The sequence below is a fragment of the Paenibacillus sp. GYB003 genome (assembly GCF_036577625.1).
Classification (GTDB): domain Bacteria; phylum Bacillota; class Bacilli; order Paenibacillales; family NBRC-103111; genus Paenibacillus_AB.
Genome location: NZ_JARBDC010000001.1, coordinates 287834 through 403176, shown reverse-complemented (window position 1 = coordinate 403176; position 115343 = coordinate 287834). Strand labels below are relative to the sequence as shown.

Annotated in this window: 118 protein-coding genes, 2 pseudogenes and 1 riboswitch (2 of these 121 running past the window's edge); of the genes and pseudogenes, 104 read left to right on the top strand and 16 right to left on the bottom strand. The window is 56.7% G+C overall.

Going from position 1 to position 115343, the window contains the following annotated elements; genetic code table 11:
• From amaP to PV407_RS01905, 15 genes are all read left to right on the top strand, one after another.
• Positions 1–10, top strand: partial view of an alkaline shock response membrane anchor protein AmaP gene (gene amaP, locus PV407_RS01975; protein ID WP_332088171.1) — the 3' end only. Its footprint begins 548 nt before the window's first position; 10 of the gene's 558 nt are visible here — the last part of the coding sequence; its start codon lies beyond the left edge, outside the window; it ends in the stop codon at positions 8–10.
• 18 nt (positions 11–28) lie between these two features.
• Positions 29–265: a DUF2273 domain-containing protein gene (locus PV407_RS01970; RefSeq protein WP_332088170.1), complete on the top strand. Its 237-nt coding sequence runs from the start codon at positions 29–31 to the stop codon at positions 263–265.
• A 118-nt stretch (positions 266–383) separates the two neighbouring features.
• Positions 384–851, top strand: coding sequence for a transcription antitermination factor NusB (gene nusB, locus PV407_RS01965; RefSeq protein ID WP_332088169.1), 468 nt, complete (start codon positions 384–386; stop codon positions 849–851).
• Positions 852–893: 42 nt separating this feature from the next.
• Entirely contained in the window at positions 894–1745 is an 852-nt protein-coding gene (folD, locus tag PV407_RS01960; protein ID WP_332088167.1) for a bifunctional methylenetetrahydrofolate dehydrogenase/methenyltetrahydrofolate cyclohydrolase FolD, read from the top strand.
• Positions 1746–1774: 29 nt separating this feature from the next.
• Positions 1775–3151, top strand: coding sequence for an exodeoxyribonuclease VII large subunit (gene xseA / locus PV407_RS01955; RefSeq protein WP_332088166.1), 1377 nt, complete (start codon positions 1775–1777; stop codon positions 3149–3151).
• Complete coding sequence (xseB, locus tag PV407_RS01950) at positions 3144–3404, top strand: exodeoxyribonuclease VII small subunit (protein ID WP_332088165.1); 261 nt, start codon at positions 3144–3146, stop codon at positions 3402–3404. Before xseA ends, xseB begins: the two co-directional genes overlap by 8 nt.
• A 2-nt stretch (positions 3405–3406) precedes the next feature.
• Positions 3407–4309, top strand: coding sequence for a polyprenyl synthetase family protein (locus PV407_RS01945; protein ID WP_332088164.1), 903 nt, complete (start codon positions 3407–3409; stop codon positions 4307–4309).
• A 320-nt stretch (positions 4310–4629) separates the two neighbouring features.
• Complete coding sequence (dxs, locus tag PV407_RS01940; RefSeq protein WP_332088163.1) at positions 4630–6519, top strand: 1-deoxy-D-xylulose-5-phosphate synthase; 1890 nt, start codon at positions 4630–4632, stop codon at positions 6517–6519.
• A 26-nt stretch (positions 6520–6545) separates the two neighbouring features.
• Complete coding sequence (locus tag PV407_RS01935) at positions 6546–7370, top strand: TlyA family RNA methyltransferase (RefSeq protein WP_332088162.1); 825 nt, start codon at positions 6546–6548, stop codon at positions 7368–7370.
• Between the two features lie 155 nt (positions 7371–7525).
• Positions 7526–7981, top strand: a complete 456-nt coding sequence (locus PV407_RS01930; RefSeq protein ID WP_332088161.1) for a hypothetical protein — start codon at positions 7526–7528, stop codon at positions 7979–7981.
• Between the two features lie 11 nt (positions 7982–7992).
• Positions 7993–8442: a transcriptional regulator AhrC/ArgR gene (gene ahrC, locus PV407_RS01925; protein WP_332088160.1), complete on the top strand. Its 450-nt coding sequence runs from the start codon at positions 7993–7995 to the stop codon at positions 8440–8442.
• A gap of 29 nt (positions 8443–8471) precedes the next feature.
• Positions 8472–10190, top strand: a complete 1719-nt coding sequence (gene recN / locus PV407_RS01920; RefSeq protein ID WP_332088159.1) for a DNA repair protein RecN — start codon at positions 8472–8474, stop codon at positions 10188–10190.
• 125 nt (positions 10191–10315) lie between these two features.
• The gene (gene spoIVB / locus PV407_RS01915) at positions 10316–11644 is read left to right on the top strand and encodes a SpoIVB peptidase (protein WP_332088158.1); all 1329 of its coding nucleotides are present in this window, start codon (positions 10316–10318) and stop codon (positions 11642–11644) included.
• A 692-nt stretch (positions 11645–12336) separates the two neighbouring features.
• Positions 12337–13131 (top strand): sporulation transcription factor Spo0A, encoded by a 795-nt coding sequence (gene spo0A, locus PV407_RS01910; protein WP_332088212.1) that lies wholly within the window; start codon positions 12337–12339, stop codon positions 13129–13131.
• 182 nt (positions 13132–13313) lie between these two features.
• A complete protein-coding gene (locus PV407_RS01905) occupies positions 13314–14288 on the top strand; it encodes a tyrosine-type recombinase/integrase (RefSeq protein ID WP_332088157.1) in 975 nt (324 codons plus the stop codon).
• 326 nt (positions 14289–14614) lie between these two features.
• On the opposite strand, the gene PV407_RS01900 is transcribed toward PV407_RS01905, so the two are convergent.
• The 3 genes from PV407_RS01900 to PV407_RS01890 all read right to left on the bottom strand — a co-directional run bounded on the left by PV407_RS01900 (position 14615) and on the right by PV407_RS01890 (position 16314).
• Positions 14615–15430 (bottom strand): hypothetical protein, encoded by an 816-nt coding sequence (locus tag PV407_RS01900; protein WP_332088156.1) that lies wholly within the window; start codon positions 15428–15430, stop codon positions 14615–14617.
• Positions 15431–15493: 63 nt separating this feature from the next.
• Positions 15494–16027 (bottom strand): HNH endonuclease, encoded by a 534-nt coding sequence (locus tag PV407_RS01895; RefSeq protein ID WP_332088154.1) that lies wholly within the window; start codon positions 16025–16027, stop codon positions 15494–15496.
• 65 nt (positions 16028–16092) lie between these two features.
• Complete coding sequence (locus PV407_RS01890) at positions 16093–16314, bottom strand: helix-turn-helix domain-containing protein (RefSeq protein WP_332088153.1); 222 nt, start codon at positions 16312–16314, stop codon at positions 16093–16095.
• A 302-nt stretch (positions 16315–16616) separates the two neighbouring features.
• Here PV407_RS01890 and PV407_RS01885 point away from each other — a divergent pair, with 302 nt between their 5' ends.
• The 7 genes and pseudogenes from PV407_RS01885 to PV407_RS01855 all read left to right on the top strand — a co-directional run.
• Positions 16617–18767 (top strand): KAP family P-loop NTPase fold protein, encoded by a 2151-nt coding sequence (locus PV407_RS01885; RefSeq protein WP_332088152.1) that lies wholly within the window; start codon positions 16617–16619, stop codon positions 18765–18767.
• Between the two features lie 145 nt (positions 18768–18912).
• A complete protein-coding gene (locus PV407_RS01880; RefSeq protein WP_332088151.1) occupies positions 18913–19836 on the top strand; it encodes a tyrosine-type recombinase/integrase in 924 nt (307 codons plus the stop codon).
• 744 nt (positions 19837–20580) lie between these two features.
• A complete protein-coding gene (hsdR, locus tag PV407_RS01875; protein ID WP_332088150.1) occupies positions 20581–22941 on the top strand; it encodes an EcoAI/FtnUII family type I restriction enzme subunit R in 2361 nt (786 codons plus the stop codon).
• A 24-nt stretch (positions 22942–22965) separates the two neighbouring features.
• Positions 22966–24399 (top strand): type I restriction-modification system subunit M, encoded by a 1434-nt coding sequence (locus PV407_RS01870; RefSeq protein ID WP_332088149.1) that lies wholly within the window; start codon positions 22966–22968, stop codon positions 24397–24399.
• A 1-nt stretch (position 24400) separates the two neighbouring features.
• On the top strand, positions 24401–25876 hold the full coding sequence (locus PV407_RS01865; RefSeq protein WP_332088148.1) for a restriction endonuclease subunit S: 1476 nt from the start codon (positions 24401–24403) through the stop codon (positions 25874–25876).
• Positions 25873–26643 (top strand): ImmA/IrrE family metallo-endopeptidase, encoded by a 771-nt coding sequence (locus tag PV407_RS01860; RefSeq protein ID WP_332088147.1) that lies wholly within the window; start codon positions 25873–25875, stop codon positions 26641–26643. The genes PV407_RS01865 and PV407_RS01860 overlap by 4 nt, the downstream gene beginning before the upstream one ends.
• Positions 26644–26749: 106 nt before the next feature.
• A pseudogene (locus tag PV407_RS01855) lies at positions 26750–26902 on the top strand (sporulation initiation factor Spo0A C-terminal domain-containing protein); the annotation flags it as partial.
• Between the two features lie 139 nt (positions 26903–27041).
• Here the strand turns inward: PV407_RS01855 and PV407_RS01850 are convergent.
• Positions 27042–27248 carry a hypothetical protein gene (locus tag PV407_RS01850; RefSeq protein ID WP_332088146.1) on the bottom strand — a complete coding sequence of 69 codons (207 nt, stop codon included), beginning with the start codon at positions 27246–27248 and terminating at the stop codon, positions 27042–27044.
• Positions 27249–27435: 187 nt separating this feature from the next.
• Between PV407_RS01850 and PV407_RS01845 the strand changes: the two genes are divergently transcribed.
• From PV407_RS01845 to PV407_RS01825, 5 genes are all read left to right on the top strand, one after another.
• Positions 27436–28524 carry a CotH kinase family protein gene (locus PV407_RS01845; protein WP_332088145.1) on the top strand — a complete coding sequence of 363 codons (1089 nt, stop codon included), beginning with the start codon at positions 27436–27438 and terminating at the stop codon, positions 28522–28524.
• Positions 28525–28829: 305 nt separating this feature from the next.
• Positions 28830–29000, top strand: coding sequence for an aspartyl-phosphate phosphatase Spo0E family protein (locus tag PV407_RS01840; RefSeq protein ID WP_332088144.1), 171 nt, complete (start codon positions 28830–28832; stop codon positions 28998–29000).
• Between the two features lie 166 nt (positions 29001–29166).
• The gene (gene steA / locus PV407_RS01835) at positions 29167–30243 is read left to right on the top strand and encodes a putative cytokinetic ring protein SteA (protein ID WP_332088143.1); all 1077 of its coding nucleotides are present in this window, start codon (positions 29167–29169) and stop codon (positions 30241–30243) included.
• Positions 30225–30920 carry a glycosyltransferase family 2 protein gene (locus PV407_RS01830; protein WP_332088142.1) on the top strand — a complete coding sequence of 232 codons (696 nt, stop codon included), beginning with the start codon at positions 30225–30227 and terminating at the stop codon, positions 30918–30920. The genes steA and PV407_RS01830 overlap by 19 nt, the downstream gene beginning before the upstream one ends.
• 56 nt (positions 30921–30976) lie before the next feature.
• On the top strand, positions 30977–31762 hold the full coding sequence (locus PV407_RS01825; RefSeq protein WP_332088141.1) for a hypothetical protein: 786 nt from the start codon (positions 30977–30979) through the stop codon (positions 31760–31762).
• On the opposite strand, the gene PV407_RS01820 is transcribed toward PV407_RS01825, so the two are convergent.
• Positions 31759–32028, bottom strand: coding sequence for a DUF2627 domain-containing protein (locus tag PV407_RS01820; protein ID WP_332088140.1), 270 nt, complete (start codon positions 32026–32028; stop codon positions 31759–31761). The genes PV407_RS01825 and PV407_RS01820 overlap by 4 nt on opposite strands.
• A 194-nt stretch (positions 32029–32222) precedes the next feature.
• Here PV407_RS01820 and lpdA point away from each other — a divergent pair, with 194 nt between their 5' ends.
• The 4 genes from lpdA (at position 32223) to PV407_RS01800 (ending at position 37304) form a co-directional block, all read left to right on the top strand.
• Positions 32223–33644 (top strand): dihydrolipoyl dehydrogenase, encoded by a 1422-nt coding sequence (lpdA, locus tag PV407_RS01815; RefSeq protein ID WP_332088139.1) that lies wholly within the window; start codon positions 32223–32225, stop codon positions 33642–33644.
• Positions 33645–33817: 173 nt separating this feature from the next.
• Positions 33818–34828 carry a thiamine pyrophosphate-dependent dehydrogenase E1 component subunit alpha gene (locus PV407_RS01810; protein WP_332088138.1) on the top strand — a complete coding sequence of 337 codons (1011 nt, stop codon included), beginning with the start codon at positions 33818–33820 and terminating at the stop codon, positions 34826–34828.
• Positions 34829–34831: 3 nt separating this feature from the next.
• Positions 34832–35815 carry an alpha-ketoacid dehydrogenase subunit beta gene (locus PV407_RS01805; protein ID WP_332088137.1) on the top strand — a complete coding sequence of 328 codons (984 nt, stop codon included), beginning with the start codon at positions 34832–34834 and terminating at the stop codon, positions 35813–35815.
• 121 nt (positions 35816–35936) lie between these two features.
• Complete coding sequence (locus PV407_RS01800; RefSeq protein ID WP_332088136.1) at positions 35937–37304, top strand: dihydrolipoamide acetyltransferase family protein; 1368 nt, start codon at positions 35937–35939, stop codon at positions 37302–37304.
• 112 nt (positions 37305–37416) lie between these two features.
• On the opposite strand, the gene prli42 is transcribed toward PV407_RS01800, so the two are convergent.
• The gene (gene prli42 / locus PV407_RS01795; RefSeq protein ID WP_332088135.1) at positions 37417–37515 is read right to left on the bottom strand and encodes a stressosome-associated protein Prli42; all 99 of its coding nucleotides are present in this window, start codon (positions 37513–37515) and stop codon (positions 37417–37419) included.
• A gap of 88 nt (positions 37516–37603) precedes the next feature.
• Between prli42 and PV407_RS01790 the strand changes: the two genes are divergently transcribed.
• The 3 genes from PV407_RS01790 to PV407_RS01780 all read left to right on the top strand — a co-directional run bounded on the left by PV407_RS01790 (position 37604) and on the right by PV407_RS01780 (position 41000).
• A complete protein-coding gene (locus PV407_RS01790; protein WP_332088134.1) occupies positions 37604–38743 on the top strand; it encodes a M20/M25/M40 family metallo-hydrolase in 1140 nt (379 codons plus the stop codon).
• 169 nt (positions 38744–38912) lie between these two features.
• Positions 38913–39569: an NUDIX domain-containing protein gene (locus PV407_RS01785; RefSeq protein ID WP_332088133.1), complete on the top strand. Its 657-nt coding sequence runs from the start codon at positions 38913–38915 to the stop codon at positions 39567–39569.
• Positions 39570–39869: 300 nt separating this feature from the next.
• On the top strand, positions 39870–41000 hold the full coding sequence (locus PV407_RS01780; RefSeq protein WP_332088132.1) for a DUF3866 family protein: 1131 nt from the start codon (positions 39870–39872) through the stop codon (positions 40998–41000).
• On the opposite strand, the gene mciZ is transcribed toward PV407_RS01780, so the two are convergent.
• Positions 40900–41130, bottom strand: coding sequence for a Z-ring formation inhibitor MciZ (gene mciZ / locus PV407_RS29485; RefSeq protein WP_442951612.1), 231 nt, complete (start codon positions 41128–41130; stop codon positions 40900–40902). The genes PV407_RS01780 and mciZ overlap by 101 nt on opposite strands.
• 69 nt (positions 41131–41199) lie before the next feature.
• Between mciZ and PV407_RS01775 the strand changes: the two genes are divergently transcribed.
• The 3 genes from PV407_RS01775 to spoIIM all read left to right on the top strand — a co-directional run bounded on the left by PV407_RS01775 (position 41200) and on the right by spoIIM (position 43743).
• Positions 41200–41814 (top strand): NUDIX hydrolase, encoded by a 615-nt coding sequence (locus PV407_RS01775; RefSeq protein WP_332088131.1) that lies wholly within the window; start codon positions 41200–41202, stop codon positions 41812–41814.
• Positions 41811–42986: an endonuclease Q family protein gene (locus PV407_RS01770; RefSeq protein ID WP_332088130.1), complete on the top strand. Its 1176-nt coding sequence runs from the start codon at positions 41811–41813 to the stop codon at positions 42984–42986. The genes PV407_RS01775 and PV407_RS01770 overlap by 4 nt, the downstream gene beginning before the upstream one ends.
• A 115-nt stretch (positions 42987–43101) precedes the next feature.
• A complete protein-coding gene (spoIIM, locus tag PV407_RS01765; RefSeq protein WP_332088129.1) occupies positions 43102–43743 on the top strand; it encodes a stage II sporulation protein M in 642 nt (213 codons plus the stop codon).
• Positions 43744–43771: 28 nt separating this feature from the next.
• Here the strand turns inward: spoIIM and PV407_RS01760 are convergent, their stop codons facing one another.
• Entirely contained in the window at positions 43772–44755 is a 984-nt protein-coding gene (locus tag PV407_RS01760; RefSeq protein ID WP_332088128.1) for a LacI family DNA-binding transcriptional regulator, read from the bottom strand.
• A gap of 339 nt (positions 44756–45094) precedes the next feature.
• Here PV407_RS01760 and PV407_RS01755 point away from each other — a divergent pair, with 339 nt between their 5' ends.
• The 18 genes and pseudogenes from PV407_RS01755 to PV407_RS01670 all read left to right on the top strand — a co-directional run.
• Complete coding sequence (locus tag PV407_RS01755) at positions 45095–46414, top strand: ABC transporter substrate-binding protein (RefSeq protein ID WP_332088127.1); 1320 nt, start codon at positions 45095–45097, stop codon at positions 46412–46414.
• 136 nt (positions 46415–46550) lie between these two features.
• The gene (gene fur / locus PV407_RS01750; RefSeq protein ID WP_332088126.1) at positions 46551–47012 is read left to right on the top strand and encodes a ferric iron uptake transcriptional regulator; all 462 of its coding nucleotides are present in this window, start codon (positions 46551–46553) and stop codon (positions 47010–47012) included.
• Between the two features lie 140 nt (positions 47013–47152).
• Positions 47153–47389: a DUF4227 family protein gene (locus PV407_RS01745; RefSeq protein ID WP_332088125.1), complete on the top strand. Its 237-nt coding sequence runs from the start codon at positions 47153–47155 to the stop codon at positions 47387–47389.
• A gap of 105 nt (positions 47390–47494) precedes the next feature.
• Positions 47495–48400 (top strand): site-specific tyrosine recombinase XerD, encoded by a 906-nt coding sequence (xerD, locus tag PV407_RS01740; RefSeq protein WP_332088124.1) that lies wholly within the window; start codon positions 47495–47497, stop codon positions 48398–48400.
• Between the two features lie 216 nt (positions 48401–48616).
• Entirely contained in the window at positions 48617–49789 is a 1173-nt protein-coding gene (deoB, locus tag PV407_RS01735; RefSeq protein WP_332088123.1) for a phosphopentomutase, read from the top strand.
• Between the two features lie 49 nt (positions 49790–49838).
• Positions 49839–50666, top strand: a complete 828-nt coding sequence (locus tag PV407_RS01730; protein ID WP_332088122.1) for a purine-nucleoside phosphorylase — start codon at positions 49839–49841, stop codon at positions 50664–50666.
• A gap of 91 nt (positions 50667–50757) precedes the next feature.
• Positions 50758–51609, top strand: coding sequence for a purine-nucleoside phosphorylase (locus PV407_RS01725; RefSeq protein ID WP_332088121.1), 852 nt, complete (start codon positions 50758–50760; stop codon positions 51607–51609).
• 60 nt (positions 51610–51669) lie between these two features.
• Positions 51670–52971, top strand: coding sequence for a pyrimidine-nucleoside phosphorylase (locus PV407_RS01720; RefSeq protein WP_332088120.1), 1302 nt, complete (start codon positions 51670–51672; stop codon positions 52969–52971).
• 215 nt (positions 52972–53186) lie between these two features.
• Positions 53187–54221 carry a type 2 isopentenyl-diphosphate Delta-isomerase gene (gene fni, locus PV407_RS01715; protein ID WP_332088119.1) on the top strand — a complete coding sequence of 345 codons (1035 nt, stop codon included), beginning with the start codon at positions 53187–53189 and terminating at the stop codon, positions 54219–54221.
• Positions 54222–54599: 378 nt separating this feature from the next.
• Positions 54600–55793 carry a D-alanyl-D-alanine carboxypeptidase family protein gene (locus PV407_RS01710; RefSeq protein WP_332088118.1) on the top strand — a complete coding sequence of 398 codons (1194 nt, stop codon included), beginning with the start codon at positions 54600–54602 and terminating at the stop codon, positions 55791–55793.
• Positions 55794–56014: 221 nt separating this feature from the next.
• Positions 56015–56368, top strand: coding sequence for an anti-sigma F factor antagonist (gene spoIIAA, locus PV407_RS01705; RefSeq protein WP_332088117.1), 354 nt, complete (start codon positions 56015–56017; stop codon positions 56366–56368).
• Positions 56365–56811 (top strand): anti-sigma F factor, encoded by a 447-nt coding sequence (gene spoIIAB / locus PV407_RS01700; protein WP_332088116.1) that lies wholly within the window; start codon positions 56365–56367, stop codon positions 56809–56811. Before spoIIAA ends, spoIIAB begins: the two co-directional genes overlap by 4 nt.
• A gap of 12 nt (positions 56812–56823) precedes the next feature.
• The gene (gene sigF / locus PV407_RS01695) at positions 56824–57579 is read left to right on the top strand and encodes an RNA polymerase sporulation sigma factor SigF (RefSeq protein ID WP_332088115.1); all 756 of its coding nucleotides are present in this window, start codon (positions 56824–56826) and stop codon (positions 57577–57579) included.
• A gap of 151 nt (positions 57580–57730) precedes the next feature.
• On the top strand, positions 57731–58414 hold the full coding sequence (locus PV407_RS01690; protein ID WP_332088114.1) for a stage V sporulation protein AA: 684 nt from the start codon (positions 57731–57733) through the stop codon (positions 58412–58414).
• On the top strand, positions 58411–58836 hold the full coding sequence (locus PV407_RS01685; protein ID WP_332088113.1) for a stage V sporulation protein AB: 426 nt from the start codon (positions 58411–58413) through the stop codon (positions 58834–58836). The genes PV407_RS01690 and PV407_RS01685 overlap by 4 nt, the downstream gene beginning before the upstream one ends.
• A 35-nt stretch (positions 58837–58871) precedes the next feature.
• Positions 58872–60449, top strand: a complete 1578-nt coding sequence (locus PV407_RS01680) for a spore germination protein (protein WP_332088112.1) — start codon at positions 58872–58874, stop codon at positions 60447–60449.
• Positions 60450–60633: 184 nt separating this feature from the next.
• Positions 60634–61968, top strand: a complete 1335-nt coding sequence (gene lysA / locus PV407_RS01675; RefSeq protein WP_332088111.1) for a diaminopimelate decarboxylase — start codon at positions 60634–60636, stop codon at positions 61966–61968.
• A 135-nt stretch (positions 61969–62103) separates the two neighbouring features.
• Positions 62104–63321, top strand: a pseudogene (locus PV407_RS01670) (MFS transporter); the annotation flags it as partial.
• Positions 63322–63419: 98 nt separating this feature from the next.
• Here the strand turns inward: PV407_RS01670 and PV407_RS01665 are convergent.
• Complete coding sequence (locus tag PV407_RS01665) at positions 63420–63860, bottom strand: peptidylprolyl isomerase (protein ID WP_332088110.1); 441 nt, start codon at positions 63858–63860, stop codon at positions 63420–63422.
• 132 nt (positions 63861–63992) lie between these two features.
• A riboswitch (FMN riboswitch) is annotated at positions 63993–64176 on the top strand.
• 255 nt (positions 64177–64431) lie between these two features.
• Here PV407_RS01665 and ribD point away from each other — a divergent pair.
• The 8 genes from ribD to ytfJ all read left to right on the top strand — a co-directional run bounded on the left by ribD (position 64432) and on the right by ytfJ (position 70981).
• Positions 64432–65556, top strand: coding sequence for a bifunctional diaminohydroxyphosphoribosylaminopyrimidine deaminase/5-amino-6-(5-phosphoribosylamino)uracil reductase RibD (gene ribD, locus PV407_RS01660; RefSeq protein ID WP_332088211.1), 1125 nt, complete (start codon positions 64432–64434; stop codon positions 65554–65556).
• Complete coding sequence (gene ribE / locus PV407_RS01655) at positions 65538–66209, top strand: riboflavin synthase (RefSeq protein ID WP_332088109.1); 672 nt, start codon at positions 65538–65540, stop codon at positions 66207–66209. Before ribD ends, ribE begins: the two co-directional genes overlap by 19 nt.
• 44 nt (positions 66210–66253) lie before the next feature.
• Positions 66254–67486: a bifunctional 3,4-dihydroxy-2-butanone-4-phosphate synthase/GTP cyclohydrolase II gene (locus PV407_RS01650; RefSeq protein WP_332088108.1), complete on the top strand. Its 1233-nt coding sequence runs from the start codon at positions 66254–66256 to the stop codon at positions 67484–67486.
• A gap of 45 nt (positions 67487–67531) precedes the next feature.
• Positions 67532–67999: a 6,7-dimethyl-8-ribityllumazine synthase gene (ribH, locus tag PV407_RS01645; protein ID WP_332088107.1), complete on the top strand. Its 468-nt coding sequence runs from the start codon at positions 67532–67534 to the stop codon at positions 67997–67999.
• A 170-nt stretch (positions 68000–68169) separates the two neighbouring features.
• Complete coding sequence (locus tag PV407_RS01640; protein ID WP_332088106.1) at positions 68170–68925, top strand: segregation and condensation protein A; 756 nt, start codon at positions 68170–68172, stop codon at positions 68923–68925.
• On the top strand, positions 68922–69542 hold the full coding sequence (gene scpB, locus PV407_RS01635) for an SMC-Scp complex subunit ScpB (protein WP_332088105.1): 621 nt from the start codon (positions 68922–68924) through the stop codon (positions 69540–69542). Before PV407_RS01640 ends, scpB begins: the two co-directional genes overlap by 4 nt.
• A gap of 97 nt (positions 69543–69639) precedes the next feature.
• Positions 69640–70317 carry a DUF2953 domain-containing protein gene (locus tag PV407_RS01630; protein WP_332088104.1) on the top strand — a complete coding sequence of 226 codons (678 nt, stop codon included), beginning with the start codon at positions 69640–69642 and terminating at the stop codon, positions 70315–70317.
• A 148-nt stretch (positions 70318–70465) separates the two neighbouring features.
• Positions 70466–70981 (top strand): GerW family sporulation protein, encoded by a 516-nt coding sequence (gene ytfJ, locus PV407_RS01625; RefSeq protein ID WP_332088103.1) that lies wholly within the window; start codon positions 70466–70468, stop codon positions 70979–70981.
• A gap of 65 nt (positions 70982–71046) precedes the next feature.
• On the opposite strand, the gene PV407_RS01620 is transcribed toward ytfJ, so the two are convergent.
• Both PV407_RS01620 and PV407_RS01615 read right to left on the bottom strand, forming a co-directional pair.
• Positions 71047–72462: a (Fe-S)-binding protein gene (locus PV407_RS01620; RefSeq protein ID WP_442951611.1), complete on the bottom strand. Its 1416-nt coding sequence runs from the start codon at positions 72460–72462 to the stop codon at positions 71047–71049.
• On the bottom strand, positions 72449–73873 hold the full coding sequence (locus tag PV407_RS01615) for an FAD-linked oxidase C-terminal domain-containing protein (protein WP_332088102.1): 1425 nt from the start codon (positions 73871–73873) through the stop codon (positions 72449–72451). Before PV407_RS01615 ends, PV407_RS01620 begins: the two co-directional genes overlap by 14 nt.
• Positions 73874–74007: 134 nt before the next feature.
• Between PV407_RS01615 and PV407_RS01610 the strand changes: the two genes are divergently transcribed.
• Positions 74008–74742, top strand: coding sequence for a FadR/GntR family transcriptional regulator (locus PV407_RS01610; protein ID WP_332088101.1), 735 nt, complete (start codon positions 74008–74010; stop codon positions 74740–74742).
• A gap of 109 nt (positions 74743–74851) precedes the next feature.
• On the opposite strand, the gene murA is transcribed toward PV407_RS01610, so the two are convergent.
• Entirely contained in the window at positions 74852–76156 is a 1305-nt protein-coding gene (gene murA / locus PV407_RS01605) for a UDP-N-acetylglucosamine 1-carboxyvinyltransferase (RefSeq protein ID WP_332088100.1), read from the bottom strand.
• 408 nt (positions 76157–76564) lie between these two features.
• On the opposite strand from murA, the gene PV407_RS01600 reads away from it, so the two are divergent.
• The 10 genes from PV407_RS01600 to PV407_RS01555 all read left to right on the top strand — a co-directional run bounded on the left by PV407_RS01600 (position 76565) and on the right by PV407_RS01555 (position 86354).
• On the top strand, positions 76565–77743 hold the full coding sequence (locus tag PV407_RS01600; RefSeq protein ID WP_332088099.1) for a D-alanyl-D-alanine carboxypeptidase family protein: 1179 nt from the start codon (positions 76565–76567) through the stop codon (positions 77741–77743).
• Between the two features lie 30 nt (positions 77744–77773).
• Positions 77774–78373 (top strand): nucleoside recognition domain-containing protein, encoded by a 600-nt coding sequence (locus PV407_RS01595; protein WP_332088209.1) that lies wholly within the window; start codon positions 77774–77776, stop codon positions 78371–78373.
• 6 nt (positions 78374–78379) lie between these two features.
• A complete protein-coding gene (locus tag PV407_RS01590) occupies positions 78380–78925 on the top strand; it encodes a spore maturation protein (protein ID WP_332088098.1) in 546 nt (181 codons plus the stop codon).
• A 153-nt stretch (positions 78926–79078) separates the two neighbouring features.
• A complete protein-coding gene (locus PV407_RS01585; RefSeq protein WP_332088097.1) occupies positions 79079–79420 on the top strand; it encodes a peptidoglycan recognition protein family protein in 342 nt (113 codons plus the stop codon).
• Positions 79421–79439: 19 nt separating this feature from the next.
• Positions 79440–80189, top strand: coding sequence for a pseudouridine synthase (locus PV407_RS01580; protein WP_332088096.1), 750 nt, complete (start codon positions 79440–79442; stop codon positions 80187–80189).
• Between the two features lie 76 nt (positions 80190–80265).
• The gene (gene resA, locus PV407_RS01575; RefSeq protein WP_332088095.1) at positions 80266–80790 is read left to right on the top strand and encodes a thiol-disulfide oxidoreductase ResA; all 525 of its coding nucleotides are present in this window, start codon (positions 80266–80268) and stop codon (positions 80788–80790) included.
• Between the two features lie 17 nt (positions 80791–80807).
• Positions 80808–82487, top strand: coding sequence for a cytochrome c biogenesis protein ResB (resB, locus tag PV407_RS01570; protein ID WP_332088094.1), 1680 nt, complete (start codon positions 80808–80810; stop codon positions 82485–82487).
• Positions 82484–83743 (top strand): cytochrome c biogenesis protein CcsA, encoded by a 1260-nt coding sequence (gene ccsA / locus PV407_RS01565; protein WP_332088093.1) that lies wholly within the window; start codon positions 82484–82486, stop codon positions 83741–83743. The genes resB and ccsA overlap by 4 nt, the downstream gene beginning before the upstream one ends.
• Positions 83744–83815: 72 nt before the next feature.
• Positions 83816–84535, top strand: coding sequence for a response regulator transcription factor (locus PV407_RS01560; protein WP_332088092.1), 720 nt, complete (start codon positions 83816–83818; stop codon positions 84533–84535).
• A gap of 1 nt (position 84536) precedes the next feature.
• Positions 84537–86354, top strand: a complete 1818-nt coding sequence (locus PV407_RS01555; RefSeq protein ID WP_332088091.1) for an ATP-binding protein — start codon at positions 84537–84539, stop codon at positions 86352–86354.
• Between the two features lie 192 nt (positions 86355–86546).
• Here the strand turns inward: PV407_RS01555 and serA are convergent, their stop codons facing one another.
• Complete coding sequence (gene serA, locus PV407_RS01550; RefSeq protein ID WP_332088090.1) at positions 86547–88142, bottom strand: phosphoglycerate dehydrogenase; 1596 nt, start codon at positions 88140–88142, stop codon at positions 86547–86549.
• Between the two features lie 587 nt (positions 88143–88729).
• Positions 88730–89656, bottom strand: a complete 927-nt coding sequence (locus tag PV407_RS01545; protein WP_332088089.1) for a hypothetical protein — start codon at positions 89654–89656, stop codon at positions 88730–88732.
• 87 nt (positions 89657–89743) lie between these two features.
• Here PV407_RS01545 and PV407_RS01540 point away from each other — a divergent pair, with 87 nt between their 5' ends.
• The 25 genes from PV407_RS01540 (at position 89744) to PV407_RS01420 (ending at position 107594) form a co-directional block, all read left to right on the top strand.
• A complete protein-coding gene (locus PV407_RS01540; protein WP_332088088.1) occupies positions 89744–90352 on the top strand; it encodes a CPBP family intramembrane glutamic endopeptidase in 609 nt (202 codons plus the stop codon).
• Entirely contained in the window at positions 90339–90533 is a 195-nt protein-coding gene (locus PV407_RS01535) for a hypothetical protein (protein ID WP_332088087.1), read from the top strand. The genes PV407_RS01540 and PV407_RS01535 overlap by 14 nt, the downstream gene beginning before the upstream one ends.
• Positions 90534–90693: 160 nt before the next feature.
• Positions 90694–90975: a hypothetical protein gene (locus tag PV407_RS01530; protein WP_332088086.1), complete on the top strand. Its 282-nt coding sequence runs from the start codon at positions 90694–90696 to the stop codon at positions 90973–90975.
• A gap of 267 nt (positions 90976–91242) precedes the next feature.
• Entirely contained in the window at positions 91243–91845 is a 603-nt protein-coding gene (locus PV407_RS01525; protein ID WP_332088085.1) for a genetic competence negative regulator, read from the top strand.
• A gap of 111 nt (positions 91846–91956) precedes the next feature.
• A complete protein-coding gene (gene prsW, locus PV407_RS01520; RefSeq protein WP_332088084.1) occupies positions 91957–92652 on the top strand; it encodes a glutamic-type intramembrane protease PrsW in 696 nt (231 codons plus the stop codon).
• A gap of 56 nt (positions 92653–92708) precedes the next feature.
• A complete protein-coding gene (locus PV407_RS01515; protein ID WP_332088083.1) occupies positions 92709–92864 on the top strand; it encodes a hypothetical protein in 156 nt (51 codons plus the stop codon).
• A gap of 143 nt (positions 92865–93007) precedes the next feature.
• Positions 93008–94360, top strand: coding sequence for a germination protein YpeB (gene ypeB, locus PV407_RS01510; RefSeq protein ID WP_332088082.1), 1353 nt, complete (start codon positions 93008–93010; stop codon positions 94358–94360).
• A 177-nt stretch (positions 94361–94537) separates the two neighbouring features.
• A complete protein-coding gene (locus PV407_RS01505; protein WP_332088081.1) occupies positions 94538–95191 on the top strand; it encodes a flagellar brake protein in 654 nt (217 codons plus the stop codon).
• Between the two features lie 78 nt (positions 95192–95269).
• Positions 95270–95527: a hypothetical protein gene (locus PV407_RS01500; protein ID WP_332088080.1), complete on the top strand. Its 258-nt coding sequence runs from the start codon at positions 95270–95272 to the stop codon at positions 95525–95527.
• A gap of 117 nt (positions 95528–95644) precedes the next feature.
• Complete coding sequence (gene cmk / locus PV407_RS01495) at positions 95645–96328, top strand: (d)CMP kinase (protein WP_332088079.1); 684 nt, start codon at positions 95645–95647, stop codon at positions 96326–96328.
• A gap of 1 nt (position 96329) precedes the next feature.
• A complete protein-coding gene (locus PV407_RS01490; protein WP_332088078.1) occupies positions 96330–96911 on the top strand; it encodes a lysophospholipid acyltransferase family protein in 582 nt (193 codons plus the stop codon).
• A gap of 126 nt (positions 96912–97037) precedes the next feature.
• Positions 97038–98270, top strand: coding sequence for a 30S ribosomal protein S1 (gene rpsA, locus PV407_RS01485; protein ID WP_332088077.1), 1233 nt, complete (start codon positions 97038–97040; stop codon positions 98268–98270).
• Positions 98271–98389: 119 nt separating this feature from the next.
• Positions 98390–99019, top strand: coding sequence for a hypothetical protein (locus PV407_RS01480; protein WP_332088076.1), 630 nt, complete (start codon positions 98390–98392; stop codon positions 99017–99019).
• On the top strand, positions 99016–99927 hold the full coding sequence (locus PV407_RS01475; protein WP_332088075.1) for a YIEGIA family protein: 912 nt from the start codon (positions 99016–99018) through the stop codon (positions 99925–99927). Before PV407_RS01480 ends, PV407_RS01475 begins: the two co-directional genes overlap by 4 nt.
• Position 99928: 1 nt before the next feature.
• Positions 99929–100111: a capping complex subunit for YIEGIA gene (locus PV407_RS01470; protein WP_332088074.1), complete on the top strand. Its 183-nt coding sequence runs from the start codon at positions 99929–99931 to the stop codon at positions 100109–100111.
• 208 nt (positions 100112–100319) lie between these two features.
• On the top strand, positions 100320–101642 hold the full coding sequence (gene der, locus PV407_RS01465) for a ribosome biogenesis GTPase Der (protein WP_332088073.1): 1323 nt from the start codon (positions 100320–100322) through the stop codon (positions 101640–101642).
• Between the two features lie 13 nt (positions 101643–101655).
• Positions 101656–102282: a glycerol-3-phosphate 1-O-acyltransferase PlsY gene (plsY, locus tag PV407_RS01460; RefSeq protein WP_332088072.1), complete on the top strand. Its 627-nt coding sequence runs from the start codon at positions 101656–101658 to the stop codon at positions 102280–102282.
• Positions 102279–103325: an NAD(P)H-dependent glycerol-3-phosphate dehydrogenase gene (locus PV407_RS01455; protein WP_332088071.1), complete on the top strand. Its 1047-nt coding sequence runs from the start codon at positions 102279–102281 to the stop codon at positions 103323–103325. The genes plsY and PV407_RS01455 overlap by 4 nt, the downstream gene beginning before the upstream one ends.
• A 75-nt stretch (positions 103326–103400) precedes the next feature.
• On the top strand, positions 103401–103679 hold the full coding sequence (locus tag PV407_RS01450) for a stage VI sporulation protein F (RefSeq protein WP_332088070.1): 279 nt from the start codon (positions 103401–103403) through the stop codon (positions 103677–103679).
• A gap of 150 nt (positions 103680–103829) precedes the next feature.
• Positions 103830–105059, top strand: coding sequence for a fibronectin type III domain-containing protein (locus PV407_RS01445; protein WP_332088069.1), 1230 nt, complete (start codon positions 103830–103832; stop codon positions 105057–105059).
• A 254-nt stretch (positions 105060–105313) separates the two neighbouring features.
• A complete protein-coding gene (locus tag PV407_RS01440) occupies positions 105314–105484 on the top strand; it encodes a DUF2768 family protein (protein WP_332088208.1) in 171 nt (56 codons plus the stop codon).
• Between the two features lie 21 nt (positions 105485–105505).
• Positions 105506–105799, top strand: coding sequence for a 2Fe-2S iron-sulfur cluster-binding protein (locus PV407_RS01435; RefSeq protein WP_332088068.1), 294 nt, complete (start codon positions 105506–105508; stop codon positions 105797–105799).
• On the top strand, positions 105762–106415 hold the full coding sequence (locus tag PV407_RS01430; protein WP_332088067.1) for a hypothetical protein: 654 nt from the start codon (positions 105762–105764) through the stop codon (positions 106413–106415). Before PV407_RS01435 ends, PV407_RS01430 begins: the two co-directional genes overlap by 38 nt.
• Entirely contained in the window at positions 106412–106753 is a 342-nt protein-coding gene (locus PV407_RS01425; RefSeq protein WP_332088066.1) for a 2Fe-2S iron-sulfur cluster-binding protein, read from the top strand. Before PV407_RS01430 ends, PV407_RS01425 begins: the two co-directional genes overlap by 4 nt.
• A 40-nt stretch (positions 106754–106793) precedes the next feature.
• On the top strand, positions 106794–107594 hold the full coding sequence (locus PV407_RS01420; protein WP_332088065.1) for a hypothetical protein: 801 nt from the start codon (positions 106794–106796) through the stop codon (positions 107592–107594).
• Between the two features lie 12 nt (positions 107595–107606).
• On the opposite strand, the gene PV407_RS01415 is transcribed toward PV407_RS01420, so the two are convergent.
• Positions 107607–108524, bottom strand: a complete 918-nt coding sequence (locus tag PV407_RS01415) for an AraC family transcriptional regulator (protein WP_332088064.1) — start codon at positions 108522–108524, stop codon at positions 107607–107609.
• 532 nt (positions 108525–109056) lie between these two features.
• Here PV407_RS01415 and spoIVA point away from each other — a divergent pair.
• Both spoIVA and PV407_RS01405 read left to right on the top strand, forming a co-directional pair.
• Complete coding sequence (spoIVA, locus tag PV407_RS01410) at positions 109057–110535, top strand: stage IV sporulation protein A (RefSeq protein ID WP_332088063.1); 1479 nt, start codon at positions 109057–109059, stop codon at positions 110533–110535.
• A 169-nt stretch (positions 110536–110704) separates the two neighbouring features.
• Positions 110705–110980 carry an HU family DNA-binding protein gene (locus PV407_RS01405; protein WP_332088062.1) on the top strand — a complete coding sequence of 92 codons (276 nt, stop codon included), beginning with the start codon at positions 110705–110707 and terminating at the stop codon, positions 110978–110980.
• A 129-nt stretch (positions 110981–111109) separates the two neighbouring features.
• Here PV407_RS01405 and PV407_RS01400 read toward each other — a convergent pair whose 3' ends face one another.
• Positions 111110–112327 carry an ROK family transcriptional regulator gene (locus PV407_RS01400; RefSeq protein WP_332088061.1) on the bottom strand — a complete coding sequence of 406 codons (1218 nt, stop codon included), beginning with the start codon at positions 112325–112327 and terminating at the stop codon, positions 111110–111112.
• Between the two features lie 234 nt (positions 112328–112561).
• On the opposite strand from PV407_RS01400, the gene galT reads away from it, so the two are divergent.
• The 3 genes in view from galT to galE are tightly spaced (at most 41 nt apart) and all read left to right on the top strand, a layout consistent with a single transcriptional unit that may run on beyond the window.
• Positions 112562–113545, top strand: coding sequence for a galactose-1-phosphate uridylyltransferase (gene galT / locus PV407_RS01395; RefSeq protein ID WP_332088060.1), 984 nt, complete (start codon positions 112562–112564; stop codon positions 113543–113545).
• Positions 113542–114744, top strand: a complete 1203-nt coding sequence (locus PV407_RS01390; RefSeq protein WP_332088059.1) for a galactokinase — start codon at positions 113542–113544, stop codon at positions 114742–114744. Before galT ends, PV407_RS01390 begins: the two co-directional genes overlap by 4 nt.
• A 41-nt stretch (positions 114745–114785) precedes the next feature.
• Positions 114786–115343: the 5' portion of a UDP-glucose 4-epimerase GalE gene (gene galE / locus PV407_RS01385; RefSeq protein ID WP_332088058.1), read on the top strand. It continues 432 nt past the right edge of the window; the window shows 558 of its 990 coding nt (coding positions 1–558); its start codon is at positions 114786–114788; its stop codon lies beyond the right edge, outside the window.

The following is a 115343-nucleotide window of genomic DNA, read 5'->3' as shown; positions in this document are numbered from 1 at the left end:
AGTCGAATAGAGGCAGGTGGCTGGCGCGATGTGGAACGAGCTGTGGGATAAGCGCAAGGGACTGCTGATCGGCGTCGCTTCGGGACTGTTTCTGGGCATCGTCTATTTGATCAGCGGGTTTTGGGATATGTTGATCGTCGCTTTTATCATTTCGGTTTGCGCGTACGCAGGCGGCAAGTACGACGCGGGGAAGCTGAGGCTGACCGCGGACGAGTGGCTGGAGAGGGCGAGCCGGCTTGCGGATCGGTGGAAATGGTTTCGCTGAAACGGCGGAAGGGCGTTCCGACACGGATACGGCCTTCTTCTTTTTTGCAAAACCGATTTTATGGTATAGTGTACGCATAGCAGCCTTACGGAACGAAGGCAGGAGGATGAATCGCGCAATGAAGCGAAGATTGGCCAGGGAAATCGCGGTGCAAAGCTTGTACCAGATCGATATGAACGACGTCTCTCCGGAAGCGGCGATCGAAACCGTGCTGGAGGAAGCCCGCAGCGACAACGAAGCGGATTTGAAAATCGGCGGCGGCGCGCTGGCCGGGTCGGACTATTTGACCGATCTGGTGGCGGGAACGTGGCGCCAAAAGGAACGGATCGACGAGGTGCTCGGCGTTTATTTGACCGGCTGGAAAGTGGACAGGCTGTCCAAAGTCGACCGGCAAATCTTGCGTCTGGCGGCGTACGAGCTTCTGTTCGGCACCGAGGAAGCGCCGCCGAAAGTCGTCGTCAACGAGGCGATCGAGCTGGCGAAACGGTTCGGCTCGGACGAGTCGGGCAAGTTCGTCAACGGCGTGCTCGGCAAAATGATCAAGGAACTGGACCGCATCAAGGGCGGCTTCGAAACGTCCCACTAAACGAATGCCCCAGGCGACAAACGTGACAAGGAGGAATTACCGTTGGCTCAGCAAATCATTAACGGCAAGCAACTGGTCCAAGACATCCGCGGCGGTTTGAAGGAAGAAGTCGATCGACTGGCGGCCGAAGGCTTTCGCCCGGGGCTCGCCGTCGTGCTCGTGGGCGACGATCCCGCCTCCGGGGTGTACGTCCGCAACAAAGCGAAGGCGTGCGAGCAGGTAGGCATTTATTCCGAGGTGCACCGCCTCCCGGCCGAGACGTCGCAGGCCGAGCTGCTCGCGCTGGTGGACAAGCTGAATCGGGATGCGAACATTCACGGCATTCTCGTGCAGCTTCCGCTGCCGAAGCATATTTCCGAAGACGCGGTCATCGACGCGATCGCGGTGGAGAAAGACGTCGACGGCTTCCATCCGATCAACGTCGGCAATTTGTCGATCGGCAAACCGGGCTTGCTTCCGTGCACGCCCGCCGGCATTATCGAAATCATCAAACGGACGGGCGTTCCGATATCCGGCAAACGCGCCGTCGTCATCGGCCGCAGCAACATCGTCGGCAAGCCCGTGGCGATGCTGCTGCTCCGCGAAAACGCGACGGTGACGGTGTGCCATTCGCGCACCGAAAATATGAAGGAGCTTTGCCGCGAGGCCGACATTCTCGTGGTGGCGATCGGCAAGCCGAAATTCGTCACGAAGGAATTCGTCAAGCCCGGCGCGGTCGTCGTCGACGTCGGGATTAACCGTTTGGACGACGGGACGCTCGTGGGCGACGTCGATTTCGACGACGTCGTCGATATCGCCGGGCCGATTACGCCGGTGCCGGGCGTCGTCGGTCCGATGACGATTACGATGCTGCTGCAAAATACGGTGCAGGCGGCGAAAGCGCTGCGCCGCTGAGCGGCGGCCGAATGGGGCGATCCGTTACGATGCTGCAAGCGAATCAACCGCCGAATCAGCAAAAAGTGTTGTCGGTCAAAGATTTGACCCGCTATATCAAAATGAAGCTCGAAGGCGATTCGGTGCTGCAGGACGTCTGGGTGCGCGGCGAAATATCGAATTTCACGCACCATTCGAGCGGACATATGTATTTCACGCTGAAAGACGCGGACAGCCGGGTCAAATGCATCATGTTCGCCTCGAACAATCAGCGTCTCGGCTTTATTCCGCGGGACGGCTCGAAGGTCGTCGCCCGCGGAAACATTTCCGTCTTCGAGCGGGACGGCCAGTACCAGATGTACGTGACGCAGATGCAGCAGGACGGCATCGGGAACTTGTACCTGGCGTTCGAGAGGCTGAAAAAAAAGCTCGGGGACGAAGGCTTGTTCGCGCAGGAGAGGAAGCGGCCGATCCCGAAATTTCCCCGCGCCGTCGGCGTCATCACGTCTCCGACGGGGGCGGCGGTCCGGGATATCGTCACGACGCTGCAGCGCCGTTTTCCGGCCGTGCCGATTTTGCTTTATCCGGTGCTCGTTCAAGGCGCCCAGGCGGCGCCGAGCATCGTCCGCGCCATCGAGGCGATGAACCGGCACGGCGAGGCGGACGTGCTCATCGTCGGACGCGGCGGCGGCTCGTTGGAGGAGCTGTGGGCTTTCAATGAAGAGATGGTCGCGCGAAGCATCGCGGCGTCGGCGATACCGGTCATATCGGCCGTGGGCCACGAGACCGACTTCACGATCGCCGATTTCGTCGCCGATCTGAGGGCCGCTACGCCGACCGCGGCCGCCGAGCTCGCCGTTCCGCATCACCTGGAGCTGAAGCAGCATATCGCGCATTTGTCGCAGCGGCTCATAAAAGGGCTGACGTCGCAGGTGAGCGTGAAGCGGGAGCGTCTGCATCGTCTGCGCCGTTCGCCGGTGCTGACGCAGCCGCGAAGGCAGCTGCAGGAGCCGGCGCAGCGGCTGGATCGGCTGCGGGAGCAGCTTGCGTTCCGATTGCGCCGGCGCCTGTCGGAGTCGCGCGAATCGGCGATGAAGCTCGAGCGCAAGCTGTCGGCGCACAATCCCCGGCAGCAGCTCGATTTCGCCAAAAAACGGGTCGAGGTGGCGCAGCGCCAGCTGCTCGTCTCGATGCAGACGACCGCGAGACAAACGCGCCAGCGCTGGAACGCCCAGCTGCGCCACCTGGACGCGCTCAGTCCGCTTAAAGTGATGCAGCGCGGCTATTCGCTCGTCTACGACGAGAAGCGGCGGCAAATCATCAAGTCGATCGGGCAAGTGCAGCCCGGCGATCTGGTGCGCGTCCGTCTGACGGACGGCCAGCTCGATTGTCACGTATGGGGAATGGAGGAAAACCGGGATGAGTAACGGGGAGAACGGAAACGGCGTCAGCTTCGAGGAAGCGATGGACAAGCTGGAGCAAATCGTCGCGAAGCTCGAGCACGGAGACGTGCCGCTTGAAAAAGCGATCGAGCTGTTTCAGGAAGGAATGGCGTTGTCGCATTTGTGCGGTCAAAAGCTGGAGCAGGTCGAGCGCAAAATCGAGACGCTGCTCGAGGAAAACGGAAGCTTCGCGAAAAAGCCGTTCCAGCCGGTTTCGGACGAAAAGGAGAATGGATAGGCATGTCGGAACGGTCCTTAACGGACTACATTCAAGGCCATGCGGAACGAATCGAGCGGGAGCTGGCGGGATGCTTGCCCGAGGAGTGGCCGGTTCCCGGCGTGCTTCGGGAATCGATGGCATACTCGCTTCTGGCGGGCGGAAAACGGATGAGGCCGATTTTGACGATCGCCGCGGCGGAAGCGTGCGGCGGTTCGGCGGAAGCGGCGATGCCGGTCGCGTGCGCGATCGAGATGGTGCATACGTATTCGCTCATCCACGACGATTTGCCGGCGCTCGATAACGACGACTACCGCCGCGGCAGGCCGACGAACCATAAAGTATTCGGCGAAGCGATGGCCCTGTTGGCCGGAGACGCTTTGCTGACCCACGCTTTTTACATGGCGGCGAAGACGGCCCGCGAGCGCGGCGTCGACGCCGGACGCGTACTCGCGATAATCGAGGATTTGTCCGTTTATGCGGGCCCGCGCGGCATGGTCGGCGGGCAGGTGGCGGACATGCAGGGCGAGCAGGGGCTGACCCGGCTGGAGGAGCTCGACTATATTCATCTGCACAAGACGAGCGACCTGATCGTCTTTTCGCTGAAGGCGGGAGGACGGATCGGGGGCGCGACCGACGCGCAGCTCGAAGCGCTCGAGCTGTTCGGAACGAACGTCGGCCTCGCATTTCAAATCCAGGACGACATTCTCGACATCGTCGGCGACGAGAAAAAGCTGGGCAAGCAGGTAGGCAGCGACGAGAAGCTGCAAAAGGTGACGTATCCGTACTTCATCGGGCTGGACGGCTCCCGCGCCAAGGTCGAGCGGTTGACCGAGCTCGGCAAGGCGGCGATCGCCGATGCCGGTTTTCCGAAGCCGGAACGGCTGCTGCAGCTTGCCGATTACTTGATGAAGCGGGACCATTGAGCGGCGGCTGGAAAGCCCCGCTTTTTTTGCGTTTCGCGGCTCTCCCGGCCCTTAAACGGCATCGTTAGCGGAGTTTTCGTCCCGCGTGCGGCGCGGGTTTCGACGCGTTTTTCGCGGGTCACTTCCGCGACAAATCGAGGTTGTGCTATAATGTGTCGTAGTTATCGTTTTAGCGTAGCCTACATAACGACCGCGCCATTTGCGGAAGCTGAGGTATACGTAACGAAATGCGAGCCGTTCGCCGAACCTCATGTCGGCCGAACTTCCCGATGCTTGGCGGGCGTAGGGAATAAGCGAAAACGGAAAGTGAGGGCACAAACGTGCTTCTAAACCAAATAAACAGCCCGGCCGACTTGAAAAAGCTGACCGTTTCCGAAATGGAAACGCTCGCTGCCGAAATACGCGCCTTTCTGATCGAGAAGCTGTCGAAAACGGGCGGCCACCTCGCTCCGAACTTGGGCGTGGTCGAGCTGACGCTGGCGCTCCATTATTACTATGACAGCCCGAAGGACAAATTCATATTCGACGTAGGCCACCAATCGTACGTTCATAAAATATTGACCGGCCGCAAGGATCGCTTCGATACGCTGCGCAAATACAAAGGGCTGTGCGGCTTCGTCAAAATGTCGGAAAGCGAGCACGACGTTTGGGAAGCGGGCCACAGCAGCACGTCGCTGTCCGCGGCGATGGGCATGGCGATCGCCAGAGATTTGAAGGGCGAGACGAACAAAATCGTCGCCTTGATCGGCGACGGGGCTCTGACGGGCGGGATGGCGCTCGAGGCGATGAACCATATCGGACACGAGGGCAAAAATTTGACCGTCATTTTGAACGACAACGAAATGTCGATCGCCCCGAACGTGGGCGCCCTGCACAACTATTTGTCCAAAATACGCACCGACAGGCATTACAACAAAGTCAAGGAAGAATTCGAACATTTTCTCAAAAAAATACCGGCGATCGGCGGCACGCTGGCGAAGACGGCGGAACGGCTGAAAGACAGCCTTAAATATTTGGTCGTTTCCGGCGTATGGTTCGAGGAGCTCGGCTTTACGTACTTCGGTCCGGTCGACGGCCATAACCTGAATCAGCTGCTCGACACGCTGAAGCAGGCGGACAAAGCGAACGGTCCGGTGCTCATTCACGTCGTGACGGTAAAAGGCAAAGGGTATACCCCGGCCGAGGAAGATTCGCAAGCTTGGCACGGCGGCGGCCCTTACAAAATCGAATCGGGCCAATTCGTCAAGGCGGTCGGCCCGCAAATGTACACGGAAGTGTTCGGCAACACGCTCATCGAGCTGGCCGAGCGGGACGAGCGAATCGTCGCCGTCACCCCGGCGATGCCGAGCGGCTCCGGGCTGCTGAAGTTCGCCGACAAGTTTCCGAACCGGATGATCGACGTTGGCATCGCCGAGCAGCATGCGGCAACGCTGTGCGCGGCTCTCGCGCTCGAAGGGATGAAGCCGGTATTCGCGGTCTATTCGACGTTCATGCAGCGCGCTTACGACCAGATCATTCACGACATATGCCGGCAAAATACGAACGTCGTGTTCGCGATCGACCGCGCGGGCTTCGTCGGCGCGGACGGGGAAACGCATCAGGGCGTCTACGACATCGCGTTTATGCGCAGCATCCCGAATATGGTGCTCATGATGCCGAAGGACGAAAACGAGCTGCGCCATATGATGAAAACGGCGATCGACTACGACGGCGGGCCGATCGCGGTCCGGTATCCGCGGCTGAACGGCGTCGGCGTCAAAATGGACGACGTCCTGAAGCCGATTCCGATCGGGACGTGGGAAACGGTGCGCGACGGCGAGAAGTTCGCGATCGTCGCGGCGGGCGCCCCGATGCTGGAGCTGGCGGCGCAGACGGCCGAGCTGCTGAAGCCGGAAGGCATTCAGCCGCGCATCGTCAACGCCCGCTTTTTGAAGCCGCTGGACGAACAAATGCTGCTCGAGCTGTACGAGGGCGGCTATCATATGCTGACGCTGGAGGAAGGCGCGCTGCACGGCGGCTTCGGCAGCGCGGTGCTGGAATTTTATGCCGAACGCGGCCTGTACGACGCGAAGGTGAAGCCGATCGGCATTCCCGATTATTTCGTCGAGCACGGCAGCCCGAAAGAGCAGCGCCAGGAAGTCGGACTGACGCCCGAGCGGATCGTCACGGAGCTGAAGTCGATGCTGCCCCGCCGGCGGCAGCGCGCTTGACGGCGAAGCAGGAGCAACGTACCCATATGTCATTGAGCAAAGAAAGGCTTGACGTGCTGCTGGTGGAGCAAGCCTATTACGATAGCAGGGAAAAGGCGAAAGCCGCCATTATGGCCGGCCTGATCGTCGTCGACGGGGAAAAAATCGACAAGGCGGGGACGAAAATTTCCCGCGACGCGTCGATTCAGGTGAAGGGGGCCGTTCACCCCTACGTCAGCCGCGGCGGCTTGAAGCTGGAGAAGGCGATTCGGACGTTCGGCCTCGATTTGAACGGAGCGGTCATGATCGACATCGGCTCGTCGACGGGCGGGTTTACCGACTGCGCGCTGCAAAACGGCGCGGCGTTCGTTTACGCGGTCGACGTCGGCTACAATCAGCTCGACTACAAGCTGCGCACCGATCCGCGCGTTTGCGTCATGGAGCGCACCAACTTCCGGTACATGCAGCCGGGCGATTTGCGGGGGCCGGTGCCGACGTTCGCGTCGATCGACGTGTCGTTCATCTCGCTGAAGCTCATCCTGCCGCCGCTTCGGGCGCTGCTTGCGGCGGACGGCCGGGTCGCCGCGCTGATCAAGCCGCAGTTCGAAGCGGGACGGGACAAGGTCGGCAAGTCCGGCGTCGTCCGCGATCCCGACGTGCACCGCGACGTGCTGCGCGGCGTGCTCGATTTCGCGGCGGGCATCGGCTACGGCGTCCAGGGCCTGACTTTTTCGCCGATTACGGGCGGCGAAGGCAATATCGAATTTTTGGCGCTGCTGGCGATGGACGCGGCGGAAACCGGGACGCTGACGGAAGCGGAAACGCTTCGGCTGATCGAGGAAACGGTAGCCGCCGCCGGGCAAGCGTTTTAAAGCCAAACTGGAGTGGAGTCGGAAGCCGTAACGCGAATGTTCATTCATCAACGAATTTCACTCCCGGCAAACTCATCGATTTCGATGGGTTTTTTGCCGTTTCGAAAGGATTTTCCGCTTGTCTCTAGAATGTTTCAGGCATGGAGGGATAGGCGATGCGAACCGGTGACACTTTTGTCGTGCTGCTGCTCATCGCGGCCGGGCTGATTTGGTTTTACGCGAGAGGAAGACTATGGTATAACAAACCTAGGCCGTCGCTCGCGATACCGCGCCAGGATGACATTTTCGTGCCTTCGGACGAGGCGGTGCAGCTGCTCAACGGGGAAGGCTACGAAATCGCCGCGGGGAAAACGAAGCTGCCGATTTACATGACGGTGGACGGACAGGAGCTGGAAAGCCGGCTGTTCGTCGACGCGTTCGTCGTCAAGGAGGACGAGCTGTTCATCGTCAAGCTGGCGCGGGACCGGATGCCGCTCGAAATGACCGGAAGCGCCATCCGCGAACGGCTGCTCGTTTACAGCCTGCTGTACCCGGAAGCGGCCGGCGTCCTTTATGTCGATGCGACCGCCCAATCCATCAAGAAAATAACGTTCGAAGTCGAACGCGATTAACGGAGGATCCGATGAAAGCCCAGCGTCATTTTAAAATAAGAGAAATCATTTCCGGCAAAGAAATCGAAACGCAGGACGTGCTCGTGGAAGAGATGCGGAACGCCGGATTTCAGGTGACGCAAGCGACCATTTCCCGCGATATTAAAGAGATGCATCTGATCAAAGTGCCGCTCGAGGACGGCCGCTACAAATATTCGATGCCGGCCGAGCAAAAAATGAATCCGCTGCCGCGGCTGAAACGGGCGATGGCCGACCATTTCGTCCATATCGACTACACGGAAAATTTGGTCGTCATGAAATGCATGCCGGGCACGGCCAATACGCTCGGCTCGCTGATCGACAGCCTGGAATGGAGTGAAATTATGGGGACGATTTGCGGCGACGACACGATCTTGATCATCTGCCGCACGAAAAAGCAAAGCGCGGAAATCGTGAAACGATTTTTGGACATGCTCGGGTAAGCGGGCGATCCGGCGGGAGGAGTTAAACGATGATTACGGAATTGACCATTCGCAATTTGGCCGTTATCGAGCATATCGCCGTTTCGTTCCGGAACGGCTTTTCGGTGTTGACCGGCGAAACGGGCGCGGGGAAATCGATCATTATCGACGCGCTCGGACTGATCGCCGGAGGCCGGGGATCCGCGGAGCTCGTCCGGTACGGGTGCGACAAAGCGGAAATCGAGGCGCAGTTCGAAATCGCGCCGGGGCATCCGGTTTGCGCCGTGCTGGACAAAAACGGGATCGCCGCCGCGGGCGACGGCCTGCTCATCATTCGCCGGGAAATGACGGCGGGCGGCAAAAGCACGAGCCGCATCAACGGCCAGCTCGTCAATTTGACGATGCTGCGCGAAGTCGGCGATTGCCTCGTAAACATTCACGGGCAGCACGAGCATCAGTCGCTGATGAAAGCGGAGACGCATTTGCAGTGGCTCGACCTGTTCGACGCCGAACGCATCGTTCCCGTCCGGTCGCAATTCGAGGAGGCGTACGACCGGTATTCCAAATTGAAGAAAGAATTGCGCTCCCTGGAGGAAACGTCCAAGCAAGCGCTGCAAATGGCCGACCTGTACCGGTTCCAAATCGAGGAAATCGGATCGGCGAATTTAAAAATCGGCGAAGATGAATCGTTAATGGAAGAAAAGCGCAAGCTAGCTAATGCAGAGAAGCTTTTTCAGAACGTGGCGGACTCATACGACGCTTTATACGGCTCCAAAGGATTGACTGCGATTGCGAAATCGATTCAGAAAGTGTCGGACGTCGCCGCCGTCGATACGGCCGTTCTCGCTCCGCTTGTCGAGCAGATGCAATCGGCGTTTTACCAGCTGGAGGACGCGGCGTTTCAGCTGCGCAATTATCGCGATTCGATCCAGTTCAATCCGGAGCGGCTCGAGCAGATCGAAGACCGGCTGACGACGATCGGGGCGCTGCGGCGCAAGTACGGGGACAACATAGCCGAAATCGTCGCCTACGGCGAACGCATACGCAAGGAGCTCGATCTGATCGAGAACAAGGACGAAACGATCAAGCGGCTGGAGCAGCAGGCCGAGCGCGAGCACGAGGCGCTGCTTGCGATCGGCGCGAAGCTTTCAACGCTGCGCCAACATGCGGCCAAACGGCTGGCCGCCGGAATCGAAGCCGAGCTGAAGGCGCTCCATATGGAACGGACGCGGTTCGAGGTCAGCTTCGCGCGCCATGGAAACGCCGAGATCGCCGCTCCGGCGCCGCTGTCGAGAAGCGGGTTGGACGAAGTCGAATTTCTAATTTCCGCCAATCCCGGAGAACCGCTGCGGCCGCTCGCCAAAATCGCCTCCGGCGGCGAAATGTCGAGAATTATGCTGGCGATGAAGGCGATTTTTGCGCGGGTCGACCAAATTCCGGTTCTCGTTTTCGACGAGGTCGACACGGGGGTAAGCGGCCGCGCCGCCCAGGCGATCGCCGAGAAAATGTCCGAGCTGTCGCGCTATTGCCAAGTGTTTTCGATTACGCATTTGCCCCAAGTGGCGTGCATGGCCGATTCGCATTATTTGATCCAAAAAAGCGTACAAGGCGACCGGACGTTTACGTCGGTCGAAGACGTGCAGGGCGCGGGGCGCGTGCGCGAGCTGGCGCGGATGCTCGGCGGCGCCCAAGTGACGGAGACGACGCTGAGCCATGCGAAGGAGATGATCGATCTGGCGCATGAAAAGAAAATGAACGCCAAAGCGTGAAACGAATCGCATTCCGTGGCATGTTTACTCAGTTATAAAACCGTCTAGGCCCGGTTACCTTAAAGGTACGCAATCGGCGATACCGCTTAGTCAGGCAGCTTATGCGTAAAGGAGCGTGACCAGGGTTGAATTCCGGCAAAAGAAAAAGATTGATGGGTCTCATTCTCGTCTTCTTCGTTTGTTTGGGCTGTATTTCCACTCCTTTTCAAAGCTTCGCGTCGTTCCCCGGCGAGATCAGATTGTTTACCGGCCAAGGCAAGGAGCTTCACCTGTCGATGCCCGTACACGCCCAGGCGACGGTCAATCCCGACGTCGTCAAAGTGAACGGCAACGAGGCTCATTCGTTTCGGGTCGATTTGAACCGTCCGATCTCGCTCGAATCGGGGCAAAGCGGCAATACGGAGCTGCAGCTTCGGCTGTTCGGCAAAATTCCGCTGAAAACCGTCAAAGTGAGCGTCATGCCGGACTTGAAGGTCATACCCGGCGGACAGACGATCGGCGTCAAAATCAAATCGGACGGCATCATGGTCGTCGGCCATCATCTTGTCCCGGTAGCGGACAATAAAAAGACTTCTCCGGGCGAAGAAGCCAAAATCCAAGTCGGCGACTTGATTCAGGAATTCGACGGAACGTACGTGAACGACGTCACGAAGGTGGCCGATCTGGTCAAAAAAGCCGGCGAACAGAAAAGGGCGATCAAGCTGAAAATTCGCCGCGGCGACCAGCACATTCAGGCGGATATCGTCCCCGCGTTCGATACGGTCGACAAAACGTACCGGCTCGGCTTGTACATTCGCGACTCGGCGGCGGGCGTCGGCACGCTCACCTTCTATGCGCCGGATCAAGGCGTATACGGAGCGCTCGGCCACGTCATCACCGACATGGATACGCAGACTCCGATCTCGGTCGGCGAAGGCCATATCGTGCATTCGACGGTGACGTCGATCGCCAAAAGCCAAAACGGCGAACCGGGCGAAAAGCGGGCCAACTTTTTCAACGAAAGCAAAGTGCTCGGCAATATTTTGAAAAATACGTCGTTCGGCATTTTCGGCAAAATGTATGGCGCTCCGGAGCACAGTCTGGAGAAGGAGGCCATTCCGGTCGCGTTCGCGGAGGAAGTCAAGGAAGGACCGGCGCACATTTATACGGTCGTCTCCGGCCAAAAGGTCGAGAAGTTCGATATCGAAGTCGTACACGTGTCGCGTCAAGATTTCCCGGCGACGAAAGGAATGGTTATTAAAATAACCGATCCGCGGCTGCTCGACAAAACGGGGGGCATTGTGCAGGGGATGAGCGGAAGCCCGATCATCCAGAACGGCAAAATGATCGGCGCCGTCACCCACGTATTCGTCAACGACCCGACATCCGGCTACGGCTGCTTCATCGAATGGATGCTGCAGGACGCGGGCGTCGTCATCAATCCGAACGAACAAAAAAATCTTAAGGCCGGGTAACGGTCTTAAGATTTTTTTGCTTTTATCGAAACCGGATCCTCGGGGATTCGCGCACTTGCGATGACGGATCATGCTCCCAAGTGCGCTAACGCGTGCGTTTCGCCGCTTGGATGAACCGGATTGTGTTCCTTTGGAACTATCCGAGGTTTTTTATGAGCCGCAGGCCGCACTTCAGCTTCGATAGTGCTCCCAAGCGCATTAACGCGTGCGTTTCGCCGCTTGGATGAACCGGATTGTGTTCCTTTGGACACTATCCGAGGTTTTTTATGCGCCGTAGGCCGCACTTCAGCTTCGATAGTGCTCCTAAGCGCATTAACGCGTGTGTTTCGCCGCCTGGCCGAGGCGGATAGTGTTCCTTTGGACACTATCCGAGGTTTTTTATGCGCCGTAGGCCGCACTTCAGCTTCGATAGTGCTCCCAAGCGCATTAACGCGTGTGTTTCGCCGCCTGGCCGAGGCGGATAGTGTTCCTTTGGACACTATCCTGCCCCGATATATGAGCGCATTACGTGGAATTTCGCTTTTTGTCGAACGGTAAGAGAATGTAAGGAAAAATATTTATTATAGATGATTTGTTAAAAAAATAAAAGAAAAAAATTTTTCGACAGAAGGAAAATCATTCCCTTTGTCGAAAACATGTAATAGTGGAATTGATCCCATTTAATTTTTTCGACCAATGAGGAGGAACTGATGTTGCAAAAGATCGAAGTGTTACTCGCTGACGACAACCGAGAATTTACGAACCTTCTTTCCGAATTCATTTCCGAACAGGACGATATGGTGGTAGCGGGCGTAGCATATAACGGCAACGAAGTGCTGTCATATATCGAACAAAACAACAAGGCGCCGGACGTCCTTATTCTCGATATCATTATGCCGCACCTCGACGGTCTCGGCGTATTGGAAAAGCTTCGCGAAATGAACTTGAATCCGCAGCCCAAAATCATTATGCTCACCGCCTTCGGACAAGAAAACATCACTCAAAAAGCCGTTCAGCTGGGAGCCTCCTATTATATATTGAAGCCGTTCGATATGGAAATTTTAACGAACCGGATTCGCCAGCTCGTAACCAACGCATCTCCGATGACGTCGCACGTCGCGTCCAAGCCGAACGTCGTGCCGATTACGAAAGGCCGCAATCTCGACGCCAACATTACGAGCATCATTCACGAAATCGGCGTTCCGGCGCATATTAAAGGCTATCAATATTTGCGCGAGGCGATTACGATGGTATACAACAACATCGAAATTCTCGGCGCCATTACGAAGACGCTGTATCCGGCGATCGCCGACAAGTACAAAACGACGCCGAGCCGCGTCGAGCGGGCGATTCGCCACGCGATCGAAGTCGCCTGGACGCGCGGCAACATCGACAGCATCAGCCACCTGTTCGGCTACACGATCAACATCAGCAAGTCGAAGCCGACCAACAGCGAGTTTATCGCGATGGTGGCGGATAAGCTGCGGATCGAGCATAAGGTGAGCTGAAAGCGGGAAGAATAAAGGTATAGCAAGGGATAGCGGGATTTGGAATTGGCTTCCATCCAGTGCAAGTATGGCGACTAATTTCCGAAAATGCCTTTTCTATACCGATAAACTTCTGAATGATGAGCCAACAAATACCGCTGCTTTATTGGGTTTCAAAAAACCAATAAGGGAGTGGTATTTTTATGACCGATTTTGAATTTCAACTTGATAATTTCATGCTGTATTGCTCGTCCAAGAATCTTTCCAGAAAGACATTAGCGAGCTATGAACAATCGTTAAAGTTGTTCGGTAAGTATCTTCAAGACGAATTTCAAATTGAGGACATTAAGAAAGTACAGTCCGGGCATATCCGACAGTACATAAAGTACTTAAGAACGCGCGGCAAATACTCGGTTGTGAATGTGGAAGAGAGCAAACAGAAGAATTTCCCCGAACACCGGACGGATTATAAAAAAGAAATCTCCATGACGACGATTGCGAATTATATCCGTAATATCAAAGTGTTCTTCAATTACTTGTATAGTGTTGAACGGGAAATCCCCAAAAACCCTGTGGAGAGCATCAATAATCCAAAAGTCCAGCGTAAAGTAAAGAAAACACTTACGCCAGATGAAATCAAAAAAGTGTTGGGGCAATTTGACACGACGGCCTTTCATGGCTATCGTAACTACACTATAACAAGGCTGCTGCTGGACACAGGTATGCGTGTTGGGGAATGTCTTTCTCTTCAGCCAGAAGCCTTTGATTTCAAGCATAAAAGCATTTTGGTGACGAATCCGAAGAACAGCCAGCAGAGGTATGTGTATTTCTCGTTTAAGTCGACAAATGAAATCAAGCAATGGATGCGGCACAAAGATCGCTATTCTGATAGCCCGTTTCTTTTCCCGACTACAAGGGGAACCCAACTGGAGGTTCGCAATTATGAAAGAGCCTTACGCGAAGCGGGTGAGCGGGTCGGAATCCATATCCACCCTCACCAGTTGCGAAACAACTTCGCAAAGTACTATATCCTCAACAATGGAGATTGGTTCAGTCTGTGCAGGATTCTCGGGCATTCATCGGTCGAAGTAACGCAAAAGGCTTATCTGGACTTTACGGATGAGGAGATCGGGAAGAAATATCAGAAACACAGCCCACTTGCCTTTATGGATATTTAGAACGGAATGTGTAATTTCGCGAAGAAAATAAGGGTTTCATGTGTAATTTTGCGTAGGCTCCAATATGACGAAAAAGCCTTGTATGATAAGGCTTTGGAGGGATTTAAGTCTAAAAAATTGGTAACATTATTCTATATATCTATACCGGGGTGTGGGGGCATAAGCCCCCAGTAGGAAGGTTTCAATTATACGAAACCGAGCTGGCGGCGCCTTGCCCGGCAGGGAAGGAAAACAATAATAATTAGCTTTTTTTCATAATCTGTGAGGGGTGTCTGCGGTTTACTGACACCCCTCACACGCGAGTGCGGGGTGCGGTCCCCGCTATTCTATTTGGCTAAGAACATCGTCAACAAGGTTGTATCAGGGTAGCCTTTTTGTCGATAAAATATCATCGGATTTACATACAATTGATACTGATTTCCTCGATGGACATCCGCAAAAACTTGATATTCCCCAAAGCGTAGACGACTAATTTTTTGATCAAGTGTTTTCCTTGTTATGCCTGTTAATTCAGATAAGGTAACTTTGTTTATGCTTTCAATTTTTTCAGGCAAGGTTTCATCGGGATTCATGCACAGGATGTTATCTCTATAATGGATAAAGGGAATCATTCGAAAAAGAAAGCCTAAATCTTTAGCAGTTACATTTTTGAAGAGTCTCCGAAGATCTCCAGAGAAAATTTTTATTGCGTTTCGTTGGTTAAGTGCCCCCTTAAAGTAAAATAGCGGATTGATAGAAAATGTTTTTGTTTCCGGTTCCTCAAGTAATATTTGATAGTAAAGCATTTCGTTGATGAACTCACATAATAAAGTGCCTTGGATACCTAAAACGGACGCTATATCCTTTTTATCCATTGGCTTCTTACTTCTCCCTAAAATCAATCGATTTTCATAATCCAAATAGGTTTGCAGCATAAGAAGGTAGCCACAATGTTTGTCGGGCAGCTTTTCAACTGTGGAGATCGCTTCTTTATCAAAAAAAGTAAAGCTAGGGCCATTCCTGAAATTTTGAATTTGCTTAGGCAAAATGTGTTTTATATAAGCTTCCCGTTGAGCAGGGCTTGTTACTTTGTATCCTTCACCTGGAGGAACCAAAGTCCCCAGTTGACCAGTTTCTAAAGATATACCTCTTGTTAGCGGCATAAGATTATCACTCCTTATTTTTATTTGAAAATGAAAAGCCCCTGCTTCATAAAGCGGAGGCGATTAGATAAAAGGCAGTGCATTTTTGTCTACATGCGGGTGGTAAACCCAACTTGCTTCCCAATAGGCAGCAACCGCTTCCTGCAAGGTTGAAAATGTCCCCAAATGTTTTTTCTTTTTATTAACTCGGATTGATGCTACGAACTTTCCGTTTTTGATGGTGACACCTTTCCAACCGGTTTTATTGTCCTTTCTGATGTTTGCATTTTGGTTATTGGCTTGTCTTGTACAAATACGAAGGTTTTCATTTCGATTGTCTAAGGTATCTCCTGACAGGTGATCTACGACTAGATCATCCGGGCAGTCTGTAAGGAATCGGTGCAGGTATATTTCCTTCCTGTTCCCCTGATCATCGATCAGGATGCTTCTCGCATAAAAGGAATTTGCTTTTCTTTTCAATGTCCAATGTTTCCCTTGCTTGGCTTTTTCAAGTTTATCCAGGCTGATTGTTATAACTTTGACTTCCTCTTGATGCGGAGTATAAGCCTCGATATATACTTGATTGTTCAACCAATCGATTTGATAAGGGTTTTTCATAATCTCATTCCTTTCGTGTGATGGATTCATACATATCACCAAAAATAAAAAGCAGGATAAGAAGTTTATCTTCTAATTCCTGCCTCAATATCATTGATATGTTGAATTAACTGGTCATTCAGACTCAATGCTTCACGAATCCGTTTTTCGGATTGACAGGTGATTCTTCGTACGCCTCGTTCAATTGATGAGATAAGGGAGAAACTTAAACCTGTTTTTTCAGCGAGGTCCTCTTGACGCATTCCATTTAACATTCTAATCGTTCTAATGTTCTTTGCCGTAAGCATTCTACATTCACCTCCTTCATCGCTATAGGCGACTAGAGAAGGATTGTGCAACCGGTTCATACGAATTTTTTTATTTTAATTCATAATTGTTGCCCACCCGCTTCTCCTCACAAATACATTTGCAAATAAATATTAGTAAATACTCCCCCCAACCGTTTTGATGAAATGATGGGAACGAAAAATAATTACTGGATAACAGTTTCGTTCTTTTTGTTATAATTTAGATTGGACAGTATTGGTGTGAAATGACAAGTTATATCGTACAAAAATTAGTCGTAATTTTTTGAGGAGGTGCAAGATTAATGGTCGTAAACAAAGATGGTTATGTTTCAGACGCTCCTATTCAAACTCCCGACCATGATGTGTTCAAACGATGGCCGTTTGCTCAGCGTGTTGCGCAAACTATTGCCTCAAGACGAGACCCAAGCAGTATTGTGATAGGATTGTATGGCGCTTGGGGAGAAGGAAAGACATCGGTGCTTAATTTTATTGAGCATGAATTGAGACAAAATCCACAAATAGTTTGTATGAAATTTAATCCCTGGCGGTTTGGGGATGAAGATAATTTATTAAAAGGCTTTTTTACACGATTAGCAGATAGTATTGATCATTCTCTATCAACAACTACTGAGAAAATCGGAGATTTTATAAATAGATTTGCTAAGCCTGTTGCTTCTGCTGTTGGATATGGCGATGCAGTTGACGGGTTAACTGCCTTACTGAACTCTGCCGATTTAGATCAACTACGCGAACGAATAGAGAATATTTTAGTCGAACAGGAACGACGGGTAGTAATTTTAGTAGATGATATTGATAGATTAGAAAAATCAGAAATTCAGTCTATTTTTAGACTAGTTAAACTAACTGCTGATTTCAAAAATACTGCCTATGTATTAGCCTTTGATTATGATATGGTCTCTGCGGCCTTAAACGAAAGATTTGGTGCAAGCCAACATCATGCTGGAAAGGCGTTCTTGGAAAAAATAGTACAAGTTCCTTTACAACTACCGATGTTAAATAGAGAAACACTTAGAAACTATTGTTTCAAAGCTGTAGACGAGGCATTATCTTTAGCTGAAATAAATCTAAAGAATGATGAAGCCCAGTTATTTGCTCGTCAATTTGTTGATGGTTTAGAATGTCAACTTCGAACACCTAGACAGGCAAAATTGTATGGCAATATACTCACCTTCTCGTTACCAATATTAAAAGGGGAGATTAATACCGTAGATTTAATGTTGATAGAAGGGGTTAGAGTTTTTTATCCAGAACTTTATGATGTCATTCGGCAAAATACAGCTCTTTTTGTGGCCGCTGACGGCTTTAATAGTCGTAATGATGAAAATAAGGAAAAGGTTAAAAAGCTAGTAGCGGATGCACTAAAAGGTTTTAACACCGATACAGTTAAAGCTGCTCAAGAACTACTTGAGCACCTCTTCCCCCGACTACAGGCTATATATAGAAATACACATTTCGGTGCAGATTGGGAGACCTCATGGTCTGAAACAAAAAGAATCTGTTCAAAAGAATATGTCGCTAGATATTTTTCTTATTCAATTCCTGAAAACGATGTCTCTGACCAAGAAATACAAGAATTTGTTTTACAGTTGGCAGAGCTTCGTGAGGAAGAACTATCGACTCGTCTCACCAAGTTGATACACGAAAGAAATGTTGATATTGTTCTCAGAAAGCTTCGTCAGTTTGTGTCTAGAATGAGTAATGAAGTCTCAATTATGTTATCTAGAATACTGGTCAAATTATCCGGTATGTTTCCAGATACAGAAGCGCCTTTAAGTTTATCTTCCTTTTCAAAGGCAGCGATGCTCATAGGGGATCTTGTTTCAAATATTCAGGATTCCACCAGCCGGATAGAATTTGCTAAGGATTTGTTGCAATTAGCGTCATTGCCTTTTGGTTTTGAATGTTTGCGTTGGTTTCGAAGGAACAAAAAAGAAAGACCGGACCCTCGGGGATTTAGCGAAGAGGAAATAACAACAATTGCTTCAGTTTATGCAAACAGGATAACTTCATATGAAGGGGGGCTCTCGGCTTTATTTGAAAAGTATGAAAGGTGGATTCCTGCACTTTTATATGCCTGGAGTACATACGGGAACCGCGATGAAACAAATAAGAAACTTTCAGAATGGATAAATGAATCTCCTGAACACGCCATTCGACTACTAATTTGTTATTTACCTACCGCATGGGGGTTGGAAAGCGGTCTGTCTCATAAAGCTGATTTTGGAAGGGATCAATATAATTCTGTTGTTAAAGTAGTCGATGCAAAAGTAATACTAAATGCTCTAGAAACCATGTTTAGTGAGTCTATTCACACTGAACAATATCCGCAGTTCGATGAAACGGAAATACAGTTAAAAACTGCTCAACAATTTTTTTGGTTGCATAAAAATCAGCAAAAAAGCGAAGATTCAACTGAGACTGAGGAGGGTTAAGCCCTCCTTATTCACTTTCAAATATTCATCTTATAAATGATATTATCGGAAGAATTTTTTCAAAACATCTTGACAATTCGTCCGATAACACATTATTTTATTGATATAAATTCATCTGATAACACTTGAATGAGGGGTGTGTTTGATGGAAGTGTATATTTCTGCTTTTGAAAAATGGTTGAAGGAAGAGGATAAGGCTGAACAAACAATCAGGTCTTACATAACAACGCTAAAAAGCTTTGTCCGGTGGTTGGAGCAGACAGAGGACACTGTTGCATTAGAGAAGGTAACACCGGTTCACTTGATGGATTATCGCTCTTATTTGATGAACAACCTCGAACAGAAGCCTTCAAGCGTGAATCGAACAATCGCTGCACTAAAGACTTTCTTTCAATGGGCTGTTGACACACATTTAATAAGCAACGATCCGGCGCAGAAAATCAAAATGAAAAGAATACAACAGAACATCGCACCGAAGTGGTTAACGGTTCTGGAACAAAACAGACTTTTGAATGTCCTTGAAACGGAACGGAATGAATCCAAACAGGCTAGAGACAAAGCGGTCATATTGACAATGCTTCGTGCAGGTCTTCGAGTTGAGGAAGTATCTGATCTCAAAATTAACGATGTAGATTTGAGACAGAATCAAATCTCTGTTCTTGATGGAAAGGGCGGAAAGTGGAGGATTATCCCGCTCCATCCAGATTTGAAGAAAGCCATAAAGTATTGGCTGACATTCAGGCAGACAAGTGACAAACAAACTCATCAGGAGAGCCCGTATTTGTTCGTTTCAGAGCGTTCAGGCCAGCTAACGACACGAGGTATTGCTTTTCTGATTGATCGCTATTTAGAGCTTTGTGGGCTTCTTGAACGAGGTCATAATGGTGACAAATTGGAGGGCCAACCTTCTTGCCATTCACTCAGGCACACCTTCTGCAAAACACTAGTAGACAGAGGAGTGTCTATTCATGATGTTGCTAGACTAGCTGGACATGATTCGATTCAAACCACGCAAAGGTATGTTGAGCCGTCAAAAGATGACCTAAGGGCTGCGATTAACAAAATATAATTGGGAGGGAAAGCCATCTATGAGGAAGAGTAAGATCATTAAAACCATAGAGGAGCTATTTACTGACAATTCTGATTCGTTTATCGCTGATATCGTTGATACGCTTAATCTATGGGGTTCAATAATCTCGACAAAACCTGAACTTAACTTTGAATCGTTTTTTCGCAAGGAAGCAAATGTGATTACACATTATTGTTTTAAAAATACCCGCCTATAAAGCATACATGCCGAATCAGTACCGTTCGATGATAGAGCCACGAAAATACTGATGCTTGAATCCAGCGAGAAAATGTGTGAGTGGATGAAATTTAGAGATGCGCTTAACGCGGACGATGAAAGGACAGAAATATACATTTTCTTGATCAATATTTATCATTCCTTGCACACCGAACAATGGACAGATGAATCTGTAGCCGCATCTGAGCTGGACAAGTTAAAAGTTCAGATAAATTAAGGAAATATACATCATACGATTTTCATACGAGTATTTGTTCCCTAAAAAGTGTATTGTATCGGTTCTTATGTGACTTACATACATACGAGGGCATTTTATAATAATTCGATGATGTAGGATGGGTTTTAATTTTTTTTGCCAAACAAATGCTCGCTGACATCGTATAGTCAAAGATTCATTCTACAATTTGAATAGCATTCAATATCTTGGTCATGTCGAAAAAAGGATATGCGATCATGAAGTTGAATAAGTATAAAGGACTATTTAGCCTCATGTAAGGAGGGAATACATTGAATAAAAAAGACCTCTCAGAGCGCGACATCTGTTCTAAATACATAACTCCAGCATTAGTTCAGTCAGGTTGGGATTTACAAAAGCAGATACGCGAAGAAGTAACATTCACTGACGGACGAATTATTGTCCGAAAGAAAGTTGTTACACGCGGCGAGAAAAAGCGTGCCGATTATATCCTATACTATAAAGCGAACATGCCAATTGCCATTATTGAAGCAAAAGATAATAAACACTCTCTTGGAGCAGGGATGCAGCAAGCGATTAATTATGGTGATATTCTAGATATCCCCTTTGTCTATTCTTCGAATGGTGATGGTTTTATTGAACATGATCGGACAGTTAATTCAGGAGCGGTTGAACGAGAGCTTGCTTTGTCACAATTTCCTTCTCCTGAAGAGCTATGGCATCGATATAAAGCCGCTAAAGGTATCGACAACACAACCGAAGAAACGATTGTAGAAGACTATTACTTTACGCAGGAATCCAAAAGTCCTCGTTATTATCAACGAATTGCAATTAACCGAGCAGTTGAAGCCATTGCTAAAGGTCAAGACAGAATCCTACTTGTTATGGCTACCGGTACTGGAAAAACTTATACTGCTTTTCAAATCATTTATCGTTTATGGAAGTCAAAAACTAAAAAGCGTATTTTGTTCCTTGCCGATAGAAACATTCTCGTTGATCAGACCATGACAAATGATTTCGCTCCATTTGGCGATAAAATGACGAAGATCAAAAATAGGAAGGTCGATAAAGCTCACGAAATTTATCTCGCCCTTTATCAAGGAATATCTGGCTCAGAGGATTTTCAAAATGCTTATAAAGAGTTTTCAAAAGATTTTTTTGATCTCATCATTATTGATGAGTGTCACCGCGGAAGTGCTAAAGAAGATTCTGCATGGAGAGAAATCCTTGAGTATTTTTCCTCTGCAACTCATGTAGGTTTGACAGCTACACCTAAAGAAACAAAAGATACATCAAACATTAGCTATTTTGGGGAACCAATCTATACCTACTCGTTAAAACAAGGTATTGAAGATGGTTTCTTAGCCCCATATAAAGTTATTCGAGTGTTACTTGACAAGGATGTTGAAGGTTTTCGTCCGACAAAAGGTCAGCGAGATAAATATGGATATGAAATTCAAGATCGAGAATATAACATTAAAGACTATGACAAAAATCTAATATTGGAGAAGCGTACTCGGACAGTTGCGAAAATGGTTTCAGATTACCTGAAATCAAACCAATCGCGTATGGCGAAAACGATTTTTTTCTGTGTTGATATTGATCATGCCGAACGCATGCGTCAGGCGCTTGTAAACGAAAATGCTGATATGGTCGCCAAGAACTCTAAATATGTAATGCGTATTACGGGAGACAATGAGGAAGGTAAGGCAGAATTAGATAACTTTATCGACCCTAATGAACCATATCCAGTACTTGTTACGACAAGTAAACTCATGACTACCGGAGTTGACGCAAAAACATGCCAGTTCATTGTACTTGATTCCAATATCAACAGCATGATTGAGTTCAAGCAGATTATTGGTCGTGGAACAAGGATACGAGAGGATTTTGGCAAGTTATACTTTACGATTATTGATTTCCGTAATGTAACAAAACTTTTTGCTGACCCGGATTTTGATGGAGACCCTGTTGTTGTCATTGATACTGGGGGGGATGGTATTCCTCCAAGTGGAGGAGATGGTGATGATGACGATGATGATGGTCGTAATGGAGGAAACGGCAATCCCCCTAATCCTCCACCTGGTGGAGGAGGGATAATAAATGACCCCCCAGCAAAATATTATGTGCACAATGTCGAAGTGAAGGTACTAAATCATCGTGTTTACTATTACGATAAAGATGGAAAATTGATCACCGAATCATTGATTGATTATACGAAAAAGAATGTCAAAAATGAGTTCAAATCTCTAAATGACTTTCTTCAAAAGTGGAATGCTGCGGATAAGAAAGAAGCAGTGATAAAAGAACTTGAAGCACAAGGAATATTGATTGATGAACTACAAGATGAAGTGGGAAAGGACCTAGACCCCTTTGATCTTATTTGTCATGTAGCGTTCGATCAACCCCCTCTCACCCGCCGTGAGAGAGCTGAACAAGTAAAGAAGCGTAATTATTTTGCTAAGTATAGTGATCAAGCAAGGGTAGTGTTAGAAGCATTGCTGGAAAAGTATGCGGACACCGGAATCGAGAATTTAGAAAGTATCGAAGTATTAAAAATCCCTGAATTTCAGTCCTTTGGTTCACCAATTGAAATCGTTAAACGGTTTGGCGGTAAACAGGGATATATGACAGCTATAAAGGAATTAGGCAAGGTAATCTATTCAGCTTAGAAGCAGTCTTAGGAGGAGCTATTGATGTCTATTTCAGCGATTATCAAATCGGTACAAGATACGATGCGAAAAGACGCAGGTGTTGATGGAGATGCCCAGCGTATTTCTCAATTGGTGTGGATGGTCTTCTTGAAAGTTTTCGATGCAAAGGAAGAAGAATGGGAATTGATGCGCGATGAGTATCGTCCAATAATTCCAGAAGGATTACGCTGGAGAGACTGGGCAGCTAATGATGAGGGGATGACAGGCGATGAATTGCTTGATTTCGTCAACAATAAGCTATTCAAAGAACTCAAAGAAATGGAACTTGATGAATACAGCGACCCTAAAGCTTTTATTGTTAAAGCTGTGTTTGAAGATTCCTATAATTACATGAAGTCCGGCACACTATTGCGCCAAGTAATTAACAAACTTAACGAAATTGATTTTACTACGCAGCAAGACCGCCATATGTTTAACGATATTTACGAGAACATATTGAAAGATCTTCAGAGTGCAGGCAACGCTGGAGAATACTACACACCTCGACCTGTTACACAATTTGTCGTAGATATGGTCAATCCCAAGATCGGTGAAAAAGTACTGGACTTTGCCTGTGGAACTGGCGGGTATTTGACAAGCACTATTGAACATTTTAAGAATACAAAACAAATAAAAAGTGTCGAGGATAATCAAGTATTACAAGAAACAATAATGGGGATTGAAAAAAAACCAATGCCTCACATGCTCACAGTGACGAATCTGATCTTGCATGACATTGATGCACCTAAGATAAAGCATGATAACTCGCTCATCAAAAATGTGCGGGAATACCGTCCAGTAGATCAAGTTGATGTTATCGTTACAAATCCACCATTTGGGGGCATTGAAGAAGACGGTGTTGAAATTAATTTTCCAGAGAAGTTCCGAACCAAGGAAACAGCTGACCTGTTTATGGTATTACTTATGTATCTTCTTAAAGATGGCGGTCGTGCTGGAATAGTTTTGCCTGATGGTTTTTTATTTGGCGAAGGTGTAAAGATAGCAATTAAGGAAAAATTGCTAGAAGAATTTAATCTTCATACAATTGTCCGATTACCTAAAGGAGTATTTGCCCCATACACTGATATAAAGACTAACTTGTTATTTTTTGAAAAAGGAAAACCTACGGCGGAAATATGGTATTTTGAACATCCCCTTCCTAGTGGGTTTAAGAATTACACAAAAACTAAACCGATCCGACTGGAAGAATTTGAGTTAGAAAAACAATGGTGGTCTAACCGTGTTGAAAATGAGTATGCTTGGAAAATTAGCATCGATGAGATTAAAAATCGCAATTATAATTTGGATTTAGATCATCCAAACAAAAATAATAGTATTGAAGTTTTATCACCAAAAGAATTAATAGAAATAATTGAAAAAAATCTGGATGAACAATCACGCCTGATAAAACAAATCAAAGCAAGTTGGGGTAATTAACATGGAAGTAAAAATCGTAAAGTTAGCGGATGTGGTTAGTCATAAAAAAGAGTTCATTATTATTGATGATAATATGGATTATAAGAGGTGCAGAGTAAAGCTACATCGTCAAGGTATTGTACTTAGAGATATTATTAAAGGTGCAGAAATAAAAACAAAAAAACAACAGGTATGTAAAACAGGGCAATTACTAGTAGCAGAAATAGATGCAAAAGTAGGTGGCTATGGAATTGTACCAGAAGAATTGAATGGTGCAATTGTTAGTAGTCATTACTATTTATTTGATATAGATACAGAAATAATTAATTTATCTTATTTAGAGTATTTTCTGAAAACTGATGATTTCTTTAATCAATTAAAACCACAAGGTTCAACAAATTATGCGGCAATTAGACCAAGTGATGTTTTAAACATATCTATACCATTACAACCATTTGAAAGCCAAATTGAAATCGCAAAAAAATTGCAACTTATTGACCAAAAATTGAACTTGTTTAATACCAAAGTTGAAAAAAATGAACAGTATATAAAAACTTTGCGTCAATCTATCCTTCAAGAAGCTGTTCAAGGCAAACTTATACAGCAAAATTGCATCGATGAACCAGCATGTGTATTGTTAGATAAAATTAAATATGAAAAAGATCGACTAATTAAAGAAAAAAAATTCAAAAAAGAAAAAACATTACCGCCGATTAGTGATGATGAAAAACCTTTTGAACTTCCACTTGGTTGGCAATGGGTAAGGTTGGGGGACTTCACCACCATTAAAGGTGGTAAAAGACTTCCAATAGGTTGCACATTATCAGATACTCCCACTTCCCATGTTTACATTCGCGTCACCGATATGAAAAATGAAACCATAGACGATTCTGATTTAAAATATATATCTGACGAAGTCTATGAGCAGATAAAAGAATACATTATTGAGTCAAAGGATTTGTACATTACTATCGTTGGAAGCACTATTGGTAAAGTTGGAATTGTTCCAGAGAAATTTAACAACATGAATTTAACTGAGAATGCTGCAAGAATAATCATTCATGGTGTAGATAAAATGTTTCTGCTTCACATGCTTAAAACTTCATTTATGCAGGAACAGTTTATTGATAAAACGAATCAAGTAGGTCAGCCAAAATTGGCACTTATAAGATTAAAGTCAGCGATCTTCCCGCTCCCTCCACTACAGGAACAAATTCGGATCGCCGAAAAAGTTGACTCCTTAATGACATTTTGCAATGAAATTGAAAATATGATCGTAAAATCAAAAAAAGAAAGCGATTTGTTAATGCAAGCAACCCTAAAGGAAGCTTTTACTTATATAGATACAGAAGTTAATGTTGTTGATTTACCTATACAAGGTTCAGATAAACATATTCATTGGGAAATAGCCGCTCGCGTAGATGGAGGTATTAATCCAGAAACACAAGCCAAAATATCAAATCGGGTAGCTGAATTGCTCAGTAAGAAGCGCGGATGACACCAATCAAAAGTGCCCACATGGTGCTTCATGATTTCAAAGTTACTACTACACCTGCCTTGAGCTTAAATAAAATTTTTGAACACTATAAAATCATTTATGATGAGATGGAATATAATAATCCAAACTTCATGGGGAGCTTAATTCGAGCCGAAGGAGAAACGATCATTCTTGTCAATACTGACATAAAAAATGTGGGGCGTATAAACTTTACCAAAGCACATGAACTCGGGCACTATTGTCTAAATCATCATGGCGAGCAATTTGAATGTTTACGAACAGACCTGCTTGATTTTACTCGAAAGCCAATGGAAATAGAGGCAAATCAATTCGCCCAAGAATTTCTTATGCCTGAACATATGGTTAAACCAATTTGTTTTACCGCACCATTTGATTTCCAAACGATAAAAGGGATTAGTGACTATTTTTTGGTTTCTAAACTTGCAGCTGTTTTTCGGATATTGGAATATCATTCGGGGAATTATGCCTTCATTTATTCAAAAGATGGGGTAATAACCCATTCTAAAGTCTCTAGCAATCTTATGGGGAAGGTTGCTATTAGATATCCCGGTGAACAAATCGATTCAAAGTCATACGCTTTTTCCCTTTTGTATGGAAAGACAACATCAAATGACTACACAACCATCAATTCATCGATATGGATAAGGAAAAATCACACTTCGCAAAAAATTGCTGTCAAAGAATTTTCACGGGCTAACAAAGCTTCCCGAACTGTCATGACACTACTAAAGATAAAGTTCATTTGACGAGTATTGAAATTATTGACAAAACCAACGGCAAATCTTATCATTTTTTCAGGGCGATTTTGCCCATAAATTCTTCGATTGAAACCCGATAAAGTCATCGGTAAATCATCATTCAGAAGTCGCCTGGACGCGCGGCAACATCGACAGCATCAGCCATCTGTTCGGCTATACGATCAACATCAGCAAGTCGAAGCCGACCAACAGCGAGTTTATCGCGATGGTGGCGGACAAGCTGCGGATCGAGCATAAAGTATCGTGAAAGTCGCAGCATTCCCCCGATAACGATTGACGAATGACCAAATCGCTTCTTTAGCGGGCTTCATGGTCCGCAAAGAAGCGATTTTTTGCGTTTCGTCCAAAAATAAACGACGCCCGGCGCACCCGAACGTCGTTTCCGATCAATGGGAATGTTTTTTGTCCTCGTGTTTGGACTTGGACTTCGATTTGGATTTGGATTTGGATTTGGACTTGGACTTATCTTTGTGGTCGTCTTTTTTATCCGACCCATGGTTCCAATTGGAATCGCGGTTCATAAACTGGACAAGCCCGGCTTCTTCCGCTTGTCTAAAATATTGTTCAATTTCCTGGGCAGTTACTTCAGCCATTTCGTTCCCCTCCTTGAGCTATACCATTTCCAGTAGCGAGCCTCGAAATCTCTCTACTACTACATCCAACGTATTCGAATGTTACGAAAAAAGCATGGACGATTTTAAATTTCAATGAGTACCCAGCAACGAAAGATCGGCCCGATCATAGCCTGATGGAAACAGAGTTCCGAAGGGTGTGGTCGCATTGATCAAACGTGAGCTGCCTTCCGAATATATTGCGATGACGCCGCGATATATGAACTACTTAAATAGAGATATTTGGAGCGAGCATTTGCAGCCGGCCACCTGGAAAGCGGGCGATACGGAGCGGAAGGTCGGCATCTGTTACCGGGGCTCCTATACGCGCGATCTGGATCAAAAATCGTACCGATTGACGATTTATAACGGCGCCGACCTACAAGATTTCGCGGAATTTCATTTGAATGCCGAATATTTGGACCCGTCCTTTATTCGAAATAAGCTGTCCATGGATTTTTTCGGGAAGCTGGGCGTTTCGGCGCCGAGCGCCGAGCCGATCCGGCTCTACATGAACGGAACGTACGAAGGCGTCTATTTGCGGCTGGAATCCGTCGACCGGTATTTTCTTCGAGCCCGCGGGTTGCCGGACGGTGCGATCTATTACGCCATCCGGAATAATGCCAACTTTTCGCTGCTTTCGGAAGATAAAGAGATTAAGAAACGGTTGGAATCGGGCTACTACCGAAAATACGGCGTCAAGGAAGACGACGGCTACGTCCGCGAGCTCATTTATAAAATCAATTCCGTTCCGCGCCCCGATTTCCGCGAACAAATCGTGCGATACATCGATGTGGACAACTATATTCGATGGCTGGCCGGCGTCGTATGCACGCAAAATTACGACGGTTTTACGCAAAATTATGCCATGTACCGAAACGGCGAAACCGGATTGTTCGCCATGATCCCGTGGGATTATAGCGGAACATGGGGCCGAAACTACAAAGCGAAGCCGATGGATTTCGACTTTGTTCCCATTACCGGCTTCAATACGTTGACGGCCCGCATTTTGGATGTGGCGGAATTTCGCCAAGCTTATCGGAAAAAAATGGAGGAAGTGCTCGAAAGCGCGTTTACGGTCCGGGAATTGGAACCGGTTATTCGTCGATGGCATGAACGTCTCAGACCGCATGTGCTGGAGGACCCGTACAAAGCGAAATCGATTTCCGATTTCGATCGGGAGCCGGAACGGATGATCGAATTCATTCATAAACGTAACCGGTTTTTGCGCGACAGCTTAAGCGAGCTCGATGAATAAAGCTTTTTTGAACTGAAATCCGTCAAAACGATGCATGAAATGGATGAAAATGTAAGATTATCAAGGAATATAATGGAAACCGCGAAGATGCTGTCGGGATGAACGGAAGCCGCTCGAACATTGCCCGGGAGAATCGCCGGATTACGTGGAAACGTGGACGATCGTGTCCGAAGTCCACAAAATATTGAATGGACCGTGACAAGAAGTGACAAACACCGACGGACGATCCGTATTATAATGAATTCTAAAGCAAACGATATCAAACGATAAAAAAAGAATAATGATGAAAGAGGAATGAAACGGAGATGAACGCGGTACTGTTGGAAGAGTCCGAGGCGATCGAGCAGCTTCGGGGAGATTTGGTGGCGCTTGCCATGGCGAAAGGAACTTTTGCGGACCACACCGTTCTGGAAATGAGTCAGCAGCTGGACGAGTTTTTGGTCCAATTCATCAAGCTGCAGCAGGAGCGAAAATAAGAAGCGCCCCGTATATACTCCGGATCGGCGATCGTCCTAGGTCGAGCCGATTCGTTAAAACTTTCCGTCCGCTGCGGGCGGAATGTTTTTTTTCGTTCGCATGAGCGAGGTCCCGATTGTCCAAACTAATGAACAAACGATTCGCAGGACGAACGGAGGGACCGGTATGGATCATGCCGTGCTGGGTACGGCTGTCGTGCAGGGAGCCGTCAGAGCCGACCGCAATACGAAGCGGCTGCTCCGCAATATCGCCAGGGGGGAAATCGCGCTCATATGCCATACGGATTTGGACGAGCCGGCGGCGGAGGGGCTGCTTCGGGCGGGCGTAAAAGCGGTCGTCAACGCCGGACGGACGATGACGGGAACGTTCCCGCATAAAGGGCCGCTTAGTTTGATCCGCGGGCGGATTCCGATATTCGAGATCGGCGAAAGCCGTTTCGACGAAGCGGCCGACGCGGAGCACGTCGCCATCGGTGCCGGCCGGCTTGTCGGGCGGCATGCCGACATCCCTTGCGCGCCGTTCGGCTACAAGGATTGGGAGCGGCTGAACCGGGCCGCCGAACGGAATTTCCGTCATACGCTGTGGGGCTTTGCGGAAAATACGCTGAAGCGGGCGGAGCAGGAACTGGAAACGCTGTTCAGGCCGCTGTCGCTGCCGGAGCTGCGCAAGCCGATCCGTTCGAACGAGGTGCTCATCGTCGCGAGAGGGAGCGGGTACAAGGACGATTTGACCGCGCTCCGTCCGTATATCGCCGATGCGAGGCCGGTTTTGATCGGCGTCGACGGTGGGGCGGACGCGTTGACCGAGCAAGGGTACAGGCCGGATCTCATTATCGGCGACATGGACAGCGTATCGGACGAAACGCTCCGCTGCGGCGCGCAGCTGCTCGTTCACGCGTATGTCGACGGACGGGCTCCCGGGCTGGAACGGGTCCGAAGTCTCGGCTTGTATTCCGACATCGTGGCCGCTCCCGGCACAAGCGAAGACATCGCGATGCGGCTCGCCTACGAACGGGAGGCGGCGCGAATCGTCATCGTAGGCTCGCACAGCCATCCCGTCGATTTTTTGGAAAAGGGGCGTGCCGGCATGGCGAGTACGCTGCTCGTGCGCATGCTGGTCGGCCATAAGCTCGTCGACGCGAAGGGCGCGAGCCTGTGGCTGCGGCGCAAGCATGCGCTGCGCACGTTGGCGCTGCCCGCGCTCGCGGAAGGAGGCGCGCTGCGATGGAATCCGTATCGGTAGTCGTTCCGGCCTGGAACGAAGAGCGGACGATCGGGGCGACGCTGGAGGCGCTTCACCGGATGCGGGGGAAGACGGGCTGTCCGCTGTGGAGCGAGCTGATCGTCGTCGACGACGGCAGCACCGACCGAACGGCGGACGAAGCGTCGAGGCTCGCGACCGTCGTAATCGAACATGAACGCCGGCTCGGCAAAGGAGCGGCGATGCGGTCCGGCTGGCTGCGCGCCAAAGGCGATATCGTCCTGTTCGCCGACGCCGATCTCGACTATTCCGCCGAGTATTTGTCGGGTCTCGTCGACACCGTCCGCAGCGGCGAAGCCGACATGGCCGTCGCCCGCTTCGAGCTGCCGGCCGCGCGGGGCGGATTCGGCTTGGCGAAAAAGGTTGCCGTCAGCGGCATTTTCAGGCTGACCGGCATGCGGCTGGAGGCGCCGTTGTCCGGCCAGCGGGCCGTCCGCAGCGAGCTGCTGCGGAGCATCGGCGACGTGCCCTCCGGCTTCGGCATCGAGGTCGGGCTAACGATCGACGCGGCCCGTCTCGGCTACCGCATATGCGAGGTGCCGCTGCCGCTGCGCCATCGCGAAACGGGCAAAACGGTCGCCGGCTTTTGGCATCGCGGCACGCAGATGGCCGCCATCGCGAGGACGATACTGACCCGCTGGGTCAGGCCGGCTCCATGATCGCCGTCGCGGCTGTGCCGTCGATGCTCGTTCTTGCCGCGATCGGAGCCGCGGCATTGCCGGTCGCACGCCGTTTTTTGCGCGCGCACGGGCTGGCGGCGGCCAACTATGCCGGGGAAGTGATCCCGTTCGGTACGGGAGCGGTCGTCGCTGTGTTGGCGGTCGTTCATTACGGCATCGTCGAACTGCTCGCCGCACTCGGAATCGGAACGTTCGCCGAATTCCGTTCGCTGCTGGGACAAAGTGCGGCCGCGCTTGTTCTCGTCTTCGCCGCCGGCTGGACCGACGATTGCATCGGCGATCGGACGGTTAAAGGGATGGCCGGCCATCTGCGCGCGTGGAGGCAGACGCGCACGCCTTCGACGGGGATCGTGAAGGCGGGAGTCGTTGCGGTCGCGGCGCTTTGGGTCGTATGGCACGGCAGTCGGTCGTGGGGAGAGGCGGCGTTCGACTGGCTGACGATCGTCCTGTCGGCGAACGCCGTCAATTTGCTCGACGTGCGGCCCGGACGGGCCTGGAAAGGGTTTCTGGCGGGGGCGGTTCCGATCGTGGCGGCCGAACCGGCGCTCGCCGCCGGTACGTGGCTGGTGCCGGCGACGGCCGCGGGCATCGCGTTAATGCCCGGCGATTTGCGGGGCAAACATATGCTCGGGGACAGCGGGTCGAATTTGCTCGGCTTCATGCTCGGCTGCTCGTTCGCGGCGGCCGCTCCGATCGGGCTGCAGGCGACGGCGCTGGCGGTGCTGGTCGCGATGCATCGCACGGCCGAGCGGAGCTCGATTTCGGCGTGGATCGAAAAGCATAAATGGGTCCGATGGCTCGATCGGTACGGTCGCGTCTAGGACCGCTTTTTTTTTGCCCGAAATCGCGGGGCGACGTAGTTGCGTTTGCGGTCGCGGAAAAAGATCCATCCGCCGATGAAGGCGACCCCGGCGACGAACAAGATGAAGCCGACGATCATTTTGCCCCACAAAATATGCGGGTTGTCTTCCTCCGGCCCGAACTGGGCGAAAAACGCGTCCTTCATCGCCAAAAATCCGTAAGTGGCGGCGCCTCCGGGAATAATAAGCAGCAAAATGGCGACGAAGCGCTGAAATTTTTCTTTCATGAAACACGGACCCTCGCTTTACGGAAATCTCATTCTATTATCTTATCTCGATTTGTATTTGATGTCTAATTTCGTTTTGGTACAATAAAGGCATCGTTTTTCGAAGGGGCCGCGCTTCGGGCGGTTTCGGGAGCAAGTGCCGGGCCGGGAAAGCGCGCGGCGAATCGAACGGCATTTACGGGAGGAGCGTTCTTATGTCCATTACATACGATATAGTCGTGCTGGGCGGCGGAATCGGCGGCTATTCCGCGGCGATCCGCGCGGCGCAGCTCGGAAAAAAAGTCGCGATCGTCGAGCGGGACAAGCTCGGGGGGACGTGTCTGCACAAGGGCTGCATTCCGAGCAAGGCGCTGCTGCGCAGCGCCGAGGTGTACGCGACGATGAAGCGCGCGGACGAATTCGGCGTGACGGCGGAGGCGATCTCGTTCGATTTCGCCAAGGCACAGGCGCGCAAAGCCGCCATCGTCGAGCAGCTGCATAAAGGGCTGCAATTTTTGATGACGAAGCATCGAATCGACGTCGTCCGGGGAGAAGGGCGCATTATCGGTCCTTCGATCTTTTCCCCCCGCAGCGGCTCGGTGGCGGTCGAGTTCGAGAACGGGGACGGCGAAACGCTCGTTCCTTCGCAGCTCATTATCGCCACGGGCTCGCGCCCGGGGATGCTCCCCGGCTTGGAGGCGGACGGGCGAATCGTCATGACGAGCGACCACGCGCTCGCGATGGAAGCTTTGCCGGCCTCGATCGTCATCGTCGGAGGGGGCGTCATCGGCGTCGAATGGGCGACGATGCTCGGCGAGTTCGGCGTGGACGTGACGATCGTCGAAGCCGAGAAGCGGCTCCTTCCTTCCGAGGACGAAGACGTGTCGCGCGAGCTGGAGCGGCTGTTCAAAAAACGCGGCATTCGCGTCTTGACCGGATCGAAGCTGCTCGTCGAATCGATTGAAAAAAGCGCCGACGGGGTCCGTCTCGACGTCGAAACGGGCAAAGGAACGGAGCGGCTGGAGGCGGCCGCGATGCTCGTTTCGGTCGGCCGCCAAGCGAACGTCGACGGCATCGGATTGGAAAATACGGACGTGCGCGTCGAAAACGGAATCGTTCAAGTGAACGAGTTTTTGCAGACGACCGAGCCGCACATTTACGCCGTCGGCGACGTCATCGGCGGGCTTCAGCTCGCGCACGCCGCCGGACACGAAGGGATCGCCGCCGCCGAGCACGCCGCCGGGAAAGGAACGCGGCCGCACGCCGCCCATCTCATCCCGCGCTGCGTCTATTCGCGGCCGGAGGTCGCTTCGGTCGGCTGGACCGAGCAGGAAGCGGTCCGGCAAGGCTTCGAGACGAAAACGGCGAAGTTTTCGTTCAAGCCGCTCGGCAAAGCGCTCGTATACGGGGAAAACGACGGGTTCGTCAAAGTCGTCGCCGACAAGAGGACGAACGATTTGCTCGGCGTCCATATCATCGGGCCTCATGCGACCGAGCTCGTCTCGGAAGCGGCGCTGGCGAAGCTGCTCGACGCGACGCCGTGGGAAGCCGGGAGCGCGATTCATCCGCATCCGACGCTGTCCGAAGCGCTCGGGGAAGCGATGCTCGCGGTGGACGGGCTGTCCGTCAACCTATAATTTCGCGGAGCGCGGACGGAAAAATTGTAATCGCCGGCAAAGTCGATTATAATATAGTTATAAAGGCAACTATTAAGACCAGATACTAAATCACCGAGACGGTTTTTTCGAAATACGATTCCGGCGAGCGAGCGTCAAACGCATCCGTTCGGCCGACCAGGAGGCTGAAGTCCATGTCCATCGGTCAATTGACGAAGCACAAGCAGCTTGGCCTTAACGACGAACAGGCGCTCGACATGTACAAATTCATGCTGCTCGCAAGGAAATACGACGAACGCGCCCTGCTGCTTCAGCGGGCGGGCAAAATCAATTTTCACGTTTCCGGCATCGGTCAGGAGGCGGCACAAGTCGGCGCGGCGTTCGCGCTCGACCGGGATCGCGACTATTTTTTGCCGTATTACCGCGACTACGGCTTCGTTTTGTCGGTCGGGATGACGACCAAGGAACTGATGCTGTCGCTGTTCGCCAAAGCGGGCGATCCGAACAGCGGAGGAAGGCAGATGCCGGGCCACTTCTCGCACCGAAAGCTGCGGATCGTCACCGGCTCGTCTCCGGTCACGACTCAGCTGCCGCACGCGGTAGGCATTGCGCTGGCGGCCAAAATCAAAGGCGAATCGCTAGCCGCGTTCGTCACGTTCGGCGACGGTTCGAGCAATCAGGGCGATTTTCACGAAGGGTGCAATTTCGCCGGCGTTCATAAGCTGCCCGTCATCTTCATGTGCGAAAACAACCAATATGCGATTTCCGTTCCGCTGCACCGGCAGGTCGCCGGTTCGATCGCGGACCGCGCCATCGGCTACGGCTTCCCCGGCGTGAAGGTCGACGGCAACGACATTCTGGAGGTGTTCCGCGTCGTCAAGGAAGCGCGCGAGCGGGCGATACGCGGCGAAGGGCCGACGCTGGTCGAAGCCGTGACGTACCGGCTGTCGCCGCATTCGACTTCGGACAACGACCTGGCCTACCGGACGAAGGAAGAGATCGACCTGCATCGCGGCAAGGACGCGATTCCGCGCTTTAAAACGTATTTGATCGAATGCGGCATTTGGAGCGAGGCGGAGGACGCGAAGCTGCACGAGCGGCTGAACGCCGAAATCAAGGAAGCGACCGAATACGGCGAGAAGGCTCCGTTCCAGGACCCGCAAGATTTGTACCGCTACGTGTACGCCGAAGAGGAGGGGCAGTGACCGATGCCTGTCATCAACTATTTGACCGCGATCCGCGAAGCGATGCGGGAGGAAATGGAGCGGGACGACAACGTGTTCGTGCTCGGCGAAGACGTCGGCTACAAGGGAGGCGTGTTCACGGCGACGAAAGGGCTGATCGACCAGTTCGGGGAGCTGCGCGTGCTCGACACGCCGCTGGCCGAATCGGCGATCGCCGGCGTCGCGATCGGGGCGGCCATGTACGGCATGCGTCCGATCGCGGAAATGCAGTACGCCGACTTCATGCTTCCCGCGACGAATCAAATTATTAGCGAAGCGGCGAAAATCCGCTACCGTTCCAACAACGATTGGGGCTGTCCCGTCGTCATCCGCGCGCCGATCGGCGGCGGCATTTTCGGCGGGCTGTACCACTCCCAATGCACGGAAGCGATCTTTTTCGGAACGCCCGGACTGAAGATCGTGTTTCCGTCGACGCCGTACGATGCGAAAGGCTTGCTGAAGGCGGCGATTCGCGACCCGGACCCGGTATTATACTTCGAGCATAAAAAATGTTACCAGCTAGCGGAAGGCGAAGTGCCCGAGGGCGATTACGTCGTTCCGATCGGCAAAGCGGACGTCAAGCGCGACGGCGACGACATTACGGTCATCACGTACGGGCTGCCGGTCCATTTCGCGCTGGAAGCGGCCGCCGAGCTGGCCAAGGAAAACATCAGCTCGCTCGTGCTCGACTTGCGCTCGATCCAGCCGCTCGACCGCGAAGCGATTTTGGAGTCGACGGCCAAGACGGGCAAAGTGCTTATCATTCACGAGGACAACAAAACGGGAGGCGTCGGCGCGGAAGTGTCCGCGATTATCGCGGAGGAGCTGCTGTACGATCTGGACGCCCCGATCATGCGGCTGTGCAGCGCGGACGTGCCGGCGATGCCGATCAGCCCGGTGCTGGAAAAGCACTACATGCTCAATAAAGATAAAGTCAAGGAAGCGATGCGGAATCTCGCGTTGTATTAACGTCAGGCATACGACGGCGTCAGCCTTGCGTCCGATGCGGCTTTTCGGCCCGCGGGCGCAAGGCTGACGGCTCGAAGCGGCAAGGCGCCGCGAGCATTTTTCCCCCGGGAGGTTAGCGTCCATGAAAGGTACGAAGGCGCAAGGCACCGAAATCGTCATTCCCCAGCTTGCGGAGTCGCTCGTGTCGGCGACGATCAGCAAATGGCTGAAAAAGCCGGGCGATTACGTGGAGCAGTACGAACCGATATGCGAGCTCATTACGGAGAAAGTGAACGCGGAGCTTCCGTCGACCGTGGAAGGGACGCTGCTCGAACTGCTCGCCGAGGAAGGCGAGACGGTGCCGGTAGGCGGAGCGGTTGCCGTCATTTTGGAAGCGGGCGCGGATAGCGGCGAAGCGCCGACTTCGGCGTCGGAGGCTTCGAACGCGCCGACGGCTGCGGCAAGGCACGACGCAGGGGAGCAGCCGGCCGGCGAAAGCATGCGGGGCCGGTATTCGCCGGCCGTTCAGCAGCTCGCCGCCGAGCACGGCGTCCGGCTGCAGTCGATTCGCGGCACCGGACTCGGCGGACGCATTACGCGCAAAGACGTGCTGCGGGCGATCGAGCAGGGCGCGTCCGGCGGCGGGCAGGCGTACGGTGCCGAGAAGCCGGCTCCTGCGGCGGCGCCCCCGGTTCCCGCGGTTCCCGTTTCGCCCGAAGTGCCGAAGGTTCCGGTCCGTTCGACGGGGCTGCATTTGTCCGAGGAGCCGCCGATTCCGAAAATCGAAGTGGAAAGCGGCAAAGACGACGGGCGCGGCGAGACGATCATCGACGTCACGCCGATCCGCAACACGATCGCGACCCGGATGCGCCAAAGCGTCGCGGAAATTCCGCACGCGTGGACGATGATCGAGGTCGACGTCACGAATCTCGTGCTGCTCCGCAACAAGCTCAAGGACGAGTTTATCAGGAAGGAAGGCGTCAACCTGACGTACCTCGCCTTCATGCTGAAGGCGGTCGTCAACGCGATCAAAGACTACCCGATCATGAACTCGGTTTGGGCGGTCGACAAAATCATCATCAAGCGGGACATCAACATATCGTTGTCGGTCGGAACGGAAGATTCGGTCATTACGCCGGTCATCAAAAAAGCCGACCAAAAAAATATCGCCGGTCTCGCGAGGGAAATCGACGAGCTGTCGCGCAAAGCGCGTTCGGGCAAGCTGAAGCTGGACGACGTGCAGGGCGGCACGATTACGGTCAACAATACCGGTTCGTTCGGTTCCATTTTGTCGTATCCGATCATCAATTACCCGCAGGCGGTCAACCTGACGTTCGAACAGATCGTAAAGCGTCCGGTCGTCATTAACGACATGATCGCGGTCCGTTCGATGGCGAATATTTGCTTGTCGCTCGACCACCGCATTTTGGACGGGGTCATTTGCGGACGGTTTTTGCAGCGGGTGAAAGAAAATTTGGAAAGCTACAATTTGGATACGAAGCTGTATTGATCGGCGGGGAGCGATGCGCGGCGGGATGACAACCGGAAAACGCGGCGCCCCGGAAATCGGGCGACGATCGCGATCGCGCTTCGCTCCGAGCCGACGGGGCGACGGGCGGGAATTAACTGAAGAAGACGGAAACGGAGTACAGGACGACGGAAGAAAGCATGGCGAACAGCATCAAATACACCATGATTTTAACGAAATTTTTGCTGAACAACAGTCTCACTCCTTAATCGACGTTAGTTCTTGACCGATAATGGACATACCTGTATTGTACCTTAATCGAGGACCGGGAGGAAAGTAAGATGATTCAACAAAATCGGTTGGTGGATCAGTTTTTGCAGCTGGTACGGATCGACAGCGAGACGAAATACGAGCAGCAAATCGGTCAGGCGCTGAAAACGTTGTTCGGCGAGCTCGGTTTGACCGTCTTCGAGGACGATACGGCGGCGGTAACCGGACACGGCTCGGGCAACCTGATTTGCACGCTGGAGGCGACGCCGGGCAACGAGAACCTCCCGACCGTCTTGTTCACCTGCCACATGGATACGGTGACGCCCGGTAAAGGGATCAAGCCGCAGGTCGGCGACGACGGCTACATACGCAGCGACGGCACGACGATTCTCGGCAGCGACGACAAAGCGGGAATCGCCGCCATGGTCGAAGCGATCCGCGTGCTGAAGGAGCAGAGCATCCCGCACGGCAAGCTGCTGTTCGTCATTACGGCCGGCGAAGAATCGGGACTGCTCGGGTCCCGGGCGATGGCGAAGCAGCCGCCGAAGCAGCTCGCCGCGAAATACGGCTACGCGCTCGATTCGAACGGCAGCGTCGGGCAAATCGCGGTCGCGGCTCCGACGCAAGCGCGCATTCAAATTACGATCAAAGGCCGGTCGGCGCACGCGGGGGTCAACCCGGAAGACGGCGTGAGCGCCATCCAGGTGGCCAGCAAGGCGATATCCCGCATGCCGCTCGGCCGCATCGACTTCGAAACGACGGCCAATATCGGCAGCTTCGCCGGCGGCGGCGCGACCAACATCGTATGCGAGCGCGTCGATATCGCGGCCGAAGCGAGAAGCCGCGAGCAGTCGAAGCTGGACCGCCAGCTGGAGGCGATGCGGCAGGCGTGCGAATCGGCGGCCGAGGAGATGGGCGCGAAGGCGGAGTTCGTCAGCGAGATCATTTATCCGGCCTACAAATACGACGAATCCGCTCCGGTCGTGAAGCTGGCCATGAAGGCGCTCGAGTCGATCGGCCGCAAGCCGTCCACCTTCCACACCGGCGGCGGCAGCGACGCCAACATGTTCAACGGGATGGGCATTCCGACCGTCAATTTGGCGGTCGGTTACGAAAACATCCATACGACCGAGGAGCGGATGCCGATTTCCGAGCTGAAGGCGGTCGCCGAGCTGGTCGTCGCCATCGTGAAAGAAGCGGCAAACGAATAATGTGACAGATAACGCCCGTATTCGGGCGTTTTTTTGTTGCCGGCTGAAACGAAGCCATGACTGCGAATCCGAGTGCCGTTAATTGCGCCGCTCCCTGCCGGACAGGACGGTATGCTATAGTAATAGCTGGAAAACAATTCGCGACGATGGACAAGGAGGGGGATGAACGATGACGGAACGTTTGCGTACGCTCGACGTGGAAGCATGGACCGCGAACGAGCCGTTCTGCGCGGGTGTCGTCTGGGTCCGGGACGGCAAAGTGGCGGTCACTTTGAATCCGGACGGCATTCCGGCCGAGCTCGGATCGGACGTGCTGCGAATCGGCGGCGTAGGCGGTGGGCAGGAGCCCGGCGAAACGATCGCCGAATGCGCGCTGCGCGAAGCGAAGGAAGAGCTGGGCAGCGGGAACGTCCGGTTGCGATCGTCCGGCGAAACGTATTTTCACGATATCGACACCGGGGAAATATCGCGAATTCGCTGCACGGACCGAACGGCGCCGTTTTTGCTGCAGCGGCAAACGAGCAAAACCCCGGATCGGCCGTACAAGCCCGGACTGCCGTTCGGCCCGTACGTCTATTTCGGCATTTACATCGGAGAAGCGGACGAAGCCCGCATCAATCCGGACGACGACGTGGCCGGGCTGCTGTTCGTACCGATCGAACGGTGGGAGCTGCTGCTCCGCGAGACGGTAACGGTCGGCGCCGTTCTCGACGCGGGGGCCGATTTGCTGGAGGCGGCTCCGATTCCGCGGCAGACGCGTCTGTGGATGCCGGACAATGAATCGATGCGAACCGTCGTGCGGCTGTGGAAACGGCGAAGGCCATGAATGCGGAAATGTTCCTGCGAATCCTTTAAAGGAGCGATGGCGCGATGACGGGCCGAAAGCTTGCGGCCGCGTCCGTTCCGTCTGCAGCGGTAGGATATACCGTCCGGTCAGGCCTCGTTCCGCAACGCTTGTTCCGGGAGTAAAACGAGCAAGTCCGAAGTCCCCGCGAGGGCGGCGGAAAAAGCGAACGATTTCGCGATTATAAAATGTTGCAAACGGTTTATTCGGCATTCATAAAACGCCGTTTTATTCCATATGCTTCCATTATCACCCTTGCGCTGGCCGCGTATGGAGGAAGACATGATCATATGGACAAAAGGGACGGTTGTCGGCATCGTCGAGGAAGGCGAAGCCGTGCAGCGGATCGAATTGATGGAGGAAGACGGGGGCAAGCGCGCGGCGATCCACTATACGGACGAACGGCCGCGTCTGCGCGTCGGCGATCGCGTTACCGTCAACGTAACCGCGGATCGGCTCGGACTCGGCGGCGCGCAATCCATCGTGCACGACGTTTGGAGAGCGGAGGGCGATGACGGATTGGGCGTCAGCGGCGGCATCCGCCGCGCCTCCCCGGGCCGACCGGGGCATATCGTCAAGCTGCGCTTTACGCCGGAGCAGCGCGCCGTGCTGGCGGTCGAAGAAGAAGCGAGCCCGCATCACGCTTCGTTCGCACAGCCCGGAACGCTGCAAGGGATGCCGGTGCTCATCGGCGAGCTCCACAGCATGCTGCCGATCGCCGCCGCCTGGATACGCGGAGAGAATCCGGCAAGCCGCGTGACGTATATTATGACGGACGGCGGGGCGCTGCCGCTCGCGTTCAGCAAACACGCGGCCGAGCTGAGAAGCGGGGGCTGGCTGACCGGAACGGTTACGTACGGCCACGCGTACGGCGGCGATCTGGAAGCGGTGAACAAATATACGGCGCTTCTGGCCGCCCGCCACGTGCAGCGGGCCCACATCGCCATCGCGGTCATGGGGCCGGGCATCGTCGGAACCGGTACGCCGCTCGGCCATACGGCGACGGAAATGGCGGAGCTCGTCCATGCCGTCCATGCGCTCGCCGGCGTGCCGATCGTCATTCCGCGGATCAGCTTCGCCGATCGCCGCGAGCGGCATCGCGGCGTCAGTCACCATTTGCTGGAAACGATGGGCAAGCTGACGCTTGCCTGCGCGATCATCCCGCTCCCGGACGGCCTCGGCGACGAAAACGAGCGCTTGGTTCGGGAGCAGCTCGCGTCGTCGGGCTGCGCGGATCGTCACGAAATCGTCCGCGTCGCCGGCGTGACGCAGGCGGAAGCGGAGCTCCGGTTAAGCGCCTATCCGCTTCCCGTTACGACGATGGGAAGGGGATTACGCGACGATCCGGCCTATTATACGGCGGTTTGCGCAGCCGCTCATTTTGCGTCTTCCCGCGTTCCGGACTTTGAGTAAGCTTCGCGAGCAGGGCGGCCAGCTCGGCCTGGCCGCTTCCTTCCGCGGCGCCCCACTGCCGCAGCCGCTCGCGGATTTCCCATCCTTTGCCGACCATCCGCAATTGCTTCTCCGTTACGTAGCTTTTCATCGCGATCCCGCCCTCTGCTTTCGATTGAAAGTTTGCTATACTAGTTTGTATGCGCGAGGCGGACAAGCTATGACCGCCGCGTCCGATAAACGAACAGAATCGAAACGAAAGAAGGGGCCGATAGCTTTGAGCCATTCGAAGTACGAAGAAGTGACGATCAAAACGGAACCGATATTCCACGGAAAAGTCATCTCGCTGCAAATCGACCACGTCAGGCTGCCGAACGGGCAAACGGCGACGCGGGAGATCGTGAAGCATCCGGGAGCCGTAGCCGTGCTCGCCCTTCTCGGCGATACGATGATCGTCGTCGAGCAGTACCGGAAAGCGCTCGGACGGAGCCAGGTGGAAATTCCGGCGGGCAAGCTGGAGCCCGGCGAACCTCTCGAAGAAGCGGCCAAGCGCGAATTGAAGGAGGAAACCGGCTACGTCTGCGACGAGGTGCGGCCGATCGCCTCCTTTTACACGTCGCCGGGCTTTGCCGACGAGCTGCTTCATTTATACGTCGCCGACAAGCTCACGAAGGGGGAAGCGAGTCCGGACGAAGACGAGTTTCTCGATTGCGAGGCGATTACGCTGGAAACGGCCAAACGCTATATCGCCGAAGGGCGGATCAGCGACGCCAAGACGATTGCCGCCGTCTACGCGTGGCAGCTTTACCGGCTGACCGGTTCGTATACGCTATGAACAGCTATTTCGTCGACCTGCATATCCATATCGGGCGAACGGAGAAAGGCGATCCGGTCAAAATAAGCGGCAGCCGCGATTTGACGTTTTACAATATCGCGAAGGAAGCGTCGGAGCGGAAAGGGATCGAGGTCATCGGCATTATCGACTGCCATTCGCCGGTCGTGCAGGACGAAATCGCGCATTATTTGGATAACGGGGAAATGGTCGAGCAGGAGGGCGGCGGCATTCGGTACAACCGGACGACGGTCATGCTCGGCAGCGAAATCGAAGTAAGGGATCCGGGGATGGGGCCGGCCCATCTGCTGGCGTTTTTGCCGACGTTCGCGGCGATGCGGGACTTTACCGAATGGATGAAGCCGCATATGAAAAACGTGACGCTCAGCTCCCAGCGTATTTACGTTCCCGCGCGCGAGCTGCAGGAACAAACGGTCGGCCGCGGCGGAATGCTCGTTCCCGCCCATATTTTCACGCCGTACAAAAGCTTGTACGGCAGCGGAACGGACCGGCTCGAACGGATGCTCGATCCGGACCGGGTGGCGGCCGTGGAGCTCGGCTTGTCGGCGGATACGGAAATGGCGAGCTGCTTGTCGGAGCTCGACCGGTATTCGTTCGTGACGAATTCGGACGCGCATTCGCTCGGCAAAATCGGCAGGGAATATAACCGGATGGAGATGGCGGAGCCGAGCTTCCGCGAGCTGAAGCTGGCGCTCGGGCGCGAGCGTGGCCGCCGGGTGGCCGCCAATTACGGGCTCAATCCGCGGCTCGGCAAATATCACCGGACGTACTGCGACGGCTGCGGATCGGTTATGGACGACGCGGAAACGACCGTTCGGCGCTGCTTGTATTGCGGCGGTACGAAAATCGTCCGCGGCGTGATGGACCGCATCATGGCGATCGCCGACCGGGACGCGGCGCAGGTGGCGGAGCATCGTCCGCCGTACCATTTTCAAGTGCCGCTCGAATTCATTCCGGGGCTCGGGCGCAAAAAGCTGGAGCGGCTGCTGGAACGATTCGGCACGGAAATGAACATCCTTCATCGGGCGCCCGAATCGGAAATCCGCGAGACGGCCGGGGCGGATGTGGCGGGCTACATCTTGCGCGCGCGCGACGGAGCGCTCGCTTTCGAGGTCGGAGGCGGAGGGCGGTACGGCAAAGTGTCCAAAGCGTAGAACGTTCGTCCCGGTCTATGCCGGAAATGCGGACGAACCGATGGTAGAGTCGAAGTCATAGTTTCCTTCGCCGGTTCATATACTTGGAGCAGTAGGACAAGGGGAGGAAACGAGCATGAATCGGAAGCTAGAGATGCGCCTGTATATGAAGGACCATTTGCCGCTCTATTTGTTCGTCTCGGTGCTGTTCGTCATGGGCGTCGTCTTCGGGGCGCTGATGGTGAACGCGCTGTCGCCCGGCCAAAAGGAAGAGATGGCGAGGCATGTCAACAGCTTCGTGCAAATCGTCAATCAGGGGAGCGAATTCGGGGGACAGGGAACACTGTGGGACTCGTTCGCGCTTCATCTGAAATGGATCGGACTGATCTGGGTGCTCGGCTTATCCGTCGTCGGGCTTCCTTTGATTTTCATACTCGATTTTTTGAAGGGCGTCCTGATCGGCTTTTCCGTCGGCTATTTGACCCACCAGCTGTCGTGGAAAGGGATGCTGCTCGCCTTCGTCTCGATCGCGCCGCAAAACCTGATCGTCATTCCCGCGCTGGTCATGTGCAGCGTCGGAGCGTGCGCCTTCTCGATGTATATCGTCAAAAACCGGTTCCTGCAAAAGCGCGGAGCGCTTTACCCCACCTTCGTCCAGTATACGACGACGGCGGCGGGGATGGCGGTGCTGCTGTTCGGCGTGGCGCTGTTCGAGGCGTATTTGTCTCCGGTCATGATCAAGTGGGTCGCGCCGATGCTTGTCGCGCAGCTGGGGTGACGGGCGGGCCGCCGCCCGGCAAACGGCTTCAGCCGGATACGGCGGCGGTCGACTGCCGGACCGTCAATTCGCACGGCACGGTCCCGTCGTGCCATTCGCCTTCCGCTGCGCCCGGCTCCTCGCCCAGCAGGACCCGGATCGACCGTTCGGCAAGCTCCTTGTAGCTCGGGCCGACCGACGTGATCGGAACGTCCAGCAGCTGCTCCATCTCGGGCAAGCTTTCGTACACGACGAGCGAGAAGTCGTCGGGAACGCGCAGCCGCAGCTTGCGGATCGTCTGGATGAACGGGAACAGGATGCCGTGGCTGTCCACGATGACGGCGGTCGCCCGGGCCGGATTGTCTTTGTTCAGCACTCTGGCGATTTGCTGCTCGGGCAGCTCAAAACGGTCCGCCTGAATGAAAAATTCGGGATCGTACGCCAGCTTGTTTTCGAGCAGCCCGAGCGTGTATCCGGTCAGCTTCTCCGTCGTCGCTCCGACGAAAGCGATTCGCTCGTGCCCGAGCTCCGCCAAATGCCGGACCGCCTTCATCACCGCGTCCGTCCGGTCTACCGCGAGCCGGTGCGCTTCCTCCAGACGGCCCCCGCCGATGACGACCATTTCGCCCCGAAACTGCTGCCTGGCCTGCAAAAATTCGAGGCTCGGCATCCAGCCCGTGCCGCACCAGAAGACGATTTTTTCGACCAGATGGTCGTTCAGATGGCGCATCGCTTCCGCCGGCGGCTCGAACGAGACGAGAACGTACTGGCCGCGCAGCGATGCGAGCCGCTGCAGCTCGTTGCACAAATGGTTGAAAAACAGGCCGACGGGCGGGCTCCAGATGACCCCGATGCTGCCGGGCTTCGCTCCGGGCTGTTTGGCCGCCTTGCCGAACGAATAGTTCATTTGTTTGGCGATGGCGGTTATTTTGTTGCGCGTCTGTTCCTTGACTCCCGGTTCGTTATTCAGCGCCCTGGAAACGGTGGCGGTCGTAACGCCGGCCGCTTTGGCGATATCGTGCAACGTCGTCATGGGTATGCGTCCTCGTTTTCTTGGTTCTTTGGCAATCCAACTTCTACATTCATCATAACACGAGGCGAAAAAAATAAAAAGTTGCGGAAAAATGTAATAATTGCAAAAGTTGCAAACGAATTGCGAAAAAAATAACTTTACATTTCGTTGCAATGAAATTATGATGAGGATGGGAAGAAACCCGGCGACCGAAGACGACCCCGACCGGCACATCGTTTTGTAAGGGCTTACTTGTTGTTCAAAGGTCGAGTCCGCTGCCGAGTTCATGCCTCTACTTGTATAGTAATCGGTTTCTTTTCCGAGCGTCTTACGGACCAAAATGCTGGAGGGGGATTTGGAATGGCAAACAAACGAGCGACGGCCGTCATCGCATCGCTGCTCGCGGCGGGACTGATCGCCGGCTGCGGGAAAACGGCGGATTCGGGGGAACAAGCGGCCCCGGCCAAAGACATCACGAAGGAGCCGGCGGAAATCGTCTTTTATTCGAACAACGGCGACCCGGTCGAAAGCTTCGATTACCGGTTCGGCAACGCGCTCCGCAAAAAGTTTCCGAACTGGACGATCAAGTATATTCAGCGGACGGGAACGGGCACGCAGTTGCAGGATTTGATCGCAAACGGCACGAAGTTCGACATTTTTTTCCAATCGATCGGCAACTTTGAAGCGAACGCTTTCCCGGCCGGCATTCAGTACGACATGAGCGAGCTGATCAAGTCGCATAAAATCGACTTGAGCCGTCTCGACCCGACCGTCGTCGACGCAGTCAAGCAAGCTTCCGGCGGCAAGCTGTACGGCCTGCCCGTTTTTACGAGCAATCTTGTGCTGTATTACAATAAATCGCTGTTCGACAAGTTCGGCGTCGCCTATCCGAAGGACGGCATTGCGTGGGAAGAGATGGTCGAGATGTCGAAGAAGCTGACCCGCATCGAAGGCGGCACGCAATATTTCGGCTTCACCCATTCGCCGGCCCATACGATCCGGATGAACCCGATGGCCATTCCCGACGCCGATTTGAACACCGATACGCCGACGATCAACAAGGACGACCGTTGGAAAAAGTTTTATCAGACGTACTATTTGGACCCGATGCGCGTGCCCGGCTATTTGGACGGGATCAAAAAAATAAACAAAATCCCCGACATCAATATGTTCGTCAAAGATCAAAGCGTCGGCATGTTCGGCTATTTGTCCAGCCTGATCTACGTCTGGGAGCAGGAGCTCAAGTCGCTGAATTGGGATATCGTCTCGTTCCCGACGGTGGAGAAAGGGGTCGGCTCGCAGTCGTATCCGGCTTATTTCGGCATGACGAACATGGCGCGCAACAAAGAGGCGACGATGGAAGTGCTGAAATATATGATATCCGACGAGTTCCAGACGGAGATGGCGCGCAAAGGCATCATGCCGGTGCTGAACAACGAAGCGGTGAAAAAGGAGCTCGGCAAAGATTCGCCGTACAAGGACCGGAACTGGAACGCGATTTTCTACAACAAGTTCGCGCCGATTCCGCCGAAGGCTCCGTACGACGCCGATTTGGTGAACCAGTACGTATCGGCCGGCAACAACATCGCCCTGGACAAAATGGATTTGAACTCCGCGCTGCGCGCCGCCGAAGAGGAGTCGCTGAAAAAAATTCAGGAATATAAAAGCAAAAACAAGTAGCCGTTTAAAATGATTCTAAAAAGTTTGACTTGTTTTCTCGCTCCCCCTATAATGAAAATGGCGGCGATTTCCGACGTATCGGCGGGAATCCGGTTGTTACGTGCAACGCGCGATTGTGCTCGGGAGGGGGAGGAACATGGAAGCGCGTATCGAGAAAATCAAGCAGCAACTGCAGTCCAAAGGCTACAAGCTGACACCCCAGCGCGAAGCGACCGTACGCGTATTGCTAGAAAACGAAGAAGACCACCTGAGCGCGGAAGACGTCTTCATGCTTGTGAAAGATAAGGCGCCCGAGATCGGACTCGCGACCGTGTACCGGACACTCGAGCTGTTGAGCGAACTGCACGTCGTGGAAAAAATGAATTTCGGCGACGGCGTAGCCCGCTACGACTTGCGAAGCGACAGCACGCATCACCACCATCATCATCTGATCTGCGTGCAATGCGGCGCGGTCGACGAGATTATGGAGGATTGGCTGACGCCGCTCGAGGAACGGCTGGAGAAAGAATACAATTTCAAAGTGCTCGACCACAGGCTCGACTTTCAGGGCATTTGCCACCGCTGCAAAGACAAGGAGCCGTCTCCGGAATCGGAGTAACCGAGGCGATTACGATCCCCGGCCGCTATCCGTGCGCGTCCGGGGATTTTGGCGTTTTTCGGGGAAGTATCATAACCCCGGCCGATCGCACATACCGTAACTATAGGAGCACGTACCTTGAACGTTGCGGAGGACAAGCCATGCTCATCTTCGGGTTCAGAAAATGGTGGATTCGCGCGAAATATATCGCCGCCTTTATCGTGTTGACCGTCGTGCTGTACGAGCTGATCCGATTGATCGGGGGCTGGATCGAGCCGGCCGGCCGGTACAAGGAGCCGATCGGCAAGGCGGTGAAGGCGTTCCGGGAGCAGGATGCGGCGCTGGAGCCGAGGACGGCCTACGAGCGGCTGATTCATTTTTATAAATACGGCGAATGACGGGCGACGCAAACTTTTGTTCGATTCGGAGCAGGAAAACGGTCCTTCCATGTGGAATAGTTCATGAACAAAAGGAACGACATACTGGGGGAACGACTTGTAGCGATGAAGAGACATCTCCAAAGCTTTATCCATTACCTCACCGTCGAACGGGGGCTCGCACGCAATACGCTCGAGTCGTATGAACGCGACTTGAACCAATTTATCGATTTTATCGGCAAGCTGGGCGTGCAGTCGTTTCTCGAGACGGGCAAGCTCCATATCGCGCAATATTTGCACGAGCTGAAGCGGCTCGGGAGGGCGCCCGCCACCGTATCGCGGAATATCGTTTCGATTCGCGCTTTATTCCAGTTTTTGGTGAAGCAGGACATTATGCCGCAAGACCCGTCGCTTCATATGGAGACGCCGAAGCTGGAAAAGCGGCTGCCCAAGGTGCTGTCGGTCGAGGAGGTCGAACGGCTGCTTGCGGCCGGCGAAACGTCGAGCCCTTCGGGCTTGCGCGACAAGGCGATGCTGGAGCTGCTGTATGCGACCGGCATTCGCGTGTCCGAGCTCATTTCGCTCAACGTAGGCGACGTCAACGTCGGGATGGGCTACATTCACTGCACGGGCAAAGGCTCCAAGGAGCGGATCATTCCGCTCGGACGCATCGCCGCCGCCTGTCTCGGCCACTACACCGAATCGGTTCGCCCCGGCCTGCTTCGCCAGGACAAGTCGGAGGAAGCACTGTTCATCAACCATCTCGGCACCCGGCTGACGCGGCAAGGCTTCTGGAAAATTATCAAACGGTGCGCCCGGGACGCCGGCATCGACAAAGAAATTACGCCGCATACGCTGCGCCATTCGTTCGCCACGCATTTGCTGGAAAACGGCGCCGATTTGCGGGCCGTGCAGGAAATGCTCGGACATGCCGACATTTCGACGACGCAAGTATACACTCACGTAACGAAAACGAGAATGAAAGAAATATACGATCGCACGCATCCGCGCGCGAACGCGAATATGACTTGAAACGGACCGGCCCGCTTGCGGGCGGTCCGTTCCGTTTTACCGCTCGACCGAAAGCTTCGCGCCGTCCGCGGAGCTTTTTTTCAATGCCCGGCGACGTCTTCGAAGACCGGCGTCGTGTGCGGGGAGCGCTGTTTTGCATTCGATTCGGCATCGTGAGATAATATGTGAAACCGTTTCATGCGTATCGATACGACGACAGGATGGAGGAAGATTGACTTGGCATTCAAGCGCATCGCCTTGATCGTATTGGACAGCGTCGGCATCGGGGAGGCTCCGGACGCCGGCCGGTTCGGCGACGCGGGCGCCCATACGCTCGGCCATATCGCCGAGACGGTCCCCGGCTTCGCCGTACCGAACATGGAGAAGCTGGGGCTCGGCAACATCGCCCCGCTGCCGCGCATCGGTCCGGTCGCGGTGCCGGAGGCGTATTACGGGAAAATGACGGAGGTTTCCGTCGGCAAAGATACGATGACCGGGCACTGGGAGCTGATGGGGCTTCGCGTAACGATTCCGTTCCGGACGTATCCGGAAGGGTTTCCGGAGCCGCTCATCCGCAAGTTCGAAGAGGCGACCGGACGCAAAGCGATCGGCAACAAGCCGGCGTCGGGCACGGCCATCTTGGATGAGCTCGGCGAGGAGCAGATGCGGACCGGGGCGTGGATCGTCTACACGTCGGCCGACAGCGTCTTTCAAATCGCCGCCCACGAGGACGTAATCCCGCTCGAGGAGCTGTATCGGGCGTGCCGCATCGCCAGAGAGCTGACGCTCGGCGAATATGCGGTCGGCCGTATCATCGCCCGCCCATACGTCGGCAAGCCCGGCGAATTCGCGCGGACGCCGAACCGCCACGATTACGCCGTCAAGCCGCCGGCCCCGACGGTCATGAACCGGCTGAAGGACGCCGGCTTCGACTGCATCGCGATCGGCAAAATTAACGATATATATTCCGGGGAAGGCGTCACGTCGGCCGTTCCGACGAAAAGCAACGAGCACGGCATCGAAGAAACGATCCGTACGCTCGGGCGGCCGTTCCGCGGCATGGCGTTTACGAATCTCGTCGATTTCGATTCGCTGTACGGCCATCGGCGCGATCCCGAGGGCTACGCGCGGGCGCTGATGGCTTTCGACGCCAGGCTGCCCGAATTGATGTCGCGCATCGGCGAGGACGATCTGCTCGTCATCACGGCCGATCACGGCAACGACCCGACGCATTCCGGAACGGACCATACCCGGGAATACGTGCCGCTCCTCGTCTGGAGCCCGGTTCTCAAGTCGCCGCGTTCGCTCGGCGTACGCGCGACGTTCGCGGACCTGGGGGCGACCGTGGCGGACAATTTCGGACTGCCCGCGCCCGAGCACGGCGCGAGTTTTTTGGCCGAGCTCGTCTAGCGGGCCGCCGGAAAGTACATAAACGAAGATCGGATCGGGAGGTGGCTCTATGCGCGAACGGTCGACGGAACAGCGCGTCATGGAAGCTGTTCGGTTTATCGAGGAAGAAATTCCGTATTCGCCCGAAGTCGGGCTCATATTGGGCTCGGGGCTGGGTGTTCTTGCGGACGCGATGGAAGACGTGACGGTCATCCATTACGAGGAAATACCGCATTTTCCGGTGTCCACGGTCGAAGGACACGCCGGCGAGCTGCTCGTGGGCACGATCGGGGGCAAAAAAACGGTATTGATGAAGGGACGCTTTCATCTGTACGAAGGCTACGACGTGGCGTCCGTATCGTTTCCGGTGCGCGTCATGAAGGCGCTCGGCGTGCGGTCGCTGCTCGTCACGAACGCGGCCGGCGGCATTAACGCCGCCTTCGAGCCGGGCCAGCTCATGCTGATTCGCGACCATATCAATTTCATGTTCCGCAATCCGCTGATCGGCCCGAACGAGAACGCCCTGGGCGTCCGTTTCCCCGACATGTCCGAGGCGTACAGCGCGAGGCTGCGTACGATCGCGACCGAGACGGCGGCGGAGCTCGGGCTGGAGCTGCGGGAAGGGGTGTACGCCGGCCTGCTCGGTCCGAGCTACGAAACGCCCGCGGAAATTCGCATGCTGCGGACGATCGGGGCGGACGCGGTCGGGATGTCGACGGTGCCGGAAGTGATCGTCGCCCGGCATGCCGGCATCGAGGTTTTGGGCATCTCGTGCATAACGAACATGGCCGCCGGCATGCTGGAGCAGCATTTGTCGCACGCCGAAGTGATGGATACGGCGAACCGGGTCAAGGAACGGTTCCTCGGCCTCGTCGCCGCGATTATCCCGAAGCTGTAACGGATTGCGCTCGCGGCGTTATCGCCCGAGCCGGCCTTATTTATCGATTCGATTATCATGTTTTTATCATGGCCCGGGAGGTTATACTTTCATGGAACTGTCTTATGTGGAACAAATCAATCAAGCGGCCGGCTATATCCGCGGTCGCATTGGTGATCGGCTTCCTGCCATAGGGCTCGTGCTCGGCTCCGGACTCGGGGATTTGGCCGAGGAGGTGGAGGACGCGGCGGTCATCGACTTCGGCGACGTCCCCCATTTTCCGGTTTCGACCGTGGAAGGCCATGCCGGACGGTTTGTCGTCGGCAAGCTGGAAGGCAAAACGGTGATCGTCATGCAAGGCCGTTTTCATTATTACGAAGGGTACCCGATGCGCAAGGTGGTAGCCCCGATATACGTCATGCATAAGCTCGGCGTTCGCACGATCGTTCTGACGAACGCGGCGGGCGGCATGAACCGCGCGTTCCGGCCGGGAGATTTGATGCTCATTTGCGATCATATCAACATGACGGGCGATCATCCGCTGATCGGCAAAAATTTCGCGGAGCTCGGTCCGCGCTTCCCGGACATGTCGGAGGCGTACAACAAAGCGTACCGCGAGCTGGCGCACCGCATCTCGAGCCAAATTCGCGGCGACGACGGCGATTCGCTGGAGCTGCAGGAAGGGGTATACTGCGGCATTAGCGGCCCGTCGTACATGACCCCGGCCGAGCTTGGCATGCTCGCCAGACTCGGAGGAGACGCGGTCGGCATGTCGACCGTCGCCGAAACGATCGCGGCGCGCCATTGCGGCATCGACGTGCTCGGCATTTCGTGCATTACCGACATGGCGATCGGCGAAGAGCTGGAGCCGCTCACCCACGAGCAGGTGATGGAGGTGGCGAACCGGACGAAGCCGAAATTCGCCGCCCTCGTCAAATCGTTCGTCCGGGAGGTCGGCCGGTAACGGAAGCACAATCGGCGCGGCGGTTCGCCGGCCGGATCGAGGAACGAGGAGGCAGCGGGCATGAGAATGGTCGATCTCATACAGCATAAACGCGACGGCGGACGGCTGACGCGGGAGCAGCTGTATTTTATCGTACAAGGCTTTACGCGCGGCGACATCCCGGACTATCAAATGTCCGCCTTCGCGATGGCCGTCTTTTTCCGCGGCATGGACGAGGAGGAAATCGCCGATTTGACGATGGCGATGGCGTCGTCCGGCGATGTCGTCAGCTTGGCCGCCATCCGGGGCACGAAAGTCGACAAGCATTCGACGGGCGGCGTCGGCGACAAAACGAGTCTGATCGTCGTGCCGCTGGTGGCCGCCGCGGGCGTTCCGGTCGCCAAAATGTCCGGGCGCGGACTCGGCCATACGGGCGGCACCGTCGACAAGCTCGAATCGATTCGCGGCTTTCGGATCGAGCTGCCGAACGATCAGTTCGTGCGCAACGTGAACGAGAACAAAATGGCGCTCGTCGGGCAAAGCGGCAATTTGGCGCCGGCGGACAAGAAGCTGTACGCGCTGCGCGACGTGACGGCGACGGTGAACTCGATTCCGCTGATCGCTTCGTCGATTATGAGCAAAAAAATCGCCTCCGGCGCCGATGCGATCGTGCTCGACGTCAAGGTCGGCTCGGGAGCGTTCATGAAATCGCTCGAAGAGGCGAGAGAGCTGGCGTCGACGATGGTATCGATCGGCAAAAGCTTGAAGCGGAGAACGATCGCGGTGCTGTCCGACATGAACGAGCCGCTCGGTACCGAGGTCGGCAACGCGCTCGAGGTCGCGGAGGCGATCGAGACGCTTCGGGGCGGCGGCGACGCCAGGCTGCGCGACATTTGTTTGACGCTGGCCGCCTATATGGCGATAGCCGGCGGCGCGTATCCGGACTTCGCCGCCGCACGGCAGGGGCTGGAGGAGCTGCTGGGCGCCGGGCGGGCGCTCGAGACGTTCCGCAAGTTCGTCGAGGCGCAAGGCGGCGATCCGGCGATCGTCGACGATCCGGCATTGCTGCCGCAAGCGGCGTATCGCTTGGCGGTGCGCGCGGAGCACGAAGGCTTCGTGCAGGCGATCGACGCCGAAGCGGTCGGCGTCGCGGCGATGCTGCTCGGCGCCGGCCGGGCGAAGAAGGAGGACGCGATCGACTACGCCGTCGGCGTTTCGCTGCGCAAAAAAGTCGGCGACCGCGTTTCGTTCGGCGAAACGATCGCCGTCCTTCACAGCAACCGGGAAAACAACCGGGACATTACGGAGCGGCTGCTGGCCGCTTATACGATCGGAAGCGATCAGCCGGAGCCGGTTCCGGTCGTGTACGACGTAGTCGAATAGGCGATACACGAGACTTTCCCCGGGGATGACGGGAAAGTCTTTTTTTCTGCGACAGCGCCGTTTTGCGAACCGCGGCGGAATACGCCGTCGCGTCTTCTTGCCTGTTGGCCATTGGCGGAGCGATCGTTTTTTTTGTAATAGGGGTAGAATTGCCTTATAGTAAAAGTAGGAAGGACGAGAACTAGAATTCGACGGGCTGTAACAGGGGGACGCTCATGAGCACGGAGAGGCGAAAAACCGAGCATATTCGGATTTGTTTGGAGGAGGACGTCGGCAGCAAGACCGGAGGAAACGGCTTCGAGCGATACCGGTTTCGCCATCTCGCCTTGCCGGAAACCGATTTTGCCGAAATCGACACGTCGACGAGCTGGCTCGGCAGGCGGATGCGGGCGCCGCTGCTGATCAGCTCGATGACGGGCGGCACGGAGGAGGCGCTCGCCATCAACCGCCATTTGGCCGAAGCGGCCGAGCGCCGGGGCTGGGCGATGGGACTCGGCTCGGTGCGGGCGGCGTTGGAGCGGCCGGAGCTGGCGAACACGTTCCGCGTCCGGGACGTCGCGCCAACCGTGCCGATCGTGGCGAATATCGGCGCGGTGCAGCTCAATTACGGCTACGGCGCCGCCGAATGCCGGCGCGCGGTCGAGCTGGCGGAAGCCGACGCGCTCGTTCTCCATGTCAACGGCATGCAGGAGCTGTTTCAGCCGGAGGGCAATACGAATTTCAAAGGGCTGCTCGGGCAGATCGAAACGCTGTGCAGGTCGGCGTCGATCCCGATCGGCGTCAAGGAAGTCGGCTGGGGCATCGACGGGGAAACGGCGAGACGGCTCGCCGACGCGGGCGTTTCGTTCGTGGACGTGGCCGGTGCGGGAGGCACGTCGTGGAGCCAGGTCGAGAAGTACCGCGCGGCGGCGGGCGTTCGGCGCGCGGCGGCGGACGCGTTCGCCGACTGGGGCATTCCGACGGCCGAGTGCGTCGTCGAAGCGAGGGCGGCCGCTCCGCGCGTCACGCTCGTCGCCAGCGGCGGGCTCGCGAACGGCGTCGACGCGGCGAAGGCGATCGCGCTCGGCGCGGACGTGGCCGGCTTCGGCCGCTCGCTGCTCGGCGCGGGCGTGCGCTCGGCCGAGGAAGCGGCGCAGACGCTCGAGCGGATCGAGTTCGAGCTGCGCGCCGCCATGTTCGGCATCGGCGCCGCCGATTTGGACGGGCTCCGCGGGACGCGGCGGCTCGTTCGCGTCGCGGGCGATGCGTAGCGGCTTCTTCGGCGGGGATGAAGCTTCAACGAACCGGATTTCGTCTATAGGCTCATACAGGGGAGTGTCCCCTGCGGGCCTTGGACGGGATCCGGTTCTTTTTTGGGTCAGGGCTGTATAGCGCTCCTTTGCACACTATATCCGCAAAAGTGTCTCGCCCGCACGCCGGATAGTGTTCTTTCGAACGCTAACGGGACTGATCGGGCATAATGACAAATGAAACGCGTATTCCCGTTTAATTTGCACCCGGGTGACAAATGAAACGCGTATTCCCGTTTAATTTGCACCATAACTGTCAAAACTGGATAGAAGCGATTCCATCTACGCAGAGGTATCAACGAACATGTTTCGACAATGGATCAGGAGGGGTTCAATCTAATGTTCAAACGAGGATTAGCCTGGTTCGCGTGCGCGATGCTGGCATCGGCGCTGGTCATGCCGGCGGCTTACGCGGACGAGAACACGGGGAAAGCGAAGGAGTCCGCGCCGCAAGTCGATCTGGCGCCGAATGCGAGCTCGGCGGTGCTGCTGGATGCCGATACGGGAACGGTTTTGTACGAAAAAAACCGCGACCAGAAGCTGCCGCCGGCCAGCATAACGAAAATTATGACGATGCTGCTCATCATGGAAGCGTTGGACCAGGGCAAAATCAAGCTGGACGAAAAAGTGCGCACGAGCGAATACGCCGCGTCGATGGGCGGCTCGCAAATCTTTTTGGAAGTCGGCGAAGAGATGACGGTCGAAGAGATGCTGAAAGGCATTGCGATGGCTTCGGGCAACGACGCTTCGGTCGCAATGGCCGAAAAAATCGCCGGCACCGAGGAAGCGTTCGTCAAAATGATGAACGACAGAGCGAAGCAGCTCGGCATGACCAACACGCATTTCGTCAACGTCAACGGCTTGCCGGCGGAAAACCATTACACCTCCTCTTACGATATCGCTCTTATGTCCCGCGAGCTGCTGAAACATGAGGGCATTACGAAATATACCGGGCTGTACCAGGATTATTTGCGCAAAGATACGGAGAAGCCGTTTTGGCTTGTCAACACGAACAAGCTCGTGCGCTTTTATTCCGGGGCCGACGGCTTGAAAACCGGCTATACGAGCGAAGCGAAGTTTTGCTTGTCCGCGACCGCGAAGCGCGACAATTTGCGCGTCATCGCCGTCGTGCTCGGGGAGCCGAATACGAAAACGCGAAACGCCGAAGTGACCAAAATGTTCGACTATGCGTTCTCGCAGTATGTGTCCCATCCGATCTTCAAAACCGGCGACGCGATCGGCAAAGTGCGGATCGAGAAAGGCGAGCTTCGCGATTTGGAGCTGACCGCCAAGCACCCGTACAGCGTCCTCCTCAAAAAAGGCGACGCGGGAGCGGACATCCGCCACGAGCTGCAGCTGCAAACCGGCTTGAAGGCGCCGATTGCCGTTGGTCAGCCGCTGGGCAAGCTGGTCGTATACAAAGGCGATCAAGTCGTGAGCGAATTCCCGATCGAATCGCCGGTCGAAGTGAAGAAGGCCGGTTGGTGGAAGCTGCTCAAGCGAACGTCGCTCAAGCTGTTCATGGCGGATTGATCGCCGATTTCATGCATCGCTCCCGGATGCCGCCAGGTATCCGGGTCGTGTTACTTCTCGAGCGAAAACGACGAAATCTCGCGAAATCGTGCATTTCCTGTTGAAAGTTAGCGTTCGTCTGCTATTTTTAGCGGTTTTCTTCTAGTTTTGTCGCCATGCAGGAGTTTCCGTCCGTTTCGTAGAAATGATAGGCACCAACAACGAAAGGAAGTGAGCCTGCCTTGAGCTTGCACATCGAATTGGAACATCACCGCAGAACGCTGATCGTTCGATTGAGCGGAGAATTGGACCATCATACGGCCGATACCGTCAAAACGAAAATGGAAGAAGCGATTTTAAGAGGGGATGTGAACCACGTCGTCCTCAGCATGAAAGATTTGAGCTTCATGGACAGTTCGGGTCTCGGGGTCATCTTGGGCCGCTACAAGCTCATTACGGCGAGAGGCGGCAAAATGGTCGTGTGCGACGTCAATCCGGCGATATACCGGTTGTTCGAAATGTCGGGCCTGTTCAAAATATTGACGATCCAGGACAATGAAAGACTCGCCTTATCCAGTCTGGAGGTGGTGTCATGAGCCGAAGCAATCGGATGCAGCTGAAGTTTGCCAGCATATCGGAGAACGAATCGTTCGCGCGCGTTACGGTAGCCGCCTTCGTCTCCCAGCTCGATCCGACGATGGAAGAGCTGACCGACATCAAGACCGTCGTGTCCGAGGCGGTGACGAACGCGATCATCCACGGATACGACAATTCCCCCGACGAAGAGATCGAGATTACCGCCAAAATCGAAGGCGACCGTTTTTATTTGACGGTCGAGGATCGGGGCAAAGGGATCGAGGATTTGGAGCTGGCGCGCCAGCCGCTCTATACGTCCAAGCCGGAATTGGAGCGGTCCGGCATGGGCTTCACGATCATCGAAAACTTTATGGACGAGGTCGACGTCGTCTCGGTGCCCGGGCAAGGCACGAAGGTCGTCATGGTGAAGCGAATCGAATCAAAAAAAGCGCTGTTTAACTAGGGGTTTTGCGATATGGACGTCGATTTGAAACATGCCTCTCATACGTACCTGGACGATAGCGAGGTCAAGCGGCTGATCGCTCTGAGCCAGTCCGGGGATTCGCTGGCGCGAGAAACGCTGGTCGGTTGCAACATCCGTCTCGTCTGGTCCGTCGTTCAGCGCTTTTTGAACCGGGGCTATGAGCCGGAAGATTTGTTTCAGATCGGCTGCATCGGGCTGCTGAAATCGGTCGACAAGTTCGATTTGAGCTACGACGTCAAGTTTTCCACCTATGCGGTTCCGATGATCATCGGCGAAATTCAGCGGTTTTTGCGCGACGACGGCACGGTGAAGGTGAGCCGTTCGCTCAAGGAGCTGGCCAACAAGGTGCGCAAGAAAAAAGACGAGCTGTCCAAACGGCTCGGCCGCATGCCGACGATCAAGGAAGTCGCCGAGGACATGGGGATTACGCCGGAGGACGTCGTATTCGCCCAGGAGGCGAACAAGCCGCCGTCCTCGATCCACGAAACCGTATTCGAAAACGACGGAGACCCGATCACGCTGATGGATCAAATCGCCGACGAAAGCCAGGAAAAATGGTTCGACAAGCTGGCCCTCAGCGAAGCGATCAGTTCGCTGACGGAGCGGGAGCGGCTCATTGTCTATTTGCGCTACTTCCGCGACCAGACGCAGTCCGAAGTGGCGAGCCGGCTCGGCATTTCGCAGGTGCAAGTATCCCGTCTGGAGAAAAAAATATTGCAGTCGATCCGCGAGCAAATCGCGCAATAGCGCGAGCCGCGACAAGCGAACCGTTTTCGGCCCGAGAGGGGCGGGGACGGTTTTTTTGCCTTTCGCGGGGATTTGCCAAAATATAGAGCGTTTATTCGATTCCGCCATTCGCATACTAAAAGAAGAGGATGAAGGAAAGGGAGTGATGCCGATGGAACGACCTTTCACTCCGACCGTCTACATGCGCTTGCATAAACGAACGTCGATCCTGCCCGGGGAAACCGTGACGCTCGGCCGCGTCGCACGGCTGCTGGCCGAACCGGAGCTGGAGCGGCGGCTGCACGAGCTCCCGCTCGCGACCCCGTCCCCGGCGGACGGCAACATCGTACTGATCGACATGATGCATATCGCGAAAACGATCCGCGGCACGTTTCCCGAGCTGAAAATCGAATATTTCGGAGAGCCGCACGTGCTCGTCGATATCGGGACGAAGGAAAGGCCGCCGAACCGGGCGGCGCTCGTCGTCGTCTGGCTGCTGCTGTTTCTCGGCTCGGGCCTCGCGATCATGAATTTTCACGAGGACGTCAGCATGCCGGAAGTGCACCGGCGGCTGTACGAGATGATAACGGGCGACCGCGTCGAGCATCCGTTCTGGCTGCAAATTCCGTATTCGATCGGACTCGGGGCGGGCATGGTGCTTTTCTTCAATCAATTGTTCAAAAAACGGTTCAGCGAGGAACCGAGCCCGCTGGAGGTCGAAATGTTCACGTATCAGGAGAGCTTGAACCATTACGTCATTACGGAAGAATACGAGAAGCTGCTCCGGCCTCCGAAAGCGGCGAACGGCGGCGGGCGGCCCGACGGGGCGCCCCCGCGCGGAGACGAGGGCGAATGAACGAGCTGCTGGGCAAAATCGCGGCGGTCGTCGTGGGCGCATCCGGCGGTCTTGCCGTAGGCGGCGGGATGGTCGCCTTTTTGATCGTGCTCGACATCGTCCCGCGACTCGCGCAAATGACCCGCGCGTTCGGCCGCGTTCATTTGTTCGAGGGGGCGATGGTGGCGGGCGTCCTGTTTTGGACGTTCGCCGATTTTTTGGACGTTCGCGCCGCGCTGCCGGCTGTCGCAACGGCCGTCGTGGGGGCGTTCGTCGGCTGCTTTATCGGCATGCTGGCGGGGGCGCTCACCGAAGTGCTGAACGTGCTGCCGATTATGGCGAAGCGGCTCGGTTTGGGCAAATTTATTATATGGCTGCTCATGGCGATGGTGCTCGGCAAAGTCGCCGGATCGCTGTTCGAATGGATCGTATACCGCGCGTGAAGACGGAACGGAAATGTTGACTGGAGGTGCTAGCGATGTCGGAACGAACGGAAGAGAAGTCGCCGGGAAAACAGTTGAAGCGCCCGAAACGGATGGACGAAGGGAAAATCGACGCCCGCGAGCTGCTGACCGACGAAGAGCTCGGGCTGAAGCGGATGGACGACATTCCGCGCAGCCTGGAGCGGGTGAAACGGGCGCTCGAGGAAAAAGTCGGTCTTAACGTCAGCTTCGACCTCGTGTTCCGGGAGATGGAGTTCGGGACGAAACGGACCGCTTTCTTTTTTTGCAACGGATTTTCCAAAGATACGGTCATGACCGATATTATGGTGCGGCTTTCGATGCTGGAGCGGGAGCAGGTCGTCCCGGACGCGCTCGCCGATTTTTTGCGCAAATACGTATCGCATGTTCAGGTGACGCCGGTCGAATCGTTCGAAAAAGCGGTCAATTTCGCGTTGATGGGCTCCACGGTGATGTTTATCGAAGACGAGTCGACGGCGCTGGCGATCGACGCCAAGACGTTTCCGGTCCGCTCGATCGAGGAGCCGGATTTGGAGCGTGTCGTCCGGGGAGCGCACGACGGTTTCGTCGAAACGCTGATGACGAACGTGTCGCTCGTTCGCCGCCGGCTGCGCGACCCGAGATTGAAGCTGGAGCTGATGACGATCGGCGAACGGTCGAAAACGGACGTTTGCATCGGCTACATTAGCGATATCGCCGACCCGGTGCTGGTCGAATCGATCCGCGACAAAATCGGCAAGGTGAAAATCGACGGCATTCCGCTCGGGGACAAGCAGCTCGAGGAAGCGATTATCGGAAAAGGCTGGGACCCGTATCCGAGCGTCCGGTATTCGGAGCGGCCCGACGTCGTGTCCGCGCATATGCTGGAAGGGCATATCATCGTTTTTGCCGATACGTCTCCGAGCGTCATGATTTTGCCGACGACGTTTTTTCATCTTGTGCAGCATGTGGAGGAATACCGGCAATCGCCGTTCGTAGGCAGCTATTTGCGCTGGGTGCGGTTCCTCGGCATTTTCGCTTCGCTGTTTTTGCTTCCGCTCTGGTTTCTGATGGTCGTGAATCCCGAGCTGAAGCCGGCCGGCCTCGAATTTCTGGGTCCGCAAAAAACCGGAGCGCTGCCGCTGATCGTCCAGTTTTTGCTCGTCGAAATCGGCGTCGACCTGATGCGGCTCGCCGCCGTGCATACGCCGTCCCCGCTTACGGTGGCGATGGGCCTCGTCGCGGCCATCCTCGTCGGCGAGATCGCCGTCAAAACCGGTTTGTTCATCAACGAGGTCATTATGTATATGGCGTTCGCGGCGGTCGGCATGTTTGCGACCCCGAGCTACGAGCTCGGTCTTGCCAACCGGCTCGTGCGAATGGCGCTGCTCGTGCTCGCGGCCGCGTTCAAAATTCCCGGTCTCGTCATCGGCATGACGATCTGGCTCATCTGCCTGTCGGTCAAACGGTCGTACAATACGCCCTATATGTGGCCGTTCATTCCGTTCAACGCCAAAGCGATGCTGTCCATTTTGCTGAGACGCCCGATTTTGGCGTCGAAAATGCGGCCGAGCATTACGAACGCGATCGACAAAAGGCGGCAGCCCGCCGAATAGATTCGTACGGCCAAGCCCGCGATCGGCCGCGGGCTTTTCGGCTTGCGTTGGCGCGAACGCTCGCGGCCTTTCTATGGTTCGGGGGGTTATGCATTGTCAACGCCGCGGCGCTGTGGTACTTTAGAATAAAGCTTCGCAAGCAGCCAGGAGCATTCATTTCGAACCAGGGAAAGAGGAACGGGACATGTATTTGCACGGCACAAGCGTAATCAATAAAGCCGGAAGGCTTGAAATCGGCGGGTGCGACGCAGTCGAGCTCGCCGATAAATTCGGTACGCCGCTGTACGTATTCGACGAAGAACTGATTCGCCGGCGCTGCCGGGAATTTATGGAGGCGTTTCGCGCGACCGGGATGAAATTCGAGGTCGCCTACGCAAGCAAAGCGTTCTGCGTCATGGCGATGTGCCGCATCGCGGAAGAGGAGGGGCTGTCGCTCGACGTCGTCTCGGACGGCGAGCTGTATACGGCGCTCCGGGCCGGCTTTCCGCCGGGCCGCATCCATTTTCACGGCAACAACAAGACGCCGGAAGAAATCGAGATGGCGCTCGACGCCAAAATCGGCTGCATCGTCGTCGACAATTTTACGGAGCTGTATCTGCTGAGCGAAACGGCCAAGGCGAAGGGCGCGGTCATGAACGTCCTGTTCCGCGTGACGCCGGGCGTCGAAGCGCATACGCACGAATTCATTTCGACCGGGCAGACGGACACGAAATTCGGCTTCGATATCGGCAACGGCTCCGCCTTCCGCTCGGTCCGGGAAGCGATGGAGCTGCCGAACGTCCGCATTCTCGGCGTTCATTCGCATATCGGCTCGCAAATTTTCGAGGTCGACGGCTTCCGCCTTGCCGCGGAGCGGGTCGCCGAGTTCGCCCAGACGGTTCGTCAGGAGCTGGGCATTACGTTCCCCGTCATCAATCTGGGCGGCGGCTTCGGCATCCGTTACGTCGAGGAGGATCGTCCGCTGCCGCTGGCGCAGTACGTTCAGGCGATCACCGAAGCGATCCGGACGCTGTTCGCCCGCTACGAGTACCCGCTGCCGGAAATATGGATCGAACCGGGCCGCAGCATCGTCGGCGATGCGGGAACGACGCTGTACACGATCGGTTCGTCCAAAACGATCCCCGGGGTACGGAAATACGTATCGGTCGACGGCGGAATGACCGACAACCCGCGCCCCGCGCTGTATGACGCCAAATACGAGGCGATGCTGGCGAACCGCGCCCTCGAGCCGGTCGAGGAAACGGTATCGATCGCCGGCAAATGCTGCGAAACCGGCGATATGCTCATCTGGGACCTCGAACTGCCGAAGACGCAGCCCGGGGATACGCTCGCCGTCTCTTGCACGGGAGCCTATAATTATTCGATGGCAAGCAACTACAATCGTCTTCGCCGCCCGGCGGTCGTCTTCGTCAAGGACGGCGCGGCGGATCTCGTCGTCCGACGCGAGACGTTCGAAGACGTGGCGGGCAAAGATTTGCTGCCCGAAAGGCTGCGGAAGCAGCCGGTTGCGAACAGCTGAACGTCGCATAACAAAAAGAACGGCGCCGGCGCCCCGGCGAAACGAAACGTTTCGCGGGGACGCTGAGGCGTTGTTCTTTTTTCGTGACGGCCGAAAGCGCCATGGCGAACCTGGAGAAGCAAGACGAGGAGGACATCCGTGGAAGCATACTGGAAACGAAATTTGGTCGTGCTGTGGATAGGCGTATTTTTCTGCGGAATGGCTTTTTCGATGGTCGTACCGTTCTTATCGCTGTATATTAACAACGATCTCGGCGTAACATCGCATTTGGAGCTGTGGTCCGGCTTCGCGTTCGGCATTACGTTTCTGGCCGGCGCGCTTATCGCGCCGTTCTGGGGCTCGCTGTCGGACAAATACGGCCGCCGGCCGATGCTGATCCGCTCCGGATTTTCGCTATGCGCCGTATACGTATTGACCGCGCTCGTCCGCAATCCGTACGAGCTGATCGCCGTCCGCATCCTGTCCGGCTTGCTGGCCGGCTACGTGCCTTCGGCGATCGCGCTCGTCGGGACGAATACGCCGGAGAAAAAAGTCGGCTACGCGCTCGGCATCATGTCGACGGCGTCGGCGGCCGGCAGCATCATCGGGCCGATGGTCGGCGGAATGATGAGCAAATTCGTCGGCTACCGCGAGGCGTTTCTACTGTCCGGCGCGGTCGTGCTCGTATCGGCGCTCGTGGCGGTGTTCGGCGTCAAGGAGCAAAGCTTCGACCGCAACCGCCCGCGTTCGCACGTGCTCGACGACCTGAAGGAGGCGGCGGGCAATCCGCCGCTGATCCGGCAGCTGACGATCGCCTTGATCGTCACGAGCTCCGTCATGGTGCTGGAGCCGCTGCTGACGATCTATGTGCTGAAGATGGGCGTCTCGCATTCCGACGCGTCGCTCAGCTCGGGCGTCATCTTTTCCGCGGTCGGGGTCGCGACGATTTTGGCGGCGCCGCAGTGGGGCAAAATCGGGGAACGGATCGGCTACCGCAATACGCTGGCGATCGGCTTGATCGGCGGCGGGATCGGCAACATCCTGCAGATCGCGTTTCACAATATCGTCGGATTCGGCGTGCTGCGGTTCGTGTACGGGCTGTTTTTCGCCGCCGTCTACCCGTCCTTGAACGCCCTGATCGTCAAAGCGACGACGGCGGAGTTTCGCGGCCGGGCGTTCAGCCTGAACCAATCCGCCAACCAGCTCGGCAATATGGCCGGCCCGATCGCCGGCGGCGCGCTCGGCGGCTGGATCTCGATTCCGGTCGTGTTCGTGCTGAACGGACTGCTGCTGATCGTCTCGGCGGTCACGGTTTTGCTGCAAAGCCGCAGGGCGGCCAAAGCGGCGCACGAGCATACGGGAGCCGGGACGTGAACCGGAACTTCATTTTGCTAAAGCGACAACAAAAGAGGGGCTTCCCGTCCGAAACGGGAAAGCCCCTCTATTCTTCATACTTCGTTTGAAAGCGATGGTTACGCTTCGTCCCAAACTTTGACTTCTTTCATTTTGTCGCCCGGACGCGTCGCGTCGACGAATTCCATGCCTTTGACCACCTTGCCGAAAACGGTATGAACGCCGTTCAAATGCGGCTGCGGCTGGTAGCAGATGAAAAACTGGCTGCCGCCGGTATTTTTGCCCGCGTGCGCCATCGAAAGCGTGCCGCGCTCGTGCTTGCTTACGTTCGTCGCCGTTTCGCAGTCGATCGTATAGCCCGGTCCGCCGGTGCCGGTGCCGTGCGGGCAGCCGCCTTGGGCGACGAAGCCGGGGATGACGCGGTGAAACGTCAATCCGTTATAAAAGCCGCTGTTCGCCAGCTTCTCGAAGTTGGCGACCGTGTTCGGAGCTTCCTCCGGAAAAAACTCGATCAACACTTTTTCGCCGTTCTCCAGCTCGATGCTTCCTTTTTTCGCCATTGTCATTTCCTCCCTATCTTGTCCGAAACTCTACTCATTGTACCGGATAACCGGACATTTTTCAAAGAGGCTGTTGCTTCCGATTGTTTTTGTATGGTAATATGCTGTACAATACGATAATAACCAAACACGATTTTCCTTCGGGGCAGGGTGCAATTCCCAACCGGCGGTGATTTCGGTTCGTTTATGCCTTCGGCAACAAGATCCGCGGCCGAACCGAATCAGTCCGTGACCCGTGCCGGGACGAGTTTTTCCGGCCGGTGGACCTGGTGCGAATCCGGGACCGACAGTATAGTCTGGATGGGAGAAGGAATCGGGCTTGTGACGTACGGCAATGCTGCGCCGTTTATGTGTATTTTTTCACATGTACGCGCCGCGTTGATTCGGTCCTTCGTGAGCGCACGTGCGCAGCGGGTTTTTTTCGGCCCGGTTGCGACGTCTGTTTGCGCATGCTCGAAATGCTGCGCAAGTGCCGCCAATTCCTGATATCCCGCCCCTTTACGTTTGCCGTAGAGGGGTTTTTGTACGTTCAGTCACGATTATTCGGACAGGCGGTGACCATCGTTTGGACATGCTGAATGACGAATATTACATGCGGCTCGCGCTGCAGCTGGCGGAGAAAACGCTCGGCCAGACGGGCATCAATCCCGTCGTCGGCTGCGTCGTCGTCAAGGACGGCCGCATCGTCGGGCTCGGCACCCACCTGCAGCGGGGGAGCCATCACGCCGAAGTGCATGCGCTGCAAATGGCCGGCAAAGAAGCGGAGGGCGCCACCGCCTACGTAACGCTCGAGCCGTGCAGCCATTACGGCCGGACGCCGCCGTGCGCGGACCGGCTTATCGCGGATCGGGTAAGCCGGGTCGTCGTGGCGTGCGCGGACCCGAATCCGAAGGTGGCCGGCACCGGCATCCAGAAGCTGCGCGCCGGCGGCATTCAAGTGGATGTCGGCGTGCTGGAGAACGAGGCGCGCGCGCTCAACGAAGTATACAACAAATTTATCGTCTCCAAGCTGCCGTTCGTGACGCTGAAGTCGGCGACGACGCTCGACGGCAAGCTCGCGACGAAGTCGGGAGACAGCAAATGGATCAGCGGCGAGCGGTCGCGCGCCTATGTCCATCTGCTGCGCCACCGGCATCAGGCGATCATGGTCGGCGTCGGCACGGTTCTCGCCGACGATCCGCTGCTGACGGCGAGGCTGGACGTGCCTTCGCTGCAGCCGGTTCGGCTCGTCGTCGACTCCAGGCTGCGCATTCCGCTCGACGCGCGCGTCGTGAAGGATACGTCGGCGAAAACGATCGTGCTGACGACGAGCGGCGCTTCGATCGAGCAGATGATGCGGCTGAACGCGCAGGGCGTCGAGGTGATCAAGTGCGGCGACGGCCCGAAGGTCGATCTGCGCAAGGCGATGGCCGTCCTGACGGAGCGCGAAATCGGCTCGATTTTGCTGGAAGGCGGCGGCACGCTGAACGGAGCGATGCTCGAAGCGGGCTTGATCGACAAGGTCGTGCTGTTCTTCGCGCCCAAAATCGTCGGCGGCGCGGGCGCACCCGGCGCCTTCGCGCTGCCGGGCTTCGATAACATGGCCGACGCCATCGCCCTGGAGCGCGTCTCGATCGAACGGTTCGACGACGATTGCTGCATAACCGGATATCCGCGATACGAAAGGGGCGACGAGCCGTGTTCACCGGAATCGTAGAAGAAATCGGCCGCATGAGGCGGGTGACGAAGCAGGGGCAGGCGATGATGCTGACGATCGAGGCGGACAAAGTGCTGGACGATGTCAAGCTCGGCGACAGCATTTCCGTAAACGGGGTTTGTCTCACCGTCGTGCAGTTCGACGACGCCGCTTTTACGGTCGATGTCATGCCCGAGACGTTCCGCAAGACGACGCTGAGCCGTCTGACGCCGGGCGCCCGCGTCAATCTGGAAAGAGCGATGCAGGCGAACGGGCGGTTCGGCGGGCATATCGTGCAAGGCCATGTCGATACGCCGGGAACGATCGTCTCGAGACGCGCCGAGGACAATGCGGTCGTCTTCCGGATCGAGCCGGACGATCCGTCGCCGATGAAATACGTCATCCGGCACGGATCGATTACGATCGACGGCATCAGTCTCACCGTCGTGGATGTCGAGGAGCGTTCGTTTACGGTATCGATCATCCCGCATACGCTCGCCCAAACGATCCTGCAGCATAAGCAGCCGGGCGATTCGGTCAATCTCGAATTCGATTTGCTCGGCAAATATATCGACAGGCTGCTCGACTTCCGGGGACGCGGCGGCGAATCGACGGCCGGACGGCCCGGGACGGGCGTTACGATGGAGTTTTTGGCGGAGAACGGATTCGTTTGACCGCCCGAATCGATAGACCAGACAAACAAGGAGAGGTGAGAGCCATGCAGGAGCCGGTCCAAATGCATACGATCGAGGAAGCGATCTACGATCTGATGCTCGGGAAAGTGGTCATCGTCGTGGACGACGAAGACCGCGAAAACGAAGGGGATTTTATCGCGCTGGCCGACAAGGCGACGCCGGACGTCATCAACTTCATGATCAAGGAAGGCCGCGGTCTCGTCTGCGTGCCGATTACGGAAGAGCGCGCCCAGGAGCTCGATCTGCCCCCGATGGTCGCCAAAAATACGGATTATCACGGAACGGCGTTCACCGTCTCGGTCGACTTCAGCGAAACGTCCACGGGCATCTCCGCCCATGAGCGGGCGCGCACGGTCAAGGCGCTGATCGATCCGGCGACGCGTCCGCAGCAGCTGCGGAGGCCGGGACACATTTTCCCGCTGATCGCGAAAAAAGGCGGCGTCCTGCGCCGGGCCGGCCATACGGAAGCGGCGATCGACCTCGCCCGCATGTGCGGCTCGTACCCGGCCGCGGTCATCTGCGAGGTGATCAAGGAAGACGGCACGATGGCGCGCGTCCCCGATCTGGGCGAAATCGCCCGCAAGCACGATTTGAAAATGATCACGATCAAAGACTTGATCCATTACCGCAACGAAAAGGAAAAGCTCGTCAAGCGCGAGGTGGAGATCAAGCTGCCGACCGACTTCGGCTTGTTCAAAGCGATCGCCTACTCGAACGAGGTGAACAGCCAGGAGCATGTCGCGCTCGTCAAAGGCCATATCGATCCGGACCTTCCGGTGCTCGTCAGGATGCATTCGGAATGCTTGACCGGCGACGTGTTCCATTCGCACCGGTGCGATTGCGGACCCCAGCTGGCCGCGGCGCTCGAGCAGATCGACAAGGAAGGCGGCGGCGTGCTCGTCTACTTGCGCCAGGAAGGCCGGGGCATCGGGCTGATCAACAAATTGAAAGCTTACGTGCTGCAGGAGCAGGGATTCGACACGGTCGACGCGAATATTAAATTAGGCTTCGCTCCCGACCTGCGCGATTACGGCATCGGCGCGCAAATTTTGAAAGACTTGGGCGTTCGCCAAATCCGGCTGCTGACGAACAACCCGCGCAAAATTCGCGGACTCGAAGGCTACGGCATGGAAATCGTGGAGCGGGTTCCGATCCAGATGGAAGCGAACGACGACAACCGGAACTATTTGCGCACGAAGCAGCAAAAGCTCGGCCATATGCTGAATTTCGAGCACGACAGCGGCGCCGGCATTTGACCGGCCCGATAATCCAATAACCTACCTACAGAGGAGCCTATAACGATGACACATTTCGAAGGAAATTTAATATCCGCCGGCTATCGATACGGAATCGTCGTGGGACGGTTCAACGAATTTATTACGTCCAAGCTGCTCAGCGGCGCGCTGGACGCCTTCAAGCGTCACGGAGCGAAAGAGGAAGAGGTCGACATCGCATGGGTGCCGGGAGCGTTCGAAATTCCGCTGATCGCCCAAAAAATGGCGCAAAGCGGCAAATACGACGCCGTCGTTACGCTCGGCGCCGTCATTCGCGGCTCGACGCCGCATTTCGATTACGTGTGCAACGAAGTCGCCAAAGGCGTCGCCGCGATCGGGCTGAAGACGGGCGTGCCGACCGTATTCGGCGTGCTGACGACCGATTCGATCGAGCAGGCGATCGAGCGGGCGGGCACGAAAGCCGGCAACAAAGGCTGGGAAGCGGCCGTAACGGCGATCGAAATGGCCAACCTGACCAAGCAGCTCGAAGGCTGACGCATCGCCGCCGGAGAGCGCGCCGGGAGCGGCGTCCGACATTCGGGCCGAACGGCCTTCTTGAGCATTGTCGGACCCGCTCCCGTCTATAAAGGGCGAGCCGCTTATCCGGCGGCCGCTTGCATGTAACGAATCGTTTTGTCATGTTTCCGAAGCCGAGGTGGACCGAATTGAAGCCGCATTACAAACTGGATACGTTCGAAGGTCCTCTCGATCTGCTGCTCCACCTGATCGACAAGGCGGAAATCGACATTTACAACATTCCGATCCACGAAATTACGGAGCAGTATATGGAAGTGCTCGCCGAGATGCAGGAGCTGGAGCTGGAAGTAACGAGCGAATTTCTCGTCATGGCCGCGACGCTGCTGGCGATCAAGAGCCAAATGCTGCTGCCGAAGCCTCCGCCGGTCGAACTGGAAGACGATTTTTACGAAGACGACGCGTTCGATCCTCGCGCCGAGCTCGTGCAGAAGCTTCTCGAATACCGGAAATACAAGGCGGTCGCCGAGGAGCTGCGCGACAAGGAGCTTGCCCGCAGCCTCATCTACACGCGGGAGCCGGAAGATTTGACCCCGTACGTTCGGGAGGTCGACGTCAATCCGGTCGAAGGTCTCGACGTCGGCGATCTTGTCATCGCGTTTCAGCGGGCGCTGCGTCGAGCCAATTCGCGCCAGACGGTGGCGAAAATTCGCCGCGACGAAATATCGGTCAAGGAACGGATGGGCGAAGTGCTGACGCTGCTCGGCAAACGCGGCGGCAGGCTGCTGTTCTCGAAGCTGTTCGACTACGAAATGACGCGCGAGGAAATCGTCGTTACGTTCATGGCGCTGCTCGAGCTTATGAAAACGAAACAGATCGCCTGCTTCCAGCAGCGGCTGTTCGACGATATCGTCATCGAGCGAAAAGAGGGGGGAGCTTCAGGTTGAATTACCGTCAAATTCAATCGGTCATCGAAGGTTTGTTGTTCGCGGCCGGGGACGAAGGGCTCGACGCGAAGCAAATCGCCGACGTTCTCGAATTGCAGCCGCACGAGGTGACCGGACTGCTGAAGCAGATGACGGAGCTTTTCAAGCGCGAAGAGCGCGGCGTGCAAATCGTGGAAATCGCCGGCGCCTTCCAAATGACGACGCTGCCCGAGCACGCGCCGTATTTCGAGCGGCTGGCCCAATCGCCGACCCGATCCAGCCTGTCTCAGGCGGCGCTCGAGACGCTTGCGATCGTCGCGTACAAGCAGCCGATCACGCGGATCGATATCGAGCAAATTCGCGGCGTGAAGGCCGATCGGGCGCTGCAGACGCTGACGGCGAAAAATTTGATCGTCGAAGTCGGGCGCGCGGAAGCGATCGGACGACCGATTTTGTACGGCACGACCAAATCGTTTCTCGACTATTTCGGCCTGGCCGGCTTGCACGAGCTGCCGGAGGCGTCGCTGCAAAATCCGGACGACCTCGAGGAAGAAACCCGCATGCTGTTCGAAAAGCTCGAAGGCCACCAGCTGACGATCGACGACGTGCAGGGCGCTTCCAAAGAAAGCGAAGGATAGCGGGATGGCGCATAGGTCCGGACGTACAGGTCATACTAAACGTGGATGAAGGCGGATTAACGGATCCGAGTTTAGGGATGACCGGAGGATCAGGCGCATGATATGGGCATGGTTGATCGCGGGCATTCTCGTTTTGGGAATGCTCTTGTTCGTTTTCAGCGACATTGCGGTTCGCATCCGTTTTTCCCGGAAAGAGGGGGACGATCAGATAACCGTCGATTTGAAGGGCGCCCTCGGGCTTATCCGGTATCGATACGCCGTGCCGATCTTGTATTGGAACGAAGACGGACTTATGGTGAATTCGAAAGCGATCGGACGAAGCAGAAACGATTTGCTCGCTGAACGAAAAACGACGATTACGCGGGAAAAGGTGGAGCGGTTTTTCCGAACGACGCGGGAGCTGCTCGCGCATACGGTCGAGCTGGTCGAATGGACGAAAAGCGTCCTGGCCCGCGTCCAATGCACGGACATGCGCTGGGTGACGCGAATCGGGCTCGGCGACGCCGCGGACACGGCGATTACGACCGGCATCGTCTGGGGCGTCAAAACGTCGCTGCTCGGCTTCTTGTTCCGGCACATTCGGCTCGAGACGAAGCCCGTCCTCCAAGTCGAGCCCGTTTTCAACAGCGACCATTTCTCGACGGAAGCCGTTTGCGACCTGAAAATCAAAACGGCGTTCGCCCTGTACGCCCTGTTTCGGCTGACGCACCGCATTTTGCGCGTCAAAGGCGGCTTTCGCGTATGGCGAAAACTATTTGCGAAGCCTTCGACGTAAAATGTTCCCGGGGCTCGGAAAGAGCGCCGTCCCGGAGAAGGCTGCGACGGTATGACGTACATAACGCCGGGGGCATTCGGATAAGCTATGGCTGTATGCGAAATCTTCATATCATCAAAGCAGGCAGCTACCAAGAGGAGGAATAGCAGTGGCCGATCATCCGATCCAAGGTTTGATGAAAACCGCGATGGAAAATATTAAAGAAATGGTCGACGTCAATACGATCGTCGGCGACCCGGTCGAAACGCCGGACGGCAGCGTCATTATGCCGATTTCGAAAGTCGGCTTCGGCTTCGCGGCGGGGGGCAGCGAGTTTTCCGTCGACGGCGGCGACATGGATTCGAACGCAGGACCGCACCGCAACGACGCGCACAACGCGTCGGTCGCTCTCCCGTTCGGCGGGGGCAGCGGCGGAGGCGTATCGATTACCCCGATCGCCTTCCTCGTCGTCGGCAAGCAGGGCGTTAAAATCGTCCCGCTCGACAATCAGACGCATCTGTACGAGCGGCTGATCGATCAAGCGCCGCAAGTGGTCGACAAAATTCAAAGCATGCTCCGGTCGAACAAAACGCAGGCCGGAATGCCCGCAACCGGCTTCGCCGGCACGACGACGCCCGCGACGAATCCGTATGCCGGCACGAGCGGCATGAATACGATGGACTGACGAACAACGCCAGCAAAAAAAAGCGGCCCGCGTGCGGGTCGCTTTTTTTGCGATCATTTGCGACGTTACGACGGACGGGAAGGCTTGCTTTCCGCGATCCGGTCGTACAAAAAGTCCACGATATGAACGGCTTCCATTTGGTCCGACATGTTTTCGCGCTCGATGCCGAGCTTCATTTGCAGCAGGCAGCCCGGATTGCTCGTAATAAGCATATGGGCGTTCGTTTCTTTGACATGCTCCATCTTGTGCTCCAATATTTGGTTCGCCATCTCGGTTTGCACGATATTATAAATGCCGGCCGAGCCGCAGCAGCGGTCCGCGCCCTGCAGCTCGACGAAGTCGACGTTCGCCACGCGCTTCATCAAATTGCGCGGAGCGTTCGAGGAACGCATGACGTTGCGCAAATGGCAGGAATCCTGATACGTGATCGTGAACGGCCGTCCGTCCGCGGCCGCCCGCTCCGGCTGCCTGAATTCGGGCAACCGCCCTTTTTCGAGCAGCAGGTGGCTGACGTCCTTTACCCGGGAAGCGAACCATTTGGCGTCGTCCGCAAAATCCGGCTCGTCGTGCAGCAGATGGTCGTATTCGACGAGCAGAGCGCCGCAGCCGCCCGCGTTGGAGGCGATGTAATCGACGCCGGCTTCGCGGAAGGCGCGAACGTTTTGACGGGCCAGCGATTTCGCCTGATCGACTTCGCCGGAGTGGGCGTGCAGCGCGCCGCAGCAGTTTTGCGTATCCGGGATGACGACCTCGAACCCGGCTTCGCTGAGCAGCCGGACCGTTTTCAAATTCGTCTGCGTAAACATGACGTCCATCAGGCAGCCGCGGAACATGCCGACGGTGGCGATTTTTTCGCCTTTGGCCGGGACGCGGGTGCCGAGCGTTTCGACGACGCCTTTGCCGGACGCTTCCGGCAATATTTTTTCCATGTCGCGCATGTTTTTCGGGAACAGGTTCATGATGCCGGTGCCGCGCGCCACTTTTTGCAGCCCCGACTTCTGGTACGTGCGCAGCAGCTTGCCGACAAGCTTCATCCGCTTCGGCTTCGGAAACATCTCTTTAAAGGCGACTTTGCGCACCGCCTTGACAAACCAGCGATGCTCCTCGTGCTTCTCGAGCGAATCGCGCGTTTCCTCCAGCAAATGCCCGTACTTGACGTCGGCCGGGCAAACGGGTTCGCAGGCGCGGCAGCCGAGGCACAAGTCCATTTGCTCGCGGAAGCTTTGGTCCGGCTTCATGACGCCGTCGACGACGGCTTTCATCAAAGCGATCCGTCCGCGCGGAGAGGCGGCTTCCAGGCCGGTTTCGAGAAAGGTGGGGCATGCCGCCTGGCAAAAGCCGCAGCGCATGCAGTTGGTCAATTCGTCGTAGTTCAGCTGCAGCTTCATCGTTTGCGCGAGCGGGTTCAGCGGCTTTTTGGCCGGAGACGATCCCCACGATGTGTGCGTTTCGTTCTGCGTCATATGCTCATCGGCCGCCATGATCGATCACCACTCTTTTCCGCGATTGTTTGGCGAACATTTTGCCCGGATTCATAATGTTGTTCGGATCGAACGCCCTTTTGAGCCCTTTCATCAGCTCGATGCCCGCCGCGCCGACTTTCCATTCGAGATACGGAGCTTTCATGACGCCGACGCCGTGCTCGCCGGTAATGGTGCCGCCGAGCCGGATCGCGGCTTCGAATATTTCCTCGAACGCCATCTCCACGCGGTGAATTTCGTCCGCGTCGCGCGCGTCCGTCGTGCAGGTCGGATGCAGGTTGCCGTCGCCGGCGTGTCCGAACGTACATATTTGCACGTCGTATTTTTGGGCGATGTCGTTGATCGCCATGACCATGTCGGCGATTTTGGAGCGCGGTACGGTCGCGTCCTCGAGAATCGTCGTCGGCCGGATGCGGGCGCAGGTCGACAGCGCGCTGCGGCGGGCGAGCATCAGCTTTTCCGCCTCGGCGGCGTCGGCCGCCATCTTCACTTCGACGGCGCCCTCCTCTTTGCAAATGCGGACGATTTCCACGATGTCCTTCTCGACGACCGTCTCGTCCATGCCGTCCTGCTCGATAAGCAGTATCGCTTCCATATCGGTCGGCAGGCCGATATTGTTGAAGCCTTCGACGACGCGAATCGTCGCGTTGTCGAGAAACTCGAGCGTCGCCGGAATGATCCGGTTGCCGACGATCGCCGACACGGAACGGGCGGCCGCGTTCAAATCTTTATAATGGGCGACCATCGTTTTTTTGTATTTGGGGGCGGGAATGAGCTTCACCGTCGCTTCGGTGACGATCGCCAGCGTCCCTTCGGAGCCGACGAGCAGCTTCGTCAGGTCGTAGCCGGCCACGTCCTTGTACAGCTTGCCGCCGGTGCGGATAATGTCGCCGTTCGGAAGCACCGCTTCAAGGCCGATCACGTAATCTTTCGTCGTGCCGTACTTCAGCCCGCGCAAGCCGCCGGCGCATTCCATGATGTTGCCGCCGAGCGTCGAAATGACCATGCTGCTCGGGTCGGGCGGGTAAAACAGGCCGCGGCTTTCGACCGCCTGATGAAACTGCTTCGTGTTCAGGCCGGTTTGGAACGTGGCCGTCAAGTTGTCGGTATCGATCTCGAGCAGCTTGTTCATCCGGTTCATGACGACGACGAGCCCGCCTTCGAGCGGCACGGTGCCGCCGCACAGGTTGCTGCCGGCGCCGCGTCCGATGATCGGGATGCGATGCTCGTTGGCGACTTTCAAAATGTCGGACACGTGCTGCGTCGTGGACGGAAAAATGACGCCGTCCGGCAATGCCTGCTGCATCGGCGTGGCGTCGTACGAATAGCTGACCAAAGCTTCCATATCGTCCTTGAACCACGATTCGCCGACGATGCCGATCAGCTTCTCGCGAATGGACTTCTCGAGCATGGGGAGTCCTCCAATACGTATAAAATTAATCAGGTCATCAGATGACTTTTCTCTCATTATAGCTTACTATAGAATGGATGTACACGATTTATTGGCCGGATTTCGATAAAGCGAATCATAGAAGGGAACCGTCGATGATGACTATCAACCCGATCAAGCCGCTCAAAGGCTCCGAGCTCGTCATGGAGCAGCTGAAAGCCAAAATATCGTCCGGCGAATACGCTCCCGGCACGAAGCTCGCTTCGGTCGTCGATCTGGCCGCCAGCTTTCAGGTCGGGCGATCGACGATCCGCGAAGCGTTAAGCGCGCTGAAGGCGATCGGCCTCGTCGAGATTCGCCAAGGCGGGGGCACGTACGTGAGCGCGGAGCTGCCGGCGGAAACCGCCGGATCGGACGGCTCCTCGCTGTTCGCCAGCGCGCAGTCGATCCGCGAGCTGCTGGAGGTGCGCAAGGTGCTGGAAACGGGGTGCGCCTCGCTCGCGGCCCGCAACCGGACGGAGGACGATTTGCGCTCGATCGGGGAAGAGCTGGCGCTGATGGAAGCGTCGCTGCACGACGAGTCGAAGGGCGAGGAGGCGGACGTCCGCTTTCATCTGAAGCTGGCCGCCGCCACCCACAACTCGCTGCTCATCCCGATGATGGAATCGCTGTCGGAGCGGCTGCACGACAGCATGCGGGAATCGCGGAAGCTGTGGTTTTACGGCGAGCGCGCCGAAGCGCGGCGGCTGCTGCGGGAGCATTCCGACATTTACGAGGCGATCGCGGAGCGGGACGAGCGGCGCGCGTTCGAGGCGATGCGGACTCATTTGCAAAAGGTGGAAAACGTGCTGAGGCAAGCGATTTCCGAATTCGATCGGAGCGGCGCGTAACGAGCATAGGAAAAAGCCCGGCCGATTTCGGCCCGGGCTTTTTCCTATGCCGGCATCGATAGCACACTCCGGCTTGCTTCATTCGGACGATCCGCAGGCGCGGCTCGCGTTACGGCTGTATCGAGCCGATCTTCAAATGCTCCTCGGCGTGGGCCGCGTCGACCTGCTCGAGCCAAAGGCGGGCTCCGATCGAGCGGAAGGCGGCGATCGCGTCTTCGTAACCGCGCTCGATATGCTCGATGCCGGTAATGAACGTCGTGCCTTCGGCCGCCATGCCGGCCAGCATCAGGCACGTGCCGGCGCGAATGTCGGAAGCGTGCACCCAGCTTCCTTTCAGCGGCGCGCCGCCGCGAATGAACGCCGTGCTTCCGCGCAGCTCGATGTCGGCGCCCATTCGGCGCAGCTGGGCGACGTGCTGAAACCGCTGCGGATATATTTTCTCGCTGACGATGCTGCGCCCCCTCGCCTGGGTCAACAGCGCGGTAAGCGGCTGCTGCAGGTCGGTGGCGAAGCCGGGATACATCGCGGTCCGGACCCGCGTCGCCTTCAGCTTGCCGGCGCTGCTGGCCGTTATCGATTGATCGCCGCACTCGATGTGCAGCCCGATTTCGCTAAGCTTGGCGATGCACGAGCCGAGATGATCCGGAATGACGTCGGTGACGGTCACCGAGCCGCCCGCGATTCCCGCGGACATCAAAAACGCGCCGGCGATTAGCCGATCGGGTATGACCGTATGGCGTCCGCCGCCAAGCCGCTTCACTCCGTCGATACGAATCGTATCGGTGCCCGCTCCGGCTATTTTCGCGCCGAACGCGTTCAGCATGACCGCCGTGTCCACGACTTCGGGATCTTTGGCGGCGCCTCGCAGCACCGTCCGGCCTTCCGCAAGCACGGCGGCGAGCATGCAGTTGATCGTCGCGCCCGACGTGATCGTGTCGAAGTAAATGTCCGCGCCGGTCAGCTTTTTCGCTTCCGCGACGTAATGGTCTTCGTGGAACGCGAATTCGGTGCCGAGCGCTTTCAATCCTTTCAAATGCTGGTCGATCGGGCGGGAAACGAAATTGTCGCCGCCGGGAAAGCCGATGCTTACCTTGCCGAACTTGGCCAGCAGGGCGCCGATGAAATAATAGGACGCGCGATAAGCGGAAGCCTTTTCTTTGTCGATATCGGCGTTTCGGATCGAGCGCGGATCGAGCTCGATGTCGCCGTTCGGGAGGCGGACCGCCGTCATCCCGATATCGGCGGCGATGCCGCAAATGACGCGTATGTCGTAAATGTCGGGGATGCCCGACAGCGTTACGGGGCCGTCGCACAGGCAGCAGGCCGCCATGAGGGAAAGAGAGCTGTTTTTGGAGCCTTGTATTTTAACGGAGCCTTCGAGCGGACCCGTTCGTTCGAGACGGATGATATTCAATGAAGTTTCCCACTTTCCGGTAAAGTCGTCACTTTTACTATTTATTCATGTTTGACATGGAAAGTCAATAAGTAGAAGGAATCGGGGGAACTATTTTTTCGCCGATTTCGTGCGCCTCTATTTTGCCCGATAAAATGCCGCGATCGGCGCCGGATTGCCGCTTCCGTCAAGTCTTGTCCGGATCGCCGAAGCATGAATCGGCCGCCGCGTTTGCGCGATCGTATCGGTATACCATTCGCGGCGGGCCGCCCGGGAAAGTCCGTCAGCCGCCGGCCGACTTTTCCAAAATCGGGATCCGCCTTCCGCCCGCAGCAGCCGATCGGACAAATCCGGTTCATATCGTCGACTTGTCCGCATATACTTGTACCAATCGGCGTCTACCGCCAAGATCGGGGTGAACTGCGGAAGATGATAAAGATTCGCAAACTAGCGCTGCGCCTCGTCGCGGCGACGCTTATATGGACGCTCGCCTGGCCGACAAGCTCGTATGCGGCGCCGCCGGCCGTGCAGACGAGCGCGGAGAGCGCGGCGCTCATCGACGTCGCGTCCGGCAGGCTGCTGAACGTCAAAAACGGCGACAAGCAAATGCGGATCGCCAGTCTGACGAAAATTATGACCGCGATCGTCGCCATCGAGCACGGCACGCTGTCGGATCAAGTCCGGGTCAGCGCCAAGGCGGCCGGCAAGGAAGGGTCGTCCCTCTATTTGAAAGCCGGGGAAGAGATGAGTCTGGAAAATTTGCTGTACGGACTGATGCTCCGCTCGGGCAACGACGCGGCAACGGCGATCGCCGAGCATGTGGGCGGCTCGCTGGAAGGGTTCGTCTATTTGATGAACGAAAAGGCGGCGCTGATCGGCATGTCCCGCACCCAATTCAAAAACCCGAGCGGCCTCGACGAGGAAGGCCATTACTCGACCGCAAGCGATATGGCCAAGCTGACGGCGTACGCGCTGCGCCATCCCGTGTTTCGCGAAATCGTCAAAACGAAGACGAAAACGGCCCCCAATCCGCACGAAAGCTGGGATTACCGGTGGTACAACAAAAACAAAATGCTTTCGATCTACGAAGGAGCCGACGGGGTGAAGACCGGTTATACGAAGCTGGCGAAGCGCTGTCTCGTCTCGTCGGCGACGCGGGACGGCCGGCAGCTCGCCGTCGTCACGTTGAACGATCCGAACGATTGGGTCGACCACGCGAAGCTGCTCGACTACGGCTTCAAGCATTATCCGCAGCAGCGGATCGTCCAAAAAGGCGATCGGCTCGAAAATATGCCGGTCGTCGTCGGCCAATCGTTCGATTACCCGCTGCTCGACGAAGAACGGGGAGCGGTTCGCAAAGAAGCGGCGCTGCTCGAGCCCGGCTCGGCGGAATACCGGCTCGGGGAACGCGGGACGCTGACGTTCACGCTCGGCGGCGTCCGGATCGGCTCGGTTCCGCTGTACGCCGAGAACAGTCCCCGGCTCGCCGCCGCCGACCGGTCGTCGGATGCGTTCGTCGAGAGCAAACGGTACGAGCCGTCCGCATTCCGGATATGGCGGCTGCAGCTGCAGGAAGTGGTGCGCCGGCTGTTCGTGCTCCAGGAGTAGGCGGGCGCGCGAAGGAAGGAGGGGAACGTCATCGTTAACTGGATCTGGTTGTTTTTTATCGTGTGCGGATTCGCCGCGGCAGCGGCGCAGGGGAATGTCGAGGCGGTGACGCAGGCGGTGTTCGACGGCGCGAAAAACGGGGTGACGATCAGCTTCGGCCTGATCAGCATCCTCGTGTTCTGGCTCGGGATGATGCGGATCGCCGAAGATTCCGGGCTGCTCGGCAAGCTGGCGAAGCTGCTCCGGCCGATCGTGCGGCTGCTGTTTCCCGATGTGCCGAAAGACCATCCCGCCGTCGGCTACATCATGTCGAACATGAGCGCCAACCTGCTAGGACTCGGCAACGCGGCCACGCCGATGGGCATCAAGGCGATGCAGGAGCTGCAATCGCTCAATCCGGACAAACAGACGGCCAGCCCGGCGATGTGCACGCTGCTCGCCTTGAACACGGCCAGCATTACGCTGATTCCGACGACGCTGATCGCGATCCGGATGAACTACAACTCCGCCAATCCGGCGGAAATCGTCGGGACGACGCTTCTCGCGACCGCCGTCGCGACGCTGGCCGCCATCGCGGCCGACCGCTGGTGCCGCCGCCGACTGCTCGCCAAAACCGCGCCGAAGGGGTGACCAAGCTTGTACTCGCTCGTCTCCGTGATGTCCGCCTGGGCGATTCCGGTATTGATCGTGCTCATCCCTTTGTACGCGATGTACAAAAAAGTGCCCGTCTACGAATCGTTCGTCGAAGGGGCCAAAGACGGCTTCGACACGGCGGTGAAAATTATCCCCCATCTCGTCGGCATGATGGTCGCGATCGGCGTATTCCGCGCGTCCGGCGCCATGGACATGATGATCGGCTGGCTGAAGCCCGCGCTGGCATACGTCGGAGTGCCCGGAGAGGTGCTGCCGCTCGCCGTGCTGCGGCCGATTACCGGGTCGGGCTCGCTCGCCTTCACCGCCGACCTGATCGCCCAATACGGGCCGGATTCGATGATCGGCCGCATCGCTTCGACGATTCAGGGCAGCACGGACACGACGCTGTACGTGCTCACCGTCTATTTCGGCGCCGTCGGCATCCGCAAAGGAAGGTACGCGCTCAAGGTCGGCTTGTTTTCCGATTTGGTCGGCTTCGCGGCATCGGTCGCCATCTGTTTGCTCGTGTTCGGCGCCGCCGTTTCATAAATCGCAGGTCGTTCGTACGCTCCGAGAAAGCTTCGGAGCTTTTTTGATTTTCCGGGATTCGCGCCGGCGATATGCGGATGAAGCCGGTTTGACACGCCGCCGGGTCCGCCTACATATAATGGAGCAGCGCAAAACGAGGCGAGGTGGGCGGCGATGCGGCCGACAGGCATAACGATTCATCAATCCGTTTGCGGAGCGATCAACGGCAAAGGCTACGATTTTTACGTAACGCGCTCGGGAACGATCATCCCGGCTACGGAGGCGACCGATTCGGCGAGCATCCATATTTGCGTCGAAGGCGACTTCTCGAGACCGGACGAGACGGCGTCGGGCTATATGGAGGAACAGTTTTTCATCGTGCAGAAGCTGGTGCTGCGGCTCGCCGACACGTTCGGCTTCGACCCCGGAAACGTCGTCCCGCATACGGACCTCTGCCCCGGGAAGCACTTTCCTTGGTCGGAACTTGTGATTTCCCCGAAGGATGGTTATCATTAGGTTGAGGTGAGTGTCAAAAGTGGAACGATTGCAAAAAGTATTGGCCCAAGCCGGCGTCGCTTCCCGGCGAAAATGCGAGGAATATATACTGGCCGGGCGCGTGCAGGTGAACGATAAAACGATTACGACATTGGGAGTCAAGGTCGATCCCGCCGCGGACGTCATCAAGGTGGACGGGCGGCCGATCAACAAGCAGCGGATGCAGTACATTTTGTTCAACAAGCCGAAGGGCGTCATTACGAGCACGAACGACCCGGAAGGCCGCAGCATCGTGGGCGACTACATAAAGGATGTCAAGGAACGGATTTATCCGGTCGGCCGTCTCGACTACGACAGCGAAGGGCTGCTGCTGCTGACGAACGACGGCGAGCTCGCGAATTTGCTGACGCATCCGAGCCACCATGTGCCGAAAACGTACCATGCGACCGTCGAAGGGGTGCCGCACGGCGATTTGCTGGACAAGCTCCGCCAAGGAATCAAGCTCGAGGACGGCATGACCGCCCCGGCGGAAGTCGAGTACGTCGACATCGATCCGGACAAAAACGAGACGATCGTTTCGATCACGATTCACGAAGGGCGCAACCGGCAAGTTCGCCGCATGTTCGAGGCGATCAAGTTTCCGGTCATCCGGCTGAAGCGCATCCAGTTCGGCTCGCTCCAGCTGGCGGGGCTGGCGAGAGGCAAGCATCGGACGCTGACGAAGCAAGAGGTCGAAGAGCTGCGGCGCAGCGCGCTCCAGTCACATAATGTTCAAAAAACTTCGGAATGACGCGGATTTTTTCCGAACCGATTTCGCTATAATGAGTGTAGCCGCATCGATGAAAGGAAGCGAAGGTGAACCGTACATGCGCGAGCATCGAAAGCTGATTCAAAGCATCATTTTGACGGCGGTACTGTTGATCGGGGGCTATACGATAGGGAGCAGCTTGTTCGCCAAGGAAGACATTCCGCGGGAAGGGAGCACTGCTCCTGATTTTTCGTTAACGGCTCTGGACGGCAGCAAAGTGTCGCTGTCCGATTTCCGCGGGAAAGCGGTCATGGTGAACTTCTGGGGATCGTGGTGCGAGCCTTGCGCCCGCGAAATGCCGGCGATTCAGCGCCAATACGAGAAATGGAAGGACAAAGGACTCGTCGTGCTCGGGCTGAATTTGGACGAAAGCAAGGTGACGGTGCAAAGCTTCGTCCAGCAAACGAACGTAACGTTCCCCGTATTGTTCGACAAAGAGCTGCGGATGCGCGACCGGTACGCGGTCCGTTATTACCCGACGACGTTTTTTATCGACCGCGACGGGAAAATCGTTAAAATCGCCGTCATGGAAATGGACGACGCCTTCATCGAGCAAACGGTGCGCCCGATGCTGAAACTGTAAAAGGAGCGATACACTCCGTGATTGCGAATACGAAATGCGAGTGCGGGCATCAGAATCATGTCGGCACCGTTTTGTGCGAGTCTTGCGGGAAACCGCTTTTCGACGACCAAAGCGACGCCCCGCTCGAAATGCGCTACGACGGCGTCGCCCGGCGTTCGCAAAAGACGAACCCGTCCGTGCTCGATCGGGTTTGGAATTTTTTCTCCTCGGTCAAGGTAGCCGTCTATTTGATCCTGGCCATGCTGCTGGGCTCGATACTCGGCTCGATTTACCCGCAGGAAAATACGTTCTTGAACGTCGATCCGGCCAAGTACTACAAAGAGACGTACGGCTGGACCGGCGATTTGTACTATAAGCTCGGTTTGTCCGACACGTACGGCTCGTGGTGGTTCATCGGGCTGCTCGTCTGCATCGGCACGTCGCTCGTCATCTGCAGCCTCGACCGGGTGCTTCCGCTGTACCGCGCGCTGAGCAAGCAGCAAATCCGCAAGCATTTGAGCTTTTTGACGCGGCAAAAAGTCGTCTATACCGGCAAGCTCGCCGAATCCGGCTCCACGATTGCGGATCCCGAAGCATGGGTAAAGGAAGCGGCGGCGAAGCTGCGCAAGAAAGGGTACAAGGTGCATACCGACGGCACCGCGCTGCTGGCGGAGAAGCACCGGTTCAGCAGATGGGGGCCGTACGTCAACCATATCGGTCTCATCATCGTGCTGCTCACCGTTTTGTTGCGAACGCTTCCCGGCTGGCAGATGGACGAATACGTCGGTTTTCTCGAAGGAGAGCCGACGAAAATTCCGGGCACCTCGTATTATTTGGAAAACGACGAGTTCAACGTCGAATTTTACAGCGAGCAGGAAATGACCGACGCGTTCCGCGAGAAAGGGCAAATCGTTCCGAAGCTGTACGAAACGAAGGCCGTTCTGTACGAATGCACGGCCGACTGCGACAGCCCGGACAAGCAGCCGCAGCTGAAGGAGCTGACCCGCCAAACGATCACCGTCAATCATCCGCTGAAATATAAAGGCCTGCTCGCGTACCAGTTCGATTACTCGCAGACGCCGCGGCTGCTGTCGGTTCGTCCGATGCTCAAAAACAAGCAAACCGGCGAATCGTACGGCCCGTTCACGATCCGCATGAAAAATCCGGACGCGACGTATGCGGCCGGACCGTACAAGCTGGAGCTGAAGGAGTATTTTCCGGATTTTTCCATCAATGACAAAGGGGTACCGGTCACCGTCTCGAACGATCCGAACGCGCCGGCTTTCGTCTTCGTCATTACCGGACCCGGACTGCCGAACGACGGACAAACGTATTTGTACTTCCCGCGGGAAGTCGACAAGGTCAAATTCAGCCAGGATCAAATCAACGGGGCGGTCGGCGCGGTATGGGACATTTCCGTCAATTCGATGTCCGACGTCGAAATCGCGAATTTCACGAGCTATTTGAACATACGGCGCGATACGGCGCTGCCTTACATTTTCACGGGCGGCATCATCTTCTTCGTCGGCGTCGTCATGGGGCTGTATTGGCAGCATCGCCGCGTTTGGCTGCGGTTCGACGAAGGCGACAAGCTGACGCTTGGCGCCCATACGAATAAAAACTGGTACGGGCTGAGAAACGAGGTGGCGGGAGTGCTGAACAAAATGGGCATCGAAGTCGCTCCGAAGCAGCTGGCCAACGAGGTGAACAATTCTTGACCACAGAGTCGCTTAGCGGAACGTTTCTACTGGTTGCATTTATTTTGTACACGTTGTCCTTCATCGTGTTCGGCATCGCGGTGACGGGCAAAAAATGGAGCTCGCGGGATCCGGAAACGCACGTGAAACGGTGGGGCCGCGCCGGACTCGGCGTCACGATCGTCGGCTTCGCCTCCCAGCTCGCGTATTTCTTTACGCGCTGGTACGCGGCCGGCCATATTCCGGTCAGCAACATGTTCGAGTTTTTGACGTTCTTGTCGATGATGATCGCGCTCGCCTTCATTATCGTGTACGCGATTTACCGCATGTCGATCATCGGCTTGTTCGCGATGCCGGTATGCGTGCTCATATTGGCGTACGCCCTCGTCTTTCCGCCGGACATTCAGCCGCTCATCCCGGCGCTGCAAAGCTATTGGCTGAAAATCCACGTGACGACGGCCGCGTTTTCCGAAGCGTTTTACGCCGTCGGCTTCGCGGCCGGACTGATGTATTTGCTGCGCGTCGTCAACTTTCAGGGCACGTCGAAGGCGGACCGGCGCGAGCGGCGGGGCGTGGAGGTCGTCATTTTCGTCGTGTTGACGACGCTCGCGTTCGTCGTCACCGTCTTCGTCTTCCGGGGGATCGGCTACGAGGCGCAGTTCAAGCAGGAGCTGACGAAGATCGACCAGAACGGGCAGGAAACGGTCGAAACGTCGATCGTCGATTACGTGCTGCCGCCGATCGTCAAGCCGTTCAACAGCACGGTCGAATCGATGCAGCCGTTTCTCGGCATGAAAGAGCCGCTTCTGGAGGCGCCGTCGTGGATGAACGGCATCAACGCGGGACGCAAGCTGAATACGTTCATCTGGTCGCTGATCGCGGGCTTCCTTTTATATACCGTCGTCAGGCTTATTTTGCGGAAGCAGATCGGCGCGGCGATCCAGCCGGCGATGAACGGCATGGACCCGGAAGATTTGGACGAAATCAGCTATCGCGCCATCGCGATCGGATTTCCGCTCTTTACGCTCGGCGCGCTCATCTTCGCGATGATTTGGGCGCACGAAGCGTGGGGACGGTTTTGGGGATGGGACCCGAAGGAAACGTGGGCGCTCATCACGTGGCTGTACTATACCGCCTATTTGCATTTCCGGCTGTCCCGGGGCTGGCAAGGACGCAAGTCGGCCTGGATGGCGGTCATCGGCTTCGTCGTCGTCATGTTTACGAACGTCGGCGTCAACCTGATCATCGCGGGACTTCATTCGTACGCCGGCGTATAATCCGTTATCAATGAACAGCAACGCTTACGAAGCCAGCTTTTACTCCGTAAAAGCGTCTAGGAGGGTTAGGACATGGTCGACATGAAAGCGAACATTTTGGTCGTCGACGACGAGGAGCGGATCCGGCGGCTGCTGCGGATGTATTTGGAGAAGGAAGGCTTCGTCATCGACGAGGCGGAAGACGGCGAAACCGCTCTCGCCAAAGGAGTGGAGGGCGATTACGATCTCATTCTGCTCGACGTCATGCTGCCGGGCATCGACGGGACGGAAGTGTGCGCCCGGCTCCGGCAGGTGAAGGCGACGCCGATCATCATGCTGACGGCGAAAGGCGAAGAAGCGAACCGGGTGCAAGGGTTCGAGGTCGGGGCCGACGATTACGTCGTGAAGCCGTTCAGCCCGCGCGAAGTCATTTACCGCGTCAAGGCGATTTTGCGCCGCTCGTCGGCGACGGCTTATTTGGCCAAGGACGCGATTCACGCCAGCAACAATATCGTGTTCCCCCATCTCGTCATCGAGCACGACGCGCACCGCGTGACCGCTGGGGGGCAGGAGGTTGCGCTTACGCCGAAGGAGTACGAGCTGCTGCATTATTTGGCGACGTCCCCGGACAAAGTGTTTTCGCGCGAAGATTTGCTCAAGGACGTATGGAACTACGAATTTTTCGGCGATTTGCGCACCGTCGACACGCACGTCAAACGGCTGCGCGAGAAGCTGAACAAAGTATCGCCGGAGGCGGCGTCCATGATCACGACCGTATGGGGCGTCGGCTACAAGCTCGAGGTGCCGAAATAACGTGAAGCTGTGGACATGGAAAAGCGTCGTCGGCAAGCTGTGGATGACCATTATCGGATTGGTTGCCGTTGTTCTCGTGATCAACGGCATCTTTATGGGACAATTTCTCGATACGAATTTCGCCAATTCCAAAGACCAGGAGCGAAGCCTGCAGAAGCTGGCGCTCAAAGTGTCGGGCGACCTGACGCTGCACCGCGACGAATTTTCGTACGTAAACGCGGTCGCCGAGCTGCTGGACGCGCAGGATGCGGCGATGATCGTGCTGAACGACAAGCTGGAGGAGCTCATTCCGGCGTCGAAGGCGACGCAGGTTCCGAAGCTGAACGCCTCGGATTTGTTCGGGCGCGACGAGCTGGGGGAAGTGTTGAACGGCCAAACCGAGCCGTCGATTTATTTCGACCCGATGTCGGGCCGCCGGTTTTTGGCCGTCGCCGTACCGCAGCGGGAAGCCGGCGGCGGCAAAGCGACGGGCGTCGTCATTTTGTATCAGGCGCAGCTGTCGCTCGACTATACGCAGGCGTATTTCCAAAACCTGTTCGTCATCGCCGGCATCATCGGCTTTTTGCTGACGACGCTGTTCGCTTTTTTCTTGTCCGGACGCATTACGCAGCCGCTGCTGCAAATGAAAAAGGCGGCCGATCTCATTACGCTGGGCGAATACAAGACGCGCGTGCCGGTAACGTCGTCCGACGAAATCGGCGAGCTGGCCGTCGCGATCAACCAGATGACCGAGCGGCTGGACGAAACGATCAACGCGCTGAACGAAGAGAAGGAGCATTTGTCGAGCGTCCTGCGCAGCATGACCGACGCCGTCATCACGCTCGACGCGGACGGCTGCGTCGTGCTGGCGAACCCGCCCGGGGAAAAGCTGGTCGCCGAATGGCAGGACATCGGCTGGGAGCAGTCGGAGGAAGGGCACGGACACGGCGGCAAAATGCGGGCGCCGGGGCCGCTGCAGCCGCTGTTCGAGGACGTCGTCCGCAGCGACAAAGACATCGCCTCGATCATCCGCGTGCGCAGCAGCGTGTATTCCGTCGTCATGGCGCCGCTGTACTCGATCGACGGTCTGCGCGGCACGGTCGCCGTGCTGCGGGACGTGACGGAGGAGCATCGGCTCGACAAGCTGCGCAAAGATTTCGTCGCCAACGTGTCGCACGAGCTGCGCACGCCGCTGTCGATGCTGCAGGGCTACAGCGAAGCGCTGCTGGACGACATCGCGGCCACGCCGGAGGAGCGACGCGAGCTGGCCCAGGTCATTCACGACGAGTCGCTCCGCATGGGCCGTCTCGTGAAAGATTTGCTCGATTTGGCCCGCATGGAGGCCGGACATATGGAGATGAATTTCCGGGAATTTTCGCTCGCGCCGCTTATATCCCGCGTCCACCGCAAGTTTAGCGCCTTGTGCAAGGAGCGGGGCATCGCGCTGCGGCTGTCGTTCCCGGAAGCGGGCGTCACGATGCGGCATGCCGACGAAGACCGGCTGGAGCAAGTGCTGACGAATTTGCTCGACAATGCGATCCGCCATACGCCGGAAGGCGCCTGGATCGACATCCGGGTGAAGACGGAAGGCGAGCGGGACGAGGAGGTCGTCGTCGAAATCGCCGACGGCGGCCGCGGCATTCCGCACGAGGACGTTCCGTTCATTTTCGAACGGTTCTACAAAGCGGACAAAGCGCGGACGAGAGGGTCGTCGGGAGGAACGGGGCTCGGGCTCGCCATCGTCAAAAATATCGTCGACGCGCATCAGGCGACGATCGAGGCCGAAAGCGAGCTCGGCAAAGGGACGACGTTTACGATACGCATACCGAACCGGAAATAGCGCATAAAAAGACCGTCGGGGACGATTCCCCGACGGTTTTTCCATTAGCCTCCGCATCGGGGCGAATGCCGCCCGCATTCGCTCCGATGCGACTCGTTTTGCCAGCGCATTCGGCGTTTTGACGAACGGCGCTGTTGAACGATCGCGACAAATCTTGTTGTACGTGAAACAATTCCTTCACGCCCGCTGCCGTTACCCGTTCAGCGTAATTTCCCGCACCCGCTTGATTTCCGGCAAAGCGGCCAGCTGGTCGAGCACCGGCTTCGGCGCCCGCTTGTCGATCGTCAGCACCATGATCGCCGAACCGCCGACGTCGGTCCGTCCGACCTGCATCGTCGCGATGTTGACGTCATTGTTGCCGAGCAGCGTACCGACGCGGCCGATTATGCCCGGTTTGTCCATATGCGAGATGAGCAGCAGATGCCCTTCGGTCGGAACGTCGACCGGGTACGGGCCGATTTGCACGATCCGTTCGCCGAAGCCGGCGAGCAGCGAGCCCGACAGCCAGCGCTCTTCGACCTTCGTTTTGAGCGAAATCGTAATCCGGTTCGCGAAACCTTGCGTCGAAATCGACTTTTGGACGACGATGTTGATGTCGCGCTGCTTCGCCAAATGCATCGAGTTGACGGCGTTCACCTGTTCGGCGCCGAGATGGTGCGACAGCACGCCCTTCAGCACGTACCGGGTGAGCGGATTCGTGTCCAGGTCGGCCAATTCGCCGGAAAAGTTGATCGTAATTTCGCGTACGGCGCCGTCGGTCATCTGCGCGAGCGAGTTGCCGAGCTTCTCGCAAAGCTTGAAGTACGGCTGGATTTTGTTCAGCAGCTCGGCCGGAATCGGCGGCATGTTGACGGCGTTCTTGAACGGCTCGCCGCGCAAAATGTGAAGCACCTGCTCCGAAACGTCGATCGCCACGTTTTCCTGCGCCTCGACCGTCGACGCGCCCAAGTGCGGCGTCACGATAATTTTCGGGTGGCTCAAAAACGGATGATCGGCGGCCGGCGGCTCGTGCTCGAATACGTCGAACGCCGCCCCGTGCACGATGCCTTCGTCGATCGCCTCGACCAGCGCGTATTCGTCGATGATGCCGCCGCGGGCGCAGTTGACGATGCGCATTCCTCTTTTCATGACCTCGAACTGCTTTCTTCCGATCATATGATGCGTTTCGTTCGTCAGCGGAGTGTGAACCGTCATGAAGTCGGCGTTACGAACGATATCGTCGACCGTCGCGAGCTTGATGCCGAGCTTCTCCGCGCGCTCCTCGGTCATGAACGGGTCATAGCCGAGAACGCTCATGCCGAAGGCGATGGCGCGTTTGGCGACCTCCGACCCGATGCGGCCGAGCCCGAGCACGCCGAGCGTTTTGTTGCGCAGCTCGACGCCGAGGAACGATTTGCGGTCCCATTCCCCGCTTACCGTCTTCCTGTACGCTTGCGGGATATGGCGGGCGAGCGCCATCATCATCGCGAACGTATGCTCGCAGGTCGTGATCGTATTGCCGTCCGGCGCGTTGATGACGACGATGCCGAGGCTCGTCGCCGCCTCCAGGTCGATATTGTCGACGCCGACGCCCGCGCGGCCGATCACCTTCAAATTGGCGCCCGCTTCCATAATCCGGCGCGTCACTTTCGTCTGGGAGCGAACGAGCAGGGCGTCGAATTCGCCGATGACGGCGACCAGTTCGTCCTCGCCAAGCCCCGTCCGCTTGACGATCTCGACATCGTTTGCGTCGGTCAGCTGCTGCAATCCCAAATCGCTGATCGGATCCGATACTAGCACTTTGTACATGGTCATGCTCCTCCTTGATGGTTCGTAATCAGTATGAGTCAAACGAAAGCAAAAAACTCCCGCCCCATACGGCTTCTAAACCGTATGTAGGGACGAGAGTATCGTTCGTGTTGCCACCCTAGTTCGCCGCGCGTTCGCACGCGCCGCCTTTGCAGGTCCGGCTTGTCGCGGGACCCGAGCGTTAACGGGCTCGACCGGCTGCGCTTGGCTTCCCGGGAAGTTTCACGCATCGACTCGGGGAGTGGATCGCAGGACGAACGCCGCCGATTCGCAGCGACCATCGGCTTTCTGTAGGCTTCGTTTCTACTATTCTCCGTCATTGTCGTTGAAGAATTTCATTTTTTTCTACTGTACCACGACGCGATCGGACGTGTCAATGAATTTTGGACACATTTGTGACAGCGAGAAGACACGGAAAACGGTTACGGTCAAATTTTGGACACAATTCGTTCCCGTTCGCGCTTCCATCCGTTCGGGCCGGCGTCCCGCACTTGAACTCGCGTTCGATTTTCGCTATCTTCAGGTAAGGATGCGATTCGACAAACGAAGACCGTGCCGCGGGAACCGTTCCGGACCGAAACCGAAACTTACTTGTTTTCGTAGAAAAAGGGGAGCTGGGGCATCGTTTCTCCGGCATACCATTTGTCCTTGCCCGATATGTAATCGCCTTTGCGGGCCGCGTTCGTGTCGGCGAGCATTTCGACAATCGACTGGACGTCGGTCAAATTCAACTTTTTCGCCTGGCCGTTCGCGATCATTTCGTCGATCCGCACCGTCAAATCTTGCGGGTACAGCGGCAAAAATTGGTTCTGCTTCAGCAAGACGGACGAAACGGCGGCGTTTTTCACGTTCAAGCTCATCTGGCTCCAGTCTTTCGTCGTGAACGAGGATTGTCCGAGCAGACCCGCTCCTTTCGGCTGCGGCTCGATCGTTTCGTTCCATTTGACGATCGACTCGTAAAATTGCTGCTGTCCGAGCAGCGAAAACTTTTTCGCTTCGCGCGCGTACGGGTCGTTCTCGATGTCGGCGAGCAGCGCCGCCGGATGGGTCGCGTTCGCCTTCGCCTGAAGCTTTTTGGCCGAATCGGCGAACAGCTTGAGCCCCTTCAGCAAGTTTCGGTGCGCCTCGACGAGCAGCGGCGACGTATCGGGCGTCGATGCGCCCGACAGCTCGGCATATTTGTCGTCCGCCGCCTTCGACAAATTTTTCATGACGGCCGCGGCGTCGGCCGTTCCGCCCTGCATTTCGAGCTCTTTCAAATGGTCGAACCAACGGTTCGAAAATTCGCGATAGGGCGAGTAAATCGTATGGTAAAACGAGACGAGAACTTGCTGATCGTAGGCTCCGGGCTTTTTGGACGCTTCCTCCTTCTTCGACATCATGGCGGCGAATTTCGTCTCCGCGCGGCTTTGGCCGATTTGGACTCCGAAGAAGAAGGCGCCGGCGACGCAAACCAACAGGAAGACGAAGGCGAGAGAGAAGAAATAGTCCGTTCGGTTCATACGCTTATTCATGACATAACTCCTAGACTGTATTTTTTGTTACTAAATTATAGGTCGAATTGCCCGAAATGTGAATCGAGCCGTCGCCCCGGAGGGAAAATGAAAAAAATAAACTTCAAACATATACGCATCCGCAAAATCGACCCGAGCGAGCTCGACGACCGGATGCTGCTGGCCAATTTGTATTTGACGCAGGCGATTACGTTTATTATCGGCATAACGGTCGTTTTATTTCAGTCCCAATCGCTGATCGGGCTGCTGCGGCTTCCCGACCGGTGGTCGGCTTACGGCTGGGCCGTCCTGTTCGCGGCCGCGGTCCTGCTGTTCGATCTGCTGATCGCCCGCTGGGTGTCCGAGGAAGTGACCGACGACGGCGGCATCAACAAAAAGCTGTTCGCCGCCCGTCCGCTCTGGCATATCGCGCTCATTTCGCTGGTCGTCGCCGTATGCGAGGAGCTGCTGTTTCGCGGAGCGATCCAGCACGCGTTCGGCCCGTATTGGACGAGCATCGTCTTCGCCGCCATCCATGTAAGGTATTTGCGGCATTGGCTGATGACGGGAATGGTGTTCCTGATCAGCTACGGTCTCGGCAAAATGTATATGCTGACCGGTTCGCTGTGGACGCCGATCGCCGCCCACTTTTTGATCGATTTCGTGATGGGATGCGTGATACGTTACGGAAAGGAAGGAAAAGATGGAGAAAGCTGACCATTCCCGAACAAGCGCGAAGCCGCTGCCGGAGGACGACGAAATGCGCCTTCCGCCGAGGCGGGTCATCCATTCGACCGACAGCGCGAAGGCGACCCGGATTTTCCACGCCAGTCTCGTCGTGCTGCTTGTCTTGCTGGCGGCCGGCATTATTTTTTGGTATCAATTTTACGGGCAATGATGCGAAGTCCCGCCTTGCGACGGGGCTTTTTTTCGTTTCCGGCCCCGCTGCCGCGGCTCCGGCAAGAACAGGCCGCTGCCTGATTTTGTACGAATGCCGCGTCTCCCGAACGGGGAAGCTACGAAAGGAATTCAATTTATCGATACAGGAGGGGATTGCGATGAGGATGGGCGCATTTTTGCTGGGCGGATTGGTCGGCGCGGCTTGCGTCATGTATTTGAACCGCAACAATTCGTGGTCGTTCGCCGGACTGTCGAGCGGCGCCCGCGAATTCGCCGGCAAGCGAAGCGGAGCGTTCGCGGATTCCGCCCAAAAAGTCGGCTCGGCATGGAACGAGTCCGGTCTCGACGAAGTGGAAAAGATGATTCAGAAAGATCCGGCGGTCAAGCATGAGGTCGACGAAATTTTAAGCGAGTCCGGCAACAAGTATATGACCCAGTGACCGGTCCGGCCGGCCATAAGTCCGTTTTCCGATGGGAGACGGGCTTTTTTGGCCTGTTACATAAGCATGCGGAAGCATCGGCGACGGCGGCGGCGGATTCGAGTCCCGCCCGGGATTTTTGCCGCAGGACAGTCGATTAAAACGAAGTTTTAAGTGGCATCGCCACCCAAAACGTGATAACATGGAGTATACATGCCCGTGAGATTCAACTCACCATTTATCGCATCGTATCATACTCTGTATCAGAGGTGGGAGGGAGGTCCTGTCATGAGAATTGAACGCCTTAGTGTAGATAAGATAAGGATTTTCCTGACATTTGACGACCTGACGGAGCGCGGTATCCAGAAAGAGGACATGTGGCGCGAAATTCCGAAAGTCCACGAGCTGTTCAGCGAAATGATGGAGCAAGCATACACCGAACTCGGCTTCGATGCGTCGGGACCGCTTGCGGTGGAAGTTTTTGCGCTGCCGGCCCAGGGGATGGTCGTCATCGTGACTCGCGGCAAAGTGCAAAACCCGGCCGACCCGGTCGACGAGGAAGAAGCGGAAGAAGTTTACGAGATGGAAGTGACGCTCGAGCAAAGCGACGTCATCTCCTATGCGTTCCACGACTTCGAATATTTGTTGAAGGCCGCCCACGTCGCGTCGCGCATCGGCGTTTCCGAAGGCGTCCTTTATTCCTATAAAAACAAGTACATTTTGCAGATCGATCCGGAGGAGATGGAGGAGCCGCTGTACCAGGCGCTCATCGCCATACTGTCCGAATACGGAGACGCCACCTCGGTTACAACCGCAGTGTTGGACGAGTATGGCAAGCGAATCATAAGCGAATCCGCGATCCGCACGTTGTGCGACCATTTCCATAACTAAACGGCCGGTCCGTCGGCATAGGTCCGAAAGCGCGCAGCATCTTCGAAAACGTTCGTTTTTGCGGATGCTTTTTCCTATGTTTGCGGGAAGGGCACTAAGGGGGGACGACGTATGGAGTGGCTGTCGGTCATTACGGCGGCCGTGGCGCCGGGATTTGCGCTGCTTGCTTACTTTTACTTGAAAGATCGGTATGACTCCGAGCCGATCCATATGGTCGCCCGCGTCTTTTTGTACGGCGTGCTGCTCGTATTCCCGACGATGGTGCTGCAGCGGACGCTCGTCCTCGGTTTCGGCGACAATCAGCTTCTGTTCGCCTATTTCATAACCGGGACCGTCGAGGAGTTTTTCAAGTGGTTTATCGTCTATTATGCGATCTACAAGCATACGGTATTCGACGAGCCGTACGACGGGATCGTTTACGCGGTATCCGTTTCGCTCGGCTTCGCCACGCTGGAAAACGTCATTTACGCGCTGCTTCATTCGTTTTCGTTCTCGGCGCTGCTGTTCCGCGCTTTTTTGCCCGTATCCGGCCACGCGCTGTTCGCGGTCATGATGGGCTATTATTTGGGCAAGGCGAAATTCGGCAATCCGCGGCACAAGACGAAGCTGCTGCTCGCCTCGCTGCTCGTCCCGATTTTTTGGCACGGCACGTTCGACTATATCTTGATGCAGACGAAAACGTACTGGCTGTGGCTGATCGTGCCGCTCATGGTGTTTTTGTGGGTCCGGGGCATCGGCAACGTCAACCGCGCGAACGCCAAGTCGCCGTTCCGTTCCGTACGCCCCGAGGAAGAGGTTGAAATATAACGAAACGGGTTATACTTCCGGTATATAACGAAAACACCGGTCCGGAGGAATTTGAAATGATAGGAACGCGAGTGAAAGTGTCGATCCGCTGCAAACGTTGCGGGGAACGTTTCGTGCTGCGCGGCAAACAGGAGAAAGGGCGCATCGAAACCGGGTTCAAGCAATGTTTGTGCAACAACCAAGCCGACTTCGATATCGAACCGATGGAATAGCGATACCGGCGGGAAGCCTTGCTGCGGCAAGGCTTCTTTTTTTGTTCGGCGGATGCGAAATTTTGGGCGGCGTCCGATGCATAAAGATTCGACCGCGGCGAAAACTAGTCACAAATGTGGCAATGGAAGGGAGCGAAAGGAGCATGTACAAACGGCTAAGCGCCGTCCTGTTTCCGGTCATGACCGTTTTATTGGTCGGAGCGGTACTGTGGGGGTATCAAGTCAACCAGGAAAAAAATTCGATTTTGATCAAGGCGGAAAACCAATACCAGCGGGCGTTTCACGATTTGTCGTACCATGTCGACAAGCTGCATACCGAGCTCGGCAACACGCTGGCGCTGAACTCGAACTCGTACGCATCGCAGCGTAAAGGTCTCGTCAACGTATGGCGCATTACGAGCCAGGCGCAAAACGAAATCAACCAGCTGCCGTTAACGCTGCTGCCGTTCAACAAAACGGAGGAGCTGCTGAGCAATATCGCCAACTTTTCCTACAGGGCGGCCGTCCGCGATTTGAACAAGGAGCCGCTGAACGAGGACGAGATGAAGACGCTCACCGCGCTTTACGAGCATTCGAAACAGATTGCGACCGACTTGCGGGACGTCCAGTCGAAAGTTATCGCAAACAGCCTGCGCTGGATGGACGTCGAGGTCGCCCTCGCCTCCGAGGAAAAAAAGCTCGACAATACGATCATCGACGGCTTCCAAACGGTCGACAAAAAAGTGAGCGAGTACGAAGAAATGAACTGGGGACCGTCCATGACGGCGATGTTCGAAAAACGGACGTATTCGGCGCTGTCCGGCCCCGACGTCACCGAGGACGACATCCGGAAAAAAGCCGAGGAGGTCATGAACGGCCGTCCGCTCGCGGACGTCCGGGTCGTGGAAAACGGCGCGGGCACCGAATACAACTCGTTCAGCCTGTCGGGCAGAAACGAAAGCGGCGGCGAAGTGACGATGGATTTCACGAAAAAGGGCGGCCAGCTGATCTGGTTCATGAATCCGCGCAGCGTCGGAACGGCGCAGCTCAGTCCGGAGCAGGCGCGCGACGCCGCCGCATCGTACCTGGAAGCCCACGGATATCCGGGAATGACGCCGGTCAGCTACGACACGTACAACAATGTCGCCAGCCTGACGTTCGCGGGCCAGCAAAACGACGTCGTCATTTACCCGGAAAAAGTTACGGCGAAAGTGGCGCTCGACAACGGGGAAGTAATGGGCGTGCAGGCGGCCGATTATATATTCGAGCATAAAAAACGCGAGACGAAGACGCCGGCGATGTCGGTCGAGCAGGCGAGAAAATCGCTGCACTCGAACTTCCAGGTCGCAAGCGACCGGCTGGCTCTGATCAAGAACGATATCGACCAGGAAGTGCTCTGCTATCAGTTTACGGGACGCGTCAACGGATCGACGTACCGAATCTATATAAACGGGGATACGGGAGCCGAGGAAAAAATCGAGGAGCTTCGGCAGGCGGACGCCGGAGTCACTTCCTGAAAAAGCGCGATACGAGGAAAGGTCGCCCGGTTGGGCGGCTTTTTTCCCGTTTCGGCGTCCTCGGTTCCGGCGCCGGTTCCGCCGCCGCAAAATAGTTGTTCTCTCGCGTCCGAGGCATGGTATAATGGGACCAGTTTATCATTCCTAGGCCATAAGTAGGATCGGGAGGTCCGTCGCGTGCTTCCAAACGTGAATCAATTTTTATACATCCAAGTCAATTCCATCGATCCTGAGGAAGCTCGGCAAGAGTACAAGTCGCGTATCGCGGATATTGGCCCGAATTACATATCCATGGAAGTTCCGCTCCACGTCGGTACGGGGAAGCTGAAACGATTGTACGCGGGCGATCAGATCAACGCTTATTATATGACGGACGGCGGCGTGAAGCATTATTTCAACACGTTCGTGCTCGGCTTCAAGGAGGAAGCGATTCGGCTCGTGCTGATCAAGCCGCCGGAGCCGGATCATATTACGAAAGTGCAGCGCCGCAACTTTTTGCGCGTGCCGGCCGATCTGGAAATCGCGGTCAAAGTGACCGAGCAAATCCGGTTTATCGGCGTGACGAACGATGTGGGCGGCGGCGGCGTTTCGCTGCTGTGCGAAAGCCGGATCCCGGTCAAGGAGCGCGAAACGATCGAGAGCTGGCTGCTGCTTCCGTTTCGGAACGGGACGATCGAGCATGCCCATTTTAAAGGGGAAGTCGTCCGGATCAAGCCGACCGACAACGGGAAGCTGATTCTGATGGTTCAATTTACCGATATCGCCGACGTCGAGCGGCAGCGCATCATCCGGTTCTGCTTCGAGCGGCAGCTCGAATTCCGTAAACGGTGACGGTCGCTTGCGAGCGAATGAACCCGGATGCAGGTGGGCATACTGCTACGCAAAAACGAAAGCGGTGGCGATGAAGCGATGCCCGACGATGCGAACCATACGGAATCGAACGAAGCGGAGCGGACGCCTTCCGCCGCATCCGATTACGAGAAGCTGTTCGTCTTGTTTTCGAACCGGGCGGAACGGCTGCTTCGCGGCGCGATCTGGACCGGTCTAGCGCTGCTCGTCGCAGCCCAGCTGCTGCTGGCCGTGCCTGCGGTTCGAGCATGGATGGTGAAGGTCGAACGGCTGGAAGGCGTTCCGTTCGAACGAGCCGGCTCCGGCGGCGGGCCGTAATTTTTTTGCAACGATGGTCGCGGTGTGTTATAATTTTCATCGATAATGCAGGCATGGCCTGCTTTTTTCCAATTCATCGACGAAAACGACCCGAAGTCGCAAGGAGGACGCTTTCCGTTGGACAAATTCAATATCGCGATCGACGGTCCCGGAGCCGCCGGGAAAAGCACCGTAGCCCGGCTCGTGGCGAAGCAGCTCGGATTCATTTACGTCGATACCGGGGCGATGTACCGCGCGGTTACGTGGAAAGCGCTTCAAACGGGACTTTCCCCCGACCGTCCCGAAGAGCTGGCGCGGATGGCGGCCGCGCTGCGCATCGAGCTCCATCCGGGCGAGCATGCCCAGCAGGTGCTGCTGGACGGATATGACGTGACCGACGTAATCCGCTCCGTCGCGGTTACGCAGCATGTGTCCGCGGTAGCGGCGATTCCGGAAATACGCCGCCTGCTTGTCGCCAAGCAGCAGGAAATGGCGCGCTCCAAAGGGGTGGTCATGGACGGGCGCGACATCGGGACCCATGTGCTGCCGGACGCCGAGCTGAAAATATTTTTGACCGCCAGCGTGAAAGAGCGGGCCGAGCGCCGATATATGGAAATGAAGGCGAAAAACGAAGACGTCACGCTGGAGCAGGTCGAGAAAGAGATCGCCGAGAGAGACCGAATGGACGAGCAGCGCGCCGCTTCGCCCCTCGTGCAGGCGGAAGACGCGATTTTGCTCGATACGAGCGGAATGTCCGTATCCGAAGTCGCGGAGCGAATATTGTCGCTGGCGAAATCGGCGGCCGGCAAGGGGATTCGATAATATGTCGTTGTACCGGGTCGGCAGAGTCATTTGCCGCATGTTTTTCAAATCGTTGTACCGATACGAGGCGTCCGGGCGGCATAACGTGCCGGAGGACGGAGCGGTCATTCTGTGCTCGAACCATATCAGCACGCTGGACCCGCCGTTCGTCGGCACGCCGCTGAACCGGAAGGTGCATTTCATGGCCAAAGCGGAATTGTTCAACATTCCGGTGTTCGGCCGGCTCATAGCAAGCCTCGGAGCGTTTCCGGTGAAACGGGGGGGCGTCAGCAAGGAGTCGATCCGTCACGCGCTGCAGCTGCTCGGCGAAGGCGGCGTGCTGGGCATTTTCCCGGAGGGCACGCGCGGCGGCGGGGGCATGGGCAAGAAAGGGGCGGCAAGCCTCGCGCTCCGTTCCGGCGCCACCGTCATCCCGGTCGCGATCATCGGCGAGTACAAGCCGTTTCGCAAAATGAAAATCGTGTACGGGGAGCCGGTCGATTTGTCCCGCATCCGGGAGGAGTCGAATTCCGATTCGCTCGAACAAGCAACCGAGCATATTATGGCATCCATAAGGCGGTTGAAGGAAGCCCATACGCGCTGACGCCGGCCGCCGGCGACGAATGCGGGCCCGCGCGTTGATTCGCGCGTATGGAAATGGTATCTTGGAATTATACTATGAAATATGGTTGACTAGCAGTTAGGGTTGTCAGTCGAGGAGGTAAAACAAATGTCGGAAGAAATCAAAGTACAAGAAAACGCGGAAGCCCAAGACCAGGGCCAGGAAATGCTCAGCGTGGTCGCCTACAAGAAGGGCGATGTCGTCAAAGGAAAAATCGTTAAAATTGAAGATAATCAGGCCATTGTCGATATCGGTTATAAATACGACGGCATCATTCCTTTGAAAGAGCTGTCCAACGTAAGCGTGGACAATGCCGCCGACGCGGTGCAGGTCGGCCAGGAAGTCGAGCTGAAGGTGCTCAGCCTGGACGACGGCAAAGAGAAGCTGCTGCTGTCCAAACGCGCCGTTGACAGCGAGCATTCGTGGGCCGAGCTGCAAACGAAGCTCGAGCAAGGGACGATTATCGAAGCGCAGGTGAAGGAAGTCGTCAAAGGCGGGCTCGTCGTGGACGTAGGCTTGCGCGGCTTCGTTCCGGCCTCGATGGTCGAGCGTCATTTCGTCGAAGACTTCTCGGATTATAAAGGCCGGACGCTTCGCTTGAAGGTGAAAGAGCTCGACCGCGAGAAAAACAAAGTCGTCCTTTCGCAAAAAGACGTGCTCGACGAAGAGTTCGAGGCGAACAAAAAGAAACTGATGGGCGAGCTGACGGTCGGCCAGCAATTGGAAGGAACCGTGCAGCGTTTGACGCAGTTCGGCGCGTTCGTCGACATCGGCGGCATCGACGGTCTCGTGCACATTTCCGAAATGGCTTGGCATCATGTCGAGAAGCCGTCGGAAGTCGTCTCGGAAGGCGACAAAGTCCGCGTGCAAGTACTCAAGGTCGATCCGGAAAACGACCGGATCAGCTTGAGCATTCGCGCGACCCAGCCGGGTCCGTGGCAGCAGGCTGCCGACAAATTCCAGCCGGGCGAAATCGTCAGCGGCACGGTGAAGCGTCTCGTCAGCTTCGGCGCGTTCGTCGAAATCGCTCCGGGCGTCGAAGGGCTCGTTCACATTTCGCAAATCGCCCATCGCCATATCGGCACGCCGCACGAAGTGCTCAAGGAAGGGCAAGAAGTGAACGTGAAAATTTTGGACTTCAACCCGGCCGAAAAACGCGTTTCCCTCAGCATCAAGGAAACCGAAGAAGCGCCCGAGGCGCCTGCGAAACCGGAGCGCGAACGGAAATCCGATCGCGGCGGCTCGCGGTCCGGCGGCCACAACGAACCGATTCCGCCGCGGGAAAGCCTCAGCATGACGCTCGGCGAGCGGTTCGGCGACAAGCTCAGCAAATTCAAATAATACCGATCGAAAGACGGCTTCTTCGCGGAGCCGTCTTTTTTTGTTGCCTCGCGCCGCTTAAAATGGGCGGGATTCACAAATACTATGGGAAACTTTCCAGTAACGGGTGATAGGCTGCGATGAATCCCGGCTTTTTATCGTTCATTCTCATTAGCATTACGCTCATTTTGCTGGCCAGCGGCTGGAGGCGGACGCTGCTCGGCGACGCGCCGGTCCGGGCGATCGCCGGTTTTTTCGTCGCCTGGTTGGCGATGGGGCAGATCCGGTTTCGTTTATCGGAACACGCAACGGTCGCCGGCGCCGCGATCGTGCTGGCCGTATCGGTCGTTGTCGCCGCCGCGCGCCGCCGTTCGCCGCTCGGCCTGCTTCATCTCGTTTCGCTCGGCCTGTTTCTCGCTTCCGTCTACTATTTGCTGAAGCATATCGGCGAGCTGAACCCTTTTTTTTGGCCGAACCGGAGCTGGTCGGCGGCCGGTCTGGCCGTTGCCGCGGCGGCGGCGATGCTCGTGCGCAGGGCGGAGGACCAGCTGGCCGTCGTCAGTATGGCTTTGCTGCTCGGAACGTTTCTGTATTGGCGGGTACATCAGCAGCCGGCCGGAGCCGTCTTCGGCAATCTTCGGTTTCAGGACGAATGGTGGTTCGCCGCCGCTTGCGCGCGTACGATGTCGGTGGCCGGCGAAAGTTCGCTCGCGCTGGCGAGAGGGGCATCGAAAACGATCGCGAAGCGATGGAGGGGGCTCAAAAAATGACCGAACATTTGTACGAACACCGTTACACGGCCGGCATCATCGTCGGGATCGCGCTCGGCATTCTGGCGCGGCTGACGATGCTGCGAACCGATTACCGGCAATACCCGACATATCCGCACGGCCGCATCATCCATATTTCGCTCGGCGTCATCGCCGCCGCCCTGGGCGCCATCGCCGTGCCGTCGCTGTTCGACAAAAACTATACGGCGATTACGTTTTTGACCGTCGCGGCGCAGCAGTTCCGCGACGTGCGCAGCATGGAGCGCAGCACGCTGACGAAGCTGGACGAGATGGAACTTGTGCCGAGGGGCGGCACGTATATCGAAGGCATCGCGATGGTGTTCGAGGGGCGCAACTATTTGGTTATTTTTACCGCGTTTATCGGATCGCTGTTCACGCTGCTGTGGGGCGTTTACTGGGGGATCGGACTCGGGGCGGCGGCCATTCTCGTCGCGCAGCTGTTCAAATCCGGCAAATCGGTCGGACATGCGGCCCACATCGAGGAGGCCGACATCGTCATCGACGGTCCCGATTTGTTCGTGGGCGACATCTACATCATGAACGTCGGGCTTTCGGCGGATCGCGAGCTGATCCGAAACAAGGCGCTCGGGCTCATTTTGACGCCGAAAAACCGCAATTTCAAAGTGTCGCTGGCCAATTTGGGACAGCGGCAGGCGATGCTTCACGATTTGGCGACGATTCTCGGCGTTTACCGGGACTCCGGCGAGCCGGCGCTCGTCCCGATGGGCAAGCTCGATATGAACGACGGTCGGCTGGCGCTGTTCGTCTTGCCGCAGGAGCGGGACCCCGAGAAGGCGAAGCAGGTGCTGCTTCGCGTGCCGCTGCTCGAAAGCGCCGTGCGGATGCCGTCGGAAGCCGCCGTCCGGCCGGACAAAGGAGGCGCGTAGCGTGGGAAAAATTTTAGCCGTCGTTTCGACAAAACCGGATCGTGTGGGCGGAGGCGCGCCGATCTTTATTGTCGAATCGGAGCGGGAGCAGCAGGAAATCGCCTTTTTGCTCGAAAAAATATTGGACGGAAACGCCCATGATTTAAAGAACGGCACGCTCATCCTGGTCGACCATCGCGAATAGAAGCGGTCGAAACGTGTCGGGACGTCGGCGGAGACGGGCCGGCGTTCGGCCGTCCGCGGCACCTTCCTTTTGCAGGTCGAATTTGTTATGATGGAAGGCGTGAGAAATCGAGCTTGGCGGCATCCGGCAGCGGAAAGACCGCCGTTCGTGCAGGACTGCTTCGGCGCGATGGCGTCCGAAGGGAATTTGAAAGCGGGAGTTGAATCGGATGGCACGTCCCATCGTGGCGATCGTAGGTCGCCCGAACGTGGGGAAATCGACGATTTTCAACCGGATTATCGGCGATCGGCTCGCGATTGTGGAAGACAAGCCCGGCGTCACGCGTGATCGGATTTACGGAGTCGGGGAATGGATGGGTACTTCGTTCAGCGTGATCGACACCGGAGGGATCGAAATAGACGGGGAAGACGAAATGCTGAAGTCGATCCGGATGCAGGCGGAGCTCGCGATCGAGGAAGCGGACGCGATCGTGTTCATGGTCGACGCCAAGGCAGGGGTCACCGGCTCGGACGCGGAAGTGGCGCAGCTGCTGTACAGGGCGAAGAAGCCCGTCATCCTCGCGGTCAACAAGGTGGACAATTTGAAACGGCAGGACGACATTTACGAGTTTTACACGCTGGGCTTCGGCGACCCGATCGGCATTTCGGGGGCGCACGGCATCGGCATCGGCGACCTGCTCCAGGCGGTCGTGGACAAGCTGCCCGAGAAGGAAGAAGAGGAGTACGGGGAAGATACGATCCGGGTCGCCCTAATCGGCCGGCCGAACGTCGGCAAATCGTCGCTCGTCAACGCCATTCTCGGCGAAGAACGCGTCATCGTCAGCGATCAGGCGGGAACGACCCGGGACGCCATCGACACGCCGTTCGAGAAAGACGGGCAAAAGTACGTGCTCATCGACACGGCGGGCATGCGCAAACGCGGCAAAGTGTACGAGACGACGGAAAAGTACAGCGTCATGCGCGCGATGCACGCGATCGAACGATCCGACGTCGTCCTCGTCGTCATCAACGGCGAGGAAGGCATCATCGAGCAGGACAAGCATATCGCCGGCTACGCGCACGAAGCGGGGAAAGCTTCGATTTTCGTCGTCAACAAATGGGATATCGTCGAGAAAGACGACAAGACGATGCAGCAGTTCACGCAAAAAATTCGCGATCACTTTTTGTTCATGACGTACGCGCCGATCGTATTCGTTTCGGCGAAAACGAAGCAGCGGCTGCACAAGCTGCTCCCGGTCGTCGCCGAGGTGAGCGAGCAGCACGCGATGCGGGTGCAAACCCATCTGCTGAACGACGTCGTATCCGACGCGGTCGCGATCAATCCGCCGCCGACCGACAAAGGGAAACGGCTGAAAATCAATTACGCCACGCAAGTATCGGTCAAGCCGCCGACGATCTTGCTTTTCGTCAACGATCCGGAGCTTATGCATTTTTCGTACGAGCGGTATTTGGAAAATCGCATTCGCGCGGCATTCCGCTTCGAAGGAACGCCGATCCGCTTGTTTACGCGCAAAAAATCTGACGACGAATAGGGAGAGGTAGCTCGTGCAACAACTAGTGGCCGTATTGCTCGCGTATTTGATTGGCTCCGTCAGCTTCAGCTTTTTGTACGGCAAGTTATTCAAAGGGATCGACATTCGCAAGCACGGCAGCGGCAACGCCGGGGCGACGAACACGCTGCGCGTCATCGGCGTCGGACCGGCGATCGCCGTTCTGCTGCTCGACGCCGGCAAAGGCGTGCTGGCCGTATGGCTCGGCAAATGGCTCGGCGCCGACGTTTCCTATATTCCGGCGCTGGCCGGCCTGGCCGCGATCGCCGGCCACAACTGGCCGGTTTACTTCGGCTTCAAAGGCGGCAAAGGCATCGCCACGACGATCGGCGTAGCCGCCACGCTTTGCTTCGTGCCCGCGCTGATCGCGGGAGCCGTCGCAATCGCCCTGATCGCCTTGACCCGCTACGTGTCGCTCGGCTCGCTCGTCTTCGCCGCTCTTATTCCTGTCATTGTCGGACTGATGCACTATTCCGCCGATATATTTTGGACGACGCTCGTCATCGGATTGTTCGCGATCGTGCGTCACCGGACGAATATCGTCAAGCTGATCAAAGGCAAGGAGAATAAGCTCGGTCAACGGGCGGCCGGTACGCCGGGAGGAAAGGAGAAAGCCGGATGAGCGTTCGCAAAGCGGCGGTTATTACCGCCGGCAGCTGGGGAACGGGGCTTGCGACGGTGCTGGCGGACAACGGCTTTCAAGTGACGTTATGGACGCGCGCGGAAGCGCAGGCGGACGAAATCAACCGCGACCGGCGCAATCGGAAATATACGGGCGATTTCGAATTGCCCGGGCGCATTCGCGCGACGGTTTCGATGGAGGAGGCGCTCGCGGGTGCGGGCGTCGTCCTGTTCGTCTCCCCGTCCCACGCGATGCGCGAAGTGGCCCGGCGGGCGAAGCCGTTTTTGGATCCCTGCGCCACGGTCATTCACGCGACGAAAGGGTTCGAGCCCGAGTCGATGAAACGGATGACGAGCGTGCTGGCGGAGGAGCTCCCGCAGCTCGACGCGGCCCGGCTCGTCGTCCTGTCCGGCCCGAGCCACGCCGAGGAAGTGATCCAGCGCTGTCCGACAACGGTCGTCGTCGCCGCAGGCAGGCTCGACGCGGCGGAGGAAGCGCAGGACGCCTTGATCAACGCGTACTTCCGCGTCTATACGAATCCCGACGTCGTCGGCGTCGAGGTCGGCGGCGCGCTCAAAAACATTATCGCGCTCGGAGCCGGCCTTTCCGACGGCCTCGGCTACGGGGACAACGCGAAGGCGGCGCTGCTGACGCGAGGGCTGGCGGAAATCGCCCGCCTCGGCGTGGCGATGGGCAGCCACGCCTTGACGTTTTCGGGGCTCGCCGGCGTCGGCGATCTGGTCGTCACCTGCACGAGCCGGCACAGCCGCAACTGGCGGGCCGGCTACTTGCTCGGCCAAGGGAAGCCGCTGGACGAGGTGCTGGAGACGATGGGGATGGTCGTCGAAGGCGTTAAAACGACGAAGACGGCGTACGCCTTGGCGCGCCAATACGGCGTGACGATGCCGATCACCGAGCAGCTCCACGAAGTGCTGTTCGCCGGAAAAGAGCCGCGCATCGCCGTCGGCCATTTGATGGGCCGTCTGCGCACGCACGAAATCGAAGAGCTGGCCGACGCCTTCGGCGAGAAATGGATGCCTTGACCGGTTACGCGAGCCTACACGAAATCGATGCTCGCCTCATACTATACGGTATGTCATCGTATGAGGAGGTCAGGCATGGGCGGCAAAGAATTATCGAAGGACGTACTGAATACGGTCAAACGAAAAGTCGGCAAAAACGTTTCGGAGAAAGACATATACAAGCTGGCGAGCGGGGTCAAGCCGTCGACGGTCCAGAACGAAAGACAGCTTCGGCAGCTGATCAAGCAAGTGTCCAGCATGGTTAAAGTACCGGTTTCCGAATCGACGATCAATGAAATCGTCAGCGCGGTGCAAAAGAGCGGGATGAATCCGAACAACATGGAAGCGCTGATGAAAATGATGATGAAAAAATAAACATGACCGAATGCGAACGCAAGCCCGGCCGGGCTTGCGTTTTTTTGCACGTACGGCATGTCCGAAACGTCCGTTTTGCCAAGTTGTCCGGTTCGTTTCGCTCTCCTATAATGGGAACGTACGTTCGATAATCAAAAGGAGGAGAGAGGAATGTTGAAGAAGACTTGGCTCGTATGGGTAATGCTCGTATGCATGCTGTTTACCGGGGCGGTCGCCTACGCGGATTCGAATCCGATCGCGCCCGGGCTGCTGCGATGGCAGCCGGGCTCGTCGCCGGCCGGGATGCAGTACGGGGCGACGGACGGCAATTTGCAATCGTACGTCTCGCTCCAAGGCGGTTCGATCGTATGGACGTTTCCGCGTCCCGTCGATTTGACCGGATTTGCGTTTTACGCCGATTCGCCCGACGCTCAGCTGTACATGATCGACGCGAACGGAGTCGGGCTTGCGGCCGCGGGAGCGTCGACAACCGTTCCGACCGCGCCGTTCGCGGTAAGCGTGAACGGCGTCAAGTCGATCCGCGTATCGCCCGCCGTCCAGGGCGAGCCGGTGCGCGTTTACGAGCTGGACGTTTACGGCTCGCTGTCCCGAATCGTGCCTAACGCGCCTACGGGACTCGTCGCGACGGGCGGCGACCGGATCGTGAAGCTGGATTGGAACGCCGAGCCGAACGCGACCGGCTACAAAGTGAAACGTTCCTCGATGTACGGCGGCCCGTATTCGGTCATCCGGCACGTATACGGAACCACGCATTTTCAGGACGGCACCGTGACGAACGGAATGCCCTACTATTACGTCGTTTCGGCGTTCAACGAATTCGGGGAAAGCGCCGACTCGTCCCAAGCTTACGCTTATCCGGTGCTGCATCCGCCGGCCGCCCCGACGCATTTGACGGCTTCTCCCGGCGACGGGCAGGTGATGCTGCAGTGGGAGACGGTAACGGGCGCCGTCTACTACAACGTCAAGCGAGCCGATTCGCCCGGAGGTCCGTTCAAAACGGTAACGCAAACCGTATACGGCTATTACGCGGATCGTTCGGCCGAAAACGGCACGACCTATACGTACATCGTGACCGCGTTGAACGGCGCGGGCGAAAGCTACCCGAGCAATGCCGTAACCGCCGTTCCGGTCGCCGCCCTGCCCGATCGGGCGATGCTCGTCGTAACGCTTGCGGATCGGGTAACGAAAGAGTACGACTTGCCGCTGCAGGAGGCGGACGCGTTCGTCGCCTGGTACGCGCAGCGCTCCGGCGGCTCGGGACCGTCCGTTTACGCGCTTGACCGCCACGACAACAACAGAGGGCCGTTCGCATCGAGAACGGACTATATTCGCTTCGACAGCATCGTCTCGTTCGAGGTGAACGCCTACAAGTCCGATTGACGACGGAACGAACCGATATCGCGTCCCCCTTGCCTCGCCGCAAGCGGGGACGCGTTTTTTTGCGAGGCGAGAGGCGCATAATATCGGGTGCCGATGCAAACGTTATATGGTTCGCGGCCGCCGCCGTCATCCGCCGCTGACGTTTTCACAAAACGTTCACCGTTCCCCCGCCGCTCTCTCATTTCACAAACAGACGGCGAAAATGCTATAATCAGGGGCGATACCAATAGACAGGGTGATACGACTTGAGCAGCATGGATAAAATGTGGGCCTCTTTCATCGGGATGGGGCTGATGGTGCTGGCATCGCTTCTGATTACGTTTGCCCGAGTCAAGCTGAAAGGCTTCGCGCGCGGGATCGTGTCGGTCATCGCGTTCGTCGTCTTGCTCGTTTCCGTCGTATATATGTTGCTGTCGATTATTTAACGGAAGACGGAGGGAATACGGATGATCGAGCTGATCGGAAGAAGCAAACGGAAGACGGTCGAAGTCGCGGTCGGCATGTCGGTATTGGAGCATGCGCTGAAGCACGACGTCGACTGGGGGTTTTCGTGTACGAGGGGGACGTGCTCCCGCTGCCGATGCCTCGTCGAGAGCGGCATGGAGCATTTAAGCGAGCCGAACGAGGCGGAGCTGGACAGTTTGGACGACGAGGAGCTGGAGCAAGGATTCCGGCTCGGGTGTCAGACGAAGGTGAAGAGCGATGGAACGATTGCCGTCCGAAACAAACCGTATTTTTGAGCCGTTTTCGGAGCGCGTGCCGGAGGCCGTTCTCCGGGCGCTGACCGTGATGGGCGGCGCGCTGGCGGGCTGCGAGCGGACATGGCTCGTCGGCGGCAGCTGCGGCCTCTTGCTGCAAGGCGTACCGCTCGAAGCGGCGCCGCGCGATCTTGACGTTTACGCCGACGCGGAACACGCTCCGTCGATCCATGCGGCTCTCGCCGGCTATTCGATCGACGGCCAAACGTACAGCGAGACCGGCATGTACGGGTCGCTGCTCAGCCATTACTCCGTCGAAGGCGTTCAAGTCGAGCTGGTCGGCAGCTTGAAGGTAACGCTGCCGAACGCCGATTACGAAGTGCGCGTCGAATCGCTGCTCGGCGGCTATGCGATGTCGGGCCGGATCGGAGAAGCCGCAATCCGCTTCATGCCGCTGGCGCACGAGCTGGTGTTCAACGTGCTGCGCGAACGGCCGGACCGTTACGAGCCGATCGCCGCGTCGATTCGGCGCCGTCTGGCCGATCATCTTCCGCTGCTCGCCGACATGCTGCGCTCGAACCGCATCGGCGAGCCGCATACCGGGCGGCTGAAGTCGCTTCTGGCGCTTCCGCCCGGTTTCGGGAGGGGAGACGATTGAACGATGAAATCCGGTTTATGCCGGACGGCAAGACGATCCGCGTCAGGCGCGGCACGACCGTTCTCGAAGCCTCCAAGAAGGCGCGCGTCTTCGTGCGGACCCGGTGCGGAGGCAACGCCTCGTGCTTGATGTGCAAGGTGATCGCCCCGGACGGAACCGGTTTGTCCGCGGCCGGGGAGAACGAGAAGCGGAAGCTCGGCGAGCTGCTCGAGCGAGGCTATCGGCTCGCCTGCCAAACGAAGGTGACGGGCGATTGCACCGTCACCTTGCCGGAAGATCCGCTCAAGGCGGCGGTGCGCGCCCAGCTGGCGAAACAGAACGAAGACGAGCTGTGGTAACGGAGGAACGCAACGATCGAAATCGGAAAGGGGAAAGACGATGCTGTCATTCGCTAGGCGGCTGTCGAACGCGCTGTCGGTGCGCGGACGAGCGCCGCGGGCCGGGGCGAAGCGGGGAGGCGGGCGGTTCTGCAAGGCGGCCGCGCTGCTCGCGCTGCTGCCGCTATTGACCGGCTGCCTGTATCCGAAGGAAATGCGCAAAGAAAACCAGGCGACGGTCAAAGAAAGCGTATTGATCGTGCAAAACGCGATCGACCAATATAAAGAAAAAAACGGCGTGCTGCCGATTAAAAATTCGGAAACGAACACGCCGATTTACGAGAAATATACGATCGATTTGAAAAAGCTGACGAGCGGGCCCTATTTGGGCCAAGTGCCGGCCATCGCGTTCGAAAACGGCGGCTCGTATTTGTTCGTGCTCGTCCATCCGGAGCAAAAGCCGGAGGTCAAGCTGCTCGATCTCGTCGCCTATCAAAAAACGGGAGATATCCAAAAGTCGGTCGACGCGTACAGAAAGGCGAACGGAGGCCGGCTGCCGCTCGGAGAGCCGGCCGGGACCGGCATATACCGGCTCGATTTCGCGAAGCTGGGTCAAAAGGCGGAGCAGGTGCAGAGCGCGTTCTCGAGGCAATATTTGGGCTTCCTGATCGACCGCGACGGGATCGTCGGCATCGATTACGCTTCCGACATCATGCAGGCGATGGAGCGGAAAGGGATGAAGTCGGCGGAAAGCGGCGTCGATTTGCGCGAGCTGCTCGTTGCGGACGCCCCGTTCGTGCCGGTCAAATCGTTCCCGTATTACTGGATCGACGGCGAGCCGAAAGCCGCCGCGTGTCCATGATTAACGCGGCGATCAGTCGACGCCGCGTCCCGCGAGCCCGAAGCCGAGGCGATATTCGCTCGGCGTCATGCGGGTTACGCTCTTAAACGTCCGGCTGAAGTGCGACGACGAGGCGAAGCCGAGCGAATAGGCGATTTCGGTAAGCGACACGTTCGCGCTTTCCCGGAGCAGCCGTTTGCTCTCCTGAATGCGCTTCAGCAGCACATATTGGTAAAAGGCGACGCCCGTTTCACGCTTGAACGTTCTCGTCAAATGCTCGGGGCTGACTTGGAAACGGGCGGCAACGCTCGTGAGCGACAAGTCCTCGTACAAATGCGACTCGATATGGCCGCAGCATCGCTCGGCCAGCTCGCGGGACGCGCGCCGCCGCGCCAGGCGGCCCGGCGCGGCCGTTCGTTCGTCGACCAACCGTTCCACCGTAACGACCAGGCTGAGCAGCTCGGCGAATACCATTTGCTGCCAGCCTCTTTTTTGTTCCTGCAGCTCGGCGATCATGCGCATGGCGGCCTGCTTGACCGCCGCAAACGTTTTCATTTGCAATTGAAACCGATGGCAGTCGACGTCGCCGAACCATTCCATCGGCGGGCGCGAGTGCGGAAACGACTCCTTGAGCCGCTGCAGCGAAACGTCGTCGATGCAGATGACCGCTCTCCGGTACGTCGCCGACTTCTCGACGAACACTTGATGCGGGATGCGGCCCGGAAAAACGAGCAGCTGGCCGGGCGCCGTCTCGATGACCCGCTCGCCGACGACGAATACGGCCGAGCCGGCGAGGCTGACGTTGATTTCGATCCCCGGCTGCACGTGCGGGGAATGCCAATGCGCTTGGATCGATTCGTTGCGCAAATAGACGGGAAACTGGCGAAAATGGTTTTCGACGATCCGGTTCGGAACCGGCCTGTAGTTCATCGGACGAAGGTCGACGTTCATCGGCGCATAGCCCTCCTTCGAAACGAAAGCAAGTTTGCTTTGCATTATATAGGAAATTTGGCAAAGCATCAAATTTTTTCTTCGGAAAAAGATCAAAAAGAGGAAAAATTTTCCCCATCGACAAAAAACCGCAGCAGCCGCCGACGAGAATACGAAAGGCGGCGATTGTCCGCGAAGCCCCGCACCCGCTGCGGGGCTTTGCGGCGTTCGGCGCACGGCGCGCGAACTTGACGTCCGCCCGGGATGCGCTCTTTTTTGCGGGCGTCCGAATAAGTGCGGCCGGACCGACATATAGTGATGAAGGGTGAATCGGGCGCCGTCGCGGCTCATAGATCGATAGATTCGCAGCTCTCGAAACGGCAAAACTTTTAAAACCGACTCTGTCATAATCGCCAAACCTAGTACATATGTTTTTACTAGTCAAAAAACATGTACGAGTATCGTCGCTTGTGGGAGCCTTGCTACGGCCGCCGCCGTACGATCCGATTGCGACATCTGCTTCGTTCATTATCCTGCCTGGGAGGGGATCTCATTGGAGAAAGTGGATATCTTTAAGGACATCGCGGAGCGTACCGGGGGAGACATCTACCTTGGAGTCGTCGGCGCGGTCCGGACGGGGAAATCTACGTTTATCAAACGGTTCATGGAAACATTGGTTCTGCCTAACATTACGAACGAAGCCGAACGGGTCCGGGCAACCGACGAGCTGCCGCAAAGCGCGGCGGGACGGACGATCATGACGACCGAACCGAAGTTCGTGCCGAACAACGCCGTGCGGCTGAACGTCGCGGAAGGGCTGAACGTCAACATTCGGGTCGTCGATTGCGTCGGCTATGCCGTCCAAGGCGCGAAAGGGTACGAGGACGAAAGCGGTCCGCGGATGATTACGACGCCGTGGTTCGACGAGCCGATTCCGTTCCAGGAAGCGGCGGAGATCGGCACGCGCAAAGTGATCCAGGAGCATTCGACGCTCGGCGTCGTCGTGACGACCGACGGATCGATCGCCGAAATTCCGCGCTCCTCTTACGTGGAAGCGGAAGAGCGGGTCATCAACGAGCTGAAGGAGGTCGGCAAGCCGTTTATTTTGATCGTCAACTCGATCAAGCCGACCAGTCCGGAAACGGTCGATCTTCGCAACGAGCTGGCCGCCAAATACGATATCCCGGTCGTGGCGACGAGCGTGGCCACGATGACGGAAGACGATATTTTGCAAGTCATGCGCGAAGTGCTGTACGAGTTCCCGGTGCACGAAGTGAACGTCAACCTGCCGAGCTGGGTGATGGTGCTCGGGGAAAATCATTGGCTCCGCTCCCACTTCGAAAATTCGGTCCGCAATACGGTGAAGGACATTCGCCGCCTGCGCGACGTGGACCGCGTCGTCAGCCAGTTCGATACGTACGATTTCATCGAGCGGGCCGCGCTGGCCGGCATGGACATGGGGCAGGGCGTGGCCGAGATCGATCTGTACGCTCCCGACGAGCTGTACGACAAAATTTTGATGGAAGTCGTCGGCGTCGAAATTCGCGGCAAAGACCACCTGCTCCAGCTGATGCAGGAGTTCACCCATGCGAAACGGGAATACGACCGGTTCGCCGAAGCGCTCGAAATGGTCAAGACGACCGGCTACGGCATCGCGCCGCCGAGCCTCGAAGATATGTCGCTCGACGAGCCGGAGCTGATTCGCCAAGGCTCCCGGTTCGGCGTCAGGCTGAAGGCGACGGCTCCGTCGATCCACATGATTCGCGTCGACGTCGAATCCGAGTTCGCGCCGATCATCGGCACCGAGAAGCAGAGCGAGGAGCTCGTGCGCTACCTGATGCAGGATTTCGAGGAAAACCCGCTTAAAATATGGGATTCCGATATATTCGGACGGTCGCTCAACTCGATCGTGCGCGAAGGCATCCAAGGCAAGCTGGCGATGATGCCGGACAACGCGCGCTACAAACTGCAGGAAACACTGGGCCGAATTATTAACGAAGGTTCGGGCGGTCTGATCGCGATCATTTTGTAAGCCCGAACCGTATGCAAGGTGCGGCCTTTCTCCCGGCGGAGAAGGGCTGCGCGCGTTTGTTGCGGCTTGGGGCGGGAGCGTATTATTTTTTGCGGGCCCGACGTATATTTTTCCGGGAAACGGTGAACACAGGAAGTAACGGCATAGATCGTGGGGGGAGGTGAATGGCATGAATAAATCGGAGTTGATCGCCAAAGTGGCCGAAACGACCGACTTGTCCAAAAAAGACATTACGAAAGCGATAGACGCCGTTTTCGACGCGATTACCGGCGCTCTGCAAAGCGGAGACAAGGTGCAGCTTGTCGGTTTCGGTAACTTTGAAGTTCGTGAACGTTCCGCTCGCAAAGGTCGCAATCCGCAGACGGGCGAAGAGATCGATATTCCGGCCAGCAAGGTGCCGGCCTTCAAGCCGGGCAAGCAGCTGCGCGACGTTTGTTCGCAATGACCGCCGTCCGGCGCTGCGCTTGAACGTATCATGTTCAATCGAAAGATCGGGGTGCCTGTTCCAGCAGCAGGCACTTTTTGCGTTGGGAAGCGAAGCGTCGGCAGGCGGGGACCCGCCGCAGGCGCTTCGTCATCCGGCGACCTGCGGCTGCGCGAACAGATGGCCGAGCACGATCGTGACGGCGCCGATGGCGGTCGCCCGGCTGCCGAGCCGGGACGTTTCGATCGTCAGGCTGCGGACGGACGATTCCAGGGCGCGAGCTTTTACCGTCTCCGTAAGCGGATCGGTGAGCAGCCTGCCGGCCCCCGACACGCCGCCCCCCAAAATGATTTTTTGCGGATTGAGCGTATGAATCACGTTCGTCAGCCCGATGCCGAGCAGCCTGCCCGCTTTGCGGAACGCCTCCGCCGCCAGCGGGTCGCCTTGCACGGCCGCCTCGTAGACGAGCTCGCCCGTAATCGTCCGCAGGCTGCCGGAGGCGTCGGGCGTCAGGACGCTGCGGCGGCCGAGCGCGATTTCGTTTTGCACGGCTTCGGCGATCGCCGGTCCGGACACGAGCGTTTGCAGGCAGCCGTAGTTGCCGCAGCTGCAGCGGGGGCCGTTCAGATCGACCGTCGTATGGCCGATTTCGCCGGCCGCGAAGCTGCTGCCGCGAAAAATGCGCCGGTTCAGCACGATGCCCGCCCCCACGCCTTCCCCGATATTGACGCATATGAAATGGTCGCAGTCGCGTCCGCCGCCGAACCATAGTTCGCCGAGCGCCATGGCGACCACGTCGTTCTCCACATAGACCGGCAGGCCGCACGCCTCTTCGAGCGCTTCGCGGATGTTGACGTTTCGCAAATGCAAGTTCGGAGCGAATACCGATACGCCTTCCTCCGGATCGACCAAGCCGTGCATGCCGACGCCGACGCCGACGACCGGCCGTTCCCCGGCCGCATCGGCGAGCTCCGCGACCGAGCTTTGCAGCAGCTCCAGAAATTCGTCCGCTTCCGGGCGCGGAGGGATCGTTCGGCGGCATTCGCGGATAACGCCCGCATCCAGGTCGGTCAGCACCGATCTGACGGCGCCGACGCCGACGTCGATGCCGATTACCGCGAAGGCGGCCGAATTGAGCTTCAGCAAAATCGGCTTCCGCCCTCCGCTCGATTCGCCGATCTCGCTTTCGACCACGAACTTCTCGTTCAGCAGCTCGCCGACGATATTCGTTACGGTCGGGGGCGTCAAGGCGGTCCGCTTGGCGATGTCGGCGCGCGAAATGGGGCCCTCGCTGCGGATCGTCGTCAGCACGAGCGAGCGGTTGAGCGACTTCATCAATTGAAAGCTGCCGGTAAGCGGCTTCGACATGCAAATTCCTCCTGCCTTCGTCCAATCGTCACAATCGTCGATCTTTATTAGAATAACTAATTAAGTCTTGAAATGCAATCGAGGTTCCGGCTACCGAGTCGACGATAATCATGCCGTAAGTATTAAAAAATAATGATTGTGTTCCGGGCCGCTTCCGGGTAAGATGGAAATAAGCAAACTTAGTTAAATAAATTTACAAAGTTTGATCCGCATTCGTGTAGGAGGTTGTCCGAATTGGCAGAACTGCGCTATAATCCGCTGCTGCGCGATTGGGTGATGGTCGCGTCGAACCGGCAAAACCGGCCGCATATGCCGAAAGGCTACTGCCCGTTTTGCCCCGGCTCCGGCAAAGTGCCGGACGATTACGACGTGCACGTGTACGAAAACGATTTCCCGGCGCTCAGCCCGAATCCGCCCGAGCCGGACCCGGTCGAAACGACGCTGTACAAGGCGGCCCAATCGTACGGCAAATGCGAAGTCGTCCTGTACTCGCCGGACCATACGAAGACGCTGCCCGAACTGTCGGTCGATCATATCGGCAAGCTGATCGACGTATGGACCGACCGGTTCGTCCGGCTGTCCGAAGACCCGAAGCATCAATACGTCATGATTTTCGAAAACCGCGGCGAAGAGTGCGGGGTGACGATGCCGCATCCGCACGGGCAAATTTACGCCTACTCGCACATGCCGCTCAAGCTGAAGACGGAGCTGGAAAGCTGCAGGCTGCACCACGAAGAACACGGCAGCTGCCTGCTTTGCGACATGAACCGCGAGGAGGCCGAATTCAAGGAGCGCATCGTGATCGAAAACGAGCACTTCCTTTGCTATTTGCCGTACTTTACCGATTATCCGTACGGGGTGTTTATCGTCAGCAAGCGGCATATGACGGCGCTTCCGGACTTTACGCCGGAGGAGAAGCGCGCCTTGGCGCAAATGCTCAAGGATGCGACCGGCGCGATGGACGAGCTGTTCGACAGGCTGTTCCCGTACATGATGGTCATGCACCAGCGGCCGGTGAACGGCGACGACGTGGAAAGCTATTATCATTTTCATATCGAGTTTTATCCGCCGCTGCGGGACAAAGACAAAATCAAATGGTACGCTTCCTCGGAGATGGGCGCCTGGGCGGCCGCCAATCCGATGGCGGTCGAACAAACCGCTCCGAAAATGCGGGAGGCGTACGAACGTTATTTGCGGAAGGAAGGGAGATCGTTATGACGACGGTGCAACCGGCCGAATTTTCGACGCTTCGCGAGCAATTCGCCGGCAAGTTCGGCGACGCGGAAGGCGCTCGCCTCTTTTTCGCCCCGGGACGGGTCAATCTGATCGGCGAGCATACGGACTACAACGGAGGGCTCGTCTTTCCGGCCGCGCTTACGTTCGGCACGTATGCGGTCGTGAAACCGCGGACCGACGGGCTGTACCGGTTTCGTTCGCTGCAGTTCGCGGCCGAGGCGGACACGCCGGTCGACCGGGTCGCTTATGCCGCGGAGGACGACTGGGCCAACTACCCGAAGGGCGTCCTGTCCGAGCTGCTTCAGCTCGACGGGGGCGTCTACACGGCCAATTTGCGGGGAGCGGACGTATTATATTTCGGAAACGTTCCGAACGGCGCCGGCTTGTCTTCGTCGGCCTCGATCGAGCTCGTAACGGCGTTGGCGCTTACGGCGATCGCCGGGCTGACGATTCCGACGCTGACGCTCGTCAAGCTGTCGCAGCGGGCGGAAAACCGTTTCGTCGGCGTCAACTGCGGCATTATGGACCAATTCGCCGTCGGTATGGGCAAGCGCGACCATGCGGTCATGCTGAAATGCGACACGCTGGATTACCAGTACGTGCCGTTTCGCATCGACGGCTGCAAGCTGATCATTACGAACACGAACAAGCGGAGAGGGCTCGCCGATTCGAAATACAACGAGCGTAGACAGCAGTGCGAAGATGGGTTAAAGTGGATTAGGGAAAAGCTGCCGCAGCTCGGCAGTTTGGGCGAGCTGTCGATCGAGCAATGGGAGCGCGTCCGGGATGCGATCCCCGACCCGTTAATCGCCGCCCGCGTTCAGCACGTCGTCACGGAGGACGCCCGCGTCCTGGAGGCGCGCTCGCGGCTCGAGCAGGGCGACCTGGCCGCGTTCGGCAAGCTGATGAACGCCTCGCACGAATCGCTGCGCGACTTGTACGAGGTGACCGGCTTCGAGCTCGATACGCTGTACGAGGTGGCGAGCGCGATCGACGGCTGCATCGGCACCCGGATGACCGGCGCCGGCTTCGGCGGCTGCAACGTCAGCATCGTCCGCGACGATGCGGCCGAAGCGTTTCAGCGGGAAGTGGCGGAGCGGTACACGGCCCAAACCGGACTCGTGCCGTCGTTTTACGTATGCGAAATCGGCGACGGCGCGAAAGAGCTGCGGTGGGACTGACGATCATACATGTATCAACAGAACGCTGAAGGAGGAACGTCATGGCTATATTGGTAACCGGCGGAGCGGGCTATATCGGCAGCCATACGGTCATGGAGCTGCTGGCCCAGGGCGAGAAAGTCGTCGTCGTCGACAATTTGCGGACCGGGCACCGCTCCGCGGTGTCGCCGGAAGCGCGCTTCTACGAAGGCGACATTCGCGACCGGGGGTTTTTGGACCGCGTGTTCGGCGAAAACGATATCGAGGCGGTCATTCATTTCGCCGCCAGCTCGCTCGTCGGGGAAAGCGTGCAGCAGCCGCTCGCGTATTACGACAACAATTTGTTCGGCACGCATTCGCTCGTCGGCGCGATGGAAGCGCACGGCGTGCGCAAAATCGTATTTTCGTCCACGGCGGCGACGTACGGCGAACCGGAGCGGGTGCCGATCGAGGAAAGCGCGCCGACCCGTCCGGAAAGTCCTTACGGGGAAACGAAGCTGGCGATGGAAAACATGTTCCGCTGGTGCGACCGGGCGTTCGGCCTCAAGTTCGTGTCGCTGCGCTATTTCAATGCGTGCGGCGCGCATCCGGACGGTACGATCGGCGAAGACCACAAGCCG

Coding starts and splice junctions, on each gene's coding strand:
- PV407_RS01970 (WP_332088170.1), top strand. CDS start 29: ATGTGGAACGAGCTGTGGGATAAGCGCAAGGGACTGCTGATCGGCGTC.
- nusB (WP_332088169.1), top strand. CDS start 384: ATGAAGCGAAGATTGGCCAGGGAAATCGCGGTGCAAAGCTTGTACCAG.
- xseA (WP_332088166.1), top strand. CDS start 1,775: ATGCTGCAAGCGAATCAACCGCCGAATCAGCAAAAAGTGTTGTCGGTC.
- xseB (WP_332088165.1), top strand. CDS start 3,144: ATGAGTAACGGGGAGAACGGAAACGGCGTCAGCTTCGAGGAAGCGATG.
- PV407_RS01945 (WP_332088164.1), top strand. CDS start 3,407: ATGTCGGAACGGTCCTTAACGGACTACATTCAAGGCCATGCGGAACGA.
- PV407_RS01935 (WP_332088162.1), top strand. CDS start 6,546: ATGTCATTGAGCAAAGAAAGGCTTGACGTGCTGCTGGTGGAGCAAGCC.
- PV407_RS01930 (WP_332088161.1), top strand. CDS start 7,526: ATGCGAACCGGTGACACTTTTGTCGTGCTGCTGCTCATCGCGGCCGGG.
- ahrC (WP_332088160.1), top strand. CDS start 7,993: ATGAAAGCCCAGCGTCATTTTAAAATAAGAGAAATCATTTCCGGCAAA.
- recN (WP_332088159.1), top strand. CDS start 8,472: ATGATTACGGAATTGACCATTCGCAATTTGGCCGTTATCGAGCATATC.
- PV407_RS01905 (WP_332088157.1), top strand. CDS start 13,314: ATGACCGATTTTGAATTTCAACTTGATAATTTCATGCTGTATTGCTCG.
- PV407_RS01900 (WP_332088156.1), bottom strand. CDS start 15,430: ATGCCGCTAACAAGAGGTATATCTTTAGAAACTGGTCAACTGGGGACT.
- PV407_RS01895 (WP_332088154.1), bottom strand. CDS start 16,027: ATGAAAAACCCTTATCAAATCGATTGGTTGAACAATCAAGTATATATC.
- PV407_RS01890 (WP_332088153.1), bottom strand. CDS start 16,314: ATGCTTACGGCAAAGAACATTAGAACGATTAGAATGTTAAATGGAATG.
- PV407_RS01885 (WP_332088152.1), top strand. CDS start 16,617: ATGGTCGTAAACAAAGATGGTTATGTTTCAGACGCTCCTATTCAAACT.
- PV407_RS01880 (WP_332088151.1), top strand. CDS start 18,913: ATGGAAGTGTATATTTCTGCTTTTGAAAAATGGTTGAAGGAAGAGGAT.
- PV407_RS01870 (WP_332088149.1), top strand. CDS start 22,966: ATGTCTATTTCAGCGATTATCAAATCGGTACAAGATACGATGCGAAAA.
- PV407_RS01865 (WP_332088148.1), top strand. CDS start 24,401: ATGGAAGTAAAAATCGTAAAGTTAGCGGATGTGGTTAGTCATAAAAAA.
- PV407_RS01860 (WP_332088147.1), top strand. CDS start 25,873: ATGACACCAATCAAAAGTGCCCACATGGTGCTTCATGATTTCAAAGTT.
- PV407_RS01850 (WP_332088146.1), bottom strand. CDS start 27,248: ATGGCTGAAGTAACTGCCCAGGAAATTGAACAATATTTTAGACAAGCG.
- PV407_RS01840 (WP_332088144.1), top strand. CDS start 28,830: ATGAACGCGGTACTGTTGGAAGAGTCCGAGGCGATCGAGCAGCTTCGG.
- steA (WP_332088143.1), top strand. CDS start 29,167: ATGGATCATGCCGTGCTGGGTACGGCTGTCGTGCAGGGAGCCGTCAGA.
- PV407_RS01830 (WP_332088142.1), top strand. CDS start 30,225: ATGGAATCCGTATCGGTAGTCGTTCCGGCCTGGAACGAAGAGCGGACG.
- PV407_RS01820 (WP_332088140.1), bottom strand. CDS start 32,028: ATGAAAGAAAAATTTCAGCGCTTCGTCGCCATTTTGCTGCTTATTATT.
- lpdA (WP_332088139.1), top strand. CDS start 32,223: ATGTCCATTACATACGATATAGTCGTGCTGGGCGGCGGAATCGGCGGC.
- PV407_RS01810 (WP_332088138.1), top strand. CDS start 33,818: ATGTCCATCGGTCAATTGACGAAGCACAAGCAGCTTGGCCTTAACGAC.
- PV407_RS01805 (WP_332088137.1), top strand. CDS start 34,832: ATGCCTGTCATCAACTATTTGACCGCGATCCGCGAAGCGATGCGGGAG.
- PV407_RS01800 (WP_332088136.1), top strand. CDS start 35,937: ATGAAAGGTACGAAGGCGCAAGGCACCGAAATCGTCATTCCCCAGCTT.
- PV407_RS01790 (WP_332088134.1), top strand. CDS start 37,604: ATGATTCAACAAAATCGGTTGGTGGATCAGTTTTTGCAGCTGGTACGG.
- PV407_RS01785 (WP_332088133.1), top strand. CDS start 38,913: ATGACGGAACGTTTGCGTACGCTCGACGTGGAAGCATGGACCGCGAAC.
- PV407_RS01780 (WP_332088132.1), top strand. CDS start 39,870: ATGATCATATGGACAAAAGGGACGGTTGTCGGCATCGTCGAGGAAGGC.
- mciZ (WP_442951612.1), bottom strand. CDS start 41,130: ATGAAAAGCTACGTAACGGAGAAGCAATTGCGGATGGTCGGCAAAGGA.
- PV407_RS01775 (WP_332088131.1), top strand. CDS start 41,200: ATGACCGCCGCGTCCGATAAACGAACAGAATCGAAACGAAAGAAGGGG.
- PV407_RS01770 (WP_332088130.1), top strand. CDS start 41,811: ATGAACAGCTATTTCGTCGACCTGCATATCCATATCGGGCGAACGGAG.
- spoIIM (WP_332088129.1), top strand. CDS start 43,102: ATGAATCGGAAGCTAGAGATGCGCCTGTATATGAAGGACCATTTGCCG.
- PV407_RS01760 (WP_332088128.1), bottom strand. CDS start 44,755: ATGACGACGTTGCACGATATCGCCAAAGCGGCCGGCGTTACGACCGCC.
- PV407_RS01755 (WP_332088127.1), top strand. CDS start 45,095: ATGGCAAACAAACGAGCGACGGCCGTCATCGCATCGCTGCTCGCGGCG.
- fur (WP_332088126.1), top strand. CDS start 46,551: ATGGAAGCGCGTATCGAGAAAATCAAGCAGCAACTGCAGTCCAAAGGC.
- PV407_RS01745 (WP_332088125.1), top strand. CDS start 47,153: ATGCTCATCTTCGGGTTCAGAAAATGGTGGATTCGCGCGAAATATATC.
- xerD (WP_332088124.1), top strand. CDS start 47,495: ATGAAGAGACATCTCCAAAGCTTTATCCATTACCTCACCGTCGAACGG.
- PV407_RS01730 (WP_332088122.1), top strand. CDS start 49,839: ATGCGCGAACGGTCGACGGAACAGCGCGTCATGGAAGCTGTTCGGTTT.
- PV407_RS01725 (WP_332088121.1), top strand. CDS start 50,758: ATGGAACTGTCTTATGTGGAACAAATCAATCAAGCGGCCGGCTATATC.
- PV407_RS01720 (WP_332088120.1), top strand. CDS start 51,670: ATGAGAATGGTCGATCTCATACAGCATAAACGCGACGGCGGACGGCTG.
- fni (WP_332088119.1), top strand. CDS start 53,187: ATGAGCACGGAGAGGCGAAAAACCGAGCATATTCGGATTTGTTTGGAG.
- PV407_RS01710 (WP_332088118.1), top strand. CDS start 54,600: ATGTTCAAACGAGGATTAGCCTGGTTCGCGTGCGCGATGCTGGCATCG.
- spoIIAB (WP_332088116.1), top strand. CDS start 56,365: ATGAGCCGAAGCAATCGGATGCAGCTGAAGTTTGCCAGCATATCGGAG.
- sigF (WP_332088115.1), top strand. CDS start 56,824: ATGGACGTCGATTTGAAACATGCCTCTCATACGTACCTGGACGATAGC.
- PV407_RS01690 (WP_332088114.1), top strand. CDS start 57,731: ATGGAACGACCTTTCACTCCGACCGTCTACATGCGCTTGCATAAACGA.
- PV407_RS01685 (WP_332088113.1), top strand. CDS start 58,411: ATGAACGAGCTGCTGGGCAAAATCGCGGCGGTCGTCGTGGGCGCATCC.
- PV407_RS01680 (WP_332088112.1), top strand. CDS start 58,872: ATGTCGGAACGAACGGAAGAGAAGTCGCCGGGAAAACAGTTGAAGCGC.
- lysA (WP_332088111.1), top strand. CDS start 60,634: ATGTATTTGCACGGCACAAGCGTAATCAATAAAGCCGGAAGGCTTGAA.
- PV407_RS01665 (WP_332088110.1), bottom strand. CDS start 63,860: ATGGCGAAAAAAGGAAGCATCGAGCTGGAGAACGGCGAAAAAGTGTTG.
- ribD (WP_332088211.1), top strand. CDS start 64,432: ATGCTGAATGACGAATATTACATGCGGCTCGCGCTGCAGCTGGCGGAG.
- PV407_RS01650 (WP_332088108.1), top strand. CDS start 66,254: ATGCAGGAGCCGGTCCAAATGCATACGATCGAGGAAGCGATCTACGAT.
- ribH (WP_332088107.1), top strand. CDS start 67,532: ATGACACATTTCGAAGGAAATTTAATATCCGCCGGCTATCGATACGGA.
- PV407_RS01630 (WP_332088104.1), top strand. CDS start 69,640: ATGATATGGGCATGGTTGATCGCGGGCATTCTCGTTTTGGGAATGCTC.
- PV407_RS01620 (WP_442951611.1), bottom strand. CDS start 72,462: ATGGCGGCCGATGAGCATATGACGCAGAACGAAACGCACACATCGTGG.
- PV407_RS01615 (WP_332088102.1), bottom strand. CDS start 73,873: ATGCTCGAGAAGTCCATTCGCGAGAAGCTGATCGGCATCGTCGGCGAA.
- PV407_RS01610 (WP_332088101.1), top strand. CDS start 74,008: ATGATGACTATCAACCCGATCAAGCCGCTCAAAGGCTCCGAGCTCGTC.
- PV407_RS01600 (WP_332088099.1), top strand. CDS start 76,565: ATGATAAAGATTCGCAAACTAGCGCTGCGCCTCGTCGCGGCGACGCTT.
- PV407_RS01585 (WP_332088097.1), top strand. CDS start 79,079: ATGCGGCCGACAGGCATAACGATTCATCAATCCGTTTGCGGAGCGATC.
- resA (WP_332088095.1), top strand. CDS start 80,266: ATGCGCGAGCATCGAAAGCTGATTCAAAGCATCATTTTGACGGCGGTA.
- PV407_RS01560 (WP_332088092.1), top strand. CDS start 83,816: ATGGTCGACATGAAAGCGAACATTTTGGTCGTCGACGACGAGGAGCGG.
- serA (WP_332088090.1), bottom strand. CDS start 88,142: ATGTACAAAGTGCTAGTATCGGATCCGATCAGCGATTTGGGATTGCAG.
- PV407_RS01545 (WP_332088089.1), bottom strand. CDS start 89,656: ATGAATAAGCGTATGAACCGAACGGACTATTTCTTCTCTCTCGCCTTC.
- PV407_RS01540 (WP_332088088.1), top strand. CDS start 89,744: ATGAAAAAAATAAACTTCAAACATATACGCATCCGCAAAATCGACCCG.
- PV407_RS01535 (WP_332088087.1), top strand. CDS start 90,339: ATGGAGAAAGCTGACCATTCCCGAACAAGCGCGAAGCCGCTGCCGGAG.
- PV407_RS01530 (WP_332088086.1), top strand. CDS start 90,694: ATGAGGATGGGCGCATTTTTGCTGGGCGGATTGGTCGGCGCGGCTTGC.
- PV407_RS01525 (WP_332088085.1), top strand. CDS start 91,243: ATGAGAATTGAACGCCTTAGTGTAGATAAGATAAGGATTTTCCTGACA.
- prsW (WP_332088084.1), top strand. CDS start 91,957: ATGGAGTGGCTGTCGGTCATTACGGCGGCCGTGGCGCCGGGATTTGCG.
- PV407_RS01515 (WP_332088083.1), top strand. CDS start 92,709: ATGATAGGAACGCGAGTGAAAGTGTCGATCCGCTGCAAACGTTGCGGG.
- ypeB (WP_332088082.1), top strand. CDS start 93,008: ATGTACAAACGGCTAAGCGCCGTCCTGTTTCCGGTCATGACCGTTTTA.
- PV407_RS01500 (WP_332088080.1), top strand. CDS start 95,270: ATGCCCGACGATGCGAACCATACGGAATCGAACGAAGCGGAGCGGACG.
- PV407_RS01490 (WP_332088078.1), top strand. CDS start 96,330: ATGTCGTTGTACCGGGTCGGCAGAGTCATTTGCCGCATGTTTTTCAAA.
- rpsA (WP_332088077.1), top strand. CDS start 97,038: ATGTCGGAAGAAATCAAAGTACAAGAAAACGCGGAAGCCCAAGACCAG.
- PV407_RS01480 (WP_332088076.1), top strand. CDS start 98,390: ATGAATCCCGGCTTTTTATCGTTCATTCTCATTAGCATTACGCTCATT.
- PV407_RS01475 (WP_332088075.1), top strand. CDS start 99,016: ATGACCGAACATTTGTACGAACACCGTTACACGGCCGGCATCATCGTC.
- der (WP_332088073.1), top strand. CDS start 100,320: ATGGCACGTCCCATCGTGGCGATCGTAGGTCGCCCGAACGTGGGGAAA.
- PV407_RS01455 (WP_332088071.1), top strand. CDS start 102,279: ATGAGCGTTCGCAAAGCGGCGGTTATTACCGCCGGCAGCTGGGGAACG.
- PV407_RS01450 (WP_332088070.1), top strand. CDS start 103,401: ATGGGCGGCAAAGAATTATCGAAGGACGTACTGAATACGGTCAAACGA.
- PV407_RS01445 (WP_332088069.1), top strand. CDS start 103,830: ATGTTGAAGAAGACTTGGCTCGTATGGGTAATGCTCGTATGCATGCTG.
- PV407_RS01440 (WP_332088208.1), top strand. CDS start 105,314: ATGGATAAAATGTGGGCCTCTTTCATCGGGATGGGGCTGATGGTGCTG.
- PV407_RS01435 (WP_332088068.1), top strand. CDS start 105,506: ATGATCGAGCTGATCGGAAGAAGCAAACGGAAGACGGTCGAAGTCGCG.
- PV407_RS01430 (WP_332088067.1), top strand. CDS start 105,762: ATGGAACGATTGCCGTCCGAAACAAACCGTATTTTTGAGCCGTTTTCG.
- PV407_RS01420 (WP_332088065.1), top strand. CDS start 106,794: ATGCTGTCATTCGCTAGGCGGCTGTCGAACGCGCTGTCGGTGCGCGGA.
- PV407_RS01415 (WP_332088064.1), bottom strand. CDS start 108,524: ATGAACGTCGACCTTCGTCCGATGAACTACAGGCCGGTTCCGAACCGG.
- PV407_RS01405 (WP_332088062.1), top strand. CDS start 110,705: ATGAATAAATCGGAGTTGATCGCCAAAGTGGCCGAAACGACCGACTTG.
- PV407_RS01400 (WP_332088061.1), bottom strand. CDS start 112,327: ATGTCGAAGCCGCTTACCGGCAGCTTTCAATTGATGAAGTCGCTCAAC.
- PV407_RS01390 (WP_332088059.1), top strand. CDS start 113,542: ATGACGACGGTGCAACCGGCCGAATTTTCGACGCTTCGCGAGCAATTC.